Source organism: Paraburkholderia dioscoreae (assembly GCF_902459535.1).
In the GTDB taxonomy this organism is placed as follows: Bacteria; Pseudomonadota; Gammaproteobacteria; order Burkholderiales; family Burkholderiaceae; genus Paraburkholderia; species Paraburkholderia dioscoreae.
In genome coordinates, this window is the sequence record NZ_LR699553.1 from 2569775 (window position 1) to 2684369 (window position 114595).

Annotated in this window: 104 protein-coding genes and 2 pseudogenes (2 of these 106 cut by a window edge); 42 read left to right on the forward strand and 64 right to left on the reverse strand. The window is 63.2% G+C overall.

Translation table 11 applies throughout. The features are described from left to right. Positions 1 to 171 carry the 3' end of an alcohol dehydrogenase AdhP gene (adhP, locus tag PDMSB3_RS11435; protein ID WP_165186191.1) on the forward strand. It extends 855 nt beyond the left edge of the window, so the window shows 171 of its 1026 coding nt (coding positions 856–1026); the start codon falls outside the window, past its left edge; its stop codon occupies positions 169 to 171. A 281-nt stretch (positions 172 to 452) separates the two neighbouring features. Here adhP and PDMSB3_RS11440 read toward each other — a convergent pair whose 3' ends face one another. From PDMSB3_RS11440 to PDMSB3_RS11450, 3 genes are all read right to left on the reverse strand, one after another. Further along, positions 453 to 698 (reverse strand): UDP-glucose 4-epimerase, encoded by a 246-nt coding sequence (locus PDMSB3_RS11440; protein ID WP_165186193.1) that lies wholly within the window; start codon positions 696 to 698, stop codon positions 453 to 455. A 137-nt stretch (positions 699 to 835) separates the two neighbouring features. Further along, positions 836 to 1486 (reverse strand): BON domain-containing protein, encoded by a 651-nt coding sequence (locus PDMSB3_RS11445; RefSeq protein ID WP_007181523.1) that lies wholly within the window; start codon positions 1484 to 1486, stop codon positions 836 to 838. 76 nt (positions 1487 to 1562) lie between these two features. Then, a complete protein-coding gene (locus tag PDMSB3_RS11450; RefSeq protein ID WP_007181522.1) occupies positions 1563 to 1991 on the reverse strand; it encodes an Hsp20/alpha crystallin family protein in 429 nt (142 codons plus the stop codon). Between the two features lie 308 nt (positions 1992 to 2299). Between PDMSB3_RS11450 and PDMSB3_RS11455 the strand changes: the two genes are divergently transcribed. Further along, positions 2300 to 3949 carry a bifunctional aminoglycoside phosphotransferase/ATP-binding protein gene (locus PDMSB3_RS11455; protein WP_165186196.1) on the forward strand — a complete coding sequence of 550 codons (1650 nt, stop codon included), beginning with the start codon at positions 2300 to 2302 and terminating at the stop codon, positions 3947 to 3949. An 80-nt stretch (positions 3950 to 4029) separates the two neighbouring features. On the opposite strand, the gene PDMSB3_RS11460 is transcribed toward PDMSB3_RS11455, so the two are convergent. After that, entirely contained in the window at positions 4030 to 4575 is a 546-nt protein-coding gene (locus PDMSB3_RS11460) for a hypothetical protein (RefSeq protein WP_007181520.1), read from the reverse strand. A gap of 279 nt (positions 4576 to 4854) precedes the next feature. Here PDMSB3_RS11460 and PDMSB3_RS11465 point away from each other — a divergent pair, with 279 nt between their 5' ends. After that, entirely contained in the window at positions 4855 to 5976 is a 1122-nt protein-coding gene (locus tag PDMSB3_RS11465; RefSeq protein ID WP_007181519.1) for a PAS domain-containing sensor histidine kinase, read from the forward strand. Here the strand turns inward: PDMSB3_RS11465 and PDMSB3_RS11470 are convergent. Together PDMSB3_RS11470 and PDMSB3_RS11475 are read right to left on the reverse strand one after the other, a co-directional pair. Next, entirely contained in the window at positions 5939 to 6781 is an 843-nt protein-coding gene (locus PDMSB3_RS11470) for a potassium channel family protein (protein ID WP_165186198.1), read from the reverse strand. The genes PDMSB3_RS11465 and PDMSB3_RS11470 overlap by 38 nt on opposite strands. Positions 6782 to 6794: 13 nt before the next feature. Next, on the reverse strand, positions 6795 to 7229 hold the full coding sequence (locus PDMSB3_RS11475) for a hypothetical protein (RefSeq protein ID WP_232064180.1): 435 nt from the start codon (positions 7227 to 7229) through the stop codon (positions 6795 to 6797). A gap of 377 nt (positions 7230 to 7606) precedes the next feature. Here PDMSB3_RS11475 and PDMSB3_RS11480 point away from each other — a divergent pair, with 377 nt between their 5' ends. The 6 genes from PDMSB3_RS11480 (at position 7607) to PDMSB3_RS11505 (ending at position 14280) form a co-directional block, all read left to right on the forward strand. Then, a complete protein-coding gene (locus PDMSB3_RS11480; protein WP_007181516.1) occupies positions 7607 to 7846 on the forward strand; it encodes a hypothetical protein in 240 nt (79 codons plus the stop codon). Positions 7847 to 7891: 45 nt separating this feature from the next. After that, positions 7892 to 9355 carry an MBL fold metallo-hydrolase RNA specificity domain-containing protein gene (locus PDMSB3_RS11485; RefSeq protein ID WP_165186201.1) on the forward strand — a complete coding sequence of 488 codons (1464 nt, stop codon included), beginning with the start codon at positions 7892 to 7894 and terminating at the stop codon, positions 9353 to 9355. A gap of 100 nt (positions 9356 to 9455) precedes the next feature. Continuing rightward, the gene (locus tag PDMSB3_RS11490) at positions 9456 to 10487 is read left to right on the forward strand and encodes an Acg family FMN-binding oxidoreductase (protein WP_007181514.1); all 1032 of its coding nucleotides are present in this window, start codon (positions 9456 to 9458) and stop codon (positions 10485 to 10487) included. 39 nt (positions 10488 to 10526) lie between these two features. Further along, entirely contained in the window at positions 10527 to 11213 is a 687-nt protein-coding gene (locus tag PDMSB3_RS11495; RefSeq protein WP_007181513.1) for a nitroreductase family protein, read from the forward strand. Between the two features lie 333 nt (positions 11214 to 11546). Next, positions 11547 to 13523 (forward strand): acetate--CoA ligase, encoded by a 1977-nt coding sequence (acs, locus tag PDMSB3_RS11500; protein ID WP_007181512.1) that lies wholly within the window; start codon positions 11547 to 11549, stop codon positions 13521 to 13523. Between the two features lie 121 nt (positions 13524 to 13644). Continuing rightward, positions 13645 to 14280, forward strand: a complete 636-nt coding sequence (locus PDMSB3_RS11505; RefSeq protein ID WP_007181511.1) for an acetate uptake transporter — start codon at positions 13645 to 13647, stop codon at positions 14278 to 14280. Positions 14281 to 14433: 153 nt separating this feature from the next. Here the strand turns inward: PDMSB3_RS11505 and PDMSB3_RS11510 are convergent, their stop codons facing one another. Genes PDMSB3_RS11510 through PDMSB3_RS11520 form a run of 3 tightly spaced genes read right to left on the reverse strand, consistent with a single transcriptional unit; the run spans position 14434 to position 16390 of the window. Then, on the reverse strand, positions 14434 to 15474 hold the full coding sequence (locus tag PDMSB3_RS11510) for a zinc-dependent alcohol dehydrogenase family protein (RefSeq protein WP_165186203.1): 1041 nt from the start codon (positions 15472 to 15474) through the stop codon (positions 14434 to 14436). 48 nt (positions 15475 to 15522) lie between these two features. After that, a complete protein-coding gene (locus PDMSB3_RS11515) occupies positions 15523 to 15996 on the reverse strand; it encodes a universal stress protein (protein WP_007181509.1) in 474 nt (157 codons plus the stop codon). A 40-nt stretch (positions 15997 to 16036) separates the two neighbouring features. Beyond that, positions 16037 to 16390 (reverse strand): hypothetical protein, encoded by a 354-nt coding sequence (locus PDMSB3_RS11520; RefSeq protein ID WP_007181508.1) that lies wholly within the window; start codon positions 16388 to 16390, stop codon positions 16037 to 16039. Between the two features lie 252 nt (positions 16391 to 16642). On the opposite strand from PDMSB3_RS11520, the gene chrA reads away from it, so the two are divergent. Then, positions 16643 to 17860 carry a chromate efflux transporter gene (gene chrA / locus PDMSB3_RS11525; protein WP_007181507.1) on the forward strand — a complete coding sequence of 406 codons (1218 nt, stop codon included), beginning with the start codon at positions 16643 to 16645 and terminating at the stop codon, positions 17858 to 17860. Positions 17861 to 18017: 157 nt separating this feature from the next. Then, the gene (locus PDMSB3_RS11530) at positions 18018 to 19649 is read left to right on the forward strand and encodes an oleate hydratase (RefSeq protein ID WP_165186206.1); all 1632 of its coding nucleotides are present in this window, start codon (positions 18018 to 18020) and stop codon (positions 19647 to 19649) included. Between the two features lie 83 nt (positions 19650 to 19732). Here PDMSB3_RS11530 and PDMSB3_RS11535 read toward each other — a convergent pair whose 3' ends face one another. Continuing rightward, on the reverse strand, positions 19733 to 20248 hold the full coding sequence (locus tag PDMSB3_RS11535) for a flavodoxin family protein (RefSeq protein WP_007181505.1): 516 nt from the start codon (positions 20246 to 20248) through the stop codon (positions 19733 to 19735). Positions 20249 to 20475: 227 nt separating this feature from the next. On the opposite strand from PDMSB3_RS11535, the gene PDMSB3_RS11540 reads away from it, so the two are divergent. The 7 genes from PDMSB3_RS11540 to PDMSB3_RS11570 all read left to right on the forward strand — a co-directional run bounded on the left by PDMSB3_RS11540 (position 20476) and on the right by PDMSB3_RS11570 (position 26385). Continuing rightward, the gene (locus PDMSB3_RS11540; RefSeq protein ID WP_007181504.1) at positions 20476 to 21312 is read left to right on the forward strand and encodes a universal stress protein; all 837 of its coding nucleotides are present in this window, start codon (positions 20476 to 20478) and stop codon (positions 21310 to 21312) included. 37 nt (positions 21313 to 21349) lie between these two features. Beyond that, positions 21350 to 21856, forward strand: a complete 507-nt coding sequence (locus PDMSB3_RS11545; RefSeq protein ID WP_007181503.1) for a universal stress protein — start codon at positions 21350 to 21352, stop codon at positions 21854 to 21856. Continuing rightward, on the forward strand, positions 21853 to 22680 hold the full coding sequence (locus PDMSB3_RS11550; protein WP_165186209.1) for a universal stress protein: 828 nt from the start codon (positions 21853 to 21855) through the stop codon (positions 22678 to 22680). Before PDMSB3_RS11545 ends, PDMSB3_RS11550 begins: the two co-directional genes overlap by 4 nt. Positions 22681 to 22962: 282 nt before the next feature. Beyond that, a complete protein-coding gene (locus PDMSB3_RS11555; RefSeq protein WP_007181501.1) occupies positions 22963 to 24309 on the forward strand; it encodes a PAS domain-containing sensor histidine kinase in 1347 nt (448 codons plus the stop codon). Continuing rightward, positions 24306 to 24956, forward strand: a complete 651-nt coding sequence (locus tag PDMSB3_RS11560) for a response regulator (protein WP_007181500.1) — start codon at positions 24306 to 24308, stop codon at positions 24954 to 24956. Before PDMSB3_RS11555 ends, PDMSB3_RS11560 begins: the two co-directional genes overlap by 4 nt. 216 nt (positions 24957 to 25172) lie before the next feature. Continuing rightward, positions 25173 to 25604 carry a response regulator gene (locus tag PDMSB3_RS11565; protein WP_007181499.1) on the forward strand — a complete coding sequence of 144 codons (432 nt, stop codon included), beginning with the start codon at positions 25173 to 25175 and terminating at the stop codon, positions 25602 to 25604. Then, complete coding sequence (locus PDMSB3_RS11570; RefSeq protein ID WP_007181498.1) at positions 25597 to 26385, forward strand: helix-turn-helix domain-containing protein; 789 nt, start codon at positions 25597 to 25599, stop codon at positions 26383 to 26385. The genes PDMSB3_RS11565 and PDMSB3_RS11570 overlap by 8 nt, the downstream gene beginning before the upstream one ends. Before the next feature lie 75 nt (positions 26386 to 26460). On the opposite strand, the gene PDMSB3_RS11575 is transcribed toward PDMSB3_RS11570, so the two are convergent. Both PDMSB3_RS11575 and PDMSB3_RS11580 read right to left on the reverse strand, forming a co-directional pair. Beyond that, positions 26461 to 27447, reverse strand: coding sequence for a zinc-dependent alcohol dehydrogenase family protein (locus PDMSB3_RS11575; protein ID WP_165186212.1), 987 nt, complete (start codon positions 27445 to 27447; stop codon positions 26461 to 26463). Positions 27448 to 27549: 102 nt separating this feature from the next. Continuing rightward, positions 27550 to 27834 carry a DUF1488 family protein gene (locus tag PDMSB3_RS11580; protein ID WP_085954203.1) on the reverse strand — a complete coding sequence of 95 codons (285 nt, stop codon included), beginning with the start codon at positions 27832 to 27834 and terminating at the stop codon, positions 27550 to 27552. Positions 27835 to 28060: 226 nt separating this feature from the next. On the opposite strand from PDMSB3_RS11580, the gene PDMSB3_RS11585 reads away from it, so the two are divergent. The 3 genes from PDMSB3_RS11585 to PDMSB3_RS11595 all read left to right on the forward strand — a co-directional run bounded on the left by PDMSB3_RS11585 (position 28061) and on the right by PDMSB3_RS11595 (position 29356). Next, positions 28061 to 28396 carry a c-type cytochrome gene (locus PDMSB3_RS11585; protein WP_007181495.1) on the forward strand — a complete coding sequence of 112 codons (336 nt, stop codon included), beginning with the start codon at positions 28061 to 28063 and terminating at the stop codon, positions 28394 to 28396. Positions 28397 to 28469: 73 nt separating this feature from the next. Continuing rightward, on the forward strand, positions 28470 to 28844 hold the full coding sequence (locus PDMSB3_RS11590) for a DUF3564 domain-containing protein (RefSeq protein WP_007181494.1): 375 nt from the start codon (positions 28470 to 28472) through the stop codon (positions 28842 to 28844). Positions 28845 to 28879: 35 nt separating this feature from the next. Further along, entirely contained in the window at positions 28880 to 29356 is a 477-nt protein-coding gene (locus PDMSB3_RS11595) for a hypothetical protein (protein ID WP_007181493.1), read from the forward strand. Between the two features lie 24 nt (positions 29357 to 29380). On the opposite strand, the gene PDMSB3_RS11600 is transcribed toward PDMSB3_RS11595, so the two are convergent. Both PDMSB3_RS11600 and PDMSB3_RS38425 read right to left on the reverse strand, forming a co-directional pair. Then, on the reverse strand, positions 29381 to 29653 hold the full coding sequence (locus tag PDMSB3_RS11600) for a DUF2964 domain-containing protein (protein WP_405044867.1): 273 nt from the start codon (positions 29651 to 29653) through the stop codon (positions 29381 to 29383). Positions 29654 to 29668: 15 nt separating this feature from the next. After that, positions 29669 to 30175 carry a hypothetical protein gene (locus PDMSB3_RS38425; RefSeq protein WP_232064181.1) on the reverse strand — a complete coding sequence of 169 codons (507 nt, stop codon included), beginning with the start codon at positions 30173 to 30175 and terminating at the stop codon, positions 29669 to 29671. Between the two features lie 171 nt (positions 30176 to 30346). Here PDMSB3_RS38425 and PDMSB3_RS11610 point away from each other — a divergent pair, with 171 nt between their 5' ends. Beyond that, positions 30347 to 31231, forward strand: coding sequence for a DUF72 domain-containing protein (locus tag PDMSB3_RS11610; protein ID WP_035518575.1), 885 nt, complete (start codon positions 30347 to 30349; stop codon positions 31229 to 31231). Positions 31232 to 31449: 218 nt separating this feature from the next. After that, complete coding sequence (locus tag PDMSB3_RS11615) at positions 31450 to 31854, forward strand: NUDIX hydrolase (RefSeq protein ID WP_051059009.1); 405 nt, start codon at positions 31450 to 31452, stop codon at positions 31852 to 31854. Between the two features lie 240 nt (positions 31855 to 32094). Here PDMSB3_RS11615 and PDMSB3_RS11620 read toward each other — a convergent pair whose 3' ends face one another. From PDMSB3_RS11620 to PDMSB3_RS11645, 6 genes are all read right to left on the reverse strand, one after another. Next, positions 32095 to 33492: a c-type cytochrome gene (locus PDMSB3_RS11620; RefSeq protein ID WP_007181488.1), complete on the reverse strand. Its 1398-nt coding sequence runs from the start codon at positions 33490 to 33492 to the stop codon at positions 32095 to 32097. Further along, complete coding sequence (locus PDMSB3_RS11625) at positions 33489 to 34439, reverse strand: cytochrome c oxidase assembly protein (protein ID WP_007181487.1); 951 nt, start codon at positions 34437 to 34439, stop codon at positions 33489 to 33491. The genes PDMSB3_RS11620 and PDMSB3_RS11625 overlap by 4 nt, the downstream gene beginning before the upstream one ends. Beyond that, positions 34436 to 34765 carry a hypothetical protein gene (locus PDMSB3_RS11630; protein ID WP_007181486.1) on the reverse strand — a complete coding sequence of 110 codons (330 nt, stop codon included), beginning with the start codon at positions 34763 to 34765 and terminating at the stop codon, positions 34436 to 34438. Before PDMSB3_RS11630 ends, PDMSB3_RS11625 begins: the two co-directional genes overlap by 4 nt. A 16-nt stretch (positions 34766 to 34781) precedes the next feature. Beyond that, positions 34782 to 37433, reverse strand: a complete 2652-nt coding sequence (gene ctaD, locus PDMSB3_RS11635) for a cytochrome c oxidase subunit I (RefSeq protein WP_165186217.1) — start codon at positions 37431 to 37433, stop codon at positions 34782 to 34784. Further along, on the reverse strand, positions 37430 to 38440 hold the full coding sequence (gene coxB / locus PDMSB3_RS11640; RefSeq protein WP_165187463.1) for a cytochrome c oxidase subunit II: 1011 nt from the start codon (positions 38438 to 38440) through the stop codon (positions 37430 to 37432). Before coxB ends, ctaD begins: the two co-directional genes overlap by 4 nt. A gap of 245 nt (positions 38441 to 38685) precedes the next feature. Continuing rightward, positions 38686 to 41034, reverse strand: coding sequence for a hybrid sensor histidine kinase/response regulator (locus PDMSB3_RS11645; protein WP_165186219.1), 2349 nt, complete (start codon positions 41032 to 41034; stop codon positions 38686 to 38688). 241 nt (positions 41035 to 41275) lie between these two features. On the opposite strand from PDMSB3_RS11645, the gene yghU reads away from it, so the two are divergent. Together yghU and PDMSB3_RS11655 are read left to right on the forward strand one after the other, a co-directional pair. Further along, on the forward strand, positions 41276 to 42151 hold the full coding sequence (gene yghU / locus PDMSB3_RS11650; RefSeq protein ID WP_165186222.1) for a glutathione-dependent disulfide-bond oxidoreductase: 876 nt from the start codon (positions 41276 to 41278) through the stop codon (positions 42149 to 42151). Positions 42152 to 42533: 382 nt separating this feature from the next. After that, on the forward strand, positions 42534 to 43796 hold the full coding sequence (locus tag PDMSB3_RS11655; RefSeq protein WP_007181480.1) for a multidrug effflux MFS transporter: 1263 nt from the start codon (positions 42534 to 42536) through the stop codon (positions 43794 to 43796). Between the two features lie 85 nt (positions 43797 to 43881). Here PDMSB3_RS11655 and PDMSB3_RS11660 read toward each other — a convergent pair. Further along, positions 43882 to 44094, reverse strand: a pseudogene (locus PDMSB3_RS11660) (hypothetical protein); the annotation flags it as partial. 5 nt (positions 44095 to 44099) lie between these two features. After that, the gene (locus PDMSB3_RS11665) at positions 44100 to 44909 is read right to left on the reverse strand and encodes an AraC family transcriptional regulator (protein WP_007181479.1); all 810 of its coding nucleotides are present in this window, start codon (positions 44907 to 44909) and stop codon (positions 44100 to 44102) included. 258 nt (positions 44910 to 45167) lie between these two features. Between PDMSB3_RS11665 and PDMSB3_RS11670 the strand changes: the two genes are divergently transcribed. The 5 genes from PDMSB3_RS11670 to PDMSB3_RS11690 all read left to right on the forward strand — a co-directional run bounded on the left by PDMSB3_RS11670 (position 45168) and on the right by PDMSB3_RS11690 (position 53006). Beyond that, on the forward strand, positions 45168 to 47363 hold the full coding sequence (locus tag PDMSB3_RS11670) for a TonB-dependent siderophore receptor (RefSeq protein WP_165186224.1): 2196 nt from the start codon (positions 45168 to 45170) through the stop codon (positions 47361 to 47363). Between the two features lie 18 nt (positions 47364 to 47381). Continuing rightward, complete coding sequence (locus PDMSB3_RS11675; protein WP_007181477.1) at positions 47382 to 48236, forward strand: ATP-binding cassette domain-containing protein; 855 nt, start codon at positions 47382 to 47384, stop codon at positions 48234 to 48236. Position 48237: 1 nt separating this feature from the next. Then, positions 48238 to 49191, forward strand: coding sequence for an ABC transporter substrate-binding protein (locus PDMSB3_RS11680; protein ID WP_007181476.1), 954 nt, complete (start codon positions 48238 to 48240; stop codon positions 49189 to 49191). Then, positions 49188 to 51209 (forward strand): Fe(3+)-hydroxamate ABC transporter permease FhuB, encoded by a 2022-nt coding sequence (fhuB, locus tag PDMSB3_RS11685; protein ID WP_007181475.1) that lies wholly within the window; start codon positions 49188 to 49190, stop codon positions 51207 to 51209. The genes PDMSB3_RS11680 and fhuB overlap by 4 nt, the downstream gene beginning before the upstream one ends. 66 nt (positions 51210 to 51275) lie before the next feature. Then, on the forward strand, positions 51276 to 53006 hold the full coding sequence (locus PDMSB3_RS11690; RefSeq protein ID WP_165186227.1) for a cyclic peptide export ABC transporter: 1731 nt from the start codon (positions 51276 to 51278) through the stop codon (positions 53004 to 53006). A 552-nt stretch (positions 53007 to 53558) separates the two neighbouring features. On the opposite strand, the gene PDMSB3_RS11695 is transcribed toward PDMSB3_RS11690, so the two are convergent. Beyond that, complete coding sequence (locus PDMSB3_RS11695; protein WP_035518053.1) at positions 53559 to 54134, reverse strand: DUF308 domain-containing protein; 576 nt, start codon at positions 54132 to 54134, stop codon at positions 53559 to 53561. A gap of 588 nt (positions 54135 to 54722) precedes the next feature. On the opposite strand from PDMSB3_RS11695, the gene PDMSB3_RS11700 reads away from it, so the two are divergent. Genes PDMSB3_RS11700 through PDMSB3_RS11710 form a run of 3 tightly spaced genes read left to right on the forward strand, consistent with a single transcriptional unit; the run spans position 54723 to position 56757 of the window. Continuing rightward, positions 54723 to 55316, forward strand: a complete 594-nt coding sequence (locus PDMSB3_RS11700) for a cytochrome b/b6 domain-containing protein (protein WP_165186230.1) — start codon at positions 54723 to 54725, stop codon at positions 55314 to 55316. 2 nt (positions 55317 to 55318) lie between these two features. Continuing rightward, positions 55319 to 56092, forward strand: a complete 774-nt coding sequence (locus PDMSB3_RS11705; protein WP_165186233.1) for a molybdopterin-dependent oxidoreductase — start codon at positions 55319 to 55321, stop codon at positions 56090 to 56092. 50 nt (positions 56093 to 56142) lie between these two features. Next, the gene (locus PDMSB3_RS11710; protein WP_165186235.1) at positions 56143 to 56757 is read left to right on the forward strand and encodes a hypothetical protein; all 615 of its coding nucleotides are present in this window, start codon (positions 56143 to 56145) and stop codon (positions 56755 to 56757) included. A gap of 104 nt (positions 56758 to 56861) precedes the next feature. On the opposite strand, the gene PDMSB3_RS11715 is transcribed toward PDMSB3_RS11710, so the two are convergent. From PDMSB3_RS11715 to PDMSB3_RS11755, 9 genes and pseudogenes are all read right to left on the reverse strand, one after another. Further along, positions 56862 to 58232 (reverse strand): MFS transporter, encoded by a 1371-nt coding sequence (locus tag PDMSB3_RS11715; RefSeq protein ID WP_007181470.1) that lies wholly within the window; start codon positions 58230 to 58232, stop codon positions 56862 to 56864. Between the two features lie 23 nt (positions 58233 to 58255). Continuing rightward, positions 58256 to 59083 carry an enoyl-CoA hydratase-related protein gene (locus PDMSB3_RS11720; protein ID WP_035518051.1) on the reverse strand — a complete coding sequence of 276 codons (828 nt, stop codon included), beginning with the start codon at positions 59081 to 59083 and terminating at the stop codon, positions 58256 to 58258. 46 nt (positions 59084 to 59129) lie between these two features. Continuing rightward, a complete protein-coding gene (locus PDMSB3_RS11725) occupies positions 59130 to 59906 on the reverse strand; it encodes an enoyl-CoA hydratase-related protein (RefSeq protein WP_165186237.1) in 777 nt (258 codons plus the stop codon). Between the two features lie 10 nt (positions 59907 to 59916). Next, a complete protein-coding gene (locus PDMSB3_RS11730; RefSeq protein WP_165186240.1) occupies positions 59917 to 61134 on the reverse strand; it encodes a CaiB/BaiF CoA transferase family protein in 1218 nt (405 codons plus the stop codon). 111 nt (positions 61135 to 61245) lie between these two features. After that, positions 61246 to 62142, reverse strand: a complete 897-nt coding sequence (locus tag PDMSB3_RS11735) for a LysR substrate-binding domain-containing protein (protein WP_035518564.1) — start codon at positions 62140 to 62142, stop codon at positions 61246 to 61248. 65 nt (positions 62143 to 62207) lie between these two features. Then, positions 62208 to 62666, reverse strand: a pseudogene (locus PDMSB3_RS11740) (S1C family serine protease); the annotation flags it as partial. A gap of 93 nt (positions 62667 to 62759) precedes the next feature. Then, on the reverse strand, positions 62760 to 63740 hold the full coding sequence (locus tag PDMSB3_RS11745) for an alpha/beta fold hydrolase (RefSeq protein ID WP_165186242.1): 981 nt from the start codon (positions 63738 to 63740) through the stop codon (positions 62760 to 62762). Between the two features lie 120 nt (positions 63741 to 63860). After that, positions 63861 to 64607, reverse strand: coding sequence for an SDR family oxidoreductase (locus tag PDMSB3_RS11750; protein ID WP_007181464.1), 747 nt, complete (start codon positions 64605 to 64607; stop codon positions 63861 to 63863). Positions 64608 to 64726: 119 nt separating this feature from the next. Beyond that, complete coding sequence (locus PDMSB3_RS11755; protein ID WP_165186245.1) at positions 64727 to 65815, reverse strand: alkene reductase; 1089 nt, start codon at positions 65813 to 65815, stop codon at positions 64727 to 64729. A gap of 34 nt (positions 65816 to 65849) precedes the next feature. Between PDMSB3_RS11755 and PDMSB3_RS11760 the strand changes: the two genes are divergently transcribed. After that, entirely contained in the window at positions 65850 to 66848 is a 999-nt protein-coding gene (locus tag PDMSB3_RS11760) for a LysR family transcriptional regulator (RefSeq protein WP_007181462.1), read from the forward strand. Position 66849: 1 nt separating this feature from the next. Here the strand turns inward: PDMSB3_RS11760 and PDMSB3_RS11765 are convergent, their stop codons facing one another. Further along, positions 66850 to 67422 carry a TetR/AcrR family transcriptional regulator gene (locus PDMSB3_RS11765; protein WP_007181461.1) on the reverse strand — a complete coding sequence of 191 codons (573 nt, stop codon included), beginning with the start codon at positions 67420 to 67422 and terminating at the stop codon, positions 66850 to 66852. Positions 67423 to 67598: 176 nt separating this feature from the next. Between PDMSB3_RS11765 and PDMSB3_RS38305 the strand changes: the two genes are divergently transcribed. Then, positions 67599 to 69035: an alpha/beta fold hydrolase gene (locus PDMSB3_RS38305; protein ID WP_007181460.1), complete on the forward strand. Its 1437-nt coding sequence runs from the start codon at positions 67599 to 67601 to the stop codon at positions 69033 to 69035. Between the two features lie 500 nt (positions 69036 to 69535). Here the strand turns inward: PDMSB3_RS38305 and PDMSB3_RS11775 are convergent, their stop codons facing one another. Further along, positions 69536 to 69745 carry a hypothetical protein gene (locus tag PDMSB3_RS11775; RefSeq protein WP_165186248.1) on the reverse strand — a complete coding sequence of 70 codons (210 nt, stop codon included), beginning with the start codon at positions 69743 to 69745 and terminating at the stop codon, positions 69536 to 69538. A 164-nt stretch (positions 69746 to 69909) separates the two neighbouring features. Here PDMSB3_RS11775 and PDMSB3_RS11780 point away from each other — a divergent pair, with 164 nt between their 5' ends. Continuing rightward, positions 69910 to 71757, forward strand: a complete 1848-nt coding sequence (locus PDMSB3_RS11780) for a thiamine pyrophosphate-requiring protein (RefSeq protein WP_165186250.1) — start codon at positions 69910 to 69912, stop codon at positions 71755 to 71757. 304 nt (positions 71758 to 72061) lie between these two features. Here PDMSB3_RS11780 and guaA read toward each other — a convergent pair whose 3' ends face one another. The 3 genes from guaA to guaB all read right to left on the reverse strand — a co-directional run bounded on the left by guaA (position 72062) and on the right by guaB (position 76045). Then, positions 72062 to 73645: a glutamine-hydrolyzing GMP synthase gene (guaA, locus tag PDMSB3_RS11785; protein ID WP_007181457.1), complete on the reverse strand. Its 1584-nt coding sequence runs from the start codon at positions 73643 to 73645 to the stop codon at positions 72062 to 72064. A 204-nt stretch (positions 73646 to 73849) separates the two neighbouring features. Then, entirely contained in the window at positions 73850 to 74578 is a 729-nt protein-coding gene (locus PDMSB3_RS11790) for a hypothetical protein (RefSeq protein WP_007181456.1), read from the reverse strand. 6 nt (positions 74579 to 74584) lie between these two features. Beyond that, positions 74585 to 76045, reverse strand: a complete 1461-nt coding sequence (gene guaB / locus PDMSB3_RS11795) for an IMP dehydrogenase (protein ID WP_007181455.1) — start codon at positions 76043 to 76045, stop codon at positions 74585 to 74587. A gap of 269 nt (positions 76046 to 76314) precedes the next feature. Between guaB and PDMSB3_RS11800 the strand changes: the two genes are divergently transcribed. Beyond that, complete coding sequence (locus tag PDMSB3_RS11800) at positions 76315 to 77292, forward strand: DMT family transporter (RefSeq protein WP_007181454.1); 978 nt, start codon at positions 76315 to 76317, stop codon at positions 77290 to 77292. 118 nt (positions 77293 to 77410) lie between these two features. Here the strand turns inward: PDMSB3_RS11800 and PDMSB3_RS11805 are convergent, their stop codons facing one another. Continuing rightward, entirely contained in the window at positions 77411 to 77743 is a 333-nt protein-coding gene (locus tag PDMSB3_RS11805) for an RnfH family protein (protein WP_007181453.1), read from the reverse strand. Further along, positions 77740 to 78177 (reverse strand): type II toxin-antitoxin system RatA family toxin, encoded by a 438-nt coding sequence (locus PDMSB3_RS11810; RefSeq protein ID WP_007181452.1) that lies wholly within the window; start codon positions 78175 to 78177, stop codon positions 77740 to 77742. Before PDMSB3_RS11810 ends, PDMSB3_RS11805 begins: the two co-directional genes overlap by 4 nt. A gap of 100 nt (positions 78178 to 78277) precedes the next feature. On the opposite strand from PDMSB3_RS11810, the gene smpB reads away from it, so the two are divergent. Beyond that, the gene (gene smpB, locus PDMSB3_RS11815; protein WP_007181451.1) at positions 78278 to 78724 is read left to right on the forward strand and encodes an SsrA-binding protein SmpB; all 447 of its coding nucleotides are present in this window, start codon (positions 78278 to 78280) and stop codon (positions 78722 to 78724) included. 163 nt (positions 78725 to 78887) lie between these two features. Here the strand turns inward: smpB and PDMSB3_RS11820 are convergent, their stop codons facing one another. From PDMSB3_RS11820 to ppsA, 3 genes are all read right to left on the reverse strand, one after another. After that, positions 78888 to 79820 carry an SPFH domain-containing protein gene (locus tag PDMSB3_RS11820; RefSeq protein WP_007181450.1) on the reverse strand — a complete coding sequence of 311 codons (933 nt, stop codon included), beginning with the start codon at positions 79818 to 79820 and terminating at the stop codon, positions 78888 to 78890. A 48-nt stretch (positions 79821 to 79868) separates the two neighbouring features. Continuing rightward, positions 79869 to 80324, reverse strand: a complete 456-nt coding sequence (locus PDMSB3_RS11825) for an NfeD family protein (protein WP_007181449.1) — start codon at positions 80322 to 80324, stop codon at positions 79869 to 79871. A gap of 168 nt (positions 80325 to 80492) precedes the next feature. Continuing rightward, complete coding sequence (gene ppsA / locus PDMSB3_RS11830; protein ID WP_007181448.1) at positions 80493 to 82895, reverse strand: phosphoenolpyruvate synthase; 2403 nt, start codon at positions 82893 to 82895, stop codon at positions 80493 to 80495. Positions 82896 to 83427: 532 nt separating this feature from the next. Here ppsA and ppsR point away from each other — a divergent pair. Next, complete coding sequence (ppsR, locus tag PDMSB3_RS11835; protein ID WP_007181447.1) at positions 83428 to 84243, forward strand: posphoenolpyruvate synthetase regulatory kinase/phosphorylase PpsR; 816 nt, start codon at positions 83428 to 83430, stop codon at positions 84241 to 84243. Between the two features lie 74 nt (positions 84244 to 84317). Here ppsR and PDMSB3_RS11840 read toward each other — a convergent pair whose 3' ends face one another. The 16 genes from PDMSB3_RS11840 to rpsB all read right to left on the reverse strand — a co-directional run bounded on the left by PDMSB3_RS11840 (position 84318) and on the right by rpsB (position 100589). Further along, a complete protein-coding gene (locus PDMSB3_RS11840) occupies positions 84318 to 85103 on the reverse strand; it encodes a TrmH family RNA methyltransferase (protein WP_007181446.1) in 786 nt (261 codons plus the stop codon). An 85-nt stretch (positions 85104 to 85188) separates the two neighbouring features. After that, positions 85189 to 85932 carry a ribonuclease HII gene (gene rnhB / locus PDMSB3_RS11845; RefSeq protein ID WP_007181445.1) on the reverse strand — a complete coding sequence of 248 codons (744 nt, stop codon included), beginning with the start codon at positions 85930 to 85932 and terminating at the stop codon, positions 85189 to 85191. Continuing rightward, a complete protein-coding gene (gene lpxB, locus PDMSB3_RS11850) occupies positions 85929 to 87098 on the reverse strand; it encodes a lipid-A-disaccharide synthase (protein ID WP_007181444.1) in 1170 nt (389 codons plus the stop codon). Before lpxB ends, rnhB begins: the two co-directional genes overlap by 4 nt. A gap of 3 nt (positions 87099 to 87101) precedes the next feature. After that, on the reverse strand, positions 87102 to 87890 hold the full coding sequence (gene lpxA / locus PDMSB3_RS11855; protein ID WP_007181443.1) for an acyl-ACP--UDP-N-acetylglucosamine O-acyltransferase: 789 nt from the start codon (positions 87888 to 87890) through the stop codon (positions 87102 to 87104). A 101-nt stretch (positions 87891 to 87991) separates the two neighbouring features. Next, on the reverse strand, positions 87992 to 88456 hold the full coding sequence (gene fabZ / locus PDMSB3_RS11860) for a 3-hydroxyacyl-ACP dehydratase FabZ (RefSeq protein ID WP_006048683.1): 465 nt from the start codon (positions 88454 to 88456) through the stop codon (positions 87992 to 87994). Between the two features lie 284 nt (positions 88457 to 88740). Continuing rightward, positions 88741 to 89853 carry a UDP-3-O-(3-hydroxymyristoyl)glucosamine N-acyltransferase gene (gene lpxD / locus PDMSB3_RS11865; protein ID WP_007181442.1) on the reverse strand — a complete coding sequence of 371 codons (1113 nt, stop codon included), beginning with the start codon at positions 89851 to 89853 and terminating at the stop codon, positions 88741 to 88743. A gap of 75 nt (positions 89854 to 89928) precedes the next feature. Beyond that, positions 89929 to 90450, reverse strand: coding sequence for an OmpH family outer membrane protein (locus PDMSB3_RS11870; RefSeq protein ID WP_171915836.1), 522 nt, complete (start codon positions 90448 to 90450; stop codon positions 89929 to 89931). Positions 90451 to 90511: 61 nt separating this feature from the next. Beyond that, a complete protein-coding gene (bamA, locus tag PDMSB3_RS11875) occupies positions 90512 to 92815 on the reverse strand; it encodes an outer membrane protein assembly factor BamA (RefSeq protein WP_007181440.1) in 2304 nt (767 codons plus the stop codon). Positions 92816 to 92881: 66 nt separating this feature from the next. Continuing rightward, on the reverse strand, positions 92882 to 94267 hold the full coding sequence (gene rseP / locus PDMSB3_RS11880) for an RIP metalloprotease RseP (protein WP_165186253.1): 1386 nt from the start codon (positions 94265 to 94267) through the stop codon (positions 92882 to 92884). A 7-nt stretch (positions 94268 to 94274) separates the two neighbouring features. Continuing rightward, the gene (locus PDMSB3_RS11885) at positions 94275 to 95480 is read right to left on the reverse strand and encodes a 1-deoxy-D-xylulose-5-phosphate reductoisomerase (RefSeq protein ID WP_165186255.1); all 1206 of its coding nucleotides are present in this window, start codon (positions 95478 to 95480) and stop codon (positions 94275 to 94277) included. Positions 95481 to 95490: 10 nt separating this feature from the next. Beyond that, on the reverse strand, positions 95491 to 96312 hold the full coding sequence (locus tag PDMSB3_RS11890; RefSeq protein WP_165186257.1) for a phosphatidate cytidylyltransferase: 822 nt from the start codon (positions 96310 to 96312) through the stop codon (positions 95491 to 95493). Further along, on the reverse strand, positions 96306 to 97088 hold the full coding sequence (gene uppS / locus PDMSB3_RS11895; RefSeq protein WP_007181436.1) for a polyprenyl diphosphate synthase: 783 nt from the start codon (positions 97086 to 97088) through the stop codon (positions 96306 to 96308). Before uppS ends, PDMSB3_RS11890 begins: the two co-directional genes overlap by 7 nt. A 64-nt stretch (positions 97089 to 97152) precedes the next feature. Continuing rightward, on the reverse strand, positions 97153 to 97713 hold the full coding sequence (gene frr, locus PDMSB3_RS11900) for a ribosome recycling factor (protein WP_007181435.1): 561 nt from the start codon (positions 97711 to 97713) through the stop codon (positions 97153 to 97155). Positions 97714 to 97813: 100 nt separating this feature from the next. Next, positions 97814 to 98527: a UMP kinase gene (pyrH, locus tag PDMSB3_RS11905; RefSeq protein WP_007181434.1), complete on the reverse strand. Its 714-nt coding sequence runs from the start codon at positions 98525 to 98527 to the stop codon at positions 97814 to 97816. 220 nt (positions 98528 to 98747) lie between these two features. Next, on the reverse strand, positions 98748 to 99629 hold the full coding sequence (tsf, locus tag PDMSB3_RS11910) for a translation elongation factor Ts (RefSeq protein ID WP_165187465.1): 882 nt from the start codon (positions 99627 to 99629) through the stop codon (positions 98748 to 98750). A 207-nt stretch (positions 99630 to 99836) separates the two neighbouring features. Continuing rightward, positions 99837 to 100589: a 30S ribosomal protein S2 gene (gene rpsB / locus PDMSB3_RS11915; RefSeq protein WP_007181432.1), complete on the reverse strand. Its 753-nt coding sequence runs from the start codon at positions 100587 to 100589 to the stop codon at positions 99837 to 99839. A 530-nt stretch (positions 100590 to 101119) separates the two neighbouring features. Between rpsB and map the strand changes: the two genes are divergently transcribed. The 3 genes from map to PDMSB3_RS11930 are packed head-to-tail and all read left to right on the forward strand — an operon-like array spanning position 101120 to position 106334. Beyond that, entirely contained in the window at positions 101120 to 101929 is an 810-nt protein-coding gene (map, locus tag PDMSB3_RS11920) for a type I methionyl aminopeptidase (protein ID WP_007181431.1), read from the forward strand. A gap of 31 nt (positions 101930 to 101960) precedes the next feature. Next, complete coding sequence (locus PDMSB3_RS11925) at positions 101961 to 104540, forward strand: [protein-PII] uridylyltransferase (RefSeq protein WP_007181430.1); 2580 nt, start codon at positions 101961 to 101963, stop codon at positions 104538 to 104540. A 6-nt stretch (positions 104541 to 104546) separates the two neighbouring features. Further along, complete coding sequence (locus PDMSB3_RS11930; protein WP_165186260.1) at positions 104547 to 106334, forward strand: pseudouridine synthase; 1788 nt, start codon at positions 104547 to 104549, stop codon at positions 106332 to 106334. Positions 106335 to 106580: 246 nt separating this feature from the next. On the opposite strand, the gene PDMSB3_RS11935 is transcribed toward PDMSB3_RS11930, so the two are convergent. The 6 genes from PDMSB3_RS11935 to smc form a co-directional block, all read right to left on the reverse strand. Next, complete coding sequence (locus tag PDMSB3_RS11935) at positions 106581 to 108143, reverse strand: filamentous hemagglutinin N-terminal domain-containing protein (RefSeq protein ID WP_165186262.1); 1563 nt, start codon at positions 108141 to 108143, stop codon at positions 106581 to 106583. Between the two features lie 16 nt (positions 108144 to 108159). After that, complete coding sequence (locus tag PDMSB3_RS11940; protein ID WP_007181427.1) at positions 108160 to 109941, reverse strand: ShlB/FhaC/HecB family hemolysin secretion/activation protein; 1782 nt, start codon at positions 109939 to 109941, stop codon at positions 108160 to 108162. Between the two features lie 327 nt (positions 109942 to 110268). After that, positions 110269 to 110802, reverse strand: coding sequence for a peptide deformylase (gene def / locus PDMSB3_RS11945; RefSeq protein WP_007181426.1), 534 nt, complete (start codon positions 110800 to 110802; stop codon positions 110269 to 110271). Continuing rightward, a complete protein-coding gene (gene ligA, locus PDMSB3_RS11950; protein ID WP_007181425.1) occupies positions 110799 to 112865 on the reverse strand; it encodes an NAD-dependent DNA ligase LigA in 2067 nt (688 codons plus the stop codon). Before ligA ends, def begins: the two co-directional genes overlap by 4 nt. A gap of 188 nt (positions 112866 to 113053) precedes the next feature. Then, positions 113054 to 114346: a cell division protein ZipA C-terminal FtsZ-binding domain-containing protein gene (locus PDMSB3_RS11955; protein WP_007181424.1), complete on the reverse strand. Its 1293-nt coding sequence runs from the start codon at positions 114344 to 114346 to the stop codon at positions 113054 to 113056. Positions 114347 to 114473: 127 nt separating this feature from the next. After that, positions 114474 to 114595, reverse strand: the final stretch of a protein-coding gene (gene smc, locus PDMSB3_RS11960; protein ID WP_165186265.1) for a chromosome segregation protein SMC. It continues 3397 nt past the right edge of the window; only the last 122 of its 3519 coding nucleotides appear in the window; its start codon lies off the right edge, out of view; its stop codon occupies positions 114474 to 114476.

Consider the following 114595-nt stretch of genomic DNA (forward strand, 5'->3'; position numbering starts at 1 on the left):
CGCGGCTCCATTGTCGGCACGCGCCAGGACTTGCAGGAATCACTCGAATTCGCCGCACAAGGTCGTGTCCGTGCGCGAATCCATCTCGATCGGCTGGACAATATCAATCATGTTCTCGGCGAATTGAAGAGCGGGAAAGTGGATGGACGCATCGTCCTGAAACTCGACTGAGCAAGCCGAACGGGCGGCAGAGTTGATGAAAGAGGAAGCGGCGCGAGCGCCTTACCGGCTCGCGCTTTTTCCTCGTTTTTCATTTGACGCCTCTTCGCATGACGTTTTGGTGAATGCCTGCGCTTGTGGACTTTGTCCAGGGCGGGCGTGAAGAAACGATGGACAGGCCGCGAAGTGCGAGCGATTGCGAGGCGAGGATTGCGAGGGGACTGAAAAAGAAACTGCGGAGAAAGAAAGAGAAAGCGCGCGCCCGACAGAAATCACTCAGGCCCGGCAGCACATTACCGTGGCTGAACCGACAGCGTATTGGACATCTTGAGGCGCAGCCATTCCATACCCTCGCGCAAGCCGGCCAACACGGCTTCGCGCTCCGTCGGAAACACGCTGCTGTGCCTGAACTCGTGTTTGAAAATTCCGTCTGGCGTGTGGTGGCTGAGCTTGATCGAGCAGTCGTAGCCGCCCGTTGCGCGATGTGTGGTTGCGGCGACCGACCAGTCGCCGTCGCCCACGCTACCCGAGATCGTCATGAGTCGCTCCTTTGTTGATGTGCCGTCCGTCCATGAGACGTCTTCGGTGCGTCTGCGCCGTTCCCGCGTCGCCGACGTGCCGGGCACGGCGGGCGCCACATGCGCGGTGCCCATCCGGTAGTTCCAGGCGAGCGTGTCTATCCCACCGTCAGATTGTCGATCACCGCATGAACACCCGGCGTCGACCATGCCGCGCCACGCGCGGCCGAGCGCTCCGCCATCGAGTCGACCGTGCCCGTCAGCGTGACCGTGCCTTCGTGCACCTTCACGCTGATGTGCTTCGCTTCGCGTTCGGCGTGACGTCGCAGCGCCTTGCCGATCTCTTCGCCGATATCCAGCGCGGCCACGTTGCCGCCGATCCGGATGAGGTTCGAAACCCCGGTCACACCGCGCATGTGTGAAATCGTGCGTGTGGCGACATGGCTCTGATAAGCCCAGTCGACTTCGCCGCTCAACGTCACCCAGCCTTTCTCGACCTGCACCTTGACCGCGTCTTCGCTCAAGCCGACCGTCCAGCGCATGATGGAGCGCACGGCATTGGCGATTTCTTCGTCGGTTCGCACATCCGAATGCAGCAGGCGTACGTCCAGTTCCACCACGACGGCCTTCACTCCTGCCACACGCTGCGCGGCTTTTTCCGCCGCAAGCTTCTCCGCGTAGCTGACTGGATGACCCGATAACGTAACGACACGGTTATGCACTTCGACGCCGATGTCCGTAGCGCTGACCGCCGGATCCCAAGCCAGTTCGTCTTCGACCTGCTGCTTCAATTCCATGTCCGACTTCATTGCGTACTCCTTGTTGGCATACGGCTGGCAACGGCGCGCGGCCCACGAAGCCGCTCGTGCTCCGCGCCGCCCCGGATCAGTTGATCTGCAGGCGCTTGCGTTCAGAGGCCGCCTTTTTCGGCAACGTGAGCGAGAGTACGCCGTCCTTGTACTCCGCCGCCGCCGCGCTCTCGTCGACTTCGCTCGCCAATGAAAACGCACGGCTCACGGCACCTGCATAACGCTCGCGGCGAATCACCCGCTCGCCTTCCTTCATTTCCTGATTCCGTTCGACTTTCGCGCTGATCGAAACAAGGTTGCCGTCGATTTTTACGTCGATATCCTTCTTGTCGACGCCCGGCAGTTCGGCCTTCACCGTGTACGCGCTATCGCTCTCCGTCACGTCGACCTTGATGTCGGCAAGCGGCGCTTCGCCGCCCGCGCCGCGCAGCGGCCGGAACAGGCCCTGAAAAAGTTCCGACATGGGTTCGAGGGGAAAGGGATCAAATCGGGTCAAGTTGCTCATCGTCCTGCTCCTGATTCATTCAATGACATCGTGGATACCAGATCGCGTCGCCCGCCTCATACCGGCCCGTTTCACGCTGAACCAGCGACCGGGAGCGGTGCACCCCAGCTTGTTCACACACACGGACTTCCGCTGCCGCAACGAACATGCTGTACCGGTAACTTTAGGCTCGCCTCCAAAGCATCAATTGACGTGTGTCAAGTGGCGCACATCGCAGCCCGAGACGTTCGCAAGCATGATGTCGGTCAAGTCGCCGCGATGGGCCGCACCTATTCTGAAAGAACCATGATTGCCCGACGGAGAGTTCCATGCCTGCTCGCTTTTCACCGGCACATCAGCTTCCAACTCATATACGGCAACGCGAACTCGTGGCGCGGCGGGACTGGCGCGCGCTCGACCGCGCCATGCAGAGGCCGTCGACATATCGCCACCCGGCGGGCCGCATTCGCCGCATCGAAACGCACATTTCGGTCGTGTATCTGGCCGGCCGGTATGCGTACAAACTGAAGAAGCGCGTCAATCCGGGTTTCGTGGACTTCACGCAGGCACGCGCACGCGAACGCGCGTGCGCCGACGAATTCAGACTGAACCGCCGGCTCGCCCGTGAGATATATCGGGGCGTCGTACCGATTACGCGCCGGGGGCGCTCGTACCGCGTCGCGGGAACAGGCGAGGTCGCCGAGCACGCCGTCCTGATGCGACGCTTCGACGAGCAGGAAATTTTCAAGGCGTTGCATGCGCGGGGAGAACTCGATTTTGCGGAAATAGACGCCCTGGCCGGGCAACTTGCGGCGTTCCACCGGCGCTCCTCACGCACGCCGCCTCGCGTGGTCTTCGGCTCCGCACCGTTCGTTCAGGAACAGATGCAGACCGTGGTGGAAGCGCTCCGCCGTGAAACCGGAGCACTTCTGCCCACCCGAATCTCCGCCTGGTGCGAGAGCGAAGGCAAACGCCTTGCCGCGCACTTCGACGCGCGTCATGCAGGCGGCTTTGTGCGCGAGTGCCACGGCGATCTGCACCTCGATAACATCGTGCGGCGAGGCGAGCGCGTGCTCATGTTCGACTGCATCGAATTCGACGACGCCTTGCGCTGGATCGACGTCGCCAGCGACCTGAGCTTTCCGTTGATGGATCTGCGGGCGTGCGGCCGACAGGATCTCGCGGCACGCCTGTTGAACGGCTGGCTGCAACGGACGGGCGATTTCGCCGCGTTGCCGGGGCTGCGCTACTACATGGTCTATCGCGCGCTGGTGCGTGCCCTCGTGGCGTTGTTGAAAACACGCGATCACCCGCACGATGACGGCCTCGCGCGCGCCACGCCGTATCTGAATCTGGTCGAGCGCATGATCGCGCCGCAACGGCCGTATTTGCTGCTATGCCACGGCTACTCCGGATCGGGCAAATCAGTGGCGAGCGAAGCGCTAGTGAGTCTGGTCGGCGCCGTGCGTCTGTCGAGCGATATCGAGCGCAAACGCGGCCGGCCCTTCGCGCCTATCGATTCCCGTCCACTGCCGGCCGGGGCCTACACGCACGATTCAATCGATCAGCATTACGATCTGCTGCTGCGATTGGCGCAACAGATACTGCTGGCCGGCTACCCTGCGCTGGTCGACGCGACTTTTCTCAAGAGCACGCATCGCGCCCGCTTCGCCGCGCTCGCACACTCAGACGGCGTGCCCGTCTTCCTGCTTGATTTCCATGCGCGGGCACGTCAACTCGAACAGCGCGTGCAGGCGCGCGCCGCCGCTTCTCATACGGAATCGGACGCCGACCCGCTCGTGCTGATCCGGCAACTGGCCAACGAGGAGCCGCTTTCCGCAGAGGAAATGCAGCGAACGGTGAGCTTCGATACGGAAGTGCCGCTCGCCGAGTTCGGCCGTTTGGACTACTGGGGAAAACTGTTGCGGCGGCTTTGCGAACCCGAAGCGACCGCGCCGCCGGAGGTCGCGCACGGCTAGCGCGCGGGTGTCTGTCCGGCCGGCTGCAACGCGAGTTAAATGCCGCTCCCGCTGGTGACCGCCGGAAAAAAGGCGACACGTTAGCCGGCGTGATGCTCCCCGTCCTCCGCATCCGCAGGGCCACTGGAAGCCGGCGCCGTGGCGGAGTCTGTAGGGTTGTGTTCATTGACGGGAAAGCTGCGGACTGCACGCCCGCCAGGCATGGTTGCCGCGCCTCCCATGCGCTGCAGCCACTCCTGCCACGGCAACATGACAGGATTCACCGCGGGATGCGTGGACCATTGATCAGTCGATGCGGCCTGCCACGTCGCAAACGCCTCGCGCAGCCCTTCGAAGAATCCGGTTTGCAGCCTTGTGGCCGAGCCGAGCCCCTGCTGCCAGAGATTGGTGGTGGTCGCCACGTAATCGCGCAACACTGTCTGGCAGGACACCGCAAGGGCGCTCCAGTCCCGCGCCGTCGAGGCCGCCCGGCCAATGGCATGTGTCGCCGCCAGATCGCGCCGGATGCGCTGCATCTCGAACTCGCAGGCCTGCTGCCGGGCCTCGTGGCTGAAACTCCATACCTGTAGCGAGAACGACAGATTGGCGCGATACAGTTCGAAGGGCGTGACGGATTTGCCGGTCATAATGAATCTCCTGACGTGATGAAGCGGTCCGCCCGAGCACGACGGAACGCACGAACAAAAAAACACGCGCACGGCGACGGTGAGTTCAATGTAGGCTTGGCCACCGGGAGCCGGTTGACCTGCATCAATCACGGAATGGCTTACGGCAAGCGCGAATGGCGGACGCAAACGTGCCGGCTATCGTCGGCGGAAAGGAATTATTCGGCGTAATCTGTCTGGACTTGTCTATTCTTGCAGTGGAGCGGTCGTTCGCAATTCATCAACCTTTCGGAGATGCCGGTGGTTCTCAAATGGAACGATCAAAAGCACAGATCCGCTACAGCGAACGATTCCGACGTACCACTGGAGGATCGCTATCAATTGCTGATCGACGCGGTGCAGGATTATGCGATTTTCATGCTCGATCAGCAGGGCCGCGTAGCGAGCTGGAACAACGGCGCGCACAAGATCAAGGGCTACACGCCCAATGAAATCATCGGCCGTCATTTTTCGGTCTTCTATACCCCCGAAGACATTGCCTCCGGCAAGCCGGGCCACGAGTTGGCGCTCGCGATCGCGCAAGGCCGGGTGGCGGATCAGGGCTGGCGCGTGCGGCGCGACGGTTCGCGATTCTGGGCAGACGTGACGATCACAGCGGTTTATGATCCGGCCGGCACGTTGCTCGGCTTTGCCAAGGTCACCCGTGACATGACCGAACGTGTGCGTCTTGCCGAACTCGAACATGCGAGCGAACTGGCCGCACAAATCCAGCGCACGCGTGAAGACGAGCAAAGACGGATTGCCCGCGAATTGCATGACGATCTGGGTCAGCAGCTTACGGCGCTCAAGATGGGCGTCGTCGCATTGCAACGGCGTGTTGGCGAGAACGTTAGCGATCCTGATGGATCCGCTGCCGCGAGCGGACTGCAACGCCAGATCGACAGCATGATGGCTTCTCTGCGCCGCATCGCCGCCGACCTGCGTCCGCCATTGCTGGATGATCTCGGCCTCGCCGCGGCACTCGAGTGGTTGACGGACGACTTCACGCAGCGCTTTAACGTGGCCGCCAGGCTGCGCATCGATACCGACGACGCGGGCTTCACGCCTTTTGCGTCCTCCGCACTCTTTCGTATCGTGCAGGAAGCGCTGACGAACGTGGCGCGGCATGCGCGGGCAAGCGAAGTGGTGGTCGGAATTTCGAGCGATGCGACAACCTGCGCGATCCATGTCGAGGACAATGGCCGCGGAACCGTGCTCGAAGACGCCGGCAAGCGCGGCTCGTTCGGCCTGCTCGGCATGCGCGAACGGGTACGTCAGTTGCGCGGCACTCTGACTATCGACAGCGCCCCAGGCAGCGGCTTCAGAATCACCGTCCGGATTCCGCTCAGTGCGATTCGCCCGGATGAGACGCCGCCGGGTTGACCGGCCCGACTGAAGCGGCAACAGCGCGTGCTTCGCCGCCAGCCGTCTGCACGTCTTGCCGCAGCGCGGCAATCTCGTCGCGTAGTGCCTTGATGTCGCGATGCATTTCCCGCCGCAAGATCCGCTCTTCCTGTTCGACGAACGTCGCAGCGATGCTGGCGAAGACCAGCGACAACAATCCGTAGCCAAGCAACACCACGAAGGCAGCGAAGACGCGTGACGCAGGCGTGGTCGGCGCCATGTCCCCATAGCCGACTGTCGCGCTGCTTTCGAATGCGAGCCAAACGCCCTCGGCGTACGTATGCACGCCCGGTTCGAGCCAGTAAAACCCCGCCCCGGCAGAGGCGAGCAGCAACACGGCTATCACCAGCAGCAGCCCCAGGCGGCTCGGGGAGAAAAAGCCTCGTAACGACACTACGATGCGCGCCGCCACGAGCCCCACGAAAAAAATGCGCAACACCCATTCGACCGGCGACCACGGCAACGCACCCCAAGCCACACTGATCGCCGCGCCTGCCGCGATCATGAAATCGTAAGCATTGCGCGCGAGGAACCGTTCGGGCTTGCGACTAAGAAACGCGAGCCGGCCAAGAATCACCAGGAATCCGGCGGACATGGACGCATAGAGCGCACGGCCAGCCAGATGAAACCGGGATGCAGCAGCCAGTTCGAAATAGAACGCGGGAATTGCAAGCAGGCTGAGAGCGAACAGCACCCACTGCATCCAGCGCCACGCCTGCACAGCCCGCGCGTCGTCGCGAACGTCGACGCCGGCGAGACCCGCAACGCGCCAACTCCCTTTCATGTCAGCACCGCCGTCATGACGCCGCGCCGATAAACGAGCGGAATTCCGCTTCGACCGAGCGAATCTGCCTGGCGCACGTGCCGTACAGCCAGCCGGGATTGCCGTCCGCGCGATACATACCCCGGCACATACCTTTGACCTGGATGGTCGATACGCCACTGGCGCTGCTTGTCCGCGTCGCCCACACATAGACGGTGCCGAACGTGTGCGGCTCGGCCGTTTCGATCGCCGTGTCGTCCGCTCGCCTGATCGGGGTCGCGGAGCGTTGCGCCACGTACAGTCTGGTGCGGGTCCATAGCCGTTCGCAATCGGCGGCAGAGGAACAGTCCACGTGAGCCTGTTCGCGCGCTGTTTCGAGCGCGACTTCGGTGTCGCGGCGTGCCGCGGTGCGCGATTCTTCTGTACTGCAGCCAGCAAGGATGATCATCAGCAGCGCAAAGACTGCCATCCGCCCGTTGTTCATGTCAGTCTGCCCATTTTCCCGTTCAACGGCACGATGCACCGTTGCAAACCATTGGCCTGTTTTTTAGAAACCCGCCTGTTTATAAAAGTATGGGCAGGACGCTTCCGGGCATTTGACCTGGATCATCGTCTAACGTGTAAGCCGCATGCCGGCACGCCGAGTTTTCCCTAACATCCATCGTGCGCCATCGTGTAGGGAAACGCTGACATTGACGCAGGAATACCTACCCCAGTCTCAGCGACACCTGATTTGTCCCATCTGTTTGATGACCAATACTGAATTCATCCGAAATAGAAATCGAAACATTCGCAGGGGACGACAAGCACCCGACTCATACCTGCCCGTGTCATCAGGAGACCATCATGTCAAACGCCGCTTTCCACGCTCACACGATGCCGGCTGACAGCCAGTTGCGCGACGCACCCGAGGCCGCCGACGAGATCAACCGGATTCTCACGCTGGCCCGCGAGGCAGGCATGCTGGTTACGCTGGACGGCCAGATCGGCCGCGAAAAGTACCAGAGCGTTGCTGGTTCACTCGCCGCTTTCCGGCGCTTCGCTCAAGCGCTCTGCAACGGCGCCATGCAAACCTCGGCGCGTTGAGGAAACTCCCGGCCCCAGGCGGCCACTTCTGACAGAAGGTGCGAAATGAAGCTGACCTTTCTCGGCGCGGCCGAAACCGTCACCGGCTCGCGGTATCTACTGGACGGCGCGGGGCTGAGGATTCTGATCGACTGTGGTCTGTTTCAGGGCACCAAGAACCAGCGCCTGCGTAACTGGAATCCGTTGCCCATCGACGTCGGCACGCTGGATGCCGTGATCCTGACCCACGCACATCTGGATCACAGTGGCTACCTGCCGGTACTCGTACGCATGGGCTATCGCGGACCTGTCTATTGCACTCGCGGCACCCGTGACCTGTGCCAGGTCATGCTGCGCGATAGCGCCAGACTGCAGGAAGAAGAAGCCGCGTACGCGAACCGCCACGGCTTGTCGAAACATCATCCGGCGCTGCCGCTCTACACCCTGGAAGATGCGGAAAAAGCCCTTGAACTGCTCGAACCGCGCGATTTCGACGTGCCGAAACAATTGAACGACCATGCGTGTTTCCGCCTGCTGCCGGCCGGGCACATTCTCGGCGCCGCGGGCGTGGTGCTGTGCGTGGAAGGCAAGGTCATCGCCTTTTCGGGCGACCTCGGGCGGCCGGACGACCCGATCATGCGCGCGCCCATGCCGCTCGCCCATGCCGACTACCTGATCGTCGAATCCACCTACGGCGACCGGTTGCACGACAAAACCGATCCCGCCGCCGAACTGGCTGAACTCTTCGCGACCACTTTCCGGCGCGGCGGCGTAGTCGTGATTCCCTGTTTCGCGGTGGGGCGCGCGCAATCGATTCTTCATTACATTGCCCAACTGAAAGCCACCGGCCGGATGGCGAACGTGCCGGTCTTTCTCGACAGCCCGATGGCGACGAGCGTCACGCAACTCTACCGGCATCACGTCAGCGAACACCGGCTGAGCTCGACCGAAGCCAACGCGATCAGCAACGCCGCGCAGATGGTGCACACCGTCGACGAATCCAAGGCGATTCTGAGCCTGAACGGCCCGAGGGTGATCATCGCGGGCAGCGGCATGGCTACCGGCGGCCGGGTCTTGCATCACCTGAAGGCCTTCGCTCCGGATCCTCGCAACACGATCGCACTGGTCGGCTACCAGGCGGCCGGCACGCGCGGCGCCGCGCTCGCCGCCGGCGCACCGACGATCAAGATTCACGGCGACTATGTGCGCGTGCGCGCTTCGGTGGTGAGCCTGTCGTCCTTGTCGGCTCATGCGGATTACGCCGAGATACTGTCGTGGCTGCGCTCCATTCCGCAACCGCCGCAGCGCACGTTCGTCACGCACGGCGAGCCGGCCGCCGCCGATGCGATGCGCCGTCACATCGAGGAAACGTATCACTGGCGCTGCGAAGTGCCGCTCTATCTCGAGACCGTCGAATTGCCGGGGTCGGTGGGCAATGTAGGCGTGGATCCGTGTGTCGCCGTCGCGAATGCAACGACCTCACGCAGCGTGCTGGCGCGCGTGGTTGCAAGCGACCGGGCCACCGGATAAAAGTCGCTGCGCTCCGTTCAATCCGGAATGATCCAGATCAATCCGCGTACAGCGCATGCCTGACACAGTGCCGATATGAAATCGTGCAGGGGACCATCACATGAGCGCACTGCCGCAGACGGCCGCCTGGGCCGTCGACGAATATCAGCTTGACCGCACCGCCGGCGTTGAAGAGAAACTGAAATTCGCGCTGCGTTACGCCGTGCTCGCACCGTCGAACCATAATACGCAGCCTTGGCATTTCATTCTGGATGGCGACAGCGTGACGTTATGCGCCGACCGGTTGCGCGCGCTGCCTGTGGTCGATCCATTCGATCGCGAGCTGATCATGAGTTGCGGTGCGGCGCTGCTCAATCTGCGCGTGGCGCTGAGCCACTTCGGGCTTGCCTACGCGATCACGCCCTTTCCCTCCTCCGCCGATCCCGACGTGCTGGCGCATGTGCGAATCGTCCACGACGGTCATTGCGACACCAGTCTCACACCGCTCTTCGCGGCGATTCCACACCGCGTCACCACCCGCGAAATCTTCGTGGACGAGCCGTTGCCTTCGCTCATCCAGCAACAACTCGAAGAGGCCGCCGAAGCGGAAGGTGCGGATGTGGTCTGCATTTCGAGCGCGCCGATGCGCGAGAGTCTTGCCGAACTGGTCGCGGAGGCCGATCGCGTGCAGTTCAAGGATCCGCGTTTTCGCCGTGAACTGGCCAGCTGGATTCATCCGCGACGCCATGCAGACGGTATGCCCGCGCTGTCCGCAGGAATGAGCGTGCTGCTCGATCTGGCCGCGCCGTTACTCACCTCCGTCATTCGAACCTTCGACCTGGGCGGTGGACTGGCCGCGGCGCATCATGCACTGGCTGCGGGCTCGCCGCTGCTCATTTGCCTCGCGACGCCGACGGACGACGCCGCCGCATGGCTGGCAACCGGCCAGGCACTGGAGCGGCTGCTGCTGGTCGCCGCGAATGCCGGGATCACGGCGTCCTATCTGAATCAGCCGATCGAGTTGAGCGGGCTGCGTGAGCGGCTAGGCAGCGTGCTGGCGATAGACGCGACGCCGCAACTACTGTTACGCGTCGGCCGTGGCAAGCCGGCGCCTCATTCGCCGCGCCGGCCGCTTGCCGAGGTTGTTTCCTGAGGCGCGACGCCTGCTCAACGCCTGTTCGACGAGGCCGCGATGAAACACTTTTTCAGACTCGGTACTGCGACGCGCGATCAGGCCCGCGCGCGCCCGGCCACCGGCGAGTCGGTATCGCATATCAGGCTGCCCGCGCCCCTGTCGAGCGGCGGCCTGCCCCTCCTGGACGCCCTCTCGAAGCGGCGAACCACACGCCGCTTCGCCGCGACCGATCTCGACGAAGCAACCCTCGGCCAGTTGCTCTGGGCCGCCAACGGCGTCAACCGCAGCGGGTCCGACGATAGCGGCGGACGCACGGCGCCGTCGGTGCTCGCCTTGCACGAAATCGACGTTTATGCGGCGCTCGCCTGCGGCATGTACCGCTACGACCCGTTGCAACATTGCCTCGAACTGGTGAGCGCTGCTGATCTGCGCGGACTGACGGGCTACCAGGACTTCGTCGGCGAGGCGCCGGTCGAGCTGGTTTACGTGGCCGACCTTGCACGCATGCATGACATTGCCGAGTCGCAACGCGAGCCGTTTGCGTATGCCAGCGCCGGCGCGATCGTGCAGAACGTGTACCTGTTCTGCGCCGCTGCCGGCCTCGCGGTCGCCGCCCGAAGCTGGCTCAATCGCAGCGCATTGGGCGCCGAGATGCACCTCTCGCGCGGCAGCTTGCCTGTTCTCGCGCAAACCGTCGGGCACTTCGATCTATCCGCGCCCGCCGGTACGGCTGACGCGCTTTGACGTGTTTCATTGCGGCAGTAATCGCGCAATGAAACACGAGGTCATCGTCCTCGCGGTGCCGACGCGATTGATTTTCATCACGACTGCCGCGCTTCGTGTCGCCGGTTGAAATCTCGCCATGAACGTGAGAGATGCCGCGCTTCCCAGTTGACGTGCATCAATAGCGCTATCCGCCACCCCGTCATAGTGATCCCACACCCACGCTGATTCAGCGTCGCCCGGTCCACGCCGCAATGCAGGCTCAGGCGCCGGCACTCATGGCCAACAAGAGCCCTCCCTAATCGGTGAAGCGTTCCAAGCGCTTCATCCCTTCATGTTTTATTGGAGGAGACTATGTCTACCATCGATACCGCCCCGCCCAACTCCACCGCGTTGCAGATCCCGCTTGCCCGGGACGCCAGCATCGACGGCATGGAGGCTTATCGCGCCCTCGTTGCCGAAGCGAGCCAGGATCACGAAGCGTTCTGGGCACGTCTTGCCCGAGAACATTTGACGTGGCGCCGCCCATTCACGAAAGTATTGAACGACACAGACGCGCCGTTCTATCACTGGTTCGAAGACGGCGAACTGAACGCGTCGTACAACTGCCTCGATCGCAACCTCGTCAACGGACTCGCGGAGAAAACCGCGATCGTGTTCGAGGCGGACGACGGCAAGGTCACGCATGTCACCTATCAGGCGCTGTATCACCGCGTATGCCGGCTCGCCAACGCACTGCGTGCCCGCGGCGTGAAGAAAGGCGACCGCGTGGCGATCTATATGCCGATGTCGGTGGAAGGCGTGGTCGCAATGCTCGCGTGCGCACGCATCGGCGCACCGCACTCGGTGGTGTTCGGCGGCTTCTCCGCCAAGTCGCTGCATGAGCGCATCGTGGATATCGGCGCGTGCGCGATCATTACCGCGGACGAGCAGGTTCGCGGCGGCAAGACACTGCCGCTCAAAACGATCGTCGACGAAGCGCTCGCAATGGCCGGCACGGCCGGCATCAAGACGGTGGCCATCTACCGGCGCACGGGCGGCCAGATTCCGTGGATTGCCGGCCGCGATACATGGCTGCACGAACTCGAAGCGGCGCAGCCGGACACCTGTGAGCCCGAGTGGGTCGGTGCGGAGCACCCGCTGTTCGTGCTGTACACGTCCGGCTCGACGGGCACGCCCAAAGGCGTCCAGCACAGCACCGGCGGTTACCTGCTGTGGGCTGCAGTGACAATGAAGTGGACCTTCGATATCAAACCGGCGGATGTATTCTGGTGCACGGCGGACATTGGCTGGATCACCGGTCACACTTATATCTGCTACGGACCGACCGCGGTCGGCGCGACGCAGGTGATCTTCGAAGGCGTACCCACCTACCCGAACGCGGGACGCTTCTGGGACATGATCCAGCGTCACAAGGTCAGCATCTTCTACACGGCGCCGACAGCCATCCGCTCGCTCATCAAGTCCGCCGATGCCGATCGTTCGGTGCACCCGGACAGCTTCGACCTGAGCAGTCTGCGCCTGCTCGGCACGGTCGGCGAGCCGATCAATCCTAGCGCCTGGACGTGGTATGCACAGCACGTCGGCGGCGGGCGCTGTCCTGTGCTCGACACCTTCTGGCAGACCGAAACAGGCGGCCACATGATTTCCCCGTTGCCGGGCGTCACTCCCCTTGTGCCGGGTTCGTGCACATTGCCGTTGCCGGGTATCGACGCGGCGATTGTCGACGAAACCGGTCAGGAAGTGCCGAACGGAAACGGTGGCGTGCTGGTCATCCGCAAGCCCTGGCCTTCCATGATCAGAACCATCTGGGGTAATCCGGAGCGCTTCCGGCAAGGCTATTTCCCCGAAGAGCTCGGCGGCAAGCTGTATCTCGCGGGCGACGGTGCCATCCGTGATCGCGACACCGGCTACTTCACCATCACCGGCCGTATCGACGACGTGCTGAACGTTTCCGGCCACCGGCTCGGGACGATGGAAATCGAGTCGGCGCTCGCCGCGCATCCGCTGGTGGCCGAAGCCGCGGTGGTTGGGCGTCCCGACGAGACCGCCGGCGAGGCGATCGTGGCGTTCGTGGTGCTCAAGGCAGAGCGGCCCTCCGGAGCCGACGCAAAGCGCGTGGCCGATGAGTTGCGCGCATGGGTCGGCAAGGAGATCGGCCCGATCGCCAAACCGAAGGACATCCGCTTCGGCGACGCCATGCCGAAAACGCGCTCCGGCAAGGTGGTGCGCCGGCTGTTGCGCTCGGTGGCCAAAGGGGAAGTCATCGTGCAGGACACGTCGACGGTGGAAAACCCCGCGGTCATTTCACAGTTCGCCGACGCCGCCTGACACGCGAGCGATCACGGATCGCGCATCTCTTCCCGCCGCGATCCGATGTCGCGCGTGCACCCGTACGTGCGCGCGCGCAACCCAATTTTCAGCGTTCCTGCATGGAACGGAGGATGTCATCATGAACATCAAGGCTCCCAATCCCGCTTCACTCGGCCTCGCCGGCTTCGCACTGACAACGTGGCTGCTCAGCATGATCAACGCCGGCTGGTTCAGCGGCAACGCGATGGGGATGGTGCTTGCCGTCGCTTTCGCGTACGGCGGCACCGCCCAGGCGCTCGCCGGGCTGATGGAAATTCCCCGCGGCAATACCTTCGGCGCGACCGCTTTCCTCAGTTACGGCGCCTTCTGGTGGTCGCTGGCGCTATTCGTGCTGTTTCTGCACGGCACGGTGCCGGCAGCGTTTATCGGTTGGTATCTGTTTCTGTGGGGCGTGTTTACGCTTTATATGTGGGTGGCGACGTGGCGAGCCGCACGCGTGCTGCAACTGGTGTTTCTCTCGCTATGGATCACGTTCTTCGTGCTCGCCGCGAGCGAATGGACCGGACTCGAATGGCTGCATCACGCCGGCGGCTACCTGGGAATGCTTACCGCGCTGCTGGCGTTCTATCTGTCGGCCGCGGAAATCATCAACGAGACTCATGGGCACGTGGTATTGCCTACAGGTGTCGCGAGCGAACGACTTGCTCTGACCTTGTCGATTCAGGAAGAGTTGCCGCTGAGCCTGTCGATCGAGGAAAAGCTGCGCAATGCGTGATGAGGCTTGCTGCTGACGGCACTTTGTGTTGCCTTTGGTTGCCGCAGCGTTTCGCCATCCTGGGCGGCGCTGCGGCACATTGAGCTTGTGGGGGGCTTTTCTGCGTTTCCATCGCGTCACCAGACCGTCGACGCAACACCGCCCGCGGCTACGCTACGCCATCTCGATGATCACCTTCAACGCATGCGAATCCGCCGCGCGGCCGAAGGTGTCGTAGGCGTTCAACACGTCGTCGAGCTGGAAATGATGGGTGATCAGTCTGGCGGGATCGAGCCGGCCGGATTGCACTGTCTTCAGCAACATCGGCGTGCTGACGGTATCGACGAGGCGCGTCGTAATGGAGATGTTGCGATCCCACAGCGATTCCAGATGCAGATCCGCCTTCACCCCATGCACGCCGATATTGGCGATCACACCACCGGGCGCTACCAGCGCCTGGCACAATTCGAACGTGTCTGGCACCCCGACGGCCTCGATCGCGCAATCCACACCGACGTGGCCGGTGAGTTTCATGACCTCCACGACCGGTTCGGCCACCCGGCTGTCGATACACGCGGTCGCGCCGAAACGGCTCGCCACCTCGAGGCGGCGCTCATCGCGATCGATCATGATGATCTGGGCCGGCGAATAGAACTGCGCGGTGAGCAGCGAAGCCAGTCCGATCGGGCCGGCGCCGACAATCGCCACGGTGCTGCCCGGCTGCACCTTACCGTTGAGGACACCGCATTCGAAGCCGGTCGGCAAGATGTCGGACAGCATCACCAGCGCTTCTTCGTCGGCGCCGGCGGGAATCGGATACAGACTCGTCTCCGCATGCGGAATGCGCACGTATTCCGCTTGCGTACCGTCGATACGGTTGCCGAGAATCCAGCCACCGGTCGCGCAGTGCGAATACATGCCGCGCCGGCAATAGTCGCACTTGCCGCATGCGGAAATGCACGAGATCAGCACGTGGTCGCCCTCTTTCAACGAACTGACCGCGGCGCCGACCTGCTGCACGATGCCCACCCCTTCGTGACCGAGAATGCGGCCGGGCTGACACGTCGGAACGTCGCCCTTCAGAATGTGAAGATCTGTACCGCAGATCGTCGTGCGCGTCACCTTGACGATGGCGTCGGTGGCGCTGGCGAGCTGCGGCATGGGCCGCTCGTCGAGCGACTTCTTTCCGGGACCGTGATACACGAGTGCTTTCATGGATTACCTCATTGGTCAGTCAAGGCCACCGCGAGATGAGCATCACGCTCAGGCCGGGGTGTCATGCTCCGTCTTCGCCTCTTCACGGATCAGCAGTACCGGGCACGTCGCAAGGCGCACGCAGCGCTCGGCCACGCTACCGATCACCATGCGCCGCAAACCGCGGCGTCCGTGCGTGCCCATCACGAGCAGGTCGGCGCCGCGGCGTTGCACACAGCGTATCAACGCACCGGCAATGTCCTCGGCGATGCCTTGGGTCTCCACGATTTCCGCTTCGCCCGCGACGTTGAGTTCGCGCATCTGGGCAAGCGCGCCGTCAAGCAGGCTTTGCCCGACTTGCCGCGCGGCGTCGGTCAGCAGATGCGGATCGCAGGCGCCCGCGTACGTGAAGGCCGCCGATTGATCCAGCACGTAGACCGCCGTCAATTTGCCGCGCGCGAGCCTCGTGAGCTGGATCGCCTCGGAAAGCGCGCACTTCGAGGCTCCGCTGCCGTCCAGGGCCACCACGATGTTTTCGTACATGACTCACTCCTGAAAAAAACGTTGGAACGTCCGTTGGGAATCAACTGCGCGTGATGCCCTGTTGGAGAAGCCGTTCGGCCGCATCGAAGGCCGCACGTATCACGCGGTCAGGATCGGGCCCCTGCCGATGCTCGAGCGGCACCAGTTCACCGGTGCGCAGCACCAGATCGAGACGTGCGTCGAACACGGTGTGGTTCAGCGCCGTGTCCGGCACCGTGCGTCGCGCGTCGGGCATGTCCTTCGACGCCCTCGCGTGAATGGCCTCGAGAGCGAGATGGCAACCCGAGATAGATCCGCCGAACCGTTCGAGCCTCACCAGTTGTGCGGCTGCCTCGGACTCGATTTGCGCGGATCCCGCAAATCCGAGGTAGACGATCTGCATATCAATTCCCATGCGGCCTCCGCGCGTGCTGTCCTGCTGTCGACCGTTGCTGCAGCGAAGCCACATGGGCAACGAGCCTATTGAGAGATCATCGGCACTATTGGCGCCTTGCGATTGACCTGCATCAACGGGGTGCCAGACCCGCACAGCCTGCGCGGCAGCGTGTTTGAACGCGGTAGCATTCGCGAGACGGCCTGGCCCCGGGATAGGCCGCGTGTGCTATTTTCTGGAGCCCAACGCGGCTTAACTGTTACGACCTTTCCCATGCACGACACGCATACAGAGACGCCCCTCGCCCTACCGGCACATAGCTCACCGTGGGCGCTCTTCTGCATTTTTCTGAGGCTCGGCCTGACTTCGTTCGGCGGCCCGGCGGCCCATCTCGGCTACTTTCGCGACGAGTTCGTCAGACGCCGCGGCTGGCTCGACGAACACACATTCAGCGACGTGGTCGCACTGTGCCAGTTTCTGCCGGGTCCGGGCAGCAGCCAGGTCGGCATCGCCATCGGCCGGCTGCGCGGCGGCATTGCCGGCGCGCTCGCGGCCTGGGTCGGCTTCACGCTGCCGTCAGTGCTCCTGCTCGTGGCTTTTGCATACGGCTTCACGCTTCTGTCGGATACGACCTCGCTTCATCTTCTGCGGGGGCTGAAGATCGCGGCGGTCGCGGTGGTGGTCCAGGCAGTCTGGTCGATGGGACGCATGCTCTGCCCAGACCGCACACGCGCGACGATCGCGGCGGCCTCCGCGATCACCGTGATCCTGTTCGGCGCCGGCTTCGGGCAGATCGCGTCGATCGTCGCCGCAGGGCTTGCCGGCGCTGCGCTGCTGAGTTCGTCGACCGAGGTGCCCGGTGCGCCGCCCGGCATGCCCGGGTCCAGAGCGGGCGCGCTCGCCTGCCTCGCGGCCTTCGTCCTGCTGCTGTTCGGACTGCCCGCGGCAGCCGCCTATCTTCACAGTTATCCGCTCGATCTGTTTGCGGCGTTCTACCGGGTCGGCTCGCTGGTATTCGGCGGCGGCCACGTGGTGTTGCCATTGCTGGAAGCGGTCGTCGTGCCGCATGGCTGGGTTCCCGCGAACACCTTCATGGCGGGCTACGGCGCGGCGCAGGCAGTCCCCGGCCCGCTGTTTTCGTTTGCCGCGTTTCTCGGTGCTACGAGCAATGGTCATCCGGCAGGGATCGCGGGCGCACTGATCGCCACCGTGGCGATCTTCCTGCCTTCTTTCCTGCTGGTCGGCGCGGCGTTGCCGCTTTGGGGCAAGCTGCGCGCGTTCGCGTCGATGCGCCGCGCCATGGCGGGTATCAACGCCGCCGTGGTCGGCATCCTGCTCGCCGCGTTGTACGACCCCGTGTGGACCAGCGCCGTGCATACCGCGCGCGATTTCGCGCTGGTCGTCGCGGCCCAGGTGTTGCTCGGCTGGTGGCGAGTGCCGTCGTGGGCGGTCGTGTTGATAACGGTCGCGCTCGCGTGGTGGGTCGTGTGAAGCCGGCTCCGCCCGCTTGCCGAACGTGCGCGTGGAGCCCTTATACCGCACCGGCGAGCCCCGTCGCACGGCGTTGATCCAACTCAACGAGCATGTTCCGCCGTGCGGGTATGGTTCAGCAATACGTCCACGGCCATTACCCCACGGGGAGCATCACATGAACAATTCCCACTACCCGGCCACGCAAGCGGCCGCGGATCCCGCCCGCGACGAAGCCATCGCCTCCGGACATTTCTATCTCGTCGGCGGCGGTATTGCGTCGCTGGCGGTCGCCGCCTTTCTGATTCGCGACGCCGACATACCCGGCGCCCGCATCACGATCCTCGAAGCACTCGACAAACCGGGCGGTAGCCTGGACGGCGCCGGCTCGCCACAGGAAGGCTATGTCGTGCGCGGCGGACGGATGCTCGAAAGCAAGTATCTGTGCACCTACGACCTGTTCGACTCGATCCCCACGCTGGACGGCCGCAGCAGCGTCACGAAGGAAATCTTCGACTGGAACGAAACCATCCGCACCTCGTCGAAAGCGCGATTCGTGCGCGACGGCCACCGCGAGGACACGCCGTCGTACGGACTTGCCGAAACCCATCTGCTGACGCTCGGGCGTCTGTCGATCGAACCGGAAGCCATGCTTGGCGACAGCCGGATTGCCGACCACTTCGAGCCGGATTTTTTCGAAACCAACTTCTGGTACATGTGGTGCACCACGTTCGCTTTCCAGCCGTGGCATAGCGCCGCCGAATTCAGGCGCTATCTGCTGCGTTTCGCGCACATGACGTCGGGCTTCAACCAGTTGCACGGCATCATGCGCACGGTCTACAACCAGTACGATTCGATGGTGCGGCCGCTGCGCAAATGGCTCGACGAACGCGGGGTGAGATTTCGCACCAACACGCGCGTCGTCGATCTGCATTACGACGAAAGCGGTGAACTGAACCGGGTCGCCGGCATTGTGTGCGAACAGGAAAACCGCCGTGTCGAGATTGCGGTGGGCACACAGGACAAGGTCATCGTCACGCTCGGTTCAATGACGGCAGGATCGAGCCTGGGCGGCACGAATCAACCGGCCGTGCTCAATCATGACGACAGCAGTGGCGCGTGGGCGCTGTGGAAAACCATCGCCGCGGGGCATTCCGAGTTTGGTCATCCTTCCGTCTTCGCCGATCATGTCGACGAATCCAGGTGGCTCTCCTTTACCACGACGCTGCACGATAGAACGCTGTTCCGTCTGGTCCGCGATCTGACCGGCAACGTGCCCGGCGAAGGCGGCCTGATCACCTTCCCGCAATCGAACTGGCTTGCCTCGATCGTGCTGCCTCACCAGCCGCATTTCCTGGGCCAGCCGAAAGACGTCGAGGTCTTCTGGGGCTATGGGCTGCACATCGACCGGCCGGGCAACTTCGTCAGCAAACCGATGGCGGAGTGCACCGGCCGCGAAATCATGACGGAGCTCCTCGGCCACCTGCAGATTCAGGCCGAAGCCCCGCGTATTCTCGACGACGCCATCTGCATTCCGTGCCTGATGCCGTTCATTACCAGCCAGTTCCTGCGGCGCAAGCGCGGCGACCGGCCGCAAGTGGCGCCCGAAGGCTGGGCTAATCTCGCGTTCGTCGGACAGTTTTGCGAGTTGCCGAACGACGTCGTGTTCACGGTCGAATATTCGGTACGTTCCGCGCAGACTGCTGTGTACACGCTGCTCGGCTTGAACAAGTCTGCTCCGGCGGTGTACAAAGGGCAGCACGATCCGCGCGTGCTGTATGGCGCGGTTTCCGCATTGCACAGCCGCTAGACGGCAAGGCAGGCTTCGCGCCGTGTGCCGTACGCCGAAGCTTCACGCGGCGTGCGGCGTGTGCGTCCTTAGGGGAGTGCGGATCAGGAAGTCCATGCGAGCGCTTCATAATTGACGAGATGGCGCTTCAGCACGGTCATGAAAGGCACCAGCACCGCAGCCACAGCGCCGCGGTGCACCTCGGCGGCGCGCACCTTGCATTGCGCGACCGGCGCCTTGCCGGCCAGCTCGCGCATCTCGTCAAAAGCGGCCTGACTGCCGAGGCCGCCCAGACTGCAAAAAAACGCGACATGTCTGAACTTCCACCGGTTTTCGAACAGATACGCGCGCACCGGCGCGGATACCGCGCCCGCCCAGACGGGCGTGCCTACCACTACGAGGTCGTATTGCGCGGGGTCGAGCCCTGCCGGGACGATCTCGGCGGGCCGCTTGCGCCACGAGTCGGCAAGACAGCGCACATATCCCCAGGCGCCGCGCCGTTCGGTGTAATCGCAGATTTCCTCGAGGTCGGCGGACAGCATCGTGGCAAGCGTTGAAGCGAGCGTGCGCGTGGTACCGGTACGCGAAAAGAAAACGACTAGAACACGGGCTTCAGACATGACTCGCTCCTTCCGGGAAAAACGCTCAGGCGCGCATGACGCCATACATGTCGGGAGCATAAGTGGGACCGGCCGCCAGCTCATGACGCAGGTCAAATAACGCTTTCACGCACCGCGCTGGCGGCGCCGTTGATCTGCGTCAATGAGACCGGCGCCACCGTTCATAGACTCAAGCTCACCGATTCGCGCGTCACCTTTGCGTCACCTTTTCCTCCGGAGCGACTGTCATGAGCTACAAAACCATCGTTGTTCATCTGGACACCAGCCAGCGCGCCCATCCGCGGCTCGAAATCGCGCTGCGTCTGGCCAACCAGTTCGGCGCGCATCTGATCGGCGCGTTCGCCGTATTCTCGCCGGACCCGCGTTCGCTCTACGTGATGGCCGGCACCGCGGAGTATTACCGGACGCACGAGGAGATGCGCACGGAGCGCAGCGCTGCGCTCGAACGCCTGTTTCACGCCGAATTGCGGCGCGCAGGCGTGTCGGGCGAGTGGCTCGCCATCGACGAGCCGGCCAGTCTCGCCATACCGCGCGCAGGCCGCTGCGCCGACCTGATCGTCGCCGGCCAGGACAATCCGGGGGATCCGGAATCGTATGTCGGCGACTTCTTCCCGGAAAACCTCGTTTTGTCGAGCGGTCGTCCGGTATTGCTCGCGCCTTATGCCAGCAATGAAAGATCGACAGGCAGCCGGGTGCTCGTCGCGTGGGACGGCAGCCGCGAAGCCACGCGCGCCGTGCACGACGCGCTGCCGTTCATGCAGGCGGCGACCAGCACCACCATCCTCACCGTCAACGGCGCAAACGACGGCGAAGGCAGCCGCATTCCCGGCGCGGACATCGCCGCCGTGATCGCGCGGCATGGCGTGCGCGTCGAGGTCGCCGACATCGAAACCGGGCCGGGCGGATCGGTCGGCGAGGTGCTGCTCTCGCAGGTAGCCGACAGCGGCGCCGATCTGCTGGTGATGGGCGCCTACGGCCATGCCCGCTGGCGTGAACTGGTAATGGGCGGCGCCACGCGCACGATTCTCCGCTCGATGACCGTGCCGGTACTGATGTCGCACTGAGCGCGGCAGCTACCCTTCTTATTCTGGAGTGTTCGCCATGTATAAACAGATTCTGGTTGCCGTCGACGGCAGCGAAACCTCGTCGCACGCGCTGGCTGCCGCGATCGAACTGGCGCGCGATTCGGGCGCGCGACTGCAGCCGCTCTACGTGGTGGACGTGCCGTTGATGTCCTACGACGTGCCCGGCTACGACCCGTCCTACGTGCGCGACGCGCTCGTCGAGGAAGGCAGGCACGTGCTCGCCGACGCCACCGCGCTGATGGCCAGCGCGGGCGTGCAAGGGCCGTCGCGGATGGTCGAAACCGACCTCACGGGCGACGACATCGCGCACCGCATCCAGCTCGCCGCGCAGGAATTCAATGCCGACGTCGTGGTGCTGGGCACGCATGGCCGGCGTGGTGTGCGACGGCTGGTGCTCGGCAGCGTCGCTGAACATTTTCTGCGCATCGCCACCTGTCCGGTGCTGCTGATCTCCGCGCATTGTGCGGCGCCTGCCGCAAGTCTCGCCCGGGTCACGGCCGAGCCTGTCAAGGATCCCTCATGAACTGCAAAACCCTGCTGGTGCACCTCGACGACAGCACCCACAGCGCGGCCCGGCTCGACTATGCGCTCGATCTGGCCGCCCGCCACGAAGCCCATCTGATCGGCCTCTACCTGGTTTGCGAAGATCCCGCAGGGCCGCTCTTTCTGCACGGCGAGGACATCTGGACCGCCAGCCGCGAAGCGCAACGGGATAAGAGCCTCAGGAGCGCGCACGCGGCTTTCCTCGCCGCGGCGGATCGCGCCGGACGCAGCGTCGAATGGCGCGCGCCCGACGGAGCGCCGACCGGGACCGCGATTCTGCATGCGCGCCATGCGGATCTGCTGATCCTCGGCCAGGACGACCCGGAAGACCGGGACGCATTCATCGCGCGCGATTTCGTCGAAGACGTGATCATGGGCTCGGGGCGGCCGGCAATCGTGCTGCCGTACGCGGGACCGGTGCGGCCTCAGATCGAGAATGTGATGATCGCGTGGGACGGCAGCCGGGAATGCGCGCGGGCCGCGACCGACGCGCTGCCGCTCATCCGCGGCGCCGGTTTTGTCACGATAGTGAAAGTCGAGCGTCATCCTCATTACGGCGAGCCGACCGGCATCGACGTGGCAGCCTGGTTGGCACGGCACGGCATCGAGGCTGGGTTCACGGCCATGCCGAAAGTGTCCGGCGTCGACACCGGTGCCATGCTGCTCAATACGCTGGCCAACCGCCACATCGATCTGCTGGTGCTGGGTGCCTACGGCCACGCGCGGGCGCAGGAACGGCTGCTTGGCGGCGTTACGCGCACCATGCTTCAGTCTATGACCGTGCCCGTGCTGATGTCGCATTGAGCGACACCTCGATATACCTCGATACCAGGCGGGTGCGCCGGCTCCAGGGGCAATCAGCCGGCCATCCACGCCCCGCGCCAGCCGGCGGGACTGGCATGAACCCGGCGTTTCACGGACAATGAGCGCAAACACAAACTTTCCGCGCGGTGTTTCCCCGGCCTGTGGCCGTACGAAAAACCATAGAACCACCCGGAACAGACGTGCTTGCCGTGCGCGCCGCCGTACCGACGTCGTCGGGCGGCTCGTCCGATCCTTGTCCGCAGTCATTCCAAAGAGATGCACATGCCCGTCAGCGGTAAGACGCCCCCATCGCGCAGTGCCGTTTTGCGCGAGCGAACCGGCTCACTTGCGGCACGGCCCGCAGCAGCGGCCGCTGCCGCGTTCGTCGTGACGCTCGCCGCCATGCTGAGCGCCCGGCACTGGTTCGACCCGGCGCTGCTCATTTGCGTCGCCGCCGCCCTGCTTCTGGCCACGAGCGTGTTTTTGCTGTTGCGCGCGCGGCGCGACGGCCTCTCCGCACGCGGCGAGGAAAACGCCCGGAACAGTCAGTCTGCCGTGAATGAAGCGCGCATGATGGCGATCATCCGTTCGTCGATGGAGGCGATCATCACCATCGACGAGCAGCAGCGGATCGTCATCTTCAATCCGATGGCGGAGCAGGTTTTCGGCTGCTCCTCGATGGACGCGATCGGCGCGCCGCTGGCCCGTTTTATCCCCGATCGCTTTCGGGCGGCGCATGCGCAGCATGTCGCGCAATTCGGCGTAACGGGCGTGTCGGACCGCCAGATGGGCAAACAGCGCGTGCTGGCGGGCTTGCGCGCCAACGGCGAGGAATTTCCGCTCGAAGCTTCGATTTCGCAGATCCGCGACGGCAACATCCGCCTCTATACGGTCATGCTGCGCGACATCACGGAGCGCGTCAAAGCGGAACGTGCTCAACGCCAGGCGCGTGAGGAGTTGCGCGAGCTGTCGGCCAATTTGCAGAACATCCGCGAAGACGAGAAAACGCGTATTGCGCGCGAACTGCACGATGATCTCGGCCAGCAGCTCACCGCGCTGAAAATGGACATTTCGTCGGTCGAACAGGCGCTGGACGGCGCGGCAAGCGCGCCGGTACGTGAGCAGTTGCAAGGCATGCGCCGATTGATCGACGTGACCGTGGCCTCGGTGCGCCGCATTGCGGCGGATCTGCGGCCGGTCATGCTCGACGACCTCGGCCTGATTCCCGCAATCGAGTGGCTCGCAACCGACTTCACCAACCGTTACGGCATCGACGTGGAGCGCGACATCGAGACCGGCGACGCGCGCTTCAGCCCGGCAGGCGCCACCGCGCTGTTCCGGATCGTGCAGGAAGCGCTGACTAACGTGGCGCGCCATGCCGATGCCACGCTGGTCACGCTGAGCCTGCGCGCGGGCGATCAGACCTTCGTGCTGCGCATCGCCGATAATGGCCAGGGCGTGCATCGCACGGCCGAGCCGGGCGCCAAGTCCTTCGGCCTGCTCGGCGTTCGCGAACGCGCCCACATGCTCGGCGGCGCAGTCGACATTCATACCGCGCATGGCCATGGCTTTGCGCTTACCGTCACCATTCCGGCAGAAACCGTGCAGATGCAGGAGATGCAAACATGACCCGCGTCCTGATTGCCGACGACCACGCGCTGGTGCGCGACGGTCTGCGCCATATCCTCAAGGGCGCAAGCGGCTTCGAAGTAATCGGCGAAGCAGACGATAGCGCCAGCACCGTCGCGCTGATCCGCGAGCGGCCCGCCGACGTGCTGGTGCTCGATCTGTCCATGCCCGGGCGCAACGGGGTCGAGTTGATCAAGCAGATCAAGGAGGAAAAACCCACGCTGCGTATCCTCGTGCTGACCATGCACGCCGAGCAGCAATACGCGGTGCGCGCGTTCAAGGCCGGTGCGTCCGGTTATCTGACGAAAGAAAGCGCGAGCGCCGAACTGGTGGCTGCCGTGACCAAAGTCGCGGCCGGCGGTGTCTACGTGAGCCTCGCAATGGCCGAGCGGTTCGCACAAAGCCTGAACGAACCCGTCGATCTGCTGCCGCATCAGCGTCTGTCCGATCGGGAATTCGACGTTCTGAAGCGAATTGCCGCAGGTCAGACGATCACGGAAATCGCAGTCGAGTTGTGTGTGAGCAGCAAAACCGTCAGCACCTACAAAACGCGCATCCTGGAAAAAATGCAGATGCCGCACGAGGCCGCACTCGTGCGCTATGCCATGCGACACAAACTGGTCAGCGACGAAGACGGCGACATCTAGACGAGTCCGCATCGCCTGCGCCCACGGGCCATGACGCGGGCGCAGGCGCGCTCTCTGCCGAATCCGCGCCACACGCGTCACCCTTTATCACCCAGGGGCTCTCCTGGTGCATCCTAGCCCCCTGTAGGAAACTCCCTACAAACCTTCACGCCCACCTACTCGAAGTTCATTCCGCGCCGATTTTATTTTGAGACAGCGCGGCCGATACTTCGAGCCATGAACTCAAGCCCTGAGAACCCCACCCTCCGAGTTTTTCTGGTCGACAACGCAGTATCGGTGCGGCGTCGTATGGCCACACTGCTCGGCGCGCTGGACGGCGTGGAGATTGTCGGCGAAGCCGAGGAATCCGGCGCAGCCCTCACGGGCATCGAAACTGGCGCGGCTGATCTGGTCGTGACGGAGTTGCATCTGAGTGGAGGCACCGGCATGGAATTGCTCACATCGTTGGCAAAAAAAATGCCCCATGTGATCGCAATCGTGCTGACGAACCACTCGGGCGCGTGGTTTCGGCGCGCCTGCCTGATGAGCGGTGCCCACTACTTTTTCGACAAGACCAGCGAATTTGATCTCGCGCGAAACACGATCCAGCGGATCGCCGGCGAACATCGCACGCGCGCCCTTCTACCATCCGGAGCACATCATGTCTGACGTCCTCGCCTATTCCGTCCCCGCGCCTGCAGTCGTCTTCCCGCCGATGTCGCCCGCTCCCCGGGTAGTGCCGATCGCCGTGCAGGCGCCGCGCAAGGACACACTGGGCTGCACGGCCTGCTCGATGCGCTCGATCTGCATGCCGCAAGGTCTGACGCCCACGGAACTGCAACGGATCGAAGCGCTGATCTGCCCGTCGCGCACGATCAAACAGGGCGAGACGATCTATCGCGCGAACGACTCGTTCCAGAGCATCTACGTAGTGCGCGTGGGATCGTTCAAGACCGTCGTCATGCACCGCGACGGCCGCGAACAGGTGACGGGCTTTCACCTCGCCGGCGACTCTCTCGGTCTGGACGGCGTGTGCTCCGGTCACCACAACTGCGACGCCATCGCGCTCGAAGACAGCAAGATGTGCATCATCCCGTTCCATCTGCTCGAAGCCATGTGCCGCGAGGTCAAGGCCGTCCAGCAACACGTGCACCGCATGATGGGTGGCGAGATCGTGCGCGAATCATCGCAGATGATGTTGCTCGGCACGATGTCCGCCGAGCAGCGCGTGGCGACGTTCCTCCTGAATCTGTCGGACCGCCTGAGAATGCGCGGCTATTCGCCGGCCGAGTTTTATCTGCGCATGACGCGTGAGGAAATCGGCAGCTACCTCGGCATCAAGCTCGAAACGGTGAGCCGGATGCTCTCCAAATTCCAGCGTGACGGACTGCTCGATGCACACGGCAAGAATATCCGGATTCTCGACCACGACGGTCTCGTGCGGGTTTGATTCGCGGTCGGGACCGCCGCCGGCACGCAGCGGGCGCCAGGGAAAGGCTGCCCGCGCGCTAAACGGGCTAACAGGCTAACGGACTACGAGCACTGCGGCGCCGGTTAACTTGCCATCCCGCAGATCGCTCAGCGCCCGGTTCGCATCCGTCAGCGCATAAGTTGTCGTGTCGATTTCAAGGCGCTGCCCGGTAGCAACTTGCATGAAGGCAAGTCCGTCCTCCCGTGTCAGATTGGCGACCGACACCACGTTCCGCTCACCCCACAGAAATGCATACGGGAATGACGGAATGTCGCTCATGTGAATGCCGCCGCATACTACCGTCCCTCCTTTCGCCACCGCGCGCAATGCTTGCGGAACGAGCGCTCCGACGGGCGCGAAAATCAGGGCGGCGTCCAGCTCGGCGGGAGGCGCTTCGTCGCTGCCGCCCGCCCACGCCGCGCCAAGGCGCAACGCGAGCTGCTGGGCTGCGCGATCGCCTGGGCGCGTGAATGCATACACCGTGCGCTTCTGATGACGCGCGACCTGCGCGACGATATGCGCCGCCGCGCCGAAACCGTAAATACCGATCCGCTGGGCGTCGCCCGCCATTTTCAACGTGCGATAGCCGATCAGACCCGCGCACAGCAACGGCGCCGCCTCGATATCCGGGTACTGCGCCGGCAGATGAAAGCAATACTGACTGTCGGCGACGGTGCGCTCGGCATAACCGCCGTCGATCGTATAGCCCGTGAAGCCCGGCTCGTCGCAAAGATTTTCCCGCGCCGACAGGCAGTAGCGGCAATGCCCGCAAGTGTGGCCGACCCACGGCACACCCACCCGGTCGCCGACGGCAAAGCCCGTCACACCCGCGCCGAGCCCGGCCACCGTACCGACGATCTCGTGGCCCGGAATCACGGGCTGCTTGGGATGCTCGAGCTCATGGTCAACCAGATGAAGATCGGTGCGGCACACGCCGCAGGCGTGAATCTGGATCAGGAGTTGCCCGGGACCGGGCTTCGGGTCCGGCACCTCCTGCTCACGCAACAACGCTGAGCTACCGTCGAACACCATCGCACGCATACGGTTCTCCTCAAACCTGGTAAGCCAGCGTACCTATCAAGTCCCGCCGCGGCAAGCATCGCGACAAGATACTGCAGCCACCGCCGGCTGCGCTGCGGGCAATCACTCGCAAAAGCGGAAGTAGCCGCTATGCATCAGCACAGGTTTCCCGCCGATCTCGTGGAGCAACTGCCTCGCTGCGCGTTCGATCGGATGCCGGTTCGAGTCGAACGCGGCAATCAGATCCTCCTCGCGCAGCGACGCAGCGCCGAAATGGTCTTCGAGCGCTTCGGCGGTAATCGCGCACTGCACACGTTCGCCGTCCACTTCGGCCGGAAATGCAATGACGAGATCGCGCGCACAGTACTCCGGACGTTCTTCAGGAAAATGAATTTTCATGACCGTCACCTGATTCGTTGCGCAGGGTGCGAGGCTGGACCGGTCGTGTTCGCGCGCCTACGCGCCGCGCGCCACGCTTCGGGACGGAGCGACCTATGGGTCGCCCGCCTGTCAGCAGCATAGGACCAATGCGCGCGACGTCAAATTCAGGCATTCCGTCCTGGTTGACCGAAGTCAACGGCACCCAACCTGGTCCCCGTACACTGAAGTCATCCCCCGCGCTGGAGCATATGCCGTGATTGCCTTATTCCGAAGCTGCCTGGCCGCCTGTGCGGCGTTAGCGCTGGCATCCGGCGCCGCGCGTGCCGAGCCGGAACCGACCGCGCTGGTCGATCAGCAGCACTGCATGTTTTGCCACACCCGAGATGCGCCGTTCCTCGCGCCGTCGTTCCAGCAGATCGCCGAACGCTATCGCAACGTGCCGAATGCGCAGTTCATGCTCGAGCACAAACTGCGGCTCGGCGGCAAAGCACATTGGGGCGACATGGCGATGCCGCTGCCGGGCGACCGCGGCGGCCCGTTGTCGGCGGACGATGCGCATACGCTGGTGCAATGGGTACTGAGTCAATGAACCCGCCTTCGAGACCGCGATGTGTCGCGGTCCGCTTCGCTTGAACGACGGCCGTACGTTTCGGAGAACTTTCATGCGTCTCACTGTCCACCTCGACACGTTCGATCGTGTCCATCCGATGGCATTTGCAATCCTGTGGCTCGACAAGGACGCGCGGAAATGGTCGCGTGAAGGCCATCTCGGGCTCGAACTGCCCGAATGGGGCACGCTGCACATGGATTGCGGCAATACGCTCGTATGCGGGCCGCACGATACGACGCCCGTCTGTGTGCTGGAAGGGCTCGATCTGAATGACCGCGATGGGCCGTTCGAAGGCGAAACCGGACCTGCCCAATGGTGCGCCGAACGCGGCCGCACCCTGATGACCGGCCACTGGCATGTGCAATGTATCGACAACGAACAGGTGCAGCCGGAACACGGCCTGTTCGCCTCCGACAGCGACATGTGAAACGCTGATGTCTCGACCTACGGGAGGCCATCGTCATGGGACTGACCACCGATCTGGACGGTGTCCGTCACGCGTACGGACTCTGCTTCGTGCGTGTGCCGTGGGCCTATTTCACACGCTTGCCGCTCACCGAGCAATGGGGCGACGGCTGGGAACGCGCGCCCTATGAACAGCACGCCGGCCTGCCCTACGAGGACGCGGCGCAGCAGATTCTGACAGTTGCGTTCGACGGGCCGCTGCTGCCGCCCGACGCTGGGTACGACGGTTGCGCGCGCAGCGTCAACGAAATCAACCGCGGCGACGCGCCCTGGCTGCGCACGCAGGACTTCATCAACAACGCGCCGGTGCGAATTGCCGCGGGTGTATCGCTCGAAAAATTCGTGGAACTGGTCGAACTGGCCGGCGGCCATGTGTTTGCGCCGCTCGGCTGGGGCTCGTTGCGGCTCGCGCCCGTGGAGCCGGCCGGGCCTTCCGGAGCGACAAAGTGCGGGCACCGGACGGATCTTGCATGACCGGTGCCGCGCAACGCTAATCGCTTAACTATGGCTGTCGCCGTCGGCTGTCGAATTGAGCAGCATGACAAAACACGCAACGCCGACGATCAGGGCCGCGACGCCGTAGTGAAACACCGGCGGCTCGTCGAAGAGCAAACCGCGAATCGACGCCCCGATACCTGCCAGTGCCACAAATACGGCGATTGCCGAAAAAACGATTCTATTTTCTGAGCGGACCATGATGTCCTCCATGAAGTCTGAGCGGAGTGGTGAAGACATCATCGGCCTTGCGGGCTGGTGGGGTTTGACGAGCATCAATTGCCGTGGCCGTCACGATTTCTTTGTACGCGGCAACGCTGCATTCAGGAATGGATTGAAGCTGTTCGAACGCGCCAGCGGATTGGCCTTTTTTGAGCGGTGCCGGCTGTCCGGCTGCGCGCTGCCGGACAATTGCGCAAGGAGTTCATCTGTGCCGGAATCTTCGTCCGCACTCGGTTTTTTTCTGTTTTTTGCGCGTGCCCGCTGACCGTCTTCGGCATTTGCACTTCCAGTGCGTGTCGGCACCGATACGCCGGCGATATGTTCGACGACGGTCATGAACGAGTCCGAAGGCGATTGCGGGGCCTCGCCAGGTAGCATCGTCAGCACGACGATTTCATGCAGCGAGCGGCCGTCGACGGAACGGGCATGAGGAGCGGTCTTCCAGTTGGCATCCGCTTGCGCGAACGCGCCAATGACGCGCTCCAGTACCGCTGGCGACAGCACGCCGCCGTCATACAGGCTGATGACCACACGCTCGAAAACATGAAACGGAGTCGCTGCGGCGGCTTTTGGCATGCGTTTCTACTCCTTGATGAATTCGCTGTGTTCGCTCGCAAACGGACGCCGGAACGGATGGACTTGCGCCGGCCACAACGTCCGCGCGATCTTTCCCGCGGCCCTGCCGGGAACGGCCGTTGCTCATTTCGCATGAAGATAGTCTACGCAGGCAACCACGCGACGTATTCCATGAAACAACCCGGCAACGCACGCATCGGTATTTCCGGCTGGCGCTACAAGGGATGGCGCGACAGCTTCTATCCTCACGGCCTCAAACAGGCCGCCGAATTGCAATATGCGTCCACGCTTTTCCAGACCATTGAGATCAATGGTACCCACTACAGCCTTCAGTCGCTCGACAGTTGGCGGCGCTGGTATGCCGGGACGCCTGACGATTTCGTCTTCAGCGTGAAAGGCGCGCGGTATCTGACGCACTTATTGCGTTTCCGCGACGAGAGCGCACACGTTGCAAGCGCCAACTTTTTCGCACAGGGACTCCTCGCGCTCAACGAAAAACTGGGCCCCATTCTGTGGCAATTCCCGCCCTCCTTCTCGTTCGAGCCTGCGGGCATGGAGCGTTTTTTACGCTTGCTGCCTCGCGACACCGCCGCCGCAGGTTCGTTGGCCAGGCAGCACGATGAGCGGGTCAAGACACCGCACGTCTCGATTGAACCGAAGCAGACACTGCGCCACGCCGTGGAAGTGCGCCACGCCAGTTTTCTCGACGCGGCCTTCGTCGGGATGCTCAGACACTACGATGTCGCGCTGGTGGTCTCCGACTCCACCGAAGCGTGGCCGCTGGCGGAAGACCTCACCGCCGACTTCGTCTATATCCGGCTACATGGCACCGAATCGCGATACTCCGGCGCCTACGGGGACGAAGCGTTGAACCGCTGGGCCGCCCGGATCGACGCATGGCGCCGCGGCTCACAGCCGGACGATGCGCGGCTGATCGCGCCGCATCTTCACCCTCGCACGCTTGCGAGGCGGGACGTGTACTGCTATTTCGACAACGACGCGAAAACACATGCGCCCTTCGACGCGCAGCGGTTGATGAAACGGCTCGGCGTGTAGCCGGCGCAAACGGTGATCCACGACCCGTAATCCTGGCTTTGACTACGGCGAACGCGACGGGTGCATTGTCTTCGTATTTTCAGATCGACGGGCTAGTCCGCGGCATGTCGGACCCGGCACGTTAGTTGCCTCTGAACCAATTCCCGAAATGCTATTCGCGGCTGCGGCTTGCGAGCCGACTGCGACCCGCTTTGCGTCAATCCCCAGCACGGAACACAATGAAAGATCGATCGACCGTCATCTGCATCCGCGACGGGAGGATTCTTCTCGTAGCCCGAACGCGCCTGGCGTGGCCCTCGCGGTGGTCGCTGCCGGGCGGCACAATCAAAATCTCCGAATCTCCACTGGAGGCGGCCCTCCGCGAGCTCAAAGAGGAAACATCCATCGTGCAGTCGAGGCTCGATTACCTTTTCCAGTTTGGCGGCCTCGCGAAACGGCATCATGTGTTTGTCGCGGACCTCGCGCCCGACGTGTCACCTGAGCCCTGCAACGAAATCTCGCGGTGCGACTGGTTCAGTCCAACCGAAATAGCGGCGCTGCCGGCCAGTATCCCGACTCGGGCGATCGTCGAGTTGTTCCTGAGCTGGCATGGTGCGAAGGTCATGCGAGGCGAGCAGTGCTGATGAGCGGTTTCCTGCACGTCGGACGACCGCGTAACGCGCGGCGGCGCGTACGAGGCTGCGCGTTATGGCTGTGGTATGCAGCATATGTCACGCCACGCTTTTTCAACGTTTGAAAAAATGACGCGTTAGCGGCGAGAAAGAAGTGCCGCAGTTCGCCCGCTCCCCGAGGCCTGAGCGTTCGGGCCGGCAGGTCTGCCGGCAGCATCCGCGCGGTGGTCACGCCGCGCGCCGCTTACTCGCTTACTTATGGATTTCCTTGCGCAACGTGGCCACGTCGTTGGCCGTGACAGGCTGCGCGTGGTTGCCCCACGCACTGCGAATATACGTCAGCACCAGAGCAATTTCGACGTCGGTCAGCGTGGTCGCAAAACCCGGCATGGCCTGCCTGGGTGGGCCCGTGAGCGTGGAGGGACTATTACCCCCCTCCACCAGCAGGCGAATCAGCGAAGTAGTGTCTTCCGTGAGAACGGAAGGATTACCGGCGAGCGTCGGAAATGCGTGCGTGACGCCGCTGCCATCGTCACGATGACAGCTCGCGCAAAACGACCGATACACGTAGAAGCCGACCGGGAGCGAATCGGCAATCCGATTTCCGTTCGCGGACGAGCGCGCCGCATCGCTGCCCGGCGTATAGGTGCCCGACGGCCGCTGCGCGGGCAACGATTTGAGGTAGTGGGCGATGGCTTCCAGGTCTTCATCGCTCAGATACTGCGAGCTGTCCTCGATGTGCTCGACCATGCTGCCGTAGGCGATCGCCCCCGCCCCGTGTCCAGTCTTGAGAAATGCGGCGATGTCTCCCTCGCTCATGCGGCCAAGACCTGAGCCTGCGTCGCCGGTCAGGTTGGGCGCGAACCAGTGGTCGTTCACACCGCCCGTCAGATAGTCGCGCGAAGACTCATCGTAGCCGCTCTCCTCGAAAGCGGAGCCGCGCGGCGTGTGGCAGGCGCCGCAGTGTCCGGCTCCTTGCACGAGGTAAGCACCTTGGTTCCATTGCGCGTCATGGTCCGTTTTGGGCGAGAACGGGTCGCGCGGCGCGAACGCCATTTGCCAGAATCGAAGCGCCCAGCGCTGGTTGAATGGAAACGTTACGTCCGACGGCGGCGTGGGCTTCGGCACCGCGGGCACGCCATGCATCATGAACGCGTAAAGCGCGTGGACGTCGTCATCGGAGAGCTTTGAGAACGACGTATAAGGCATGGCCGGATAAAGCCGCTTGCCGCCTCGCGCCACGCCTTTGCGCAGCGCATGTTCAAAGTCGTCATAGGTATATAGGCCGATGCCGTATCGCGGGTCGGGCGTGATGTTGCTCGACTGGATGGTGCCGAACGGCGACGCGAGGCCAAGACCGCCCGCGTAAGGGGCGCCGCCCCCGGCCGCCGTATGGCAACCGGCGCAATCGGCGGCTTTCGCGAGATATTCACCGCGAGCCAGCGTCGCCGCGGCCACGCTGCTCGCGGACCGTTTCTCCGGTGGCGCCGGCGTGCGGGAGTCGGGCCGGCCGCCGGCCTGATCGGCCTCGCCCGTTGCGTTGGCGTGGTTTCCCAATGTGCTGATCCACCCGACAACGCATACGCAGAGGACGGCCAGAACGGCAGACGTGAATGTCTTGAGGCTGCGGTTGTTCCGGCTGTGCTTCATTGCGCGGCGTCCTTCACACTGGCCGCCCGTCGCGTGAAAAGCGGCGAACGGTCGCCGCGAGCAAGCCAGCGGGCCGCCACCACAAGCCCGCCAGCCAAGTAGGCGGCGGCACCCGGAACCCACATGATGAGCCCGCCGAGTTGCTGGTCCTGTAGCGGATCGACGCCCAGCGCGCTGCACGTCTCGACGTACGACGGATACCACAAGCCGGGCGAAAGCGTGATCAATGCGCCGAGCGCGCTGGTGTGCACCATCGTCGTGAAGAGCGAGAGCATGGCGTGGCCGCCCGACTGCCGCCGCGCGCCGTCGCCGAATACGGTCCACCAGAAAAGCAGTGCACTCACCAGGAAACTCGCGTGCTGCAACGTGTGTATGAACGGATGCGCGAGCGCGGCCTCGAACAGCGTTGGTGCGTGCCATGCCCATAGCGCGGCGGCGTGCAGCAGCCAGGCGGTCAGCGGTGCGGTCAGCGTCCGCCACGCATGCGCGACGGCCGGCGTTCGCACCGCGCGTGCGACCTGGAGCCGCGCGGCGCGCGGCAACGCCCAGATCCAGACGCCGAGCGGGCGGCCGAGCACGCACAACGGGGCCGCGATCAGCATCATCGATTCGTGCTGCACCATGTGCGCGGAAAACAGCGCGCCACTTAACGTATCGAGCGGCGACATCAACGCAATCACGAGCGTGGCCCAACCGGCAACGAATGCCGCCAGCCACAGCCGGCGCGCCCGCGCCGCCCGCCCGAGCCTGCCGCCGCGACGCTGCAAACGGATGTAGCCCGCCACGTACGCGAGCGCGCTCACCGCCATCAACGCGATCACCCAAGCCTCAAAGCTCCAGCCGAACGAAGGCGCCGAGCGCTCGGCGTCGCTCAAAACATGGGCACGCGCAAGCGGGCATCCGGTCAGCAGGAGCGTCAAGGCGGCGCGTTCGGCAAGTGTCTTCATCGGCAAGGCGGGAGAACCCATTGCGGAAACCACATCGCGAGTTGAACGACCGCGCTGAGGGCGCCGACAACCATCGCCATCAGCGCGAAAAAAGCGCCGCGCGACGCCCGCGACGCGTAAGCCGGAGCGTCCGCATGCCCCTGCGCGCGCCAGCTCGCCCAGCCAAGCCACGACGACAGCACGCAGAATCCGAACGCCAGCGCGCTCACCAGATGAAGCGGCCAGACCGCACCCGTCCCGCAGACCAGCCGGATCAGCGCGTAATTGATGCTTTGCGTGGCGAGCACCACCGTGGGCGCCGCGAGCAGACCGAGCCAGATATTCATGGTCGCGCTCCATGCTCTACAGGTGCATGCGCGGCGCGAGATACAGCACCGCATAGATAGGCAGCCAGCTCAGTACGACGAAGTACCAGTAAATCGCGTTCTCGCTCGTATCCAGAAGCCGTTTGCCCTCGAAAGGTCCGGTAAACAGCAGCGCGGCGAGCACGGCCGTGTCCACTGTGTCCGTGATCAGATGCGTGGTATGCAAGCCCAGCAGCAACCAGACGATGGAGCCATACGCGTTCGCGTACCACATGACGTTCAACGCGGCGAACTCGAAACCGCGAACGACCAGAAACGCCACCGCGAACGCCAGGCACACGCTCAGCCATATTCGGGCTCCGACACGATCGCCACGTTCCGCCGCGCGCTTCGCCAGTTGATTCGGCCACAGGCTCGCCAGCAGAATCACCGTGTTGACCGTGCCCCACAGCAAGCCAGGCGGCGGCGCATGCATCGGCCACGCTGCATTCACGCCGCGCAAATAGAAGTACATGGCGACTGCGATCGCGAACACCGTCCCTTCGATCGCCATGAGCCCCGCAGTTGCCCACCACATCAAACTGCGATGACTGAAGCCGAAGCTTGGGAGCTGGCGCACTTCGAGTGTCGAAGCCGCCTGCGCCGTGTCGCTTTCGCCCGGTTCGAGCAGTTTCACTCGCGGCCCCTCGCCCGCATCGGCGGGTACGTCGCCGGTCCGGCGTGACACCTCGTCATCCCAGGGCAAGCGCTCCAGCGCCCGCGCGATCGCATTGTTGCCGCGCCTCGGCCAGAACCACGCGACCATCGCCACGCCGACCGGCACGCTGCCCCACCACACGGCTGTCGGCGTGAAGATCGAGCCGATGAAGAAGACCGTTGTCGCGACGGCGCTGAGAAACGGCCAGATGGAAGGCGTCGGGAAAAGCGGCCGGGTTTCCGGCATCGCGTCGAGCGCGCTCGTGGTCAGCACTTCGCGCGCGCCCGCCGCGAGACCGGAGACTGTCGCCGGCTGCCGTACCGGTTCCCATAACGGATCACGTCCATGCACCACGGGCAACACGTCGAAATTGTGCGGCGGTGGCGGGCTCGGCACACTCCATTCGAGCGTGCTCGCGCCCCACGGGTCGGCCGGCGAGCGCTCGCCATGCCCGCGGCTCTTCAGCACGTTCACGAGAAACAGCAATACGCCGGCGCCCATCGTGTAAGCGCCCAGCGTCGCGCTCATATTCATCGGCCCCCAGCCGAGACCCTGCGGATAGGTCCAGATGCGCCGCGTCATGCCATGCAGGCCGAGCCAGTGCATCGGAAAAAAGGTGACGTTAAAGCCAATGAAGAAGAGCCAGAAATGCCAGCGCGCAAGCCGCTCGCCGAGCAGGCGACCGGTGACTTTCGGAAACCAGTAGTAGAAAGCGCCGAACAGCGGAAACACCGCGCCGCCGATCAGCACGTAATGCAGATGTGCGACGACGAAATAAGTGTCGTGCACCTGAAGATCGAGCGCGACCGAACCGAGCATGATGCCGGTCATACCGCCCAGCACCAGAACGAAGAAGAACGCCAACACGAAAAGCAGCGGCGCCTTCAGTTGAAGACGGCCAGTCAGCAGCGTCGCCAGCCAGCAATAAATCTGCACGCCCGAGGGCACCGCGATCAGCACGCTTGCCGCCGTGAAAAAACTCTTGCCCAGTTCGGGGACCGTGGTGGCGAACATATGGTGCACCCATAAGCCGAAGGCGAGAAACGCGGTCGCGATCAGCGACAGCACCATCGCCGGATAGCCGACCACCGGGCGCCGTGCGAAGGTCTGAATGATCGACGACATGAACCCGAGTGCGGGAATGAAAATGAGGTACACCTCCGGGTGGCCGAAGAACCAGAACAGGTGCTGCCACAACAGCACGTCGCCGCCGAGCGCCGGGTTGTAGAACTGGGTGCCCACCAGCCGGTCGAGAATCAACGCCGTGCTTGCCAGCATGATCGACGGCATCGCAAAGAGAATCATGAACTGCGTGACGAGCGTCGCCCATGCGAAGAGCGGCAGCCGGTTGAGCGACATGCCGGGCGCACGCATCTTCAGAATGGTCGTGATGAGGATCACCGCTTCGAGCAAAGCGGCAAGCTCGGTGAAGGTGATCATCTGGGCCCAGATGTCCGTGCCTTTGCCGGTTGCGTAGTCGGGGCCGGCGAGCGGCACGTAGCTGAACCATCCCGCTCGCGGTGCGGCCCCGAGCGCGAAGGCGACGTACAGCGTCAGCCCGCCGAACAGAAAAACCCAGTACGCGTAGGCGTTCATGCGCGGGAACGCCACGCTGCGCGCGCCGATCATCAAGGGAATCAGGTAGCTCGCAACCGCCTGCATCATCGGCACGGCGAACAGGAACATCATGGTCGTGCCATGCAGGGTGAAAAGTTCGTCGTACAGATCAGGTCCAACCAGACGGTTGCCTGGGCGTGCGAGCTGCGTGCGCATGACGAGCGCGAGCAAGCCGGCCAGCAGGAAAAAAACGAAGGTGGTGACGATGAAACGGCGCGCAATGGTCTTGTGATTCACGGCGGAGAACCAGCCGACGAATCCGGCCGGATCGCTCCAGGTTTCGGCGAGCATGGCACGTGTCCCGGCGGGCGCATCCGGTCCGTCCTTCACCAGCAGGTCGGAACGCTGGCGGGGGGAATTGTCGGGCGCCGTCATCGTAGTGTGGCGAGCCAGCTGACCAGCGCCTGAAGATCGGGCGCAGATAACGGAACGGCCGGCATGGTGGTGCCGGGCTTGGTCGCGCCGGGATCGCGGATCCAGTCGGCGAGATTGCCCGGCGTGTTGGCGAGCACGCCCGAAGCGATCGTCTGACGGCTCATCAGATGCGTGAGGTCCGGTCCCACGGTTCCGCGCGCCGACGTGCCGCGCACGCTATGGCAGTTCGCGCAACTCGACTGCTCGAAGATTTGCAGCCCACGCTGCACGGTCGTCATGTCCGCGGCGGCTGAAGCGGGCGCGGCTTGCCGCGCGGCCCATGATTCGTAATCGGCGGGCGCTTGCGCGAACACCAGCATCGCCATCAACGCATGTTCGGCGCCGCAAAATTCGGCGCATTGTCCGCGGTAGACGCCCGGTTTATCGGCACGGAATTCGATCGTCGAATCGATGCCCGGCAGCATGTCTTTCTTGCCGTGCAGATTGGGCACCCAGAAACTGTGGATCACGTCGCTCGCCTTCAGCGACACGATCACGGGCCGTCCCACCGGAACGTGCAACTCGTTGGCGGTCGCGAAGCCGGGATGCCCGGCGTCGCCGGGATAATCCGCCTTCCACCACCACTGCTCGCCCGTCACCTGAATGTGCAAGGCATTGCCGACCGGCAGGCGGGACAGCGCGCGGTCCGTCAACACGTCTGCTACCACGAGTCCAAGCAGCAAAACCACGGACACCATGCTTGCCAGCACGATCGCGCTCTGCGCACGGCGCTCGTGCGGCATCTGCCCGTCGGCCGCATGACGGTCGGGGCCGCCGGAACGGCGCATCAGCGCGATCAGCACGGCGGCAAGCACCGCGGCGAACACCACGCCGCACACGATCAACGTGACATGCCACAGCCCGAGGATGTACGCGGCCTGAATGCCGGCCGGATGAAGCGCGTCTTGCGGCGCGACGATCTCCGCGTGCCCGGTGCGTGCAAACAGCGCAAGACCGCCTCCGGGCATTCCGATACGCATGAGACGGCTTCGGATTAGTGGCGCATGCAGGTGAGCAGTCATTCGATGGAACTCGACTCGCAGACGCCCTGCGTGAGCATTTTCCGTTCCTGTCCCACGCTCCAGGGGAAAACGATCGCGCCTGGCGTAAGCGGATTACCTCATGCCGGACAAGCTCTGCATGCGGACAAGCGCGTCATCGGCACGCTCCGGCGCCGCTTCGAGCCCGAAGACGCCCCCTGAAGTGCCGAACGCTATTGACGCAACGCCTCCAGCGCCGCGCTCAGATCCTCCAGCGCGTAAGGCTTTCGCAGTGACTTCCAGACGAAGTCCAACCCCGGTACGTCCGGCATCTCACGGCCGGACGCGAACACCACTCGCAGCTCGGGCCGCAACCCCACAGCCTTTTGCGCCAGTTCTATGCCCGGCATGGCAGGCATCGTAAGGTCCGCAATCAGAATGTCGAACGATCCGGTTTTCAGCCAGTTCAGCGCCTGTTCCGGCGAATCGGTCATCGCAGGCTCGTGGCCCAGCATTTTCAGCAGGGCGCCGATGGCCTCGGTGGACTCGGGATCGTCGTCCACCAGCAGAACGCGCAGGGCGGCGGCGCCATCGCTTCGCGCGGCCGGCTCCTGCGCGTCGAGGCGGGTAGGCTCGGTGAACGGCCCAAGCAGCTGCCGGATCTTGTAAGCCAGCTGTTCACGCGAGTAGGGCTTGCTCAGCAGTTCCACGCCCGGATCCAGCCGGCCGCCGTGAACTATCGCATTTTGCGTGTAGCCCGATGTAAAAAGCACCTTCAGGCGTGGCAGGAACTGAAGCGCCTGCGCGGCCATGTCGGGACTGCGGAGCGGACCCGGCATGACGACGTCGGTGAACACCAGGTCGATATGGACTCCGCTGCGGATTACGGCCAGCGCCTGCTCCGCGTCGTCCGCTTTCAGCACGCTATAGCCGAGACCCGACAACGTGTCGACCACCGTCGACTGCACCTTGCGGTCGTCTTCGACAACAAGGACCGTCTCCGCGCCCCTCAGCAACGTGACGCTGGTCCGCTGGGGCGGTTCGACTGCTGTTCCCATGGACCGGGCAAGATAAATCTTGACGGTCGTACCGTGCCCGACCTCGCTGTACAGGCGGATGTGGCCGCCGCTCTGTTTCACGAAGCCATACGCCGTGCTCAGTCCAAGGCCGGTGCCCCGACCTTCCGGCTTGGTGGTAAAAAATGGATCGAAGGCTCGCTGCAACACATCGGCAGGCATGCCCGTACCGGTATCGGTTACCGCAAGCAGCACGTACTGGCCCGGCGGCACGTCGGGCAGCCCCGCGACGTAATGATCGTCGAGCATCGCGTTGGATAGTTCGATGGTCAGCTTGCCACCCTCCGGCATCGCGTCGCGCGCGTTGATCGCCAGGTTTAGCAGCACGTTTTCGAGCTGGTGAATGTCGATGAGCGTGTTCCACAAGCCGCCGGCCACGACGGTTTCGACCTCCACGGTCTCGCCGAGCGCGCGGCGCAGCAGGTCGTCCATGCCCCGTATGGCGGGCGCCAGATTGATCACGACCGGTTGCAGCGGCTGCTGGCGTCCGAACGAAAGGAGTTGCGACGCCAGCTTCGCGCCCCGTTCCACGGCGTCGATCGCCTTTTCGAGCCGCTCGCGGGTCCATCCGTCGCGGCCGTGCCGGTGTTCCAGCAGTTCGAGATTGCCCCGCAGCACCTGCAGCACATTGTTGAAGTCATGCGCGACGCCGCCGGTGAGCTTGCCGATCGCCTCCATTTTCTGCGACTGGAAGAGTGCCGCGCGGGTTTCTTCCAGAAGCCGCGCGGCTTCCGCGCGCTCGGTGATGTCGCGGGTAATCTTGGCGAATCCCGCCAGCGTGCCGTCGTCGTCGCGGATCGCGTCGATCACGACGTGTGCGAGGAAGCGCTCACCATTGCGCTTGACGCGCCAGCCTTCGGCCTCGAAACGGCCCTCGCGCGCCGCGACTGCGAGGCCGTACTGAGGCAACCCGGCCGCGGCGTCTTCGGGGGTGTAGAAGCGCGAAAAATGTGAACCAATGACTTCTTCCGCCGCGTAGCCCTTGATCCGTCGCGCGCCCGGGTTCCAGTTGGTAATGATGCCCTCCGGCGAGAGCATATAGATCGCGTAGTCCGTCACACCATGAACCAGCATACGAAAATGCCGTTCACTTTCGAGAACCGCGTCGTGCGCGGTCTTCTTGTCGGTCATGTCCCGCACGATCTTCGCGAAGCCTGTAATGCGACCATCCTCCGCGCGCAAGGTGGTCGTCACCATGCTCGCCCAGAAGACGGTGCCGTCCTTGCGCACTCTCCATCCTTCGGTGTCGTAGCGATTGGTCCGCCGCGCGGTCTCCAGACCTGCCGCGGGCAGCCCCCTCGAGCGGTCTTCCTCTGTGTAGAGGATGTCCAGCGGCTGGCCGAGAACCTCGTCACGCCGGTATCCGTAAATGGCTTCTCCGCCGGGATTCCAGCTCTGGATCCGGCCGTCCGGTGAGAGTGCAAAGATCGCGTAATCGGAGACGGATTCCACCCACCTGACTGACCAGTTCGAGTCGAGCCCATCGAACAGGGGCGAATTCATCATGGCGTTCCTTTCTCCCAGAGTTGCTCGTCAGTGAACGCGAAGCAAGCGCCTGATCGTAATCGTCGCACTATACCGCGAGAGACTTTGCCTACCAATAACCATGCGCCGTCATGCAAGGCAAACCGTTGCAACCGCCCCGGCTGATCCCCACGCCGGCGTTGAGCACCGCCAGCGCGTTCCCCGCCGATTTGTTAATCTCTCTGCGAAAACACTTGTCCCCCCGGACACAAGGAGCTTGAGCATGAGTGACCGCGCCGATTACGTGCCGCCGAAAGTATGGACCTGGAACAAGGACAACGGCGGCCGCTTCGCGAACATCAACCGCCCTGTCGCGGGGGCAGCGCATGAGAAGGAACTGCCGGTCGGCCGCCATCCTCTTCAGCTCTACTCGCTGGCCACGCCGAACGGCGTGAAGGTCACGGTGATGCTCGAAGAACTGCTGGCGAGCGGTCACAGCGGCGCGGAGTACGACGCGTGGCTGATCAGGATCGGTGAAGGCGAGCAATTCGGCAGCGGGTTCGTGGCCGTGAATCCGAACTCCAAGATTCCCGCGCTGCTGGATCGCAGCGGCCCCAAGCCGATCCGGGTTTTCGAGTCCGGTGCGATTCTCCTGTATCTCGCCGAAAAGTTCGGCGCTTTTCTGCCGACCGAACCTGGCGCGCGCGCCGAATGCCTGTCATGGTTGTTCTGGCAGATGGGAAGCGCCCCGTATCTGGGCGGCGGCCTCGGCCATTTTTACGCATACGCGCCGACGAAAATCGAATATGCGATCGACCGCTTCGCGATGGAAGTAAAACGTCAGCTCGATGTGCTCGACAAGCGGCTCGCGGAAAACGAATACGTGGCGGGCAGCGAGTACACGATCGCCGACATGGCGATCTGGCCTTGGTACGGCGGCCTCGTCAAGGGCTGGCTCTACGAGGCGGCCGAATTCCTGTCGGTGCAGGACTATCGGCATGTTCAGCGCTGGGCCAATGCGATCGGCGAACGTCCGGCGGTGCGTCGGGGACGGAAGGTCAACCGCGTGTTCGGTGAGCTTTCAGATCAATTGCACGAACGTCATGATGCAAGCGACTTCGAGACGAGCACGCAGGACGTCCTGACCGCGCAGAAGTAGCGGCTTTGGGCAAGGTCATGGGGTGAGCTATGGGCACGGGTGTGGGTGCCCGTTTGTGAGGTTGATACCGTGTGCGAGGGCTTTTGCGAAGCTCCCGCAATCCGCAATGCCGGGCATTGTCACGCCGGGGCGTCAACCCCCTGGCCATCAGACGACGCGCGCTGCCGCTGACACTTGCTTTCACAACGGTCCATCGGGAGCCTGCCTGCTGCACCCCGGCGGCGACAGCCAGCGTGCCCGACGGATGCCCGATGCGCAGCGGGCCAGCGTCCCACCCGACGCCGCCGCGACCTCATGCGCCAATGTTCCAGGCATCGCCGCCGCGACGGCGAGGGCGATCGCGCCCGTTCCCGTCACCAGAATCTGCTCCCTTTATGCTGTCATGAACCACACTATCACCGACTGCTCTACCTCTCCCACACGCACACCGAACTCGCCGCGCTTCCTGCTGTTCCTGATCTGCCTGTTCGCCTCCGCTGGACAACTCGCAATCGACATTTACGTGCCCGCGCTACCCGCAATGGCGCATTTCTTTGCGACATCACCTCAGGCGATCCAGTCGAGCGTGTCCGGGTACATGGTGGCCTATGCGCTCGGCCAGCTCGTCTTCGGACCGGTAGCCGATGCTTATGGGCGCAAACGCGTGCTGGCTTTCGGGCTCGTGATCTACACGCTCGGCTGTCTGCTGTCACTTGCTGCATCAAGCCTGGAAACATTCATTCTTGCCCGCTGTCTGCAGGGATTCGGTATCGCCACCACGAACCTGCTCGCGAAGGCGATCATCACCGATTCGTTCACTGGGCAAGCGCTGGTGCACGCGTTCACCTACATGTCGATCGCATGGGGGCTCGCTCCGATTGTGGCGCCGGTGATCGGCGCGCACCTGCAAACCTGGTTCGGCTGGCAGGCCTGCCTCGTCTTTCTGCTTGTTTATTCGCTGGTGATGTGGGGGTTGCTGTGGCGCTACCGCGAGACGTTGGTGCAGCCGGTGCACCTCGCGCCGCGCACGCTGATGGCGAACGCCGGTAAGGTGCTGTCGAGCCCCGTGTTCCAAAGCTGCTTCCTGGCGCAAGGTCTTTGCTACAGCATCCTGCTCGTGTTCAATATCGTTGGACCATTCATGGTGCAGAACACGTTGCATAAGCCGCCGACTTTTTTCGGCTACCTCGCTCTCGGTATCGGGGCGATGTACTTCCTCGGCGGTCTTTCGAATCGCGTGTACGGCGCGCGTCTGCCGAATGCAGAGCAGCGGCTGCGCATCGGTGCCCGCGTGATGGCGGGCGCGTCGATTGCGATGCTGATTCTTGCGCTGACAGTCGGCCTGCGTGTGTGGACACTCGCGCTGCCCGTGCTTGTGATGGGGTTCTGCGCAGGCGCAATGTATCCGACTCTGATGGCCAAGGGAAATTCGCTGTTCCCGCACATCGCGGGCCTGACGAGCGCGATCCTCGGGTGCGCACTGCTGCTCGTGTCGTCGGCGATGATGGGACTGGCCGGCTTTGTTTCGGTGCAGGAACTGACCTCATTGGCGGTGTTTTTTGTGGTCCTCGCCCTTACGGTCGTGGGGATGGTGACGAAGCTGCTACGCCATCTGGCTCAACCGCAGTCCGCAGCCGTCGCGCGCGGGAGCGGCGAAGCGGTGTAAGTACGTCGTCTACGGAGGCTTGCGCCGAAGTCGGCTTACGACGGAGGTTGGCGGACGCTGTTGAAAAAGTCAGGCTTCAGCGCGCCTAACTGAACGTCGGTGAGCACAGAACCCTCCTCGGGCGTAGACCGTCAACCGATACCGTTAGGCCCTGAAAACGCTGAGCGAGCTGTTTGCGATAGAGAGACGCGCGCAGCAAATGTCTCTTGATTGCGAAGTGTTACCGGATCGATCCGAAGTTCGAGAGAAACGCCTGGGTGCGCTTTAGGTCGAGAAACCCGCGCGACGCACGCCCGCGCTACATCAAATAGCGAGCGGTTCGCGGAACTGTTGGCGGAACTGCTGGGGCGTGCTGCCGAATGCGCGCCTGAACATCACGGTGAAGGTGCGCACGTCGGCATAACCCAGGTCTTGCGCAACCTGGCTCGCCGCGTGGCCGACCGAAAGTTTGGACATCGCCTCGGCCAGGCGCAACTGTTCGCGCCATTGCCCGAAGCTCATGCCGGTTTCCTGTCGAAACAGCCGCGCGACCGTGCGCGAACTGGCGCCGACCCGGTCCGCCCACAATTCCAGCGTGTCGTTGCTGGCGGGTTGCGCGATCAGGCTTTCACATATGTTCCGCAGGCGGACATTGGCAGGCAGCGGCAGGCGCGCGGTGCGCGCGCCGTCTGCGGCGTCCGCCGCATCTTCCAGAAGACGCAGGATCAACGGCACGATCAGGGCCGTGCGGCTCTCGCCGGCTTCGTCGGGATCTGAATCGAACATGCCGAGAATCGTGGCGCGCAGCAGATCGCCGACCGGAATCACACGGCACTCCTGTTTTTGCGGCGCGAGCGAAGCCGGCTCGATGTACAGCGTGCGCATAGAAACCTGTCCGACCATATGCAATTCATGCTCGATCTGCGATCCGATCAGCAGGGCGTTGCCGGGCGTCAGCATCCACAGACCAAGTGGCGTAATCGCGCGGACGATGCCGCTGGTTGCGTAGACCAGTTGCGCGCGATGGTGAATGTGGGCGATTTCATGCGTTCCGTCGACGTAGTCGATCGCCTGCGCAATCACTTTTCGGGCGGCAAAAACGTCGCCGAAGGTTTGCAGTTTAGGCCGGACCATGACTTAATTTAACACCCATCCGTTAAGAAATACATTAATTCTGCCAATTTTGTCCATTTTTATGTGAATGTTGTCCTGACTGACGACAGGCTATCAGATTATAGTGACATGCGGCCTGAACAACGTGCCCGCACTTCCGTGGTACCCCCCACTCGTTTTGAAGACGTATCGATAGCCATCAAGAGCTAGCCAAAACAGCAGCTTATATTTTATTGCGAATCATTCTCACTATTATTAACAGCCAATTGAGGAACCAACATGAGTACCGGGGTACGCGGATCGACCGCGCTGAACAATGCGTTGCTGTTCTGCCTGCTGAGTGGGACTTCAGCGGTGTATGCACAAACGTCACTCGACGACGCGGCCACTAAAGCCGCGGATCCGTCCACCTTGCCAACGGTCACGGTAAGGGGCAATCGCGACGATTCGCGCGTTGGCTCGGCCGACGGCTATGTGCCGGTCACTGCCGTGACGGCGACCAAGACCGACACGCCGTTGATCGAGACACCGCAGTCTGTGTCGGTGGTGACGCGCGATCAGATGACCGCGCAGGGAGCCGCCAGTGTGGCGGAGGCGTTGCGCTACACGGCCGGCGTGCTGCCCGAATTGCGCGGCAACTCCACGGCGGGCGCGCCTTATCTGTTCAGTCGCGGCTTTTACCTCGAGCAGTTTCTCGACGGCTGGCGCCTGCCGAGCGATGCGAGTTATGGCTACGCAATCCCGAATTTCGACACTTACGGGCTGGAGCGCATCGACGTCCTGAAAGGCCCGTCGTCGGTGCTGTATGGCCAGGCCAACCCCGGTGGCATCGCCAATCTGGTCAGCAAGATGCCGACCACGACGCCGATCCATGAAGTATTCGTCACCACCGGCAGCCACAACCGGGCCGAATTCGGTTTCGACCTGGGTGGCGCCCTCACGCAGGACGGCAAGCTGTCCTACCGATTGACCGGCGTCGGCCTCGATACCGACACCCAGGTCAGCGACGTCAAGCAGAAGCGTGTCTACCTTGCGCCGGCGATCACCTGGAAGCCGGACGAGAACACGACGCTGACGGTGCTCGCAAAGTACCAGCGCGATCCGGATGTCGGCTACTACAATTTCGTGCCCGCGATCGGCAGCATTATGGACACGCCCAACGGCCGGATCTCGACCCACACGAACCTGGGCGATCCGACTTTCGATCATCATTCGAAGACGCAATACTCCATCGGCTATCAATTCGAACACCGCTTCGACCCAGTCTGGACATTCCGCCAGAAGCTGAATTACACCTACGTGACCGACGACTTCGCGAACGTGTTCCCGCTCGGCTTCGCGCCTGACTCGTCCACCAACGTGAATCGCTACGCGTTCTTCAACGATGAAAACGCGAAATTCTTCACGGTAGACAACCAGGTCCAGGCAAAAATCTCCACGGGGCCGCTCGCGCACACCGCGTTGTTCGGCTTCGACTTCCAGCGCGTGCTGTATCGCGAGAACGTCGGTCTGGGACTGGCGCCGCAGCTCAATGTGTTCGCGCCGGTCTATCTGCCGGTGACCACGCCCAACAACACATCCGACGACTTCATCCGCCAGAAGCAATTCGGGCTGTATGCGCAGGACCAGATCGCCTACGGCAAATGGCGCTTCCTGATCGGCGCGCGTGAAGACTGGTCGTCAGCCGACGACAACAACCCGGTCCAGAACTACAACCAGGCGCAATCGGCGCGCGCGTTCACGTGGCGCACGGGCGTCGTCTATCTGTTCGACAACGGCATTGCCCCGTACGCGAGCTTTGCGAAATCGTTCGATCCCCAGGCCGGCGTACTCTACGGCGGCGGCACGGCGAAACCGACCACAGCGCAGCAGTACGAAGTCGGCGTGAAATACCAGCCGCCCGGCTATAACAGTTTCATCACGGCATCGGCGTTCGACCTGACCGAACGCAATGTCCTGACGTCCGATCCCCTCCACCCGGGCTTCAGCACCCAGGCAGGCGAAGTGCGCGCACGCGGCTTCGAGATCGAAGGACATGCCAGTCTGTCCGACAACCTCGACCTCGTCGCCTCGTACACATTTCTGAACGACGTGACGACCGAGTCCGCGGATTCGACGCAAACCATTGCCGGCGACACGACGCCGTTGCAAGGCAAAGTACCGTTTGGCATGCCGAAGAACATGGTGTCGGCCTGGATTGACTACACCTTGCATAGCGGCGATCTGCGCGGCCTCGGCTTTGGCGCCGGCGTGCGTTACATCGGCTCGAGCTACGACCAGTCGAACTCGCTGCGCGTACCGTCCAGCACACAGTTCGATGCAGCGGTTCACTACGACACCGGCCAGCACTGGCTGTTTTCGCTCAATGGGAAAAACCTGTTCAATCGCCAGTATGTCGCCTCCTGCCTGAGCGGCACGACGTGTACCTACGGCGACGGCGTCGAAGTCCTCGCCACCGCCCGCTACCGCTGGTAAGCAAAAAGGAGGAGCGCGTTGAACGACATGACCCAGCAGCATCTCGAACAGCAGCCGGCGAGCCTGGTGAACCACGACAACACCGGGCCGGCAACGCCCCGCGTGTTGTACCAGCTCGACGGCGCGTCGTTCGAAGTCGACGGCCGGGTTCTGCTGCAACCGCTCACCCTCTCGTTGAACGCGGAGCGCATGATCGCGTTGATCGGCCACAACGGCTCCGGCAAGAGCACCTTGCTCAAGCTGCTCGCGCGTCAACAGGCGCCCACACGCGGCACCGTGCGCCTGAACGGCAGCGGCGTCGCCGCGTGGCCGGCCCGCGACTTCGCGCGGCAGGTGGCCTACCTGCCGCAGAACCCGCCCGCCGGCACCGGAATGACGGTGCGCGAACTGGTCGCGCTGGGCCGCTATCCGTGGCACGGCGCGCTCGGCCGCCTGCGCGCGGCGGATCACGCAAAAATCGACGAAGCGCTGCATCTCACCGACACGGCGCGCTTTGCGTCGCAACTGGCCGATCATCTGTCGGGTGGCGAACGACAACGCGTCTGGCTCGCGATGCTGGTCGCGCAAGGCGCTTCGTGCCTGTTGCTCGACGAACCCACATCCGCGCTCGACATCGCGCATCAGATCGAGGTGTTGCGGCTTCTGCGCGAACTGACCGACAGCCACGCATTGACGGTGGTCATCGTGTTGCACGACATCAATCTGGCCGCGCGCTTCTGCGACGAACTGATCGCGCTGCATAGCGGCCGCCTGTTGACAAGCGGCACGCCCGACGCGCTCATGCGCGCCGACGTGCTCGAGTCGATTTACGGCATTCAGATGGATATCGTTGTGCATCCGCATAACGGTAGACGGCTTGGCGTCGCGCGCTGATATGCGACGCCGCGATTTTCTCCGCTCCGCCGCCTTCGCGCCTCTGCTCGGCACGCCGTTAGCCCGCGCGCGAGCGGCCGCCAATCTCACCACGCCGGCGTGGGCGCCGCGTCTCATCGTGCTGGACTGGGGACTGGTCGAAACGCTGCTGGCGCTGGGCATCAATCCCGTGGGTGTCGCCGAGATCGATGCCTATAACGATAGCGTAGTCGCCCCGCTCGTGCCGGCACACGTAGCCGATGTCGGGTTGCGTCTCGCGCCGAGCCTCGAACTTTTACAGCAACTCGCGCCCGATCTCATTCTCATCAACTCGAGCCAGGAATCACAGCGTGCGATGCTCGAACGTATCGCGCCGGTGCGTGCATTCGCCGTCTATACCGACGCCGGCGCGCCCTATCGCCACTCGCAGGACGTCACGCTGCAACTGGCCGAACTGTGCGGCCGCACCAGTGCGGGCCACGCGCTGATCGACGCGACTGAGCGAGTGCTCGCCGGAAGCCGCGCGCAAATCGCCGCGCAATGCGCCCGGCTGCAAGCGTCCGGTCCGCAGCGGCCGCTCTATCTGATCCGCTTTTTCGATGGCCGGCATATCGGCGTGTACGGCGCGCGCAGCCTGTTCCAGGACGTGATGGACGCGCTCGATGTCGCCAATGCGTGGCATGGTCCGACCGACTATTGGGGCATCGGCGTGGCCGGGCTCGAGAAACTCGCCGTATCGCCCACGGCGGACGTGCTCTATTTCGATCCGCTGCCCAGCGGTGTCGCGCGCACGCTGAGCTCGAATCGCTTGTGGCACGCGCTGCCCGCGGTTGCCGCGGGACGTGTCGCCACGCTACCGCCGTTCTGGGGCTTCGGCATGCTGCCTTCGGCCGCGCGCTTTGCGGAGGTGCTGACTGCAGCGCTCACGCGCGACCCGGCAGCAAAAACCGATGCGGGAACGCAGACACGCCTATGAATATCGCCCGCACACACGTGCCGCATCTCGCGATACGTCCGTGGCTGCCCGCCGTGCTGACTTTGCTCGTGCTCGCCGCAGCCGTTGCGCTAAGCATCGACAGTCTCTCGGCGATTCTGCCGCCGTCGCTGTGGTGGCAGGCGCTGTGGTCGCCGGATACGCACGACATCCAGCAGATCATCGTCCACGATAGCTGGCTGCCGCGTCTCGTGGTCGGCTGGTTGTCCGGCGCCATTCTGGGACTCGCCGGCACGGTCTTCCAGCAGGTATTGCGCAATCCCCTCGCCGAGCCGATGACACTCGGCGTCTCGGCCGGCGCGCAACTCGCGTTGACGGTCGCCACGCTTTGGGCGCCCGCGCTGCTCGGCGGCGCCGGCCAGTGGGTCGCGCTCGGCGGAGCACTGATCACCGCAGTCATCGTGTTAGGCCTGTCCTGGCGCAGCGGGCTCGCACCGGTCACAGTCGCGGTCGCGGGGCTCGTCGTTACGTTGTATTGCGGATCGATCGGCGTCGCGCTCCAATTGTTTTACGCACCGTATTTGCAGAGTTTGTTCATCTGGGGCGGCGGCTCGCTCATCCAGCAGGACTGGAGCAACGTGACGACGCTCGCATCGCGTCTCGCCATCGGTAGCGGGATCGCGCTCCTGCTGTTGCGGCCCATGACGCTCTTCGGCCTCGACGACGCCAATGCCCGCAGTCTCGGCCTGTCGCTGCGCCGCATGCGGCTCGTCGCGCTGGCGCTGGCAGTCGTGCTGAGCGCGGCCGTAGTCAGTGCGGTCGGAGTCATCGGCTTTGTCGGATTGGCCGCGCCCGCGCTCGCACAGATGGCGGGCGCGCGCCGCCTGTTGCAGCGTCTGCTGATAGCGCCGTTGTGCGGTGCGCTGATTCTGTGGCTCACTGATCAAGCGGTGCAACAGTTGTCCGGCGCAATGGGCGATCTGATTCCGACCGGCGCGGCGACCGCGTTGTTCGGCGCACCGCTGCTGCTGATGCTACTCGCCCGGATGCATCGCGCCACGCGGTTGCCCGCCGGCAGCGAAGACATCGCCCGCAGTCATGCAGTGCCCTTTGCTTCGCTGCGGCGGCGTTTCTTTGGCATCGCGCTACTCATGCTCGTCGTCTCCGCGCTCGCGCTGGATTTCGGCCATGGTCCGCATGGCTGGCATTTCAGCAGTCTCGACGAGTTGTCGCGCGTGGCCATCTGGCGCGTCCCGCGCGCGGCCGCCGCGATTGCTGCCGGTGCCATGCTCGCGGTAGCCGGCACGCTGATGCAACGGGTGACCGGCAATCCGCTCGCCAGCCCCGAAGTGCTCGGCGTGAGCGCCGGCGCCGCGCTCGGTCTGATCGCGCTGGCGATCGGAGCGAATGACGCGGGACACATCGAGCGTATCGCGGCGAGCGCAGCAGGCGCCTTGACCGCCCTGCTCGCGATCCTCTGGTTTTCGCAACGCTCGCGCTTCGCGCCCGATCGCGTACTGCTGGCGGGCATTGCCATCGGCGCGTTGTTCCAGGCAGTGGTCGCGGTGGCGATCGCGAGCGGCGGCGAGCGAGCGGCGATGCTGCTGCAATGGCTCGCCGGCTCCACCTACACGATCACCCCAATCGACGCGACGCTCGCACTCGTCCTGTGCGTCGTCCTGTGCGCGTTGACACCACTGTGCAATCACTGGTTGCAGATCCTGCCGCTTGGCGAAGCATCGGCGCGCGCGCTCGGCGTATCGACGCGCGGCGCCCGCTTCGCGCTGCTCTGTCTGATCGCGCTGTTGACGGCAGCCGCCACGCTGGTGGTCGGGCCGCTGTCTTTTGTCGGCTTGACCGCGCCGCATTTCGCGCGTCTTCTCGGCGCGCGCCGGCCATTGCAGCAGGTGCTGCTGGCCGCGCCGATCGGCGCGGTGACGATCGTCACCGCCGACTGGCTCGGCCGTGCGCTGCTGATGCCGCGCGAGCTGCCGGCGGGCCTCGTCGCGACCTTGATCGGCGCACCTTATCTGATGTGGCTGCTCGGCCGGCGTCGCTAAGCCATGCCGCGCTGCCCACCATTCAATCTTTTTGCACCAGAACTTCAGATATTCCAGGAGAACACGATGCTTGCGGAACTGCTCAGATTGCTTAAGCGACTCTGGCCGATTACCGTACTCGCCACGACAATGGGCGCCGCGAGCGGCATCGCCACCGCCGCCCTGCTGGCAGTAACGAATCGCACGCTGCATGACGGCGCCGCGGCCTTGCCGACCCTGCTGTGGAGCTTCGCCGGACTGTGCGTGCTGGTGCTCGCGGGCGAAGTCATCTCGGACATCGGCAACAATCTCGTCGGCCAGCGGGTCATCGCGATGCTGCGCAAGAATCTGTGCGAGAAAATCATGGCTGCCCCGATCGGTCAGATCGAACAGTTTCGCAGCCATCGGCTGATCACCGCACTGAATCAGGACATCGATACGATCAGCTCGTTTTCCTTCATGTTCTCGAGCCTCGCCATCGCCACCGCGACGATCGTCGGCTGTCTCGGTTATCTGTTTGTGTTGTCGCCCGTGTTGCTGGTCATCGCGCTCGTCGCCATCGCGCTCGGCTCGATCGTGCAAACGTTGGCACGGCGCGTGGGGATTCGCCGCTTCGGCGCGGCGCGCGAAGCCGAAGACCGTTTGCAGAAATACTATCGTTCGATCACAGAAGGCGCCAAGGAGCTGCGCCTGAACGGCCAGCGCCGCAGCTTCGTCTACGAACACGAACTGTCCGGCACCATCGAGGCGATCTTCCGGCTGCGCGTGCGCGCCGCCAATGTCTTCGTCAGCGCGAATGCATTCGGTTCGCTGTTGTTTTTTATCGTGGTCGGTCTGATGCTGACGTTGCAGACGTGGTCGCCGGGCGCGGATCGCACGATCATCACCGGCTTCGTGCTGGTCCTGCTGTATATGAAAGGGCCGGTCCAGGAGATTGTCGGCGCGCTGCCGGCGATCGGCCGCGCGCAAGTTGCGTTTCAGCGCATCGCCGAGCTCTCCGCACGGTTTTCGACCCGCGAGCCGTCGCTCGTCGCTGGCCACGAAACCGGCTCGCCCGGGCGGCTCGCCGACGTGCTCGATACGATCGCGCTCGCCGGTGCCCGCTATCGCTTCGCCATACCGCAGGACGAACGCGACGCCTCTGCCGCGGATAGAGGAACAAGCGGAACGGATAGCGTCGGCGGCGGCTTCGAACTCGGGCCGGTCAGCCTCACGATCGAACGCGGCGAGACGCTTTTTATCGTCGGTGAGAACGGTTGCGGCAAGACCACGCTGATCAAGCTTCTGCTCGGACTGTATCAGCCTGACGCAGGACAGTTGCTGCTCAACGGCGAAGCGGTGCGCGACGAACATCTCGACGACTATCGCCAGCTTTTCTCGGCGGTATTCTCGGACTATTACCTGTTCGACACGCTGATTCCCGGCGAAGCCACCCTCACCGCCGACGCACAGAAGTACCTGGAACGTTTCGAGATCGCGCACAAGGTCTCGGTGCGCGACGGCGCGTTCACGACTACCGATCTGTCGACCGGGCAGCGCAAGCGGCTCGCTCTCGTGCACGCCTACCTAGAACGCCGCCCGGTGATGGTGCTCGACGAGTGGGCCGCCGACCAGGATCCGACTTTCCGGCGCATCTTCTACACCGAAATCCTTCCTGACCTGAAACGCCAGGGCAAGACCCTGATCGTGATTTCGCACGACGACCGCTACTTCAGTGCGGCCGACCGCTACATCCGGCTCGAAGAAGGTCACATCGTCGAGGAGGTTCGGCCCTTACGCGTGCAGGCCGCTGCTCAGATTGCCGCGAATGCATCGTGATGCGGTATGGCGGCCGCCCACTACCGATAGGTCGAAATCCCCAGCGCAGCGGTCTCAATTGCACACCCAGTCAAATCGATCCACGCATTCGGATGGACGAAAAACTGACTGGGCGTCGATCGTTACCAATGCGAGGCATCGCTAACGATCAAATTGACGGTATCGGACAAGGCCCTCCGAGGAAGAAATGTCGGTACTGTCATCGTCTAAATCATTCCAGTTCGATTGACGCAATCCATTCGCCGCCCGATTTGACGACGTCCTTGCTCCGATCGGTAATGTGCATATCCTCACGAACCAGAAAACCTCGCGCCCGACCGCTTGCAAGCGCCCCGCAGCAATGGGTAGGGCGCGGCTGAACAGTCCCGGCCGACGCATCGGGCACCCATCTTTCGTTGTCAAACCGTAAAAAAACGACCACGTTTTGGGCCTTTGGCGTGCGTCGATGACGCGGCGCGGGCTAGCAGCCATTAACAGCGTAGACAGATCCAGCGCGCGTCCACTGACGCAAATGACAGGTAGCGTCGCATCAGTGGACTGCTGCTCAGAGCGTCAGGAAACCTTCCGCCGCATTTCACTCACGGACAGCCATGTCGCCGAGACCAGGAAGTAAATGGCCCCCACCGCGGCATAACTGGCCACCTTGACGATCGCGGCAGGCGTAGGCTTGTGCGCTTGCACTATGAATAGCACGCCAGCCAGCGACGACTGTGCACCGCTCAGTATCATCGCCCATTGCGCGCCAAAATTCTTCCAGCGCCGCATTGCAGTTCCGAGTTGGAGCAAACCGGATAACACAGCCCAAACGCCGACTACCTGAAGCACACCGGTCATGCTTAGCCGCAGCGCGACGATGACGGCGACCGCCGTTGCCAGGCTCACCGCCGTGTTGAGTGCTTGCGTGCGATTTTCGAAGGGACCACCGCTACGTGACATATCGACATAGTTGGCCAGCGCATCCCATACAGGGTAGGCGACGAGCAAAGCTGCCGCAATGCCCGGGGAATACTGCCCGACAGAAAAGGCAAGCACAACCCAAACAGCCGAAAACGCTGCCCGGACAAAGTAATAGTGCTTCAACCAACGCTCGTTGTGAGTCCGCGCAGTAGCTGCGTGACGATCCATCATTCACACTCCAATAATGATCGGTAGAACGATAATAAAAATGGATATCTGCCCATGCTGTCGGCGCGCATCGGTGCGCTGCGAACGACCGCCTGGGGTATCGACTGTGGCGCATCGTGGCTTACCGGGAGCCCGAGAAAGACAATAGTCTCAGGTCTGCCGCCCCAACGGGATCGGTCAAATGACCGATCCCGGAATGCTCGCCGCCGTGCAGTCGGCAGTCTGCGAACAAAAGCCTATGGCCGTCCGCAAATTCGGCTTTGGCGCCGTCTGCTCAGCCGCAGTGCGGAGCCCATGCGCCAACACGGCCTTATGGTCAATCAGCACGCGTGCACCTTGCCCTCAGCGCCTCGGAAGACTGCACCCGGGTCGGTCATTTGACCGATACCGTTGCGCCTCGCCGGATGCGATTCTTATCCGGAACCAAGATACACGGATCCAGATGACGACCGCGCAACGTGATTCGCTTTCACGAGCCCGGATTCGAGCTGAGTCTGCGCGGACAGGCGCGATGCGCAGTTGTTTTCCGCTCGCCGCCGACAGCCGCAGGACACGCTTTCCACTTTCAATACCGTCCACAGTGAGGTTACCTTGAAGCACACAACGATACATCCCGTATGGGTCCGCATCTTCCACTGGATCAATGCGGCCGCTGTCATCGTTATGTGCCTGAGCGGCTGGCAAGTGTACGAGGCGTCGCCCATCTTCAGGGCGATCCGCTTTCCGCAGTCCATCACGCTGGGCGGCTGGCTAGGTGGTGCGCTGCTTTGGCACTTCGCGGTCATGTGGATACTGGTCGCAAACTTTGCCGCCTATCTGATCCTCGGCGTTATCACGGGACGCCTGCGCAAAAAATTCTTTCCCCTCGGCCTTCGCGCGATTGCCACCGACCTGGTGGCCGCGCTGCGCGGCAAGCTCGGTCATGCTGATCTCAGCCAATACAATGCAGTGCAGAAGTTTGCCTATCTCGTCGTGATCACCGACATCGTGCTCGTGGTGTTATCAGGCCTGGCTATCTGGAAGCCGGTTCAGTTACCGCTCCTCCGTACCTTGATGGGAGGCTTTGACAACGCCCGCATCGTCCACTTTGTCGCGATGAGCGTGCTGGTCGGCTTCTTCACGATACACGTCGTGATGGTTGCGCTGGTGCCGCGATCCTTGCTCACCATGATTCGGGGCCGCTAACCATGACTTCACGAAAATCCGTACAGCGACCCGACGCCGCATCCATCATCAAGGATGCAGAAAAGGAGCTCCAATCGTCCGCGCGCCGCCTGTTCGGCAAACGAATCCTGACCCTGGGCGGACTCGCGCTGCTGTCGGGCTGCGATCTGACGAACGACAGATCGGTCAACACCATGCTGCGCAGAATGTCTTCATTCAACGATAGCGCGCAAGCCCTGCTGTTCGATCCGCGCAACCTGGCCCCGACCTATCCGGAATCGATGATCACGCGGCCATTCCCGTTCAATGCTTACTATGACATCGACCAGGTGCCGGAGGTCGACACACGCACCTACCGCCTCGAACTCAGTGGTCTCGTCAAAGGCAAACGCGTCTGGATGCTCGACGAACTGCATGCATTGCCGCAGCAGAGCCAGGTGACGCGGCATATCTGCATCGAAGGCTGGAGCGCGATCGGCAAATGGGGCGGCGTGCGATTCGCCGACTTTCTCCGGCTGGCCGGCGCCGATACAACCGCAAAATATGTCGCGCTCCACTGCGCTGACAACTACTGGACGAGTATCGACATGCCGACGGCGTTGCATCCGCAGACGCTGCTCACGCTGACTTATGACGGCAGCATTCTGCCCGCGAAGTATGGCTTCCCCATGAAGCTTCGCATGCCCACCAAGCTCGGCTACAAGAACCCGAAGCACATCGTCGCCATCTCCGTCACCAACGAATTCCCCGGCGGCTATTGGGAAAACCAGGGCTACAACTGGTTCGGTGGATCCTGAACCACACGTCGCAAATATCTTCTCACCTCAACCAACCTCTCGGAGCACTTATGTCCACACGTTTCAAGCTCGCCGTTTCCTTTGCCGCGCTCACGCTCGCCGGCGCAGCATTCGCCCAATCCCCCGCCGACAAGCCCGAACGAATCCGCGGCGAAATTGTGTCATTCGCAGGCAGCACGCTCAAAGTGCATCGGCGCAGCGGGGACACCGTGACCATCGACATGCAGGAGTCGTCCGGTGTGAACGCCGTGAAGCCGATCCAGCTTTCCGATATCAAGCCGGGCTCTTACGTCGGTGCGGCCGCCATGCCCGGTCCGGATGGCAAGCTGACAGCAAAGGAAGTGCTGGTCTTCCCGGAAGCCGCGCGTGGGACCGGCGAAGGCCACTACGCGTGGGATCTGGGCGCCAACAGCACGATGACGAACGCCAACGTGGATACTGTGGTGCAAGGCACCAGCGGACGTGATCTCAAACTGTCGTACAAGGGCGGCACCAACACGATCACCGTGCCGGCGAACGTACCGGTCGTAGCGCTTATTCCGGCAACCCGCGCTGAGTTGACAACGGGCAAGAAGGTTTTCGTCGTAGCCACTCCGAAGACCGTCGGCACCTATGACGGCAAACTCGTCGTTGTCGAAAAGGACGGCGTCGCCCCGCCGATGTAACGCTGCAAGGAGTGCGGCGTGCTTCCGCCTGGCGCCGCTCGACCGAAATCTTCGGACCTGTGTTTCCCGTCAGGCCACCGGCTCGCGCCTGGCTCGTGCCTGGCTCAGCGGGTGGTCATCGTCTCAGCGGCGGGATGCGCCGGCATCCCGCCGCCATGCGCGTTTCTCATCCGCGCATCCTGCTTCAGGCCCCAGATCCACGTCACGACGAGACAAGGCAACAGCGAGACGACCGAATACCCGACGCCCGCGAGCGGATTGCCCGTCAGATTGACGAGCGACAGACTGATCAATGGCAGAAACCCGCCGAACATCACGTTGCCGAGTTGTTGCGCGAGGCCGAACCCGGTCGTTCGGCTTTGTGGAGGAAAGCATTCGGCGACAAAAGCGGGCAGCGGCGACATGATCATTGCGGTCAGCACGGCAAGCACGGCGATCAGCAGCGAGACTGCGATCCACTGTGACGACGCCACGCCTGCCCTGATGCCCGCGAACGCCGGATAAACAATGGCGATCCACATGACGATGCCGATCAACATGACGCGCGCGCGCCCGAAGATATCCGACAGCTTGCCGAACACCGGGTACAGCGGCGCGGCAATCAGGATGCCGGCACCGAGGCACAGGTTCGCCTGCGTCGGTTCGACCTGGAGAACGTTTTGCAGGAAATAGAGCATGTAGACGATCGACGTGTAGAGCGACACCGACGTGCCGCCCTGCGCGCCGAACATCGCAACCAGAATGGCTTTCCAGGAAGTTCTGTTTGACAGTGTCTCCCGCAAGGGCCGCTTCGACAGCCGGCCCGCCTCCCGCATCTCCGCGAACACCGGCGTCTCCGTCATGCCCAGCCGTATCCACGTAGCGACGGCCACGATCGGCGCCGAGATCAGGAACGGAACACGCCATCCCCAGGCCAGAAAGCTGGCCGCATCGAGCGAGAGCTTCAGCGCCGACACGACGACCAGCGCAAGCAGCAAGCCGATGCTCGCCGTGCCCTGCAGGACGCTGGTCGCCATACCCTTGCGGCCTTCGGGCGCATGTTCCATGACGTACACGACGGCCGAGCCGTACTCGCCGCCGATCGCGACGCCCTGCACGACGCGCAGTGTGAGAAGCGCGACAGGCGCGGCCATGCCGGCGGCTGCGTAGGTCGGCAGACAACCGATGCCGACGGTGGCGACTCCCATGATCGCGAGGGTGATCACGAAGGTCTTCTTGCGGCCGACCCGGTCGGCCATAGGACTGAAGATCACGGTTCCCAGCGGGCGTGCCACATAGGCGACGCCGAAGGTGGCGACACCGGCGAGTGCCGCCACGGACTTGTCGGCGGACGGAAGAAACAGATGCGTCAGTGTTGCGGTCAACGCGACGTAGACGAAGAAGTCGTAATACTCGAGCATCGTTCCCAGACTGGATGTCACGATGATCCGCAACATGCCGGGACGACGATGAACCTTGCGAGGTCCGGTGATCATGTTTGTCTCCTCCAATGAATGTGTCAGGCGGCGCCGCATTCAGTCCGCTTCGATTTCTGTCGAGCCTGCTGTTCAAGGAAGCCGGATACCGCCTCTTTGTGCTCGCTCCCGCAAAGCAGAATGGCCTGCATGTTCGCCGCCATTTCGAGCGCGGCGGACAACGTACACTGCGACGACTCGCGCACCAGCTTTTTCGCCATACGCAGCGCGAGCGGCGGACTGCCGGCGATGCGCTGCGCGAGCGCGAGCGCTTCGCGCTCAAGCGCGTCATCGGGATAAACGCTTGTGACGATGCCGAGTCGCTTCGCCGCTTCGGCATCGATGAATTCGCTGGTCAGCGTCAATTCAAGCGCCTTCGCAGGCCCCACGATGCGCGACAGAAACCATGCGCCACCGATGCCCGACACAAGGCCGAGCCGAAGAAAGCTTTCCGCGAAGACAGCCCGCGTTCCCGCGAGCCGGATATCGCACATCAGCGCGAGGTCGCAGCCTGCGCCGACCGCGGCACCGTTGACTGCGCAGATCGAAGGCACCTCCAGTTCGTTCAGCGCGCGCGTGATCCGGTGCAGACTCCTGCGCAGGCGCTCACGCACCTGTTCGATGCCGCCGTCCATCAGATCCTTGCCGCTCTGCATGTCCTTGACGTTTCCGCCCGTGCAGAAGTGCTTCGACGACGATCGCAACAGGAGACAGTGCACGTCGTCCCGCCGGTTGACGTTTTCGAGCACGTCCGATAACGCTTCGGTCATCGCCACCGTGAGCGCATTGCCATTCGCGGCGCCATCGAGCGTGAGTGTCATCACGCCCTCTTCCACTGAGTAGCGCACGAGCGGCGCTTCATTCAGTCCCATTTCCTGCACGGTCTGCCTCCTGAGTTGAATCCGGGGTTGTGGCGCTTCATCGGTTGGAAAACGCGGCGTTGCGCCTGCCGAGAAACGCGGCCATGCCTTCCTTCTGGTCGGCGAGCGCGAAGCCGGCATGAAAGAGCCTTCGTTCGAACAACAGTCCCTCTGCCAGCGACGATTCGAACGAGCGATTGACGGCTTCCTTGATGGCCAGAATGACGGGCAGCGAATGCCGGGCGATCTGCTCGCCGATCCGCAACGCTTCTTCGACCAGCACTTCCGGCTCGACCACTTTCGACACCAGTCCGCACGCGAGCGCCTCGCTTGCCGTCAGCGATTCGCCGGTGAGACAGGCGAGCATCGCCGTCGACTTGCCAGCCGCGCGCGGCAGGCGCTGCGTACCGCCCGCGCCGGGCACGATCCCGAGCTTGATTTCGGGCTGACCGAACATCGCATTGCGCGCCGCGATCACGATGTCGCACATCATCGCGAGCTCGCATCCGCCGCCGAGCGCGTAACCCCCGACCGCCGCGACGACCGGCTTGCGCAGCGCCCGAAAGTGGTCCCAGTTGCGGCCGATATAGTCTTCGGAGAATGCCGTGGCGTAGTCGAGCTTCGACATGGCGACGATATCGGCGCCCGCCGCGAACGCCCTTTCCGAACCCGTCAGCACGGTCGCGTGCACGGCGGGATCGGACTCGATGTGTTGCATCGCCAAGACGAGTGCGTCGATCAGCGCGTCCGTGAGGGGGTTCAACGTGTTATCGGACGCGAGCCGCACGAGCGCGACCTTTCCACGCCGCTCGCTTCGTATGAGTTGTCGTTCCATGCTGGCTCTCCTACGCCGTCCCGGCATGAGCCGCGCTTGCGCGTATCACGCCGGCGTTCAGCAGCGCCGCGACTTCGTCTTCGTCTATCCCATAGAAGCCGAGCATTTCGAGCGTATGCTGCCCGGTCATCGGAGCCGGTGTTTCGTCCGGCGCAGGCGCATCGGAAGGCCCGAGTGCGAAGCCATGTGTTCTTACGCGGCCCGCCACCGGATGCGCGACAGTACGGGCGATGCCGCTTTCCCGATACTCCGTCGTCTCGATGACTTCGCGGTAAGTCGTCACGGGCGCGCAGAGAATATCTCGCGCCGACAGCATGTCGATCCACTCGGCGGTGCTGCGCCGGGCGAAATGCGCGTCGAGAATGCCGTGCAGTTGCGCACGGTGAAGTACGCGGGCATCGTTGGTGGCGAAGCGCGCGTCGGTTTCGAGACCGGGCGCATCGAGCAATTCGCACAACGCGCTCCAGCGGCCTGGATGGTAGGCCACGACCATCATCCAGCCGTCGCGGGTACGGAAGGCTTCGTTCGGACAGGCATAGGGCGCCGCGCTCCCGACCTTCTCCGGATCGGCCCCCGAAGCGAAAAACGCCGCGAACGCGATCTGCTGCAGCATCAGCGTCGAGTTGTAGAGGCTCACGTCGAGGTGCTGCCCCATCGCTTTCGTGCGCACGGTGTGCAGCGCGCCGAGCACGGCGATCGTGGCGAGGTAGCCGCCCATCATGTCGGCGACGGGCACCGGCACCTTCAGAGGATCGCCATGCGCCGTACCGAGCGTGCTCATGAGCCCGCTGACGGCCTGTATCACGCCATCGACCCCCGGCCGCCCGGTGCTCTCGCCGCGCTGCCCAAACGCCGAAATCGAGCAATAGACGAGCTTCGGATTGACGGCGCGAAGCGCGTCGTAGCCGAGTCCCATCGCGGCCATGACGCCCGGCCGGAAGTTCTCGATGAGCACGTCCGCCTTGCGCACCATCGTCGTAATAGTCCGCCGTCCGGCATCGGTCTTCAGATCGATGGCGAGACTGTACTTGCCGCGATTGACGCTCATGAACGCCGGGCTCACGCCGTTCTGCCACGGCGGACCGATCTGCCTGCCGATTTCGCCGCCGGGCGGCTCGATCTTGACGACGTGGGCGCCGAGGTCGGCAAGCGTCATCGAACACACCGGTCCCGCCAGCACGTGCGAGAAGTCGAGCACGCGCATGTCTTTCAAACTGTCTCGAATCATTCGTCGTGGTCCTGTCTCCGGGTCCGACGTTGCGTCGAACCATAGGCGCAGATTAGATTCGCGCCATCACAGGAACAATCGACTTTTTCGAAACGGGGCTTTGAGTTTTTGTTAAAAGGTGCCGGCGGTCTGCACGAGTGAGACCAGCCAGTCGCGGAAGGTCGTTAATGCCGCGGACGGGCGACGCGTGGCCGGCCATGCGAAGTAATACGTATAAGCGCCACGGTCGAGCTCCAGGCGAAATGGCGCGACCAGTTGCCCGTTATCGAGTTCTGCCCGCACCAACGCCTTTTGCGCGATCGCCACGCCATGTCCTTCGATGGCGGCCTGATACGCTAGCAGCGAGGTCTCATAGCGCATTTCGCGACGACGCCCGTCGAGCGCGAACCCCGCCGCTTTCATCCATAGCGCCCAGTCATCGGCGCGCGCGAGCGAGTGCAACAGCGTCTCCCCCTGCAGTCTGCTTCGCGCCCGCACTTTGCGCGATGGCGCGGCGACGGGTACGAGTTCATTGGGAATGAGCCTCTGAGCAGAAAGACCAGGCCAGTTGCCATCGCCGAGCTGGATTCCGCCGTCGATATCCTCGCGCTCGAAGTTGAGCGGCGCCGACGAAGTGGTGAGCTGCACGTCGACGTCGTCATGCTGCCGGTGAAAACTGGCGAGCCGCGGTATCAGCCAGCGGACCGCGAACGTGGCGGGGCAACGAATCTTGAGTACCTGCGAGCGTCGCCCTGCCGTACGAATGCTGTCGGTCGCCTGTCGCAGGCCCGCAAAGAACGGCATCAGTTCGGCGAGATAGCGCGCACCCGCCGAAGTCAGCTCGAGCCGTCCTTTGACGCGCTCGAACAATGCCACACCGAGAAAGCCTTCCAGCGTCTTCACCTGTCGGCTCACAGCCGCCGGTGTCACGGCGAGTTCGTTCGCTGCTTTCGATACGCTCAGCAGACGCCCCGTTGCTTCAAAAGCACGTATGGAATTAAGGGAGGGTAGCGGCGCGGAACGGTCCATGAACATCGGGGGAGGAATCGGCATTCGGAATTCTGGCGCAAAATCGCGTGTGCTGGGAATGTTTCGTCACCCGCCTGGAGCCCCGCCCTCGCCGTCGGCCCACCAGACTCGACCGTGCTGATCAGCGCCCCGTCCGGTTTCGACAAGCCGAATGAGCGTGCAATCGACTGGCTCACTTCCTGAACTGCGGCACCGAGACGTCCGCGGCTCATCTGGCCAGCCTTTAACAATTGGTCCTTCACATCCAATGCAACGTCGATCGGTATCACGAATGACAGTCCTTAATCGCCTACGTCAGCACGACTCGGGTTGCCGGTCGTTACTATCGGCAAGCTGTCCGAGTCAATCTTGATTCCTGCGACATCGGACAGCGCATCGCTGCCGATCACTTGTCCCCTGAACTCCCGCTTGTCGGTCCGTTTCACGTCGACCACACCGGCGTTGCCGACTACGTGGCGATTGGTCAGGATGTTGCCGTCGGCGCTGACGATAAAGCCGGAGCCCAGGGTGACTTCCTGGCGGTTGCCGATCACACGGCGCGTGAGAAACGGCGCGAGTGGATTGCCCGGTGCGATGCCTGGTGGCAACTGTATGCCCATCTGGGTGACCTCGCGCCGTTAAGGCAAGACAAAGCTTGCCGCCGCGTCCGGACTACGATCAGTAGCCGTTTTTTTCAGAAAATCGAGCATCAGGCCTGCGATCTCGTCGACCTGTTCATCGAATGCGAAATGCCCGGCGTCGAGCAGATGAATTTCCGCTCTGGGCAGATCCCTCCCGTAGGCTTCAGCCCCCGGCGCGATAAACGACGGATCATTCTTGCCCCACACCACCAGGGTCGGCGGCTTGTGTTCACGCAGCCACGCCTGCCAGGCCGGATACGAAGCGACATTCGTCCGGTAGTCGTACAGCAGAGCGCCCTGGATCTCGCGCTGACCGGATTGCGACAGATGTGCATACTCGTCAGTCCACGTATCGGGATCGTATCGCTCGGGATGCAGCGTCCCGGCCGTGTGCCGCTGCTCGGTCGCAGCAAACGAGATGAACGTATCCAGCACTTCAGGGTGTGCCTTGGGATCGGCCCAGTATTGGGCGATGCCCGTCCATTTCACGCCTAGCCCTTCCCTGTAGGCATTCGCATTCTGGATGACCAGCGTTTGCACGCGCTCGGGGTGCGCCACCATGATCCGGAAGCCGACTGGCCCACCGTAGTCGTGAAGGTACAGGCTGTAGCGACTTACTCCGATCTGATCGAGCAACTCGCTGGTCGTCCGTGCCAGATGGTCGAACGTGTACGTGTATGCCGTCGGAGACGGTGCATCGCTCTGCCCGAAACCCGGAAAGTCCGGCGCGATCAGGTGATAGTGCGCAGCCAGTAACGGAATCAGCGGGTCGAATTCACGCGACGACGACGGAAACCCATGCAGTAATACGATCGTCGGCGCATCCTTCGGACCGGCCTCCCGATAGAAGATCCGTATCCCATCGACTGTGACAGGATGATAGGACGTCGTGCTCGAAATGGACTCCAGGGGTGCTGCCTGCACCGCATGGCTTGTCATCAATGCGACCGCCGCTGCCAGAAGAATTCGCGCTTTCATCTTGAAGTTCTGCCTGTTTGAAAAGCTTTACCTGAACTCCGAACGATTCCGACGAGGACCACCAGCAGGAAATGCCAGCAGAACCCGCCCCGTGCTTCGATCGGGAATTCGAGCTAATTCTTAGAATTGCGTCAGCCCGCCATCGACCACCAGTTCAACGCCCGTCGTGTATGACGAATCGTCGCTGGCCAGGAACAGCGCACTCCTGGCGATTTCAATCGACTCGCCGAAGCGCTGCAGCGGCACCCTGGCCTGAATGGCGGCCGCGGTTGCTGCGAGCTGCTCGTCGGTAAGACCCAGCTTGCCGTAGAACGGCGTCGTGATCGCGCCCGGGCTCACGGCATTCACGCGGATACCGCGCGGGGCCAGCTCTGCTCCCAGCGTGCGGACCAGCGACCGGACGGCCGCCTTCGTTGCGGCCAGCAGAGACAGGCCTGGCATGCCGACGGTGTCGAGGAACGACGTCGTCACCACCACGCTGCCGCCGTTCTGCATGAACGGAACAGCCTTCTGCACCGTCAGGAACAGGCCCGTGAAATTCAGCGAGAAATGTTCGTCGATCAGTTCCGGGGTGACGGCCTCGAGCGGCGCGACCTTGCCGGCACCGGCATTGGCGAACACCACGTCGATGCGGCCGAAACTGGCGCGCGCGGCTTCGATGGCGCGTTCGATATCGGCCGGCTTGCGCAGATCGGCGGACAGCAGCAGCACATCACCGCCGATTTCCTTGCCGGCTGCCGCGAGGCGCTCCGCGTTCGAGCCGAGCACGATGACCGAGGCGCCTTCCGCGCGGAACAGCTTCGCGGTTTCCAGGCCGATGCCCGACGTACCGCCGGTGATCAGTGCAACCTTGTTCTTCAGTTTCATTTTGCTTCCTTCATACAGATATTAAAGAGGAATACTGATATCCCTCAATGGACATGCCGCCATTCGGGTGACGACGAGGAAATCATGTCGCGGCCGCCGGCCGCGCAAAGCATCCCGGCTCAGCCGGCCTGATACCGGGAATAATCCGTATAGCCCTTCGCACCGCCGCCGTAGTATGTCTTCGCAGACGCTTCCGTCAGCGGCCGATCCAGACGCAGCCGATCGACCAGATCGGGGTTGCCGATAAACGCCTTGCCGAAAGCGACCATATCTGCATGGCCGGTCGCGATCGCGGCGGCCGCCAGCGCGCGATCGTAGCCGCCGTTCGCGATATACGCGCCGTCGAACGCGCGACGCAGAGACTGGAAGTCGAAAGCTCCCGCCGTTCCGGCCGGCGCACGCTCCTCGATGCAATGCAGATAGGCCAGGCCCAGAGCGCCGAGCCGTTCGGCAAGCCGCTCATAGGTCGACTGCGGATCGCTGTCGAGCGGCGTTTCACCGATCGTGGTCTTGACCGGAGACAATCGCACGCCCACATGCCCGGCGCCCCAGATCTCGGCCACGGCCTCCGCGACCTCGACAGGCAGACGCAGCCGGTTCTCGACCGAACCGCCGTATTGATCGTCCCGACGATTTGTGCCGTCCCGCAGGAACTGCTCGAGCAGGAAGCAGTTACCCATGTGAATCTCGACGCCGTCGAACCCGGCCTGCTCCGCCATCCGGGCCGCATGTCGGTACTCGTCGATCACACCGGGAATCTCGTCCGTCTGCAGCGCGCGCGGCATGGACGGCGGCAGCATGCCGGCGGCGGTCAACACGGTGCCGCCAGCCTGAATCGCCGAGGGTCCGACGGGAGCACGCGCCCCCTCGTGGAGAGTCACGTGCGAAATCCGTCCGGTATGCAGGAGCTGCAGCACGATCGTGCCGGCGGCATCGTGGACCGCATCGGTCACCTGACGCCATGCTCTGGCTTGTGCTTCCGTGTAGATGCCAGGGGTGTAGGCATAACCTCGGCCTTGCCGCGAAACATTAGTTGCTTCTGCAACGATAAGTCCGGCAGATGCGCGCTGACTGTAATACTCGGCGGCGAGAGATGTCTGCACGCCATCGAGATCGGCTCGAGCCCGCGTAAGCGGCGCCATAGCGACACGGTTCGGGATGTGAATTCCACCGAGCGCACCGGGGGAGAAAAGATCGGAGGGCTGCATGAACAAGTCCTTTGGAAACGAATCGTTATCGCGAATGCCGCATCATGCCGTCCAACGCATTGATGTTGAATCCACTAAAATCGATTTTGATTTCCTCAAAAAATGGACAAGTGACGTGGACCGACTCGAAGCCATGACGATGCTGCTCGCCGCGATTCAGAAAGGCAGTTTCTCGGCCGCCGCGCGGGAAATGAACGTGCCGGTGCCAACGCTTACGCGCAGGGTCACGGATCTTGAAGAACAACTCGGCACGCGCCTACTCACGCGTACGACGCGCAAGCTGGCGCTAACGGATGCAGGAGTCGCCTATGCGACTACGGCTCGACAGATTCTCGAACTGGTTGCGGAACAGGAACGTGAGGCGACGGGAGAATTCACGGCGCCGCGCGGGGAACTCACGATCACAACGCCGGTACTCCTCGGACGACTCTATGTGCTGCCGGAGATCATGGACTTTCTGGACTTGTTTCCGGAAATCGACGTCACACTGACCCAGTCGGATCGCAATGTCGATCTGGTCGACGCGCATGTCGATCTGGCGGTGCGTATCGGAAGGCTGCCCGACAGCAGCATGATCGCAACGCGAATCGGCGCGTTTCGCCCGGTTGTGTGCGCCAGCCCCGCGTTGCTGGCAGAACGCGGCGTGCCCCGGGTGCCTGCCGATCTGGCAGAACTTCCGTGCGTTGTGTTCAACGGTCCGATGCTATCGCCGGACTGGACCTTCCGGTGCCCCGATACGGAACGGCTTGTCACCATCCCGATTGCGCCAAGGCTCCGGGTGTCGTCACCCGACTCGGCCGCCGCTGCCGCCGTTCGCGGTCTCGGGTTCACGCAGTTGCTGCACTACCACGTCGCAGAGGCTATCGAAGCCGGCAAGCTCGAGATCGTACTGGAGGCCTTCGAATTCGATCCGGTGCCGATCCAGCTCGTCCACGTTTCCCGCAACATGATGCCGCTCAAACTGCGACGCTTTCTCGACTTCGTGACACCCCGGCTCAGGGAATCCCTGTCCCGGTTTGCCAAACCGTCATGAATCAGGAACGAGACGTTTCGTCCTTCGTCAGATCGAGCAGCGTGTTCATGGCCCGTTTGAACGGGCCCGCATCCCCGCTCGCCGCCTGCAGGGTCAGCACGCCCTGAACCAGGGCCACCCAATCTTCCGCAAAGTGCCGCGCCCGCACAGGCGGCATGCCGCTGTCGCGCGCCAGCACTTCGATCGCGCCGATCCAGTGAGCAAACGCCTCGCGCAGATCCTGACGCGCCTCGGCGCCGATTTCCGAGCCCGCCAGTTGACCCAGAACACAGGGCGATCGCCCGCCCGAATACAGCTTGTCGAACGTGGCAACGATCCTGCGTACGCGCGCCTTCAGCGATCCTGAGCCTTGTGCCGCCGCCAGGATCTCGGCGTCGATCCACGCCGTCGCGCGCTCGAGCACGGCCTTCGCCATCTGCTCCTTCCCGTTCGGGAAATGATGATAGAGGCTCGATTTGCCCAGTCCCGTTGCTCGGGACAAGTCGGCAAGCGACGCGCCCTCGAAGCCCTGGTCACGGAAAACGTTGAACAGCCGGTCGACGATTTCGTCTTTCGAGACTGCGGCAGGAGGCATTCAATGCTCCGAAATGAGTACCGATCATTCGGTACGGTTCAAGGGTTTCGAGAATTATCCCATGAAAATCCACTTGACGATCACTGCCTTCTGTCTATACTGTACCGATCGTTCGGTTCAGTATCGCATAGTTCGGTGCGACCGCACGTTCTCCTTGTCACCCTGAGAGCTTTATCATGTCGACCTCTGCCAAGTTTCAAACCGTTTCCGTCACGGACCGCCGCAGCGGTTCGGCGCTCAAGATCTTCTATCGCGAGGCTGGGCAAGCCGATGCGCCGACCGTCTTGTTGCTGCATGGCTTCCCGACCTCGAGCCATCAGTATCGCGGCCTGATCGAACGGCTCGCCGACAAGTACCGCGTCATCGCGCCCGATCTGCCGGGCTTCGGTTTCTCGGATGCGCCCGAGGCAAAGTCGTTCGGCTATACCTTCGACCATCTCACCGAGGTAATCGAAAGCTTCACCGACGCTTTGAACCTGACGCGCTACGCGCTGTACGTATTCGATTACGGTGCGCCGGTCGGTTTCCGGCTGGCCGTGTCTCGACCCGAACGCGTCTCCGCGCTGATCTCGCAGAACGGCAATGCGTACGAGGAGGGGCTCAGCGATGGCTGGAACCCGATCCGGGCCTACTGGCAGGAGCCGAGCGACACGAATCGCAATGCGCTACGCGCACTCCTGAAAAGCGAGACGACGCAGTTCCAGTACACGCACGGCGAATCGGACGCGACGCGAATCGCGCCGGAAAGCTATACGCTCGACCAGCATTTCCTCGACCGGCCCGGCAACGACGAGATCCAGCTCGATCTGTTCGGCGATTACCAGTCGAACGTGGCCGCGTATCCGAGTTTCCACGAATATTTCCGCACGCACCGTCCGCCTACGCTGGCCGTATGGGGCAAAAACGATCCGTTCTTTCTGCCGGCCGGCGCAGAAGCGTATCGACGCGATCTCCCGGACGCGGAAGTCCATCTGATCGACGCGGGGCATTTCCCGCTCGAGACGCATCTCGACGAGGTCTCACCTATCGTGCGATCGTTCCTGGCTCGCACGCTGGATCGCGCCCAGGGCGCCGTACTGTTCGGACCGTTAGAAGCGTCATCAGTCCCGGCGGAGGCGAAGCCCCTGCTCGACAGCATGAGCGGCGTGTTCGGCTTCGTGCCGAATCTCGGATACGCGCTGGCAGCGGAGCCGGCCGTGCTCGAGGCGTATATCTCAGCACTACAAGCGCTGGGCAAGACCACGCTCAGCCCTGTCGCCCAACAGGTGGCAATGGCGGCGGTCAGCCGCGCAAACGCGGCTGATTATGGCGTCGCGGTTCATGCAACGCTGGCGGAGAAAGTCGGGGCGCCGGCCAACGTCGTGAAGGCGCTGCGTAACGGCGATGCACTCGAAGATCCGAAGCTGGAGGCTGTGCGATGTTTCGCCACCGCCATTGCCTCGAAGCGCACGCAGGTATCCGACAGCGACGTTCATGCGCTGCGTGCGGCGGGACTCGATCATCGGGCCGTGCTTGCGATCGCCCTGGCCGCGTCGGCCAAGACGCTCGTCAATACGATGGCACATCTGTCGCGGCCGGAGATCGATGCAGGCTTTCAACCGCACAAGGCATAGACAGAGGTCGAGCAGAGCGGCATGAATCAGCAGAAAGCCGCGAGTCCCGAGCACGTCCGTAAGGCGTGGCGTGCCCGGCGTGAAGCGGTTGCGTCGACGGCATCGAAATCGGCGAGCTCTGTCGGGATGCCGAAATCGCGCACACCGTAGTCCGCCTGCAACGCAGCGACGGCGCGCGCGATGCTGGCCTGATCGCGCGACAGCTGCGTCGTGTCATATCCACGTCGGCGCGCGTCCAACCCCGGCGCCAGCGCCGGTGACTACGGCAGCCTTCCTCATCGTTTCGCGGCCCGGCGTATCCGCATTGAGCTCTCCTGTCGATCACGGAACAATCATCAGGACGCTTGAGCAAAAACCGGGCCGCAGAATTACATCCAGCTTGCCAGCTCAGCGCCATGCAAGCAACACACGTTGCGCGAAAACGTGGGCGTTCCCACTCAATAGCGCCTCAAACATACGCTGGCAGGCGGCGGCCCACTGCCGGACACCGGCATCTATTTCTATTGTCTGAATGCCGGGCGTTTTTTTGCGGCGAAGAACCCTTCGAAGTATTCGCCGCGACCTGAAGGCCGGACGACTGGGCCGAGATGAATCCGGCGTTTGGCTATAACGGCCTGCAATTGCGCAAGGGTCAGCTGAGCGAGGGCAAAAACGCACGGATACAGATTGGCATCGACCCGGCCGATCGGTTCGCGCGCGAAATCGATCATATGTCGCTGAGCGTGGTGGAGGGACCGACGTCGCATACGCCCGGCGAGGAAGGGTTGCAGAACCAGCGGACCGTCGAGGCGCCTCGCCATCAATCCGAGGGAACGACACTTGCTGCGGATTCGTCGCTACCTATGCTCATACGACCACTGCGAAGGAGTCTCTCATGTCTCAAACCGTTGGCGATTTCATCATTGAAAGGCTCCATGCCTGGGGCGTGCGCCGTATTTACGGTTATCCGGGCGACGGTATCAACGGTGTTTTCGGCGCGTTGAGCCGCGCGCAAAGCGAGGCGCAGAAGAACAGCAAAAACGCCGAAAAAAACGGGCAGGCGATTGAGCCAATTGAATTCGTGCAGGTGCGTCATGAAGAAATGGCGGCATTCATGGCGTCGGCACACGCGAAGTTCACGGGCGAACTCGGCGTATGCATCGCCACTTCCGGACCCGGCGCGTCGCATCTGCTCACCGGCCTCTACGACGCGCGCATGGATCACATGCCGGTGTTGGCCCTCGCTGGACAGCAGGCGCGCGCCGGGCTCGGCGGCCATTATCAGCAGGAACTCGACCTCGTCTCCCTGTTCAAGGACGTCGCCGGCGCTTTCGTCGAGCAGGCCACCGTGCCCGCTCAGGTGCGTCATCTGGTCGACCGCGCAGTGCGCACGGCACTCGCCGAACACAAGGTCACCGCGATCATTCTGCCCAACGATCTCCAGGATCTTCCCTATGAAGCGCCGGGCCGCAAACACGGCACGCTGCATTCGGGCGTCGGCTACAACGCGCCTCGTCTCGTGCCCTACCCCGACGACCTTCAGAAAGCCGCCGACGTGCTGAACGCCGGCAAAAAAGTGGCCATTCTGGTCGGCGCGGGTGCCTTGCGGGCGACGGACGAAGTGCTCGCCATCGCCGACAAACTCGGTGCTGGCGTCGCCAAGGCGTTGCTCGGCAAAGCGGCGTTGCCAGACGATCTGCCTTGGGTGACGGGCTCCATCGGCCTGCTCGGCACCAAGCCGAGCTACGACATGATGACCGAATGCGACACGTTGCTGATGATCGGCTCGGGCTTTCCCTATTCGGAGTTTTTGCCCAAGGAGGGCGCCGCGCGCGGCGTACAGATCGACATCAAGGCCGACATGCTGAGCCTGCGATATCCGATGGAAGTCAATCTGGTCGGCGACAGCGGCGAAACCTTGCGCGCGCTGCTGCCGCTACTCGAAGAGAAGAAGGATCGCGCATGGCGCAAGCGGATCGAGGGCTGGACTGCGGACTGGTGGAAAACGCTGGAAAAACGCGCCCATGAGTCCGGCAAGGACGCGGTCAATCCGCAGCGTACCGTGTGGGAATTGTCCAAGCGCATTCCGGCCAACTCGATCGTGACGAGCGACTCGGGCTCGGTGGCTAACTGGTACGCGCGCGACCTGAAGGTGCAGCGCGGCATGATGTGCTCGTTGTCGGGCGGACTCGCGTCGATGGGCGCGGCGGTGCCCTATGCGATCGCCGCCAAGTTCGCGTATCCGGAGCGTCCCGTATTCGCGCTGGTGGGCGACGGCGCGATGCAGATGAACAATATGGCCGAACTGATCACTGTGTCGAAGTACTGGCAAAGCTGGAAAGATCCGCGCTGGATCTGCATGGTACTCAACAATCAGGATCTGAACCAGGTCACGTGGGAACAGCGTGCGATGGAAGGTGATCCGAAGTTCGAGGCATCGCAGGATATTCCATCCGTTCCGTATCACAAGTTCGCGGAAATGATCGGCCTGAAGGGCATTTATGTGGATGACGCGGAGCAGATGGCGCACGCGTGGGACGAGGCGCTGGCAGCAGACCGCCCCGTGGTGATCGAAGTGAAGGCCGACCCGAACATTGCACCGCTACCGCCGCACATCACGCTTTCCCAGGCCAAGGCGTTCGCGTCGACCTTGATGAAAGGCGATCCCAACGAAGGCAATGTGATCGTGGAAACGGCGAAACAGGTGCTTGGCGCAGTATTGCCGGGTCATCACGATAAATGAGCGCGTCTCCCGTGAACGGTCAGAGCCGAGGATGCCGGTAAGGAATCTCGTCGGCACCGCCGGCAAATCTCCGAGCCCGAAAACAGGCGTGCCGCATGAAGCCCGCGCGGCACGCCCTTCCGCATGCTGCCCGCACATACCGTCAAATGACGGTTGTTCGGCCTCCAGGCGAGCGCAGGCGCAGGTTGACAATTCCCCTGACGATCAAGGACTCATGGACCTGCGCCCGGCAATCTGGAATCGGGCACGCGTGATTTATTGACTATCGCAAGATCTTGGTTAAAAAGGGGATTTCAAGAATTCCTTACTCCCACTCGATTGTCGCCGGCGGCTTCCCCGAAATGTCATACACCACCCGGTTGATCCCGCGCACTTCATTGATGATCCGGTTCGACACATGCCCCAGCAACTCATGCGGCAGATGCGCCCAATGCGCAGTCATGAAGTCCAGCGTCTGCACGGCACGCAGCGCGACAACATACTCATAAGTCCGCCCATCACCCATCACCCCAACGCTCTTCACCGGCAGAAACACCGCGAACGCCTGGCTCGTCAGATCGTACCAGGACTTGCCGGTTTCCTTGTCGATGAAAGTCCGCAGCGTCTCGATGAAAATCGCGTCCGCGCGACGCAGAAGATCCGCGAAATCGCGCTTCACTTCGCCGAGAATCCGCACGCCCAGACCCGGGCCCGGGAACGGATGGCGGTACACCATGGCCGGCGGCAAACCGAGCTTGACGCCGAGTTCGCGCACTTCGTCCTTGAACAGTTCGCGCAGCGGCTCGAGCAGCTTCAGGTTCAGCGTCTCAGGCAGGCCGCCCACGTTGTGGTGGCTCTTGATGGTCTGCGTGGCTTTCTTGCCCTTGCCGGCCGATTCGATCACGTCCGGATAGATCGTGCCTTGCGCCAGCCACTTCGCATCGGTCAGCTTGCCGGCTTCGGTCTGGAACACCTCGACGAATTCCGCGCCGATGATCTTGCGCTTCGCCTCCGGATCGGTCACACCGGCCAGCTTGCGCAGGAACACTTCGCTCGCGTCGACGTGAATCACCTTCACGCCCAGGTGGTCCGCGAAGGTCGCCATCACCTGCTCGGCTTCGTTCAGGCGCAACAGGCCATGATCGACGAACACGCAGGTCAGCTGATCGCCGATCGCGCGATGCAGCAGCGCCGCCGCCACCGACGAATCCACGCCGCCCGAGAGCCCCAGAATCACGTGTTCCTGACCGACCTGCTCGCGGATCTTCGCGACGGCTTCGTCGATATAGTGGCCCATTTCCCAATCCGGCTGCGCGCCGCAGATCTTCAGCACGAAGCGTTCGAGCATGGCGCGGCCCTGCACAGTGTGCGTGACTTCCGGGTGCCATTGCAGGCCGTAAAAATGGCGCTTTTCGTCGGCCATCGCGGCGATCGGGCACGATTCCGTCGACGCCATCAGCGCGAAGCCCGGCGGCATTTCCAGCACCTTGTCGCCGTGGCTCATCCACACCTTCAACATGCCGTGGCCTTCCGCCGTGGTGAAATCGCTGATGCCTTCGAGCAGGCTCGTGTGGTTACGCGCGCGCACTTCGGCATAACCGAACTCGCGCAGGTGGCCGATATCGACCTTGCCGCCCAGCTGCTCGGCCATCGCCTGCATGCCGTAGCAGATGCCGAGCACCGGCACGCCGAGTTCGAACACGGCCTGCGGCACGCGCGGCGTGTCCGTTTCAGTGACCGAGCTCGGGCCGCCGGAAAGGATCACGCCCTTCGGCGCGAAGTCGCGAATGAACGACGCATCGACGTCGTACGGATGAATTTCCGAATACACGTTGGCTTCGCGAACGCGACGTGCAATCAGTTGGGTGACTTGCGAACCGAAGTCGAGGATCAGAATCTTGTCGTGCATGGCAGCGGACGGAGTCAAAGAGTAAGCGGATACGGAATGCCGCGCACAGCGCGCGGCGTTGAATTCAAAGCGGTCCACGTGGGGACATTGGAGCGTGAAGCGTAACGATGCAGCGCCGTCGCGCAAGCGCCGCCGCAGCCAGTAGCTCGCGGCGAGCGCAAACGGAATCCGGTAGCTTCGGCAAACGGCGTGGCGCGCGGCGCGTCAGCCATGAAACGGCGGCCGGGGCGCGTTGGCGGCGCCATCGCGGGCTTCGTCCCGCGCAGCTGCGGCTTCCGCCCGCGCTGCGCGTTCGGAATCCGTCAGACCGGCTTCGTCGGCCACCGGATGAAGCGGCGCCGCTGCAACAGGACTGGCGGGACTGACTGGACGCGTAACCGGCACGACGGGCTCAACCACCGGCTCGGCGTGATAGACCGGAAAGCCCGCTGTCACGCGGCCCGGCTCGCGCCGGTTGGCCGCGTCTTTCGCCGCGTCTTTGGCAGCCTGTTTTTCGGCGCGCTCCGCGGCTGCGGCTTCAACCAGCCGCACCTTTTCACGCCGCCGCACCGCGCCCGACAACCGCACGCCGCCCAGACCGATCACCAGCAAGACGACACCCGTCAGCACCGCGACGATCTGACCGAAACCGGTCAGCGCCGGCGTATGCAAACCGAGCAGCCACACCAGCATCAGCAGGCCGGTCAGCCAGTTCACATGGCCGACCACTCGCGCAACCGCGGTCGTCAGCGCGCCGTCGATCGACGCGTGCAGAGCCAGCCACGCGAGCCCGATCAGCGCCACGCCGAACCCCTGGCCGACCAGAGCCGGCTGGGTCTGCACCAGAAGCAGCGCGTTGTACAACGAAGTCCACGGCGTCAGCAGAAAAAGCAGGCCGAACGCAAGCAACAGCAAGGCATCGAGGATGAGTACACCGCGCAGCAATGGCTTCATTAGCGTTTAGTCCACGTGGTAGTTGGGCGCTTCCTTGGTGATCTGCACATCATGCACGTGCGACTCGCGCAAGCCCGCGCCCGTGATCTGCACGAACTCGGCCTTGTCGTTCATCTCGGCGATGGTGCGGCAGCCGCAGTAGCCCATGCTGGCGCGCACGCCGCCGATCAGCTGGAACAGGATCGCGTTGACCGAGCCCTTGTAGGCGACGCGGCCTTCGATACCTTCCGGCACCAGCTTGTCGATGTTCGCCGAGTTGTCCTGGAAGTAGCGATCCGCAGCGCCGTCTTTCATCGCGCCGACCGAGCCCATGCCGCGGTACGACTTGTACTGGCGGCCCTGGAACAGGAACACGTCGCCCGGCGCTTCTTCGGTGCCGGCGAACATGCTGCCCATCATCACGGCGTTCGCGCCGGCGGCCAGCGCCTTGCTGACGTCGCCGGAGAAACGCACGCCGCCGTCGGCGATGACCGGCACGCCCGTGCCCTTCAGCGCTTCGGAAACATTCGAGATCGCGGTGACTTGCGGCACGCCCACACCGGCAACGATCCGCGTCGTGCAGATCGAGCCCGGGCCGATACCGACCTTCACGCCGTCTGCGCCATATTCGACGAGCGCCTTGGCCGCCGCCGCGGTGGCGATGTTGCCGCCAATCACTTCGACCCGCGGGAAGTTCTGCTTGACCCACTTGACGCGCTCGAGCACGCCTTTGCTATGGCCATGCGCCGTGTCGACGACGATCACGTCCACACCGGCCTGCACCAGCAGTTCCACGCGCTCTTCGTTGTCTTCGCCCACGCCGACCGCCGCGCCTGCGCGCAGCTTGCCGTGCTCGTCTTTACAGGCGTCCGGGTGTTCGGTCTGCTTGGTGATGTCCTTGACCGTCATCAGGCCGCGCAGTTCGAATGCGTCGTTGATCACCAGCACGCGTTCGAGGCGGTGGCTGTGCATCAGCGCCTTGGCTTCGGCAAGCGACGTGCCTTCCTTGACGGTGACGAGGCGCTCGCGCGGCGTCATGATGTTGCGCACCGGTTCGTCCAGGCGCTCCTCGAATCGCAAGTCGCGGTTCGTGACGATACCCACCAGCTGCGCGCCTTCGACGACCGGGAAGCCCGAAATGCCATGCTGGCGCGACAGTGCGATCACGTCGCGCACCTTCATTTGCGGCGGCACGGTGATCGGATCACGTACCACGCCCGATTCGAAGCGCTTCACCTTGGCGACTTCACGCGCCTGTTCGGCCGGCGTGAGATTCTTGTGGATGATGCCCACGCCACCCATTTGCGCCATTGCGATGGCAAGGCGGGCTTCAGTGACCGTGTCCATCGCGGCGGACACGAGCGGCATATTCAGGGAAATGTTGCGGGTCAGCCGGGTCTTGAGGCTGGTGTCGCGCGGCAGAACATCGGAGAAAGCCGGGACGAGGAGCACGTCATCGAACGTGAGTGCTGTTTGGATCAGACGCATGGCAAATCCTATAGGCGCAAAAGCGAATTATACGCGATACCTCCCTGGTTTTCACTGCACTAACAGCAGCTTAGCGAATTTCGGGTAGTTTTTTCGCGCCGCCGGGCCGCCTGAATTTCGCTTGCCTGTTCGCCTCGGGTTCGATCCGGTTTCGTTTGCGCGTTCGGGTGCAACGAGGTGTTGTCGCGCCGGAATGCAGAATCAAACAAGACGCCGAGGCCGCCGACCGGCTATTCTGCCGACCATTCCAGTTTTCGCAGGAGCAGTCGATGCAGCGCGGTGTGGCATATGGAGTTCTGGCCGGAGCCCTGTGGGGCATGGTTTTTCTGGTGCCGCGCGTGCTGCCCGATTTTTCGCCGCTGCTGCTGTGCGCCGGCCGCTACACGATGTACGGCGCCGTCTCGCTGGCCGCCGCGCTGCCTATGGCGCGCTCGCTCGTCAAACGCTTGACCCGCGAGGATCTCGGCGCGCTGGTGAAGCTGGCGCTGGCCGGCAACCTCCTCTACTACCTCCTGTTGACAGCGGCCGTCCACCTGATCGGCATCGCGCCGGCGTCGCTGATCGTCGGCGTGCTGCCCGTCACGGTGACACTGCTCGGCCGGCGCGACCACGGCGCGGTGCCGCTCGCCCGCCTCGTCTGGCCGCTCGCGATGGTGATGGCGGGCATCGTCTGCATCAATATCGACGTGTTTACGGTCGCCGACAGCACGCCGGTAAGCGTTGCCACCAAGCTGCTCGGCCTCGCCTGCGCGGTCGGCGCGCTGGGCTGCTGGACATGGTTCGCGGTCGAAAACGCCCGCTACCTGCAGCGCCAGACGCATTTCAGCGGCAACGAGTGGTCGGTTCTGTGGGGTGTGGTGACCGGCGCGCTCGGCGCGGCGTTGTGGCTCGTGGTTGCCATGCTGCCGGCGGGCGGCCCACAAGGCGAGCTGGCCGATGGCCGCTGGCATAGCTTCTGGATGCTCAATCTGGGCCTCGCGATCGGCGCGTCGTGGCTCGGCAACGGGCTGTGGAATGCCGCATCGAAACGGCTGCCGCTGACGCTCTCCGGCCAGATGATCGTGTTCGAGACGCTGTTCGCGCTGCTTTATGCATTCATTTATGACGAGCGCATGCCGCGGCCGCTTGAACTGGCGGCGATTCTGCTGCTGGTGGCCGGCGTGTGCTGGTCGGTGCGCCGGCATGCGGACGACGATACGGACGGGGCGACACGAATCAAGGACAAGCCGCAAGTGTCGGCGCCTTGAGGCGAAGTGCCGCCGGGGTTGCCTGAGGGCGCGCTGCCCGCCTCTTCGGCGCAACGGGCACGGCGGGCGCGCGGGAGCAGCGGATCGTTGCGGCTTCCGCCCGCCTGTTCAAGTCCGCCTACCGCGAATCCCTGTTCAGCCAGCGGCGCCCTTCGATCGAGCCCGCCTTGCGGGTCTTCTCGACACGTCGCTGGCGCGATACCTTGGGATCGACCAGTAGCGGCCGGTAGATTTCCACCCGGTCGTGATCGTTCAGCACCGCGTCGAGCGGCTTGAGCTTGCCGAACACCCCCACTTTCTGCGTGCCCAGGTCGATCTGCGGGAAACGCCGCAAGATGCCGCTCGCGTCCAGCGCCTGCTGCAGCGTGGCGCCTTCCGGCAACTCCACGGCAATCAGCGCCTGCTCGCCAGCCGACGCGTAGCAGACTTCAATCGACAAGCGCGCGCTCATGCCTTACCGTAGCGCTGGTCGGCGCGCTTCACGAACGACTCGACGAAGGTGTTGGCAATGTGATTGAACACCGGCCCAATGATCTTCTCGAGAATGATGTTGGTGAATTCGTAGTGCAGCGCAAATTCGATCTTGCAGGCGTCGGCGCGCAGCGGCGTGAAGCGCCAGAAACCGGTGAACTTGCGAAACGGGCCGTCCGCGAACTCCATATCGATGCGCGTGGGCCGTTCCATGCTGTTACGCGTGGCGAAGTGCTGCTTGATGCCCTTGAAATTGATATCGATCCTTGCCTCCATGCCGGCTTCGTCCCGGCGGCGGATTTCGACGCCGCCGCACCAGGGCAGGAAGTTGGGGTAATCGGCGACGTCGGTGACGAGGTCGAACATCTGTTCCGCCGAATGGCGGATCAACACGGTTTTCTGGACATCTGCCATAAATTGAACAGCGCGTGGCAAGGGTGGACAAGCGCAGCGGGCTTTCCTTGCCCCGCTTTGCTAAAATCGTGATTTTAAACGAGTTGGGCACTTTCCATTCATGAGCATCATCGACAACAGAAAGGCCTTCTACGACTACTCGGTCGAAGAACGCTATGAAGCAGGGCTCGTGCTCGAAGGATGGGAGGTCAAGGCGCTGCGCGCCGGGCGCGGCCAGATCAAGGAAGGTTATGTGGTCATCCGCAATAACGAACTGTTCCTGATCGGCACGCACATCAGCCCGTTGCCCGAAGCCTCGACCCATATCAACCCCGACCCGGTGCGCACGCGCAAGCTGCTCCTGCATAGCGAGGAAATCAGCAAACTGATCGGCAAGGTCGAGCAGCGCGGCTACACACTCGTGCCGCTGAACTTCCACTACAAGGGCGGCCGCGTCAAATGCGAGATCGGTCTGGCCAAGGGCAAGAAGCAGCACGACAAACGTGAGACCGAAAAGAAGCGCGATTGGGAACGTGAGAAAGCGCGCCTGATGCGCTCGCCGAGTTAAGCGGCGGTTCGGACTTGATGCTGCGGCTCAGGCCGCACAGACGCTGCGCGGATATGTCGCGCTTCATTCGTCGCCAACGCGCGGCAACGAACCTGCAAGCACACAAATGAAATTGGCCCGCACAGTCTGCGGGCCATTTCTTTTTCCAGCAGCCAGAACACGCTCAGCGCATGTCGGTCGTGCCCTTCCCTTTGCTCACGATCGTCAGCGCCGAGGCGATCATCGAACTCATGTCCGCAAGGTTGCCAGGCACGATCAATGTGGTGCCCTGCTTCGCCAGGTTGCCAAACGCGTTCACATATTGTTCGGCCACCTTCAGGTTGACCGCTTCCATCCCGCCGTTCGACTGGATCGCAGCCGCGATTTTCTGAATCGCCTGCGAATTGGCCTCGGCCACGGCCAGAATCGCCGACGCCTGACCCTGCGCCTGATTGATCGCTGCCTGCCGCTCGCCTTCCGACTTCTGGATCGCCGCCTCACGGCCGCCGGACGCGATATTGATCTGTTCCTGCTTGCGCCCTTCCGACGCCGCGATCAGCGCGCGCTTTTCCCGCTCGGCGGTGATCTGCGCCTGCATGGCGTGGAGAATCTCCTTGGGCGGCGTCAGATCCTTGATCTCGTAGCGCAGCACCTTCACGCCCCAGTTCGACGCCGCTTCGTCGAGCGACGACACGATGCTGTGATTGATGAAGTCGCGCTCCTCGAAGGTCTTGTCGAGTTCGAGTTTGCCGATCACCGAGCGCAGCGTGGTTTGCGACAGCTGCGTGATCGCGAACACGAAATTGCTCGACCCGTACGACGCCTTCATGGGATCGGTAACCTGAAAGTACAGCACGCCGTCCACCTGCAACTGCGTGTTGTCGCGCGTGATACAGACCTGGCTCGGCACCTCGAGCGGAATTTCCTTGAGAATGTGCTTATAAGCGATCCGGTCGACAAACGGAAACGCGAAGCTCAGTCCCGGCGTCAGCGTACGGTGATAGCGGCCGAGCCGCTCCAGAACCCACGCATGCTGTTGCGGCACGATCTTGATGATCTGCGCCGCCAGTACGATCACGATGATCAGTAGCACCGCCCCGACGATGGTCGAATCCATTACTGTCCTCCGGTCCCTGGTTGGAATAGTTGTGTGCTGCGAGAGAGCTCAGGCCGTGGTGGCCCGTCTGGTTGAATGGCGGGCCGCCACGACGACGAGGCAACTGCCACGCAATTCCGTGATTTCGTAAAGCTGCGCGTCTTCGGGCTCGCCCGCGGCCAGTTCGACGTCCCATGCCGCGCCGCGATAATCGGCGCGCGCCCGGCGCTCATGCCAGGCCGGCACGGTGAGCGTCTGACCGATGTCGAGATTGACGTCGGGGTTACGCGACGCCTCCTTGCGCGTTCTGCGGCCAAACCGCGAACGCCTGAGCAGCAGCACCGCCGCCAGCGCAACCACGGCCGCGGTGGCGAACTGAACGTCGGCCGCGGCGCCCGCGAGGTGCGCGATGGCGGCCGCCACGCAGCCGAGCGCGATCATCAATAGATAGAACGTGCCGCTCAGCAACTCCAGCACGACCAGCACGCCCGCCCCGATCCACCAGAACAATCCACCTGGCGCCACGTCGACCTCCACAAAGCAAAACACCCCGGATCTACCGGGGTGTTTATAGCACGAAGCGGGTGCATTTTAACGGGCGGCGCAGTACGGTTTAACGTGCATGAGGCTCACGTTTGAAATACCGCATCGCGCGTTATGCATGCCGCTTAGGAAACGGCATGCTGCCTCGCTTTACTTCGTCGATTTCGCCAGTTGCTGCCACGTCTCGATGATCGTATCCGGGTTCAGCGAGATCGACTTGATGCCTTCATCGGTCAGCCATTGCGCAAAGTCCGGATGATCCGACGGGCCCTGGCCGCAGATACCGACGTACTTGTCCAGTCGCAGACATGTGTCGATCGCGCGCTTCAACAGGAACTTGACCGCCGGATCGCGCTCGTCGAAATCCACCGCCAGCAGTTCCATGCCCGAGTCGCGGTCGAGGCCGAGCGTGAGTTGCGTCAGGTCGTTCGAGCCGATCGAGAAACCGTCGAAGAACTGCAGGAATTCTTCAGCGAGAATCGCGTTCGACGGCACTTCGCACATCATGATCAGGCGCAGGCCGTTCTCGCCGCGCTTCAGGCCGTACTTGGCCAGCAGCCCGACCACGCGCTCCGCCTGCTTCAGCGTACGCACGAACGGCACCATGATCTCGACGTTGTCGAGGCCCATCTCTTCACGCACTTTCTTCAGCGCGATGCATTCCATCTGGAACGCTTCGGCGAAGTCTTCGGCGATGTAGCGCGACGCGCCACGGAAACCGAGCATCGGGTTTTCTTCGTCCGGCTCGTAGCGCGAACCGCCGATCAGCTTCTTGTACTCGTTCGACTTGAAGTCCGACAGACGCACGATCACGGGCTTCGGATAGAACGCCGCCGCGATGGTTGCGATACCTTCGGTCAGCTTGTCGACGTAGAACGCGCGCGGCGATGCGTGACCGCGAGCGACGCTTTCCACCGCCTTCTTCAGATCCTGATCGATGTTCGGGTACTCGAGAATCGCCTTCGGGTGAACGCCGATGTTGTTGTTGATGATGAACTCGAGCCGCGCGAGACCCACGCCTGCGTTCGGCAGTTGCGAGAAGTCGAAAGCCAGTTGCGGGTTGCCGACGTTCATCATGATCTTCACCGGAATCGGCGGCAGTTCGCCGCGCTGCACTTCGGTGATTTCAGTTTCGAGCAGGCCGTCGTAGATCTTGCCTTCGTCGCCTTCCGCGCACGATACCGTAACCAGCGCGCCTTCCTTCAGCACGTCGGTCGCGTCGCCGCAGCCGACCACCGCCGGCACGCCCAGCTCACGCGCGATGATCGCCGCGTGGCAGGTGCGCCCGCCGCGGTTCGTGACGATTGCCGACGCACGCTTCATGACCGGTTCCCAGTTCGGGTCGGTCATGTCGGCGACCAGCACGTCGCCCGGCTGCACACGGTCCATTTCCGACGGATCGTGAATCACGCGCACCGGACCCGCGCCGATCTTCTGACCGATCGCGCGGCCCGTGGCCAGCACGTTCGATTGGCCCTTCAGCTTGAAGCGCTGCTCGGCCTTGCCGGCCGCCTGGCTCTTCACCGTTTCCGGACGCGCCTGCAGAATGAAGATCTTGCCGTCGCGACCGTCTTTGCCCCACTCGATGTCCATCGGACGCTCGTAGTGCTTTTCGATGATGACCGCGTATTTCGCCAGTTCGATCACGTCTTCGTCCGTGATCGAGAAGCGGTTGCGCTGCTCGTGCGACACGTCGACGGTCTTCACGCGGCCTTCTTCGCCCGCCTTGGTGAATTCCATCTTGATCAGCTTCGAGCCGATCGAGCGGCGGATGATCGGGTACTTGCCTTGCGCGAGCGTCGTCTTGTAGACGTAGAACTCGTCCGGATTCACCGCGCCTTGCACCACGGTTTCGCCGAGACCGTAGCTCGACGTGATGAAGACTGCGTCCTTGAAACCCGACTCGGTGTCCAGCGTGAACATCACGCCGGCCGCGCCCACGTCCGAGCGCACCATGCGCTGCACGCCCGCCGACAGCGCGACTTCAGCGTGAGTGAAGCCCTTGTGGACGCGATACGAGATTGCGCGGTCGTTGTACAGCGACGCGAACACGTGCTTCATGCGATCGAGCACGTCGTCGATGCCGACCACGTTGAGATAGCTTTCCTGCTGACCCGCGAACGAAGCGTCCGGCAAGTCTTCGGCCGTTGCCGAGGAACGAACGGCGAACGACAACTCTTCAGGCGAGCTGTTTTGCAGGGTGTCGAAACCCGCGCGGATATCAGCCTCGAGTTGCGGCTGCAGCGGCGCCTCGACGATCCATTGACGGATCTCCTTGCCCGCTTCGGCGAGCGATTTCACGTCGTCGACGTCGAGCGTTTCGAGACGTTTGGCGATGCGTTCGGTCAGATTGTTGTGATTCAGGAAGTCACGGAAAGCCAGCGCCGTGGTAGCGAAACCGGTCGGCACGCGCACGCCGGCTTCGGCGAGCTGACTGATCATCTCACCAAGCGACGCGTTCTTGCCGCCGACAATCTCCACATCGGTCATCCGCAACTGCTCGAACGGAACTACATACGCCTTATCCTTTGCGACGGTAACTGCGTTAGTCATACAAGCCCCTAAGTGTGAAAGAAATTCACGGCTGTGCAAGTGGGCTCGAACGCGAGACGCCCATTGGAAGCGTGACCTCGCGTCTTGCACAACCTGTTGGAGAAGCAATCGCTGCAAATTGCCAGAAGCGCCAGAAGCACGACGAAGAAAGCGAATGGACGAATTTACCGATCGATCCACCACGTTCGCCGCAACTTCGCGACTAAAATACCGGCCGAAAGCGAGGCGTTGAACGACCGTTCACGGTGAGTTAGACGCCAATCGCCTGCAATTGCTTATCCAACAGGTTGCCGCTATTCTACCGTGCCGACTCTCGAAATGTGACTGTCGGACGAGAATTGCGCCTCGAATCGCGCCCCGGACCGTCCGGCGGCCTCTTGCGAGGCTCCGCCGCCATCCGGGCGCAGTTGCGGTGCCCACGGCGCGCTGATTGCACGCCGCTGCAGTCTCCGGTCAGCCACCGGGCAGCGGCGTGAATGCAGCGATGTTTCTTTCGAGCTTTTTTTCCCGCTCACGTTCCCCAACCCCACTGATGCCGCCCACCGTATTCATCGTTTCCGACGGTACCGGGATCACTGCCGAAACCTTCGCGCATTCGATCCTCTCCCAGTTCGACCAGAAATTCCGCCTGGTTCGCGTGCCTTTCGTCGATTCGACGGAAAAAGCGTATGTCACGCTCGAAAAGATCAACGAAGCCGTCCTGCAAGACGGCCGCCGCCCGATCGTCTTCACGACGCTGGTGGACAGCGCGTCGAATCAGATCGTCAAAGGCTCGAATGCGCTCGTGCTCGACATGTTTCAAACCTTTGTCGAGCCGCTCGAACAGGAACTGGAACTGAAGTCGAGCCATGCAATGGGCCGCGGCCACCAGAATGCGGACACCGAGGAGTACAAGAACCGGATCGAGGCGATCAATTTCTCACTCGCTCACGATGACGGTCAATCGAACCGCAATCTGGCCGATGCCGACGTGATTCTGGTCGGCGTATCGCGCAGCGGCAAGACGCCAACGAGCCTCTATCTGGCCATGCAGTATGGCGTGAAAGCGGCTAACTATCCGCTGATTCCGGAAGATTTCGAGCGCGGCAAATTGCCCACGCCGCTATTGGCGCATCGGCAGAAAATGTTCGGGTTATCGATCGATCCGCAGCGGCTTTCCGAGATTCGCAACGAACGCCGGCCCGGCAGCAAGTACGCCGCACCGGAGAATTGCCGCTACGAGATCAACGAAGCTGAAGCGATGATGCGGCGTGAAGGGATCAAGTGGCTGTCGTCGACACACAAGTCGATCGAAGAAATCGCGACGACGATTCTGCAGGAAATCAGACTGGACCGCGCGGCCTATTGAGCCGCTGCATAAGGCAGGCGGCCTGAAGAAGAGACGCGCGCGGCAGCGCCCGCGCGCGTGTCAAGAAAACGGTGTCAACCACGCCCACGCTGCTGGCGGCACTGCTCGAACACACACACGGCCGCCGCAGCCGCTACATTCAGCGACTCCATGCCGCCCGGCTGGGGAATCGTCACCCGCAACGAGACCGCATCGCGCCAGATCTGCGAGACGCCCGCCCCTTCGTTGCCGAACACCCACGCGAGCGGTCCGCTCAGATCGCAGTCGTAGATCGCCTCGGCGCCGTGCGAATCCGTAATGACGATCGGCGCCGCGAGCCGTTCGATCAACGCCTGCGCTTCCACGTCCTCGTGAATCTGCAGCAGGAAATGCGCGCCCATACCCGAGCGCAGGACTTTCGACGACCACGCGTACGCCGTGCCCGGCGCGCAGAACACTTGCTGAATGCCCGCGGCCGCCGCGCTGCGCAGAATCGAGCCGACGTTGCCCGCGTCCTGCACGCCGTCGAGCACGAGGCAGGTTTGAGCGACCTCGTCGGGCAGCGGCGTATCGAGCTTTTCGACCAGCAGCAGAATACCCACTCCGTGCACGACATTCGACAACTGACCGAATAACGCATCCGGCAGCGTCACGAGCCGATGATCCTCGATGCGCGACACGATCGCCTGCGCTTCGTCATGGCGCAGCGCGCCGTCGGTGACGATGCACATTTCCGGCTGCCCGGCCACGTCGAGATACGCACTCGCGAGATGAAACCCTTCGAGCAGCGCATGGCCGCTCTTGCGCTGTTGATGCGTCGAGCCGGCCAATGCCTTCAGACGTTTATAGAGCGGATTGTCCCGCGAGGTGATGGCTTTCACAGGCAGCGAAGGCAGTGAGAATATAGGGAAAGGGGTGCCGCTACGGCTAGCTGCATGTGGCGCTCATAGAGCGCTCCTGCAATGTTTATACGCCGCCGGGTTCGCCGAAGGCATCGTCGTCGAGCATCGCGCCGGGGACCACGATCACGTCGCCTGCCGGCAACCTCACGCCCGTGCCGAAGCGCAGATGCGCTTCACGCACCGGCGCGAACGACCGCCGATGGTGCTCACAAGGCCCATGTTCGCGCAGTGCCGCAAGATGTTGCGGCGTGCCGTAACCGGCATGCGCATTGAAGCCGTAGACGGGGTGCGTCTGGTGCAATTCGAGCAGCATCCGGTCACGTGTGACCTTGGCAAGAATCGAGGCCGCCGAGATGCTTTTGACGAGCGCGTCGCCACCGATCACCGCCTCGCTGCGAACGCTCAGCGTCGGACAGCGATTGCCGTCGATCTTCACGAGCGTCGGCACGACAGACAGACCTTCCACCGCACGCTTCATGGCCAGCATGGTGGCGTGCAGGATATTGAGCGAATCGATTTCTTCAACCGATGCCGAAGCGATGCAGTAAGCCAGCGCCCGGTCGACGATCTTGTCGTACAGTTCGTCGCGCTTTTTCGCGCTCAGTACTTTGGAATCGTCGAGGCCGCGAATCATCGGCTTCGACGGATCGAAAATCACTGCCGCGGCCACGACCGGGCCGGCGAGCGGCCCGCGCCCCGCTTCGTCGACGCCGCAGACAATGTCGTGCGGCGTCTCGAAGTTCAGGCCGACCTGCTGCGCCGACGCTCCGGCAACGGTCTTGCGGCGAGGCGTGCGTGCGCTGGTCACGGCCGCGCCTTCCGCTTTTCGATGACGCTCGCCACGACTTCCGCCGCGCGCTGCGCGGTGTTCTGCTTCAGCACGTGATGCATCTCCGTGAAGATTTCCGTCAGCGTGCGCCGGTTGTTCTCGTCGCGCAACTGTTTCAGCGTAGCTTCGGCCAGTGCCTGGGGCGTGGCGAAGTGCTGCAGGATCTCGGGCACCACGAAGCGCCCCGCCAGGATATTCGGCAGCCCGACATAGGGCAGATAGCCCTGGCGGCGCATGATCTGGCCGGTCAGCCAGGGCACCTTGTACGAGATCACCATCGGCTTTTTCAGCAGTGCGGCTTCCAGCGTCACGGTGCCGCTCTTCACGAGGATCGCGTCAGCCGCGGTCATGGCGAGTTGCGACTGGCCGTCGGTAATCGTCAGCGCGAGACCGGGGTGCGAATCCACCAGTGGCCGCAGCATCTCGCGCAGTGTCGGCGTAGCCGCCGGCATCACGAAGCGCACACCCGGCTCCTGGTGCTGCATCATCTCCATCGCGGCGAAGAACGTCGGGCCGATCAGATCGATCTCCGAGCGCCGGCTGCCCGGCAGCACCGCGATGATCGGGCCTTCTTCCGCGAGACCCAGCGCCCGGCGCGCGCCGAGCGTGTCCGGTACGAGCGGAATCTCATCGGCAAGCGGATGGCCGACGTACGATGCCGCGACGCCCGCCTTTTCCAGCAGCGCCGTTTCGAACGGGAACACGCACAGCATGTGGTCGACGGCCTTGGCGATCTTCTTGATGCGCCCGCCGCGCCAAGCCCAGATGGACGGGCATACGAAGTGAACAGTCGGAATCCCCGCGTCACGCAACGGATGCTCGAGCCCGAAGTTGAAATCGGGCGCATCCACGCCCACGAACACCGAGGGCGGCTCGGCCAGCAACTGGCGCTTCAGTTCGTTGCGAATGCCAAGGATTTCAGGAATGTGCTTCAGCGCTTCGACATAGCCGCGCACCGTGAGCTTTTCCATCGGGAAGTGGGCGTCGAAGCCCGTGGCGATCATGCGCGGACCGCCGATCCCGTAGTACTGGGTGCCGGCCGGCAAACGGCTCGCGAGGCCGTCGAGCAGCGAGGCCGCCAGCAGGTCGCCGGACGGCTCGCCGGCCACCATCGCCACCCGCAGTGGACTGGGTTGCAATGCCATCGGTTAGCGGATGATGCCGCGTTGCGACGCTTCGACGAACGCGAGCAGTGTCTGCACCGGTTCGTCACCGTCGCCGCCGGCGGACGCGAGTTCACCCAACTGCACCTTCGCCTCTTCTAGCGACAGGCCGTTCTTGTACAGCACGCGATAAGCCGCGCGCAACGCCGAGATCGCGTCCGGCGAGAAGCCGCGGCGGCGCAAACCTTCCACGTTGATGCCGTGCGGTTCGGCCTTGTTGCCGGCGGCGATCACGAACGGCGGAATGTCCTGCACCAGCGCCGATGCGCCGCCCAGCATGGAATGCGCGCCGATGCGCACGAACTGGTGGACGCCCGACATGCCGCCGACGATCGCGTGGTCGCCGATCGTGACATGGCCGGCCATCTGCGCATTGCTCGACAGAATGACGTTGTTGCCGACATGGCAATCGTGCCCGATGTGCACGTACGCCATGATCCAGTTGTCGTCGCCGAGTGTGGTGACGCCCGCGTCCTGCACCGTGCCGGTGTGGATCGTGGTGAACTCGCGGATCGTGTTGCGGCTGCCGATCACGAGCCGGGTCGGCTCGTCCTTGTACTTCATGTCCTGCGGACGGCCGCCGACCGATGCGTAGTGGCCGATCCGGTTGTCTTCGCCGAGCGTGGTGTGACCTTCGATCACGCTGTGCGAACCGACCGTGGTGCGCGCACCGATCGTCACATGCGCGCCGATCACGGCGTACGGTCCGACTTCGACGGATTCGTCGAGTTTTGCGCCCGGTTCGACGATCGCAGTGGGATGAATCCTGCTCATGCGTCCTCGCTTCTGATTCTGTTGCGTTGTCTGGGTGGGCATCTGGCGGAGCGGTTAGCGCGTGTGTCACGCCGCTGACCGCCGGGACGCTGACTCAAGCGTCAAGCGTCCTTGTCCGTGTGCCGCACCGCGCACATCAGGTCGGCTTCCGCCGCTACTACGCCATCCACTTCGGCGCGCGCCTTGAACTTCCAGATGCCGCGCATATGACGCTCGAACGTGCAGTTCAGGATCAGCTGATCGCCCGGTTCCACCACGCGCTTGAAGCGCGCATTGTCGATGCCGACGAACAGATACAGCGTGTTCGACGGGTCGCTCGGCTCTTCCGAAAACGTCAGCAAAGCCGCCGTTTGCGCGAGCGCTTCGAGAATCAGCACGCCCGGCATGACCGGACGGGTCGGAAAGTGGCCCTGGAAATACGGTTCGTTGATCGACACGTTCTTCAACGCTTTGATGCTCTTGTGCGGCTCAAGTTCGAGCACCCGGTCCACCAGCAGGATCGGGTAACGGTGTGGCAGCAGCGTGAGAATCTTATGAATGTCGAGATTGATTTTTTCGGTGCTCATGGTGTTTCTACTCACGCATTGACTGCGCGATGATGACTGCGGATGCTGGTGCAGGTGGGTTGATAACGCATGCTGCCGGCGCTCGCCATGACCCGGCGGCCGTGCCACCCGGTCACGGCAACCGACTTTGCTTCCTGATGCTCGCCCGCTATTTTACGCGGTGCCGGCAGGTTGCCCTGCGAATTGCCTGGCGAATTGTTCCGCAACTCGGCCTTCGACTCGGGCCTTCGACTCGGGCTTTTGAGTCGGCCTGCGGGTTGTCCTTCAAGTTGTCCTGAGGTTTCTCAGGCCTTGTCGCCTGCGGAACTGCTTGCTGCATCGGCCGCCGGGCCGTCTTGCCGCCCGGCCGCAGCGTTCTCGAGCGCCTTGATACGATCGCGCAGTTTGTCGATATTGCGCAGCAACGCTGCACTTTTGTTCCAGTCTGCATGGTTCACGGCCGGGAAGGCACTGGTGTACATACCAGGCTTCAACAGCGACTTCGAGACGCCCGACTTTGCCGTAACGATCACGTAATCGGCCAGCGTGACGTGCCCGGCAATCCCGACGGCGCCGCCGATCATGCAATGACGGCCGATCGTGGTGCTGCCCGCGATGCCCGCGCAACCGGCGATCACCGTATAAGCCCCGACCTTGCAGTTGTGGCCGATCTGCACGAGATTGTCGATCTTCACGCACTCTTCGATGATGGTATCGGCCATTGCGCCGCGGTCGATGGTGGTGTTCGCGCCGATTTCCACGTCTGCCGCGATCGACACGCCGCCGACTTGCGGAATCTTCACCCAGCTACCGGTACGCGCGTCACCCTCGCCGACGAAATCCGGCGCGAAGCCGAAACCGTCCGAGCCGATCACCGCGCCCGCGTGCACGATCACGCGCTCGCCGAGCTTGCAACCGTAGTACACCGCGACATTAGGATAAAGGTGCGAGTCCGCGCCGATGCGCGTGCCTTGGCCGATCACGACATTGGCGTCGAGCCGCACGTTTTCGCCGATCACCGCACCCGCCTCCACCGTGACGTGCGGGCCGATCACCGCGCTCGCGGCAATCTGCGCCGACGGGTCGATGGTTGCGCTCGGATGCACGCCGGGCACCGCCTTGGGCGCGGCGAGGTCGATGAAAGTTTGCGCGACGCGCGCGAAGTAAGCGTACGGATTCGGCGTGACGATGAAGTTACGATTCTCGCGGGAAGCGAGCCTGGCGAGGTCTTCGGCGTTAATCAACACGGCGCCCGCACGGGTCGTTTCGACCTGCGACAGGTACTTCGGATTGGCGAGGAATGCCAGCTGGTCCGGACCTGCCTGGTCGAGCGGCGCGAGACTGCCGACGCGCTGCGAACCGTTTCCGACTACTTCACCGCCGAACCGTTGGACGATGTCCTCGAGCGTAAATGCCATGCCTATCCTGTCTCCTACCGTTCAGTCCAACTTGTCAGAGCTTCAGCTACCGGGCCCTGCGGCCCCGCTGCCGCGTTAGTTACCCGACGCCGCCAGCGCCTTGAGCACCTGATCGGTGATATCGATGCGCGGACTCACATACACCGCTTCCTGGACGATCAGGTCGTAGTGCTGCGCCTCGGCGATCTGCTTGATCACCTTGTTGGCGCGATCGAGCACCGCCGCCAGTTCTTCGTTGCGGCGCTGGTTCAGATCCTCGCGAAACTCACGCTGCTTGCGCTGGAAGTCCGTGTCCAGTTGCGACAGGTCGCGCTGCTTCTGCGCGCGATCGGCGGCCGACATCGACGCGCCGTTCTTGTCGAGGGAATCGGACATCGATTTCAGCTTCTGCGCCATGTCGGCAAGATCCTTGTCACGCTTGGCGAACTCGGCCTCGAGCTTGACCTGCGCGGCCTTCGCGGCAGCGGATTCGCGCAGGATACGGTCGGAATTCACCGCCGCGATCCGCGCCTCCTGCCCATGCGCCACCCCGACACCCAAGGTCATTGCCAGCGCCAGCGCGCACGCCACACGTTTCGAAAACATACCGGTTAGCAAAGTCATCCTCTCGATACTGTAGTTTGGCCGGCCGTTTCTGGCCGAACCGCCAGCCGCCGGATCAGAACGCCGTCCCGATCTGGAACTGGAATTTCTGATACTGGTCGCCCGTGTGCTTCGTGAGCGGGAAGCCCAGGCTGAGCTTGAGCGGGCCGATCGGCGAGATCCACGCAAGACCGACACCGTAGCCGTAACGCAGACCGTTCGCGCCAATACTGTTACCTTCCGTGCCCCACACGTTACCGGCGTCGAGGAACGTGAAGACACGCAGCGTGCGGTCGTAGCCCGTGCCCGGCAGCGGGAACGTCAATTCGATGTTACCCACCAGCAGCTTCGAGCCGCCGATCGGATCGTTCGTCTTGGCGTCGCGCGGACCCAGCGAGCTCGGCTCGTAGCCCCGCACCGAACCGATACCGCCCGCATAGTAGTTCTTGAAAATCGGATAAGGCTTGCCGCCGAGGCCGTTACCGTAGCCGCCCTGGAAGTTGAAGCCCAGCACGAACCCGCGCGCGAACGAGTAATAGTACTGCGCGTTGATGTCGGCCTTGTAGTACTGGGTGCCACCGATCGGCGTGCCGTATTCGGCGTTCGCCTGCGTGAAGTAACCGCGGCTCGGCACCAGGGCGCTGTCACGCGCGTCGCGCGACCAGCCCACCGTGATCGGCACGTTGTTCGACACGCGGCCGAATTCATGCACGTAGTCGATATAGCTTTGCGGCGTGTTCGAGTCGATGTCCAACTGGTTCTGCTCGAGGCCGGCGCCGAAGTACACGGTGTCGACTTCGGAGAACGGAATACCGAACTTCAGGTCGCCACCGATCGTGACGATCTTGAAGCTCGAATCCGTCGAGTAGTACAGCGGCTGATACGTGCGGTAATAAACGTCGGTAATACGCTTGATGCCGTCCACCGTGAAGTACGGGTCGACCTGCGTGACCGTCAGCGTACGGTACGTCTTCGCGGTATTCACGTTCACCGAGAGACTCGTACCCGAACCGAACACGTTGTCTTGCGACACGCCTGCCGAGAGCACCACCTTGTCGGTCGATGAGAAGCCCGCACCCAGCGTGATCGCGCCGGTCGGCTTTTCGGCCACCTTGACGTCCACATCGACCTGGTCGGGCGTGCCTTCCACCGGCACCGTGGTCACGTCCACGTCCGTGAAGTAGCCAAGACGGTTGATCCGGTCTTTCGACAGCGCGAGGCGATTCGAATCGAACCACGAGCTTTCGAGCTGGCGCATTTCGCGGCGCACCACTTCGTCACGCGTACGGGTGTTGCCCACCACGTTGATGCGGCGCACGTAGACGCGGCGGCTCGGGTCCACCTGCAGCGTCAGGTCGACCTTGTGGTTGGACTGATCGATCTGCGGCTGCGCGTTGACGGTGGCGAACGCATAGCCGTATTCGCCCAGCTTGTCGACGATAGCCTTGGTGGTGGCTTGCAGCTTTTCAGCCGAGAAGCGGTCACCCGGTTTGATCTTGATGAGCTTGGCCAGCTCCGGCTCGCGGTCGAGCAGATTGCCCGCCAGCTTGATGTTCGAAATCGTGTACGGCTCGCCCTCATGCAGCGTAACCGTGAGATACATGTCCTTCTTGTCCGGCGAGATCGACACCTGAGTGGAGTCGATGTTGAACTCAAGGTAGCCGCGATTCAGATAATACGAGCGGACATTTTCGAGGTCGCCGGTGAGCTTGTCTTTCGCGTACAGGTCGTTCTTCGTGTACCACGAGAACCAGTTCGGCGTGGAGAGCTGCATCTCGTCGCGCAGCGTACCCGTGCTGAACGCCTTGTTGCCGATAAAGTTGATCTGACGGATCTTCGCGCTCGGACCTTCGGCCACCGAGAACAGCACCGACACGCGGTTGCGGTCGATCGGCGTGATCGTGGTGGTGACTTCGGCGGCGTAGTAGCCGCGCGTCAGGTATTGGCGCTTCAGTTCCTGCTCGGCCTTGTCGACCAGCGCCTTATCGTAATAACGGCCCTGCGACAAGCCGACGGCGCGTAGCGCCTTGGTCAGGTTTTCCTTATCGAACTCATGAATGCCGGCGAAGTCGATCGTGCCGATAGCCGGACGTTCCAGCACCTGCACGATGACCACGTTGCCTTCGGTCGCGATCTTGACGTCGTTGAAAAAGCCCGTGGCATACAGGGCGCGAATGGCCTCCGATGCCTTGTCGTCGCTGAAGGTGTCGCCTTGCTTGATGGGCAGGTAGGCAAACACGGTACCAGGTTCGACGCGTTGCAATCCCTCGATCCGGATGTCTTGCACCACGAAGGGCGTCGTTGCGTGAGCAACCAGCCCATGCGCGGCGAACGCCGCGGCTATAACCGTCTTTGGAACAAAGCGATGAGGTTTAAACAACGTGCTTCCCCAGTGTGTATAGCTGCATCAGGTCAGACGGTCGCCATCGTGAACGCCGCCGACACTTTAAAAATGGATTAAACGAGCCAGATCGTTGAACAGCGCGATCGCCGACAATGCGACGATGCAGGCGAGACCCGCCCTCTGAAAAACGAGTTGCCAGCGATCGGAGACGACTTTGCCGGTAACAGCTTCAACCAAATAATATAACAGATGCCCCCCGTCCAATACCGGAATTGGTAACAGGTTCAGCACGCCAAGGCTAATACTGACAAGGGCCAGGAACGACAGGAATGCAGAAGGACCTAGACGTGCGCTCTTTCCTGCGTAATCGGCGATCGTCACCGGACCGGAAAGATTTTTCAGCGATGCCTCGCCCACGATCATCCGGCCGAACATGCGCACCGAGTACACCGCCAGATCCCACGTACGGCGCGCACCCAGTTGCAAGCTTTCAACCGCCCCGTAACGCACGTCGATGGACGGCACCTGAGTGGCCAGTTCCGCACCGATGCGACCGACCTGTTGGCCCGTCGTTTCGTCACGCTGCGACTGCGGCACGATGCTGATGTCTTCGAGCTTGCCTGCGGCCGGCCCGCCACGCTCGACTTGCAGCGTCACCGGTTTGCCGGCGTGCGCCTTTACATAGGCGATGAAGGCCGTGGCGTTGTCGGTCGGCACGCCGTCCACCGCACGCAGCCGATCGCCTGCGGCAAGGCCTGCCTTTTGCGCCGCGCTGCCCGGCTGCACGCCCGCGACCGTCAGCTTGCCACCACCGGGCTCGAAACCGAGATGCGACATGAAGTCGTCGTCGACGTCTTTCTCGGTCAGGCCGCGCAGATCGAGTTGAAAGTCCGACGTACCGTGCGTGTCTTTCGCGCTCAGCACGACGCGCTTGTGATCGAATGCCGCACCCAGCAGCTTCCAGCGCAGGTCGGACCACGAACGCACCGGTTCGGATTCGCCGGCGTTTTCGGCACGCACCGCAACGATCGTCTCGCCGCCGTCGAAACCGGCGAGCGCCGCGGGCGTATTCGGCGCGGGCGCCGCGACCACGGCCGCCGGCTCGGTCACGCCGGTGGCGAAGACGAGTGCGAACAGCACGATGGCCAGCAGAAAGTTCGCGACCGGACCGGCTGCGACAATCGCAAAACGGCGCCACACGGACTGCCGGTTGAATGCATGCGGCAATGCTTCAGCGGGAATCGGCTCAGCACCGGTTTCGCGCTCGTCGAGCATCTTCACATAGCCGCCGAGCGGCAGCGCGGCAATGGTCCATTCGGTGCCCGTCTTCGGGCTCACCCATTGGAACAGCGGCTTGCCGAAGCCGATCGAAAAGCGCAGCACCTTGACGCCGCACAGGCGTGCCACGCTGTAATGCCCGTATTCGTGAACGACCACGAGTACGCCAATCGCGACCGCGAAGGCGAGCAGTTCGATCAGCAGGTTCATGAGCGCCTCACTGGACGGCGCGTTCCGTGCGACGGGCGCCGTCGGGCAGACGCGCGATGAATTCGGCAGCGGCGCGACGCGCAGCGGCATCCGCTTCGAGCACGTCTTCGAGTGCGTGCGCGCTGCGGTTCGGCAATGCGTTCAGCACGGCGTCGACCACCTGGGCAATCGCCATGAAACCGATCTGCCGCGACAGGAACGCTTCCACCGCGATTTCGTTCGCGGCGTTCAGAGCCGCGCTCGCCACACCGCCCTCGGCCAGCGCCTTCATAGCGAGGGCGAGGCACGGGAAGCGCGCGTAATCCGGCTTTTCGAACGAGAGCGATGCGATCTGCGCGAGATCGAGTTGCGCGACGCCCGAATCCACGCGATCCGGGAAGGCCAGCGCATGTGCGATCGGCGTGCGCATGTCGGGGTTGCCGAGCTGCGCGAGCACCGAACCGTCGGCATAAGAAACCAGCGAGTGAATCACGCTTTGCGGGTGAATCAGCACGTCGATGCGCTCGCCCGGCAGATCGAACAGCCAGTGAGCCTCGATCACCTCGAGGCCCTTGTTCATCATGGTGGCCGAGTCGACCGAGATCTTGCGGCCCATGACCCAGTTCGGATGCTTACAGGCTTCTTCCGGCGTGACGTCGACGAGCGTGGCCGGTTCGCGGGTGCGAAACGGACCGCCCGAAGCGGTCAGGATGATCTTGGAGACGCCGCCGTGCAGCGCGGCTTCGCGCGGCAGGCATTGGAAAATCGCGTTGTGCTCGCTGTCCACCGGCAGGAGCACGGCGCCGTTGTCGCGCACCGCGTCCATGAAGATCGCGCCGGACATGACCAGCGCTTCCTTGTTGGCGAGCAGGATGCGTTTGCCGGCGCGCGCGGCGGCGAGACTCGGCGCGAGACCGGCCGCGCCGACGATCGCCGCCACCACCGTATCGCAGCCGTCGCTCTCCGACACGTCGACGAGCGCCTGCGGCCCGTATGTGACCTCGGTCTTGCAACCCGCCTCGCGCAGTTTCGCCACGACGCGCGCGGCCGTGTCGGCGTCGCCGACCACCGCGACTTCGGGCTGAAAGCGCAGGCATTGCTCGACTAGCTTGTCGCCGTTGCGATGCGCGCTCAACGCATAAACCGAAAAACGCTCGGGATGACGCGCGACGACGTCGAGCGTGCTGTCTCCAATCGAGCCCGTGGAACCGAGCAGTGTCAGACGTTTTTGCATATCTCTTTCTCTAGCCGAGCAGCAGCATGGCAAGCGGCAGCACCGGCAACAATGCGTCGATGCGGTCGAGCACGCCACCGTGCCCCGGCAACAGGCCGCTTGAATCTTTCACACCGGCCTGGCGTTTCATCATGGATTCGAACAGGTCGCCCACCACGCTGAACGCGACCAGCAGGGTCAGGGCGAGCAATGTGCGCACGGCGCCCCAATGCGCCAGCAACGCAGAATACAGGGTCGGCTCGAACGCATGCAAAAAGACCGCCGCCGCGGCGACGATCATCACCACCAGCCAGCCGCCAATTGCGCCTTCCCAAGTTTTACCCGGACTGATGGCAGGCGCCAGCTTGTGTTTTCCGAATGCTTTTCCGGAGAAGTATGCGCCGATATCGGCCAGCCATACCAATAGCAGCAACGACAGCACGAACGGCACGCCCAGCATCCGGGCGGCGACGAGAGCATGCCAGCACGCGACGAATATCACAATGCCGGCAAGAAACAGAAAGGAGCGCCAGGCGCCCTGCGACAACGTGGGCTTGCGCAGCAGCACGAACGGACCGGCGATCACCCAGAAAATCGCGGCCGCCTGAAAGAGCGGCCTCGCCTGCTCGATGCCGGCGCCGAGGCGCGTGCTGGCGACCAGCGCCACCGCCGTCACCAGCGCGTAAATGACCGGGCCCGCACCGCCCAGTTTGAGCAGACGCGCCCATTCCCATGCGGCGAACACGACGACGAAGGCGATCAGCGCGCCGAACGCGCCCACCGGCGCGAACAACGTGACCGGCAGGAATACCGCCAGCAGGATGATCGCCGTGATGACACGGGTTTTTAGCATGGAAGCGAATCGACGTTTTGCGATTGCGGCTCGAGCTGAGCACTGGTGCGGCCGAAGCGGCGTTCGCGCTCCGCATACGAAGCGATGGCGTGGCCGAGCGCGTCGGCGTCGAAATCCGGCCAGAACGTGTCGGTGAAGTAGAACTCGGTATAGGCCAGCTGCCACAGCAGAAAGTTGCTGACGCGGCGCTCGCCGCCGGTGCGGATGAACAGATCCGGCTCCGGCGCATAAGCCATTGAGAGGTGCTCGGCGAACGATTCCTCGGTCACCTCGACCGCCTTGCCCGCCAGCGCCGACTGTTCGGCGAGCTTGCGGGTGGCCTGCATGATGTCCCAGCGGCCGCCGTAGTTCGCGGCGATCGTGAGCGTAAGACGGGTATTGCGCGCGGTCTTGGTCTCCGCACGCTTGATCAGATCGCGAATGCGCGTATCGAAGCGCGACAGATCGCCCACCACCCGCAAACGGATACCGTTCGCGTGCAATTTGCCGATCTCGCGCTCCAGCGCGGTCACGAACAGGCGCATCAGAAACGACACTTCGTCGTTGGGACGGCGCCAGTTTTCCGAGCTGAAGGCGAACAGCGTCAGATATTCGACACCCCGAAGGGCGCACGCCTCGACGGCCGCACGCACCGCGTCGACGCCGCGTGTATGGCCCGCCACGCGCGGCAGGCGCCGCTGGGTGGCCCAACGGCCGTTGCCGTCCATGATGATCGCGATATGTCGCGGCACCGCGGCGACATCAGGCACGCGCACGGTTGAGCTGGTATAGGTCATGGCCGTCGGGACAGTGACTGCAAATAAAGAAGTGGAAATCGTGACAGTGTTGAGGCGACCGGCCTCAGACCGTCATGATCTCGGCTTCTTTCGTCACGACGAGTTTGTCGATTTCGGCGACGAACCTGTCCGTCAGCTTCTGAACGTCGTCACCTGCACGACGCTCGTCGTCTTCCGAAATTTCCTTGTCTTTCACGAGCTTCTTCAGTTGCTCGTTGGCGTCACGGCGCAGGTTGCGCACGGCGACCTTGGCCGTTTCCGCTTCACTCTTGACCACTTTGGTCAGTTCGCGGCGGCGTTCTTCGGTCAGCGCGGGCATCGGTACGCGGATCACGTCGCCTTGCGTGGCCGGGTTCAGGCCCAGATCCGACTCGCGGATCGCCTTTTCGACAACCGGAACCATCTTCTTTTCCCACGGCTGCACGCCGATCGTGCGGGCGTCGATCAGCGTCAGGTTCGCCACTTGCGAAATCGGCACCGGCGAACCGTAGTAGTCGCACTGGATGTGATCCAGCAGGCCCGTGTGCGCACGGCCCGTGCGGATCTTCGACAGGTCGTTCTTGAACGCGTCGATGGAGCGCTGCATCTTTTGTTCAGCGCCCTTTCTGATATCAGCCACAGACATTTTTAAACCTCCGAACCTTCAAAACGGTGCGAGCCGGCCGGCGCGCGCAAGATGCGGCGACCCGGGCTCGCGTCAAAGCCCACGTTATGTGAACGAGAGTTTACACGTGGACGAGAGTGCCTTCGTCCTCACCTTGTACGATGCGCTTGAGCGCGCCCGGCTTGACGATCGAAAACACCCGGATCGGCAGCTTCTGGTCGCGGCACAGTGCGAACGCCGTGGCGTCCATGACCTGCAGATTGCGGCCGATTGCCTCGTCGAAGCTGATCGTGGTGTAGCGGGTCGCGCTCGGGTCTTTCTTCGGGTCGGCGGAATAGACGCCGTCCACCTTGGTGGCTTTCAGCACGACTTCCGCGCCGATTTCCGAGCCGCGCAGCGCGGCGGCCGTGTCGGTCGTGAAGAACGGGTTGCCTGTGCCGGCCGCGAAAATCACGACTTTGCCTTCTTCGAGCTGGCGAATCGCGCGGGGCCGGATGTACGGCTCGACCACCTGGTCCATGCGCAGCGCCGATTGCACGCGCGCCTCGATGCCGGCGTGGCGCATGGCGTCCTGCAACGCCAGGGCGTTCATCATGGTGGCCAGCATGCCCATGTAGTCGGCCGTGGCGCGATCCATACCCGCCGCGCCGCCCGCGACGCCGCGGAAAATATTGCCGCCGCCGATCACCACGGCCAGTTGCGTTCCGAGACGGACCACTTCGGCCACGTCCGCCACCATTCGTTCGATGGTCGCGCGATTGATGCCAAAGGCATCGTCGCCCATCAGAGCTTCGCCGGAGAGTTTGAGCAGGACGCGTTTATAGGCAATGGGCATAGGGGTATCCAGATCGCGCAGAACAGGGCAACAACAAGGGACTAATGTAGGGGTGAAATGCTGATTCGGGCAAGCGTCGCCAAATTGACGAACCCCAGGTTCGCCAGCGGCGGCTGCGCGGCGGGGGTCAACCCGAGCGCAACCTTGCGGCACTGCCGACCGCGGCAAAGTCTTGCTCCGCCGCGGGTCCAACGATACAACAGTGATGCTTGGGCAAGGCTTATTGTTGCTTTGCAGCAGCGACTTGAGCGGCCACTTCAGCTGCGAAGTCGTCCTGCTTTTTCTCGATGCCTTCACCGACCACGAACAGGGCGAACTTCTGCACGCTCGCGTTGCCGGCCTTCAGCATCTGTTCGATTGTCTGCTTGTCGTTCTTAACGAACGTCTGATTCAGCAGCGAGACTTCCTTCAGGTACTTCTGCACGCTACCGTCGACCATCTTGGCGACGATTTCAGCCGGCTTGCCCGATTCCGCGGCCTTCTGCTCGGCAATGCTGCGTTCCTTCGCGATCAGTTCCGCCGGCACGTCTTCCGACGACAGCGAAACCGGCTTCATTGCGGCGATGTGCATTGCCACGTCTTTACCAACCTGCTCGTCGGCGCCCGTGTACTCGACCAGCACGCCGATACGCGTGCCGTGCAGGTAGGCTGCCAGCTTGTTGGCGGTGTCGAAACGCACGAAACGGCGGATCGACAGGTTTTCGCCGATCTTGCCGACCAGCGCGAGGCGCACTGCGTCGACCGTCGAGCCGTCCAGCGGCAGCGCCGACAGAGCGGCGACGTCAGCCGGGTTTTGCGCAGCGACCAGCTCCGCGACCTTCTTCGAGAAAGCCAGGAAGTCGTCGTTCTTCGAAACGAAGTCGGTTTCGCAATTCAGCTCGACCAGCGAACCCGCGTTGCCGCCGATGAACGATGCGACCACGCCTTCAGCCGTGACGCGCGACGCCGCCTTGCTGGCCTTGTTGCCCAGCTTCACGCGCAGCAGCTCTTCAGCGCGCGCCATGTCGCCGTCGGCTTCCGTCAGCGCCTTCTTGCATTCCATCATCGGCGCGTCGGTCTTTGCGCGCAGTTCTGCAACCATGCTTGCGGTAATTGCCGCCATCATTTGCTCCTTGAGTTCCGTCTGTCACACGCCGCCCGCATTTCGATGCCGGCGGCAAGAATTCGTTTCAGCGTTGCGCGTAGTTTTTTTACGGACAACGCTCGGGGCACCGCTCGAGAGACTGCCGGCCGCGCCCCACTACAATGTCGCGACTTAAAAAAAGGGGGCCTGTAGAAAGCCCCCTTTTTTGCCGGACACGGGGCAGCTTTACGCTTCCGCGTTGACCTCGACGAACTCGTCGCCGTCGCCGCCACGTGCAGCCTGCACCACTTCGTTGACCGCGTTCGCACGGCCTTCGACGATCGCGTCAGCCACGCCAGCCGTGTACAGAGCGACAGCCTTGGAGGCGTCGTCGTTACCCGGGATCACGTAGTCGATGCCTTCCGGCGAGTGGTTCGTGTCGACCACGGCGATGACCGGAATGCCGAGCTTGTTCGCTTCGGTCACGGCAATCTTGTGGTAGCCGACGTCGACCACGAAGATCGCGTCCGGAATGCCGCCCATGTCCTTCACGCCGCCAATCGACTTTTGCAGCTTGGCCATTTCGCGTTCGAACAGGAGCGCTTCCTTCTTGCTCATGCGCTCGGTTTCGCCTGCTTCCAGTGCTGCTTCCATGTCCTTCAGGCGCTTGATCGAGACCTTCAGCGTCTTGAAGTTGGTCAGCATGCCGCCGAGCCAGCGTGCGTTGACGTACGGCATGCCAGCGCGTTGCGCTTCTTCGGCGATCGTGTCGCGCGATTGACGCTTCGTGCCCACGAACAGGATCGTGCCGCGATTAGCTGCCAGTTGACGCGCGTACTTCAGCGCGTCGTTGTACATCGGCAGCGTCTTTTCGAGGTTGATGATGTGAATCTTGTTGCGATGACCGAAAATGAACGGAGCCATCTTCGGGTTCCAGAAGCGCGTTTGGTGACCGAAGTGGACACCGGCTTCCAGCATTTGACGCATGGTAACTGCCATGAAAATCTCCGCGAGGGTTGGGTCTTAAGCCGGCTGCCGTATCGGCCGCGCCGCCATCTGCCTGGCTGAACGCGGCGGACACCCTGGGTGCGCCGGCTTGCGAGTCTGCTGCCTTGTGATACTTTCCTACCCCATGACGCAGGCAACCAGCGCCATGAGAAGCCATTCCCGCCGCTTTTTTACTCATATGAAGCCCATATGAAGCAACAAAACAAGACTGAGATCGACTTAGCCAAAGATTATAGCACGCGACTATTGCACGACTCAACCTGCTCCGGTAGCTCCACTCGCCGGCGCCGGGTTGCACCCGCCTGCTCGCCACCAGCCCGAACTGGCCGCCCGTCGCGGCTAAAGTAGACAAGGCGCGGCGCCAGCGCGACACGCCCCCGATGTCCAGCGACGCTTGCGCCAGTTGCCCGGAACACGCCCGCATAAGGGCCCACAACAGCTGCTTCCGTTGGCGCAAAAGCCTGCGGCGGCGGGAATATGGTGCGATAATCTCGCAATAAATCGCATTTCAGGCCCGACTCATGGCTATTACGCTCAAAAACGAACACGATATCGCGCAGATGCGCGTCGCCTGCAAACTCGCGAGCGAAGTGCTCGACTACATCACGCCGTTCGTCACGGCCGGCATCACGACCGGCGAACTGGACCGCCTGTGCCACGAATACATGCTGAAAGAACAGGGCACGATTCCGGCGCCGCTGAACTATCAGCCGCCCGGCTACCCGCCCTATCCGAAAGCCACCTGCATTTCCGTCAATGACGTGATCTGCCACGGCATTCCGGGCGACAAGACCCTGAAAAACGGCGACGCGCTGAACATCGACATCACCGTCATCAAGGAAGGCTATTTCGGCGACACCAGCCGCATGTTCATCGTCGGCGAAGGCTCGATCATGGCCAAACGTCTGGTGCAGACCACCTTCGAATGCATGTGGCTCGGCATCGACCAGGTGCGCCCGGGCGCGCATCTCGGCGATATCGGCTATGCAATCCAGAAGCACGCGGAAGGCCAGGGCTACAGCGTGGTGCGCGAATACTGCGGCCACGGCATCGGCACGGTGTTCCATGAAGACCCGCAGATCCTGCACTACGGCCGTCCCGGCACCGGGCTCGAACTGCAGACCGGCATGATCTTCACGATCGAGCCGATGATCAACGCCGGCCGCCGCGACATCCGCACCATGCCGGATCAGTGGACCGTCAAAACCAAAGACCGCAGCCTCTCGGCGCAATGGGAGCATACCGTGCTCGTCACGGAGACCGGCTATGACGTGCTGACCGTTTCCGCCGGCACGCCCGCGCGTCCGCCAATCGTCGCGGCCACCGCCTGACCGATCTCCGAAACCACCGCCCCGCCTGCCAATGAGTAGTGTTCCAGCCCTCGCCCAATCCCCTGCCAGGTCGCTCAAGGCGGAGTACAAAGTGGCCAAAGCCCAATTGCTGGAACGCTTCAGGACGGCCACCAACGTCGACGCGTTGATGGCGTCGCTCGCGCGCGCCACGGACGACTCCCTGCGCGCCGCCTGGAACACCTGCGAGCTACCGCCCGAACTGGCCCTGCTCGCGGTGGGCGGCTACGGGCGCGGCGAACTGGCGCCGCATTCGGACATCGACATTCTGGTCTTGCTGCCCGACACGCCGATGGGACATCTGGATACCCGCATCGAGCGCTTTATCAGCCTGGCCTGGGATCTGGGACTAGAACTCGGCAGCAGCGTACGCAGCGTGTCGCAGTGCCTAGAAGAAGCCGCCAACGACGTCACGGTGCGCACCTCGCTCCTCGAAGCGAGGCGCATTACCGGCAGCGCCGAGTTGTTCGACGACTTCGCCAGGCGTTACCGCGAGGCGCTCGACCCGAGGGCTTTTTTTCAGGCAAAAGTGCTGGAAATGCGCCAGCGCCACGCCAAGTTCCAGGATACCCCCTATTCGCTCGAGCCCAACATCAAGGAAAGCCCGGGCGGCCTGCGCGATCTGCAACTGATTCTATGGATCACCCAGGCGGCCGGCTTCGGCAGCAGCTGGCGCGAACTCGAAGCGCGCGGCCTGATCACGGAGCGCGAAGCGCGCGAATTGCGCCGCAACGAAGGATTCCTGAAAGCGCTGCGCGCGCGGCTGCATGTGATCGCCGGGCGCCGTCAGGACATCATGGTGTTCGACCTGCAAACGCCGGTGGCCGAGAGCTTCGGCTACAAGCCGACCGCCACCAAACGCGCGAGCGAGCAGCTCATGCGGCGCTATTACTGGTCCGCCAAGGCTGTCACGCAGCTCGCCACGATCCTGATCCAGAACATCGAGGCGCAGCTCTTTCCGAGCACGAGCGGCATCACGCGTGTGCTGTCGGACCGCTTCGTCGAGAAGCAGGGCATGCTGGAAATCGCCAGTGACGACGTGTTCCAGCGCGAGCCGAACGCGATCCTCGAGGCCTTCCTGCTGTATGAACAGACGCCCGGCGTGAAAGGTCTGTCGGCGCGCACGCTGCGCGCGATCTACAACGCCCGCGACGTCATGGATCAACATTGGCGGCGCGACCCGGAAAACCGGCGCCTTTTCATGGACATCCTGAAGCAGCCGGCCGGCATCACCCATGCGCTGCGCCTGATGAACCAGACCAGCGTGCTGGGGCGCTATCTGCTGAACTTCCGGCGCATTGTCGGACAGATGCAGCACGATCTGTATCACGTCTACACGGTCGATCAGCACATTCTGATGGTGCTGCGCAATCTGCGGCGCTTCGCCGTGGCCGAGCACGCGCACGAATATCCGTTCTGCAGCCAGTTGATCGCGAACTTCGACCGGCCGTGGGTGCTGTATGTGGCGGCGCTGTTTCACGACATCGCCAAAGGCCGCGGCGGCGACCACTCCACGCTCGGCATGGCCGACGCGCGGCGCTTCTGCCGCAATCACGGCATCCTGGGTGAAGACGGCGAACTGGTCGTGTGGCTGGTCCAGCAGCATCTGACCATGAGCCAGGTCGCGCAAAAGCAGGATACGAGCGACCCGGAAGTCATCAAGCGGTTCGCCGAACTGGTCGGCACCGAGCGCTGCCTCACGGCGCTCTACCTGCTGACCGTGGCCGACATTCGCGGCACCAGCCCGAAAGTCTGGAACACATGGAAAGGCAAGCTGCTCGAAGACCTGTACCGCGCCACGCTCGCCGTACTCGGCGGCGCGCGGCCGGATGCGCATTCGGAGCTGAAGTCCCGCCAGGAAGAAGCGCTGGCGCTCCTGCGTCTCGAAACCGTGCCGGAAGGCGCGCAAAAGGCGCTGTGGGACAAGCTCGACATCGGCTATTTCCTGCGTCACGACGCGGCGGATATCGCGTGGCAAACGCGCGTGCTGTATCGCCACGTCGAAACGCCCACACCGATCGTGCGGGCCCGCCCGTCGCCGATCGGCGAGGCGCTCCAGGTGCTGGTCTATGTGAAGGATCAGCCCGATCTGTTCGCCGGCATTTGCGCGTATTTCGACCGCAATGGCCTGTCGGTGCTCGATGCGCGAGTCAGCACGACCCGTCACGGGTACGCGCTCGATAATTTCCTCGTCGCGCATACCGAAGAAGACGTGCATTATCGCGATATTGCCAATCTGGTCGAACAGGAACTGACCGCCCGCCTCACCGGTGACGGCACCCTGCTTCCGGGACCGTCGAAAGGCCGTCTGTCGCGGCTGTCGCGGACCTTCCCTGTTACGCCGCGCGTCGATCTCCGGGCCGACGAGCGCGGCCAATATTACATCCTGTCCGTGTCGGCGAACGACCGGCCGGGCCTTCTTTATTCGATCGCGCGTGTGCTGGCCGAGCATCGGGTCGGCGTCGCTTCGGCGCGGATCAATACACTTGGCGAACGCGTCGAAGACGTGTTTCTGCTGGATGGACATGGCCTGTCGGACAGCCGTCTGCAAATTCAGGTCGAGACCGAACTGCTGCGCGCGATTGCAGTGTGAGATTTCATGCGAGTCAAATTAACAGCCAAGCACCCGCGGCCGGCTTCGTCCGAACGCGCCCCTGTCCGTACCGGAAGCACCTCGGCGCGTAAGCCGACGCGCCCGGCGGGACCGAAGCCGTCCGCGGCGACGGATTCCGGCGACGCGCGGGGCAAGCGGGCTGGTGCCGCTCCGGCCGGCGGCAAGCGGCCGAGCGGCGGTAAGCCGACAGGTGCCGGTGCGCGCGCGCCGCGCGCAGAAGGGTCGTTCTCACGCGAGCGTGATGCGGGCGGCGCGGGCACAGCACGCCGGGCGTCGTCGGACCGGCCGCCGCGGCGTGAGGGTGGCGGCGGCGCGCCGCGGCGTTTCGAGGGAGCGGGTGATCGTGGTCCGCGTCGGGACGATGGTGAGCGTGCACCGCGCCGGTTCGAGGGTGGCGGCGATCGTAGCGAACGCGCACCGCGCCGGTTCGAGGGTGGCGGCGATCGTAGCGAACGCGCACCACGTCGTTTCGAAGGCAGCGCTGATCGTAGCGAACGTGCACCGCGCCGCGCCGAAGGCGGTGCAGGCCGACCGCCGGAAAGCGGAGTCCGCGGCGAGCGTCCGGCACGCAGCGCGAGCGGAAGCACCGATCGGCCGCGCGCCGGCTCTGGCGGCGACCGGGGCTCGCGCGGCGATCCCGCGCCGCGCCGTTTTGAGAACGACCGCGGTTCGTCGGAGCACCGTGAGCGCAGTTTCGCAAAACCCGTCAAAGGCGGGTACGCCGACCGCTCGGACCGTCCGGCACGCGCCCCGCGCGACGACCGTGGCGAACGCGCGTCTGCCAAACGCGAGTTCGGCGATCGCCCGGCCCGCAGCGGCGAGCGCGCGGAACGTGGCGAACGGCCGGCACGCAGTTTCGACAGATCGCTGCCGACCGCCGCGCGCCGCTTCGGAGACGACCGGCCAGCACGCGCCGACAAGCCTCGCGGCACATCGCCCGCCGCCCGTACAAAGAAACGCGACGTCCCTGCCGGCGATGCTCCGCGCACACCGCGTCGCGATTACGAAGACGCACCCGGCACCCTGCGCCTGTCCAAGCTGATGTCCGAACTCGGCTTGTGCTCGCGCCGCGAAGCCGACGAATGGATCGAGAAAGGCTGGGTGCTGGTGGACGGCGAGCGCATCGACACGCTCGGCACCAAGGTTCGTCCGGACCAGCGTATCGAGATCGACCCTGCCGCCGAAGCCGCTCAAGCCAGCCAGGTGACCGTGCTGATCCACAAGACGGTGGGTTTCGTCTCCGGTCAGGCGGAAGACGGTTACCAGCCGGCCATCACACTGGTCACGCCGGAAAACCGCTGGGAAGGCGATCGCTCGAACATCCGCTTCTCCGTTGCGCATTTGCGCCAGCTTGCGCCGGCCGGGCGGCTGGACATCGACTCGACGGGCCTGCTGGTGCTGACGCAGGACGGCCGTATCGCGAAGCAGTTGATCGGCGGCCATTCGGAGATCGACAAGGAGTATCTCGTGCGCGTGGCATTCGGCGAGCACACGACCGAGGTCGAAAGCCACTTCCCGCCGGAAAGCCTCGCGCTGCTGCGGCATGGCCTCTCGCTCGACGACGTACCGCTCAAGCCGGCACAGGTCAGTTGGCAGAACGGCGAGCAATTGCGTTTTGTGCTGCGTGAAGGCAAGAAGCGTCAGATTCGCCGCATGTGCGAACTGGTCGGCCTCGAAGTGATTGGCCTGAAGCGTGTGCGGATGGGCCATGTGATGCTGGGCGCGTTGCCGCCGGGCCAATGGCGCTACCTCGCAGCCGATGAATCGTTCTGACGCTGTGCGCCGGATGCCGACGGTGCGACAGATATTCGGCGTCGTCCTTAGCAAGCTGGCCGCGTAAAAAACAGCCCCACGTTTTTTCGAAAACGTGGGGCTGTTGCCAATTAACCGGCCTTTCAGGCGCCCAGCCATGTATCAGCCCGACGACACCGGGCGCGCCCCTCCTGCCCAGCGGGCAGGCAAGACACACTTTTAGAACTTGTGCCCGTTTGCCACCGCAGGCTGAACATTCCCCTGTGCCTACAGGGCTGCGCTATCGCGCATCACCTGCTGCTGGTCAGCATAATCGCGCGCCTGCTGCAGCATGCGGGTCTCATAGTCCGCGTACCATTGCTGCTGCATGCGTGCTTCGTACTCCGCGCGAGCCTGTTGCTCGGCAGCCTGACGCTGCGCGTCCGCCTGCTGCTGCGCGCGGTCGCGTGCCTCCTGCTCCATGCGCGCTGCGTCGGCCTGCTGTTGGGCGCGGTCGCGTGCTTCCTGCTGCATGCGCGCCTCGTACTCCGCGCGAGCTTGCTGCTCAGCCGCCTGACGCTGTGCGTCCGCCTGCTGCTGCGCGCGGTCGCGCGCTTCCTGCTCCGCACGTGCCTGCGCTTCAGCGGCCTGACGTGCCGCCTCAGCTCTAGCGCGCTCCTCTCCAATAGCAGCGTTTCGCGCCGGCTCGTCGGCAAACTGCTGCTGACCTTGCTTCACCAGATCCGCGAGTCGCGCCAGTTTCTGGCTCTCCGTCAGTTTTGCTTCAACTTCAGGCGTCCAACCGCGCGCAGCGTCCATGTTGTCCATGCCCGTCTTCAACACTTGCTTCAGTTGCTGGAAATTCACCATTTCCCGTTGCATGTGATCAGCGTCCTGCAGGACATAGGATGCGTCATTCCCCTTCACGCGGCCGACTGCGCTGTAACCATTAGTCGCGACCACGCTGTACGGCGCATTCTGAATGTCCGCGCCGAACATCTGGATGGCGACGCCGCCGTCACCGCCTTTGATCAAACCGGCGTTGTTCACGCCAAGACCGAATTCCGATCCCTCGAGGACGATCTTGTTCGCATACATCCCGCCGAGCGCCGACACATCGAGCGCAACGCCGAGCTTCTGGCTTGGCGTCGCCGACGTGTACGTGAGCTTGCCGGCGAAATTGCCGTTCGCGTCGCCGTCGAAATCCGTGCCGTTCTGCGAGTTGATGCTCCAGCCCTTGACCGCGCCGTTCACGACGGTAGCGCGAGACAGCAGATTCAACTGGCCGGCACCGACATCGATGCCATCGCCGTCGATCTGGATCGTCGCGGGCGTGGCGCGCGTCTTGTCGACGCTCAGTGCAAGCGGACTGTCCGCGCGCGGGTTGAAACCGGCGGCAGCCAGCGTCAGCATCGGAACGTTGACGGTGGTCGCGCCATTGGCCGAGATGCCGGCCGCGTTGGCGATCAGCAGGTGCGCGGGCGCGCCGGCGACTTCCATCGCGCCATTGAGCTTCGAAGCTTGAGCCGAGGTTACGTCAGCGACGATCACTCTGGCAGCGTTGCCCTGGAGGTTCGCGTTGGCGGCGAGCTGGCCGGCAAGGCGGCTCGCGCCCGTCGCCGTCAGGTTATTGAATACGACGCCGTTCCGGTCGACGTCGAAGTTGCTGAAGGTGTTACGGGAAATACCCGAGCCATTCGGACCTGCAATGTTGACCACGGGGGTGTTGCCGACCGCATTGACCTGGGTCTGGCCGCCGTTGGCCACGACACCCGCTGCCATTGCGCTGCCGGCAGTGGCCATTGCCGTCAGGGCGGCGAGGTTCAAAGCTTTGAGTCGATGTTTAATCATAAAGAGTCCTAGTGGTTTAAAAGGCCATGCTCAACCGGAGGTTGACCACGACGGGATCGGCGTTCAACTGCCTGGGAGCAAACAGCGGAGCGCCAATTGAAAGAGAGGCGGACACGTGCTTGATCGCTGCGGATGCACCAACCGCCGCACCGACGACGTTGCCGCCGGAATTCGGCTCACCGGCAACGGGCACGACGCGCCCGGCGTCGATGGCGGCCATCAACGTGACGCGGCTGCCGAACACGGGCGCGGACAACGTCCAGTCGGCCTCGTTGCGCAGGTACCCGCCGGTGTTGCCATACAGGTAGCGGTCCTTGAAGCCGCGCACGGAGGTGTCGCCGCCGACCGACACGCGCTCGGTCGAATAAAGCGGCTTTGCGCTCGCTTGCGCGTAAGCGGACGAGAGGAGCGCCACGCTGGGCGAAATCAGGGTGTACAGACTCGCACTCGCCGAGAGCTTGCGAAAGCTTGCGGAAGGCCCGCCCGCCTGGCTCTTGTCGCGGCTCGCGAAAGGCAGTCCTCCGGTGAGCACCGGACTGAAAGTGAAATAGCTTCTGCTGCCAACCCGGCTGGCGAAGTTGATGCCGATTCGCGCCGCACTCACGCGTTCGGTGCCGCTGTCGAGTTGCAGATCTTCGAGATAAGTCTTGCCGTTATAGGTGGAAATCGAACCGAAGATATCGATCTTGCGCATTGAATCGCGCGAGACCGTGCGCGATACGCTGATCAGATTCTGGACATTGCTGCCGTGGTAGCGCAGATTGCCGTAAAAATCGATCGGTACCGCGAAATTGCCGGCCGCCCCCGCATAGCTGAAAGTCCAGTAACCAAGCGGCACGCTCGCGGACGCGCCAAAGCTCCGTCGATAACGGTCGCCGTGCAGTGCCGTCGTGCTGTTTGCCGACATCCCCAGTTGCTCGCCGAAGCCCAACGGGTTGTTGAGCGTCACCGCGCCGTCGAATTCATCCGCGCCCGTGTTGCTGTCGCCCATGTTGTCGACATTCAGGTTGACGCCAATGGAGGGCGCGGTGCGGCCACTCACGAGCACGTCCGAGTAACCTTCCTCGGGCGCCGCGCGCAGCGCGACTTTCACGCCGTCCGGCGTGACGCGGTCAAGCTGGTCGACGCCCTGTTCGACGTCGCGCAAATTGAGCGGCTCGCCGGGTGAAACCGGAAATGCCATGCGCGCCGCTCGATCCGAGCGGGTCGTACCGTCCTTGAACGAGACCTTGCCGAGTTTGCCTTCGACCGATGCAATCACGAGCGGGCCACCCGCGCCCTGCTGCTGCGGCAGCCACGCATGGCTCGTGATGTAGCCGTTTTCGACGTACCAGTCGTTCACTTCGTCGAGCAGATGCGCGAGCGCGGCGTTGTCGAGACATTGTCCGGTTACCTCGCGCGCGACCTGCTGCCTGATGGAGTCGGGCACAAGCATCGCGCCGCGAAACTCGACTCCGTCCACGTAGATGCACGCCTGACCATCGGGCGCGATTGGCCCCTGCGCGACAGTTGCACGTGGCGGCGTGATGGGAGGGGAATCGTGTGCACTCAGGTTTTCGCGTTGTTCGCGAGCCTGATCGAGCAGACGTTGTTGTTGCTGATCCTGCAGCGCCCGATCGACTGGCGTATTAAGTTCGATAGCCCATACCGGCGCGGCAGCAACTGTGAGAAGCGTGCCGACGGAGGTTAGTGACGCAACGGCCGGCAAATTCTTGCGTACGCGGCCTGTTCTGGCGAGACTCGGCTGACTGGCCCGGTCAATGTGGACGATGGAACGGATGAACGCTGGATAACGCAAGGCGACCTGCACATTTCAGAATTAAAACACGAGGCCGCGAGTGTAATAATCTAGAAAGCCTATTTGAGAAGGCGCGATCCTAATTAAAGATAGGAAATGTCCCAATAAGAACGGTCGTCGACAGGCAAAAACGAGCACAATGCGGCGCGCAGCACTACCTTTAAGAGAAGGTGGCACGGCTTGGCAAAATGCGGGGAAAATCGAGGCGGGATGTCAGGAGAACCCACCACCGGGGGAAGGTGGCGGCGGGGGCCTTGGCGGCTGCAACGACGACGACGGCAATGCGCGCGTTCGCCAACCGTCCCATCGCAGACCGCACGAAGGAAGTCAGTCGTCGCTATTCGGATCCATATCCGGAAACAGCACTTCCGTGAAGCCGAACTTCGCGAAATCATTGATCCGCATTGGATACAGTTTGCCGATCAGGTGATCGCATTCATGCTGCACGACGCGCGCGTGAAAACCTTCCGCAACGCGATCGATCGGTTTGCCGTATTGGTCGAAGCCGTGATACTTGATCATCGAAAACCGGCTCACCGCGCCGCGCAGGCCCGGCACCGACAGGCAGCCCTCCCAGCCCTCTTCCATGTCCTGCGAGACCGGCGTGATGGTCGGGTTGATCAGCACGGTTTCGGGCACCGGCGGTGCGTCCGGATAGCGTTCGTTGTGGCCGAAACCGAAGATCACCACCTGCAGATTGACGCCGATCTGCGGTGCGGCAAGGCCCGCGCCATTGGCGTCGTGCATGGTCTCGAACATGTCCTTCACGAGCTCATGCAGCTCGGGCGTGTCGAAGTGATCGACCGGATCGGCAATGCGCAACAGGCGCGGATCGCCCATCTTGAGAATTTCGCGGATCATAACTGCCCCTCCAGGAGCTTACGCATACCATCTTCGTCGAGTACGGGGATGCCGAGTTCCTCGGCCTTCGCCAACTTGCTGCCGGCTTCGGCCCCCGCCACCACATAATCCGTTTTCTTCGACACGGATCCCGCCACTTTCGCGCCTGCGGCTTCCAGCATTTCCTTCGCTTCTTCGCGGGCGAGGCTCGGCAAGGTGCCGGTCAGCACGACCGTCTTGCCGGCCAGCACGCCTTGCGGCGCTCTAGGCGCGGGCGGACCCTCCGGCCACGTAACCCGGCCCGGCGCGCGCAGTTGCTCGATCACCGTGCGGTTGTGCTCTTCGGCGAAGAACTGATGAATCGACTCGGCCACTACCGGCCCGACGTCGTTGACTTCCAGCAAGGCTTCCACCGAAGCCTCCATGATCGGATCCAGCGAGCCGAAATGTTTGGCCAGGTCTTTCGCCGTGGACTCGCCCACATGGCGAATGCCGAGCGCGTAAATAAAGCGCGCCAACGTGGTGTGCTTGGCCTTTTCGAGCGAATCGAGCAGGTTCTGCGCGGATTTCTCGGCAAAGCGGTCGAGTTCGGCGAGCGTCGCAAAGCCGAGGTTGAATAGATCGGCCGGTGTACGCACCAGATTCTGCTCGACCAGTTGATCGATGATCTTTTCGCCGAGGCCGTCGATATCCAGCGCGCGCCGCTGCGCGAAATGCCACAAGGCCTGCTTGCGCTGCGCGGGACAGAACAGGCCGCCGGTACAGCGCGCAATCGCCTCGTCCGGCAGCCGCTCGATGTTCGAGCCGCATACCGGGCAATGCGTGGGCATCACGAATTCGCGGGCGTCGTCGGGACGCCGGTCGAGCAGCGCGCTCACTACTTCGGGAATCACGTCGCCGGCACGCCGCACGATCACGGTGTCACCGATGCGAATATCCTTGCGCCGCACTTCGTCTTCGTTGTGCAGCGTGGCATTCGTGACCGTCGCGCCGCCCACGAACACCGGTTCCAACCGCGCCACCGGCGTGATCGCACCGGTGCGGCCGACCTGCACGTCGATCGCGACGAGCCGCGTGAGCGCTTCCTGCGCGGGGAATTTGTGCGCCAGCGCAAAACGCGGCGCGCGCGACACGAAGCCGAGCGCCTCCTGCTCATCGCGCCGGTTGACCTTGTAGACCACACCGTCGATGTCGTACGGCAGCTTCTCGCGCTTTTCGCCCACGGCGTGGAAAAAGCCCAGCAAACCCTCCGCGCCGTGCACCACCGCCCGTTCGCCATTCACCGGCAAGCCGAGTTCCTTGTACCAGTCGAGCAGTTCGCTATGCGTGGCCGGCATGTCCATGCCTTCGAGCACGCCGATCCCGTAAGAGAAAAACGACAGCGGCCGCTGCGCGGTGATCTTCGAATCGAGCTGCCGCAAGCTGCCCGCCGCCGCATTGCGCGGATTGGCGAATTCCTTCTGTTCCGCGGCCCGCTGGCGTTCGTTCAGGCGTTCGAAATCGCGCTTGAACATCAGCACTTCGCCGCGCACGTCGAGCACCTGCGGCACGCGTTTGCCTTTGAGCCTGAGCGGAATGGAGCGGATGGTGCGGACGTTTTCGGTAACGTTCTCGCCGGTCGTGCCGTCGCCGCGCGTGGACGCCTGGACGAACACGCCGTCGACATAACGCAGCGAAATGGCGAGACCGTCGAACTTCAGCTCGGCCGCGTATTCGACCGGCACCGGGGGCTCGCTCGCATTCTTGCCGAGCGCGTCGCCAACGCGCTTGTCGAACGCGACGATGTCCTCGTCCGCGAAACCGTTGTTCAGCGACAGCATGGGCTGCTCGTGCACGACCGGCTCGAAACCGCTTGCCGCCTCGCCGCCCACCCGCTGGGTGGGCGAATCCGGCACGATCAGGTCGGGATGTTCCGTCTCGATGCTCTCGAGTTCCTTGAACAGCCGGTCGTATTCCGCGTCGGGCAGATCCGGCTGGTCGAGCACGTAGTACGCGTAATTGGCGCGTTCGAGTTCCGCGCGCAGCCACGCGGCACGCTCTGCCGGGGCGCTGGTTGCGGGGGGTGAGACGGGGGTTCGGGCCATGCTGTCGGAAGGTTCTTCAGTGAAATTCAGACATTGGATTATCGCAGGAAGCGTGCCCCTTTACATCGGCCGAATGGCCAGTTTCGGCGCGTTGTGCGTCCGCTCGAAAGGTGCGCGCGAACTCGCCGCCTGAAACGACAGCGGCCGCACATCGTGCGGCCGCTGCAGACACCGGTAAAACGTAGAAATTACTGGCTGAACAACCGGCGCGTGGCCGGCGAACCCGCCGGGATGCCCGCCTGTTCGAGCTTCGCGTAGAGGGTCATCAGTTGCTTTTCGATTGCGAGCAACGCGGTTTCCGGCAACGGACGGCGGCCGTCGTCGACCACCCGGCCGCCAATGCGCTCGGCCAACGATTTCGCGTAGTCGCACATCAGGCGGAACGGCAGGATGTCTTCGTCGGCCACCGGCACGTCGAGCACCAGCGTGATCATCTGGCCGCCCTTGTAGGTGAGGTCGTCGCGCAGGAAGTTGGTGTCGCCGAATTGCAGCATGAACACCGGGCTTTGCCGCGCGTCGAGCTTGACGAAACGCGTACCGTCGCGCGACAGCAGCAGGCCGTCCTGCGAGGCGATTGCCTGCACGTAGTTGGCGGACCACGGCGCACCGTCGGAGAGCACGTTGATCGACAGCTGCGCGTCGCACTGCGCGGCAAAGCCGTCGAGTTCGCGCGCCATCGCGACCGTTTCGAGCATGTCCGGGAATTCCGGCGATGCATCCAGCGCGTCGGCAAATTGCTGCACGCCGGTCACGAATTCGGAAAACTCCAGTTCGTTGAGCGCGCCGCTGCGGTTCGCCAATTGCGCGGCCGCGCGCAACTCTTCATAACGCGCGCCGTTTTGCAGCAGTTCCCACGCGCCGCCTTCGAGTTTGCCCTCAATATGCACCGGCTTGCTGCCCGCGCGGCGCAGACGCTGCGCGAGCGGAATCACCTTGTCGCCGGCGACCGGGCCGTTCAGGCGGATCGGCACGATACAGTCGATGCGGCGATCGACGATAGCCGGCGGCGCCGATGAAATCGTCGTGGCGGCAGGCAGAATCGGTTCGACCGGCTCGTCGTCCTGGCGGGCGGCTGGCGCGGTCTTGCCGGCCTCCGCGTGATCGCCGCCTTCGGCTTGAGCGACGCCCTCGGCTTCCGGGTAGCCGTTCGGCGTGGTCGTCTCGGCCTGGATATCGGCCGGCGTATCGAGTGGCGCAGCCGTCGCCGCGGGGCTGCCGAACGTCGGCTCGACGCGCGCCGCCGTGGTTTGCTCCGCCGCTTCGGTGCCCACCACCGGTTCGCGGCGCATGGTGGGCCGGGCCGGCTCGATGAACGGGCTCTGTTCCTCCTGATCGTCCCGCGCGAAGTTTTCCGCGGCATCGGCCGGCATTGGCCGCGGCATCTTGCGACGCACCTTCGCGCCCTGCCACGCGTTGTACACGACCACGCCCCCGACCACCACGGCACCCGCGCCGATCAAACCGAGTGTCAACTCGTCCATGCATGCTCCATCAGCAATTCTTTTATCTGCGCGGCTTAGCGCCCGCCCCACGTGTCGCGCGGCCACCGGCCGCTGCGCTGAACGCGGACACCCGCGATTCCCGACTCAAACTCAACTCAAGCGAAACTCAAACGATATTCTGGGCGAAACCCGCAGCCGTTTCCATGTCGACGGCAACGATGCGCGACACGCCCTGCTCCTGCATGGTCACGCCGATCAATTGCTGCGCCATTTCCATCGCGATCTTGT

Coding starts and splice junctions, on each gene's coding strand:
- PDMSB3_RS11440 (WP_165186193.1), bottom strand. CDS start 698: ATGACGATCTCGGGTAGCGTGGGCGACGGCGACTGGTCGGTCGCCGCA.
- PDMSB3_RS11445 (WP_007181523.1), bottom strand. CDS start 1,486: ATGAAGTCGGACATGGAATTGAAGCAGCAGGTCGAAGACGAACTGGCT.
- PDMSB3_RS11450 (WP_007181522.1), bottom strand. CDS start 1,991: ATGAGCAACTTGACCCGATTTGATCCCTTTCCCCTCGAACCCATGTCG.
- PDMSB3_RS11455 (WP_165186196.1), top strand. CDS start 2,300: ATGCCTGCTCGCTTTTCACCGGCACATCAGCTTCCAACTCATATACGG.
- PDMSB3_RS11460 (WP_007181520.1), bottom strand. CDS start 4,575: ATGACCGGCAAATCCGTCACGCCCTTCGAACTGTATCGCGCCAATCTG.
- PDMSB3_RS11470 (WP_165186198.1), bottom strand. CDS start 6,781: ATGAAAGGGAGTTGGCGCGTTGCGGGTCTCGCCGGCGTCGACGTTCGC.
- PDMSB3_RS11475 (WP_232064180.1), bottom strand. CDS start 7,229: ATGGCAGTCTTTGCGCTGCTGATGATCATCCTTGCTGGCTGCAGTACA.
- PDMSB3_RS11480 (WP_007181516.1), top strand. CDS start 7,607: ATGTCAAACGCCGCTTTCCACGCTCACACGATGCCGGCTGACAGCCAG.
- PDMSB3_RS11485 (WP_165186201.1), top strand. CDS start 7,892: ATGAAGCTGACCTTTCTCGGCGCGGCCGAAACCGTCACCGGCTCGCGG.
- PDMSB3_RS11490 (WP_007181514.1), top strand. CDS start 9,456: ATGAGCGCACTGCCGCAGACGGCCGCCTGGGCCGTCGACGAATATCAG.
- PDMSB3_RS11495 (WP_007181513.1), top strand. CDS start 10,527: ATGAAACACTTTTTCAGACTCGGTACTGCGACGCGCGATCAGGCCCGC.
- acs (WP_007181512.1), top strand. CDS start 11,547: ATGTCTACCATCGATACCGCCCCGCCCAACTCCACCGCGTTGCAGATC.
- PDMSB3_RS11505 (WP_007181511.1), top strand. CDS start 13,645: ATGAACATCAAGGCTCCCAATCCCGCTTCACTCGGCCTCGCCGGCTTC.
- PDMSB3_RS11510 (WP_165186203.1), bottom strand. CDS start 15,474: ATGAAAGCACTCGTGTATCACGGTCCCGGAAAGAAGTCGCTCGACGAG.
- PDMSB3_RS11515 (WP_007181509.1), bottom strand. CDS start 15,996: ATGTACGAAAACATCGTGGTGGCCCTGGACGGCAGCGGAGCCTCGAAG.
- PDMSB3_RS11520 (WP_007181508.1), bottom strand. CDS start 16,390: ATGGGAATTGATATGCAGATCGTCTACCTCGGATTTGCGGGATCCGCG.
- chrA (WP_007181507.1), top strand. CDS start 16,643: ATGCACGACACGCATACAGAGACGCCCCTCGCCCTACCGGCACATAGC.
- PDMSB3_RS11530 (WP_165186206.1), top strand. CDS start 18,018: ATGAACAATTCCCACTACCCGGCCACGCAAGCGGCCGCGGATCCCGCC.
- PDMSB3_RS11535 (WP_007181505.1), bottom strand. CDS start 20,248: ATGTCTGAAGCCCGTGTTCTAGTCGTTTTCTTTTCGCGTACCGGTACC.
- PDMSB3_RS11540 (WP_007181504.1), top strand. CDS start 20,476: ATGAGCTACAAAACCATCGTTGTTCATCTGGACACCAGCCAGCGCGCC.
- PDMSB3_RS11545 (WP_007181503.1), top strand. CDS start 21,350: ATGTATAAACAGATTCTGGTTGCCGTCGACGGCAGCGAAACCTCGTCG.
- PDMSB3_RS11550 (WP_165186209.1), top strand. CDS start 21,853: ATGAACTGCAAAACCCTGCTGGTGCACCTCGACGACAGCACCCACAGC.
- PDMSB3_RS11555 (WP_007181501.1), top strand. CDS start 22,963: ATGCCCGTCAGCGGTAAGACGCCCCCATCGCGCAGTGCCGTTTTGCGC.
- PDMSB3_RS11560 (WP_007181500.1), top strand. CDS start 24,306: ATGACCCGCGTCCTGATTGCCGACGACCACGCGCTGGTGCGCGACGGT.
- PDMSB3_RS11565 (WP_007181499.1), top strand. CDS start 25,173: ATGAACTCAAGCCCTGAGAACCCCACCCTCCGAGTTTTTCTGGTCGAC.
- PDMSB3_RS11570 (WP_007181498.1), top strand. CDS start 25,597: ATGTCTGACGTCCTCGCCTATTCCGTCCCCGCGCCTGCAGTCGTCTTC.
- PDMSB3_RS11575 (WP_165186212.1), bottom strand. CDS start 27,447: ATGCGTGCGATGGTGTTCGACGGTAGCTCAGCGTTGTTGCGTGAGCAG.
- PDMSB3_RS11590 (WP_007181494.1), top strand. CDS start 28,470: ATGCGTCTCACTGTCCACCTCGACACGTTCGATCGTGTCCATCCGATG.
- PDMSB3_RS11595 (WP_007181493.1), top strand. CDS start 28,880: ATGGGACTGACCACCGATCTGGACGGTGTCCGTCACGCGTACGGACTC.
- PDMSB3_RS11600 (WP_405044867.1), bottom strand. CDS start 29,653: ATGCTCGTCAAACCCCACCAGCCCGCAAGGCCGATGATGTCTTCACCA.
- PDMSB3_RS38425 (WP_232064181.1), bottom strand. CDS start 30,175: ATGCCAAAAGCCGCCGCAGCGACTCCGTTTCATGTTTTCGAGCGTGTG.
- PDMSB3_RS11610 (WP_035518575.1), top strand. CDS start 30,347: ATGAAACAACCCGGCAACGCACGCATCGGTATTTCCGGCTGGCGCTAC.
- PDMSB3_RS11615 (WP_051059009.1), top strand. CDS start 31,450: ATGAAAGATCGATCGACCGTCATCTGCATCCGCGACGGGAGGATTCTT.
- PDMSB3_RS11620 (WP_007181488.1), bottom strand. CDS start 33,492: ATGAAGCACAGCCGGAACAACCGCAGCCTCAAGACATTCACGTCTGCC.
- PDMSB3_RS11625 (WP_007181487.1), bottom strand. CDS start 34,439: ATGAAGACACTTGCCGAACGCGCCGCCTTGACGCTCCTGCTGACCGGA.
- PDMSB3_RS11630 (WP_007181486.1), bottom strand. CDS start 34,765: ATGAATATCTGGCTCGGTCTGCTCGCGGCGCCCACGGTGGTGCTCGCC.
- ctaD (WP_165186217.1), bottom strand. CDS start 37,433: ATGACGGCGCCCGACAATTCCCCCCGCCAGCGTTCCGACCTGCTGGTG.
- coxB (WP_165187463.1), bottom strand. CDS start 38,440: ATGCCCGGAGGCGGTCTTGCGCTGTTTGCACGCACCGGGCACGCGGAG.
- PDMSB3_RS11645 (WP_165186219.1), bottom strand. CDS start 41,034: ATGATGAATTCGCCCCTGTTCGATGGGCTCGACTCGAACTGGTCAGTC.
- yghU (WP_165186222.1), top strand. CDS start 41,276: ATGAGTGACCGCGCCGATTACGTGCCGCCGAAAGTATGGACCTGGAAC.
- PDMSB3_RS11655 (WP_007181480.1), top strand. CDS start 42,534: ATGAACCACACTATCACCGACTGCTCTACCTCTCCCACACGCACACCG.
- PDMSB3_RS11665 (WP_007181479.1), bottom strand. CDS start 44,909: ATGGTCCGGCCTAAACTGCAAACCTTCGGCGACGTTTTTGCCGCCCGA.
- PDMSB3_RS11670 (WP_165186224.1), top strand. CDS start 45,168: ATGAGTACCGGGGTACGCGGATCGACCGCGCTGAACAATGCGTTGCTG.
- PDMSB3_RS11680 (WP_007181476.1), top strand. CDS start 48,238: ATGCGACGCCGCGATTTTCTCCGCTCCGCCGCCTTCGCGCCTCTGCTC.
- fhuB (WP_007181475.1), top strand. CDS start 49,188: ATGAATATCGCCCGCACACACGTGCCGCATCTCGCGATACGTCCGTGG.
- PDMSB3_RS11690 (WP_165186227.1), top strand. CDS start 51,276: ATGCTTGCGGAACTGCTCAGATTGCTTAAGCGACTCTGGCCGATTACC.
- PDMSB3_RS11695 (WP_035518053.1), bottom strand. CDS start 54,134: ATGATGGATCGTCACGCAGCTACTGCGCGGACTCACAACGAGCGTTGG.
- PDMSB3_RS11705 (WP_165186233.1), top strand. CDS start 55,319: ATGACTTCACGAAAATCCGTACAGCGACCCGACGCCGCATCCATCATC.
- PDMSB3_RS11710 (WP_165186235.1), top strand. CDS start 56,143: ATGTCCACACGTTTCAAGCTCGCCGTTTCCTTTGCCGCGCTCACGCTC.
- PDMSB3_RS11715 (WP_007181470.1), bottom strand. CDS start 58,232: ATGATCACCGGACCTCGCAAGGTTCATCGTCGTCCCGGCATGTTGCGG.
- PDMSB3_RS11720 (WP_035518051.1), bottom strand. CDS start 59,083: ATGGGACTGAATGAAGCGCCGCTCGTGCGCTACTCAGTGGAAGAGGGC.
- PDMSB3_RS11725 (WP_165186237.1), bottom strand. CDS start 59,906: ATGGAACGACAACTCATACGAAGCGAGCGGCGTGGAAAGGTCGCGCTC.
- PDMSB3_RS11730 (WP_165186240.1), bottom strand. CDS start 61,134: ATGATTCGAGACAGTTTGAAAGACATGCGCGTGCTCGACTTCTCGCAC.
- PDMSB3_RS11735 (WP_035518564.1), bottom strand. CDS start 62,142: ATGGACCGTTCCGCGCCGCTACCCTCCCTTAATTCCATACGTGCTTTT.
- PDMSB3_RS11745 (WP_165186242.1), bottom strand. CDS start 63,740: ATGAAAGCGCGAATTCTTCTGGCAGCGGCGGTCGCATTGATGACAAGC.
- PDMSB3_RS11750 (WP_007181464.1), bottom strand. CDS start 64,607: ATGAAACTGAAGAACAAGGTTGCACTGATCACCGGCGGTACGTCGGGC.
- PDMSB3_RS11755 (WP_165186245.1), bottom strand. CDS start 65,815: ATGCAGCCCTCCGATCTTTTCTCCCCCGGTGCGCTCGGTGGAATTCAC.
- PDMSB3_RS11760 (WP_007181462.1), top strand. CDS start 65,850: ATGCCGCATCATGCCGTCCAACGCATTGATGTTGAATCCACTAAAATC.
- PDMSB3_RS11765 (WP_007181461.1), bottom strand. CDS start 67,422: ATGCCTCCTGCCGCAGTCTCGAAAGACGAAATCGTCGACCGGCTGTTC.
- PDMSB3_RS38305 (WP_007181460.1), top strand. CDS start 67,599: ATGTCGACCTCTGCCAAGTTTCAAACCGTTTCCGTCACGGACCGCCGC.
- PDMSB3_RS11775 (WP_165186248.1), bottom strand. CDS start 69,745: ATGATCGATTTCGCGCGCGAACCGATCGGCCGGGTCGATGCCAATCTG.
- PDMSB3_RS11780 (WP_165186250.1), top strand. CDS start 69,910: ATGTCTCAAACCGTTGGCGATTTCATCATTGAAAGGCTCCATGCCTGG.
- guaA (WP_007181457.1), bottom strand. CDS start 73,645: ATGCACGACAAGATTCTGATCCTCGACTTCGGTTCGCAAGTCACCCAA.
- PDMSB3_RS11790 (WP_007181456.1), bottom strand. CDS start 74,578: ATGAAGCCATTGCTGCGCGGTGTACTCATCCTCGATGCCTTGCTGTTG.
- guaB (WP_007181455.1), bottom strand. CDS start 76,045: ATGCGTCTGATCCAAACAGCACTCACGTTCGATGACGTGCTCCTCGTC.
- PDMSB3_RS11800 (WP_007181454.1), top strand. CDS start 76,315: ATGCAGCGCGGTGTGGCATATGGAGTTCTGGCCGGAGCCCTGTGGGGC.
- PDMSB3_RS11805 (WP_007181453.1), bottom strand. CDS start 77,743: ATGAGCGCGCGCTTGTCGATTGAAGTCTGCTACGCGTCGGCTGGCGAG.
- PDMSB3_RS11810 (WP_007181452.1), bottom strand. CDS start 78,177: ATGGCAGATGTCCAGAAAACCGTGTTGATCCGCCATTCGGCGGAACAG.
- smpB (WP_007181451.1), top strand. CDS start 78,278: ATGAGCATCATCGACAACAGAAAGGCCTTCTACGACTACTCGGTCGAA.
- PDMSB3_RS11820 (WP_007181450.1), bottom strand. CDS start 79,820: ATGGATTCGACCATCGTCGGGGCGGTGCTACTGATCATCGTGATCGTA.
- ppsA (WP_007181448.1), bottom strand. CDS start 82,895: ATGACTAACGCAGTTACCGTCGCAAAGGATAAGGCGTATGTAGTTCCG.
- ppsR (WP_007181447.1), top strand. CDS start 83,428: ATGCCGCCCACCGTATTCATCGTTTCCGACGGTACCGGGATCACTGCC.
- lpxB (WP_007181444.1), bottom strand. CDS start 87,098: ATGGCATTGCAACCCAGTCCACTGCGGGTGGCGATGGTGGCCGGCGAG.
- lpxA (WP_007181443.1), bottom strand. CDS start 87,890: ATGAGCAGGATTCATCCCACTGCGATCGTCGAACCGGGCGCAAAACTC.
- fabZ (WP_006048683.1), bottom strand. CDS start 88,456: ATGAGCACCGAAAAAATCAATCTCGACATTCATAAGATTCTCACGCTG.
- lpxD (WP_007181442.1), bottom strand. CDS start 89,853: ATGGCATTTACGCTCGAGGACATCGTCCAACGGTTCGGCGGTGAAGTA.
- rseP (WP_165186253.1), bottom strand. CDS start 94,267: ATGAACCTGCTGATCGAACTGCTCGCCTTCGCGGTCGCGATTGGCGTA.
- PDMSB3_RS11885 (WP_165186255.1), bottom strand. CDS start 95,480: ATGCAAAAACGTCTGACACTGCTCGGTTCCACGGGCTCGATTGGAGAC.
- PDMSB3_RS11890 (WP_165186257.1), bottom strand. CDS start 96,312: ATGCTAAAAACCCGTGTCATCACGGCGATCATCCTGCTGGCGGTATTC.
- uppS (WP_007181436.1), bottom strand. CDS start 97,088: ATGACCTATACCAGCTCAACCGTGCGCGTGCCTGATGTCGCCGCGGTG.
- frr (WP_007181435.1), bottom strand. CDS start 97,713: ATGTCTGTGGCTGATATCAGAAAGGGCGCTGAACAAAAGATGCAGCGC.
- pyrH (WP_007181434.1), bottom strand. CDS start 98,527: ATGCCCATTGCCTATAAACGCGTCCTGCTCAAACTCTCCGGCGAAGCT.
- tsf (WP_165187465.1), bottom strand. CDS start 99,629: ATGGCGGCAATTACCGCAAGCATGGTTGCAGAACTGCGCGCAAAGACC.
- rpsB (WP_007181432.1), bottom strand. CDS start 100,589: ATGGCAGTTACCATGCGTCAAATGCTGGAAGCCGGTGTCCACTTCGGT.
- map (WP_007181431.1), top strand. CDS start 101,120: ATGGCTATTACGCTCAAAAACGAACACGATATCGCGCAGATGCGCGTC.
- PDMSB3_RS11925 (WP_007181430.1), top strand. CDS start 101,961: ATGAGTAGTGTTCCAGCCCTCGCCCAATCCCCTGCCAGGTCGCTCAAG.
- PDMSB3_RS11930 (WP_165186260.1), top strand. CDS start 104,547: ATGCGAGTCAAATTAACAGCCAAGCACCCGCGGCCGGCTTCGTCCGAA.
- PDMSB3_RS11935 (WP_165186262.1), bottom strand. CDS start 108,143: ATGATTAAACATCGACTCAAAGCTTTGAACCTCGCCGCCCTGACGGCA.
- def (WP_007181426.1), bottom strand. CDS start 110,802: ATGATCCGCGAAATTCTCAAGATGGGCGATCCGCGCCTGTTGCGCATT.
- ligA (WP_007181425.1), bottom strand. CDS start 112,865: ATGGCCCGAACCCCCGTCTCACCCCCCGCAACCAGCGCCCCGGCAGAG.
- PDMSB3_RS11955 (WP_007181424.1), bottom strand. CDS start 114,346: ATGGACGAGTTGACACTCGGTTTGATCGGCGCGGGTGCCGTGGTGGTC.